We start from the raw sequence: 84,576 nt of genomic DNA on the forward strand, positions 1-84,576 counted from the left end.
CGCCGACATATTCCTTGGCGACGACCTTGACGCCGTACTTGTCCTCGAACGGCTTCACCACCGCCGGATCGGCATGGCCGGGCCAGGAAAGCAGGTTCAGCACCTTGTCCTGCGCGTAGGCCGGCTCCGGGGCCGTGGCGGTAACGCCGAGCGCGGCGGCGCCGGCCAGCGCGCTGGCGCCCTGCAGCAGGCGGCGGCGGTTCATCGGGTGCAGCAGCCCCCGGAAATCGGTGATCGGACCGTCAAACTCGTTCATGAACGATGGCTCCATCGGGAAGGTTGATTATCGAGTCATTGGCCGGCGTTGCGGTGCCGGCATCGGCACGTCACTGAAATCGGCACGTCACTGAAAGGGATCGAAGTCCGGCGAGGCGGCCCATTCGTCGAGCACCTCACGGGCCGCAGGGCCCAGCAATCGCTCGGCCGGCAGCGCACGATCCTCGACATCCGAGCGGATCATCTTGCGCAGCGGCGCGACGTCGAGGCCGACTTCCTGGCAATCAGCCAGCGTGTTGGCGTAGTACATCTTCGAAATCTTGGCCCAGAACATCGCCGACGCACACATCTCGCAGGGCTCGCAGGAGGTGTAGAGCTCGCAGCCGCTGAGATCCCACGTCTTCAGGTTGCGGCCGGCATCGCGGATCGCTTCCATCTCGCCATGGGAGGTCGCGTCGTGGTTGTTGACCACGTTGTTCACGCCCTCGCCGACGATGACGCCATCCTTGACGATGACGCAGCCGAACGGCCCGCAGCCGTCGGCCCGCAGCCGGTCGCGACTGATCTCGATGGCGCGGCGCATGAAGAATTCGGGTGTGCTCATGGAAGAACCTCGAATGGAAAAGTGTTCACGGGAATTGCGGGTCTGGATGACGGCGATGCGCGTGCGGGGAGCGGCAGAGGCAACAGACGCTTGAGCGCAAACGGTGCGCCCTACAGGGACTGGCGTTGCAGCTGGCCTTCCAGTTGCAGCCTCAGAGCTTCGGTCAGGGCGAGGTCCAGGGTTTCAGCCTCAAGATCGAGAACCACGCCGTAGACATCCCGCGCATTCTCGGGCGAGCAAAAGCCGTCGAGCACGTCTTCGAGAACCTTTTGCGGGTCCCGTTCCAGGGGATTGCCGAAGCCGCCGCCGCACGGGCTGTAATAGGCCATCACGTCGTTTCGCCGCACGGCCAGGCCGTGGAATTTGGAGTGCATCTGACGCGGCGGCTCGGCGGTCTCGATGTTGTAGATCTCGCATTTGCCGGGCGCGCCCTCGTGGCCGCCAAAGATGCCCCACGGCACATTGCTGTGGCGCTCGCTCTCATGCGTGATGATGCCGTCGGTAAGGATGCGCTGGGCCTTGACGACTCCCATGCCACCGCGGAACCGGCCGGCGCCCGGCGCCACATCGTCGCGCAGTTCGTAGCGGTCGCAGATCATCGGGATGTGCATGGCCAGATCCTCGATGGGGTTGTTGCGGGTATTGGCCATGAGATTGTCGATCGCGTCCGGTCCGTCGGAGCGGGGCCGGCCGCCATAGGCGCCTTCATTGACTTCCAGGAACACCCAGTACTCGCCGTTCGGCTGGACTCCGGCGTAGGACGCGAACGAGATCGAGGCCGAGGAGCCGGCGATGATTTCGCTCGGCAGAACCGGCGCCATCGCCTTGATGATCAGGTCGATCATGAAGTTGCACTGGGTGAAGCGCGCCTCGGCGGAGGCCGGCGCCTCGGGATTGAAGATCGAGCCCTTCGGCGCGATCACGCTTATGGGGCGGAACGACCCCTGGTTCGAGGGAACCCGCGTCTCCGATGTCGCGGTATCGAGCAGCAATTTGCGGAAGGCGGCGAAGGCGGCAACCTTGGTCGAGCCCTCGAAAGGCACGTTGTAGGCCGTCGGCGTCTGCGGCGCCGATCCCGTCAGATCGACCTCGACACGATCACCGATCACCCGCACGCACACCTTGACCGGCAGATGCTGGCCGCGATTGCGGCCATCGTCGTCTAGCCAGCCTTCCGCGCGGTACTCGCCGTCCGGGATGGCGGCGATACGCTGGCGGAGCATGGTCTCCGAATAATCCATGAGCTGGTTGCAGGCCGAGAAGACGAGATCTTCGCTGTAGCGGTCGAGCAGTTCCTTGAACCGCCGCACTCCAAGGCGGGCGGACGCGATCTGCGCCTCGATGTCGTCCACCAATTGCCGCGACGCGCGGGAATTGCGGCGGATGAAGCTCCAGATCGTCTCGTTGCGCTTGCCCTTGCGATAGAGCTTGGTGCCGGCGAACAGCATACCCTCGGCATAGACATCGGGTACGTCGATGATCAGCCCCGGCGTCGCGGCGCCGATGTCGATGTGATGGGCGGTATTGGCCGAGAATCCGACCAGCTTGCCCGCGTGGAAAATGGGAATGACGATCGCCAGATCGGGCGAATGCGAGGCGCCGAAATAGGGGTGGTTATGCACCACCACGTCATCCTCGCACCACTCGCCATCATCGAGCGTTTCGGCAATGCCCCGCAGATAGCCGGGGATCGACCCGATATGCATCGGCGTCGATTCGGATTCGCAAAGCGTGTTGAAATCCGTGTCGAACAGACCCGCTCCGAGATCCTCGGACTCGCGGATGATGGACGAGAAGGACATGCGGAAAAGCACATGCGCCATCTCTTCCGCGATGGTCTCGATGGCTCCCCGGATGACCTGCAAGGTGATCGGATCGATTTTCTGAGTGGCTGTCATGATGATCCCTCTCAGGCCCGGGTGATCTTGAGGCTGCCATGCGCCAGCGTCTCGGCCGTGTAGCCGGGCGGCAGCAGCGTGGTGGAATCGTGCTGGACGAGGATGGCCGGCCCGCTCACCCGCGTGCCGATGCCGAGCTTGCGGCGGTCATAGCGCGGGGTCATGTGCGTGGAACCGTCGTCGAAGACCGTCGGCCGCTCGTAGAGCCGTGCCCGGTCGAGATCGTCGGGCTGTCCGGGCGCGACAAGCGGCAGCGCGAGATGCGGCACGCGCGCCGTAGCGATGACGCGGATGTTGTAGAGTTCGACCAGGCTGTCGTCGAAGGCATAGCCATAATCGGCCACATGCATCGCGTGGAAGGCGGCGATGACCGCGGACTTGTTCGCGCGCGTCAGCCGGCCCTCGATCACCGGCACGCGCAGTTCGAAGCCCTGGCCGTGATAGCGCACCTCGGCCACCACCTCGAAGACCCGGCTCTCGGGGGCGACGCCGTCATTGTCGAGTTCGTGGCGACCCGCCGCGCTCAGTTCGTCGATCACCGCGTTGACGCGGTCGAGGGCCGGCTGGTCGGCGGTAAAGAGCGGGGTGATGACCGAGCGCGTGTGCTCATATTGCAGATCGGTGCCGAGCAGCCCCATGGCGGCGGTGATGCCGGGCGAGACCGGCACGATCACGTCGCGGGCAGCGACGAGTTCGGCCAGCGCGACGCCGTGGAAGGGACCGGCCCCGCCGAAGGGCATCAGCGAGAAGTCGCGGGGGTCATAGCCGCGCGCAACGGAATTGGCGCGGATGGTGAGAGCCATGTTGTTGTTGACGACGCGAATAATGCCCAGCGCCGCCTCCACCACCGAAAGGCCCAGCGGCTCGGCGATCTTTTCGCGGATTGCCTTTTCGGAGAGCGCGGGGTCGAGCGGCAGGTCGCCGCCGAGGAACTTGTCGGCATCCATGCGCCCCAGAACGACCTGCGCGTCCGTCACGGTCGGCTCCGTGCCGCCACGCCCGTAACAGGCCGGGCCCGGTTCCGAGCCGGCGGAGCGCGGGCCGACATTGAAGCCTCCGGCGGTATCGATGAAGGCGATCGAGCCGCCCCCTGCCCCGATGGTTTCGAGGTCGATCATCGGCGCCATCACGGCATGGCCGGACACCACCGTGTCGCGGGCATTCTTGATACGGAAGCGCCCCCCCGTGACCATGGAAATGTCGGCCGACGTGCCGCCGATATCGATGGTGAGGATGTTGTCGATGCCGGCGAGGCGGGCTTCGGCCAGCGCCCCCAGAACGCCGCCCGCCGGGCCGCTCATCAGGATACCGACCGGTTTTTTCACGCAACCGTCAATAGTGGCGATGCCGCCATTCGACTGAATGACGCGCAGCTTGGCGGCAATGCCGGCCTCGCTGACCTTACGTTCGAGATTTCGCAGGTAGAGCGCCGATTTCGGGCCGACGAAGGCGTTCATCGCCACGGTGGAGAAACGCTCATATTCGCGGATCACATTTGCCACTTCCGAGGAGATCGACACATAGGCGTCGGGAATCTCCTCAAGCACGATCTCGCGGGCCCGCCTCTCGTGCCGGCTGTTCAGGAAGGAGAACATGAAGCCGATGCAGATCGAACGAAGCCCGCGCCGGCGGAAGAGGGCGCAGGCCTCGCGGACCTCGGCTTCCGCCAGTTCGACCTCCACCTCCCCGGTCGGCGGCAGGATGCGCTCGGTAATCGCAATCCGGTTGCGCCGCTTGACCAGCGGATGGCTTTGCCATGGCACATCGAAGTGAAGCGAAAAATTGTGCGGGCGCTTGTGACGGCCAATATGCAGGATGTCGCGAAAGCCGCGCGTGGTCAGCATCCCGACCTCAGCGCCATTGTGCTCGATCGTGATGTTGGTCGCGACCGTCGTGCCGTGGGCGATGACGTCCACGCTCTCCTTGGCGACGCCGGCGATGTCACAGATCTGCAGGACGCCCTCCACCACGGCGATCGACTGATCCTTCGTCGTGCTCGGCACCTTGTGGAAGAAGATTCCCTTGTCGCATTCCAGGACGAGGTCGGTGTTCGTGCCGCCGACGTCCACGCCAATTCGCGCCATCTCAATTCCTCGCCTGTTGGTTCGCCTTTCCGTCCGGGAGCGCGGCCGCTTCGGGCGGCCGCGCCGGCGGATCAGGCCGCGGCGCGCTGGAGGCCGTTGAGGTAGGCGACGCAGGTGTCGACGGTCTCGACATCCGCGAATTTGGCGTCGATATCGAAGAGGTTCCACGCCACCGCACCCGGCACGCGGTCGCCGATGCATTCCTTGACCGCGATGGTGCGGAAGCCGTCCGCGAGACCATCGCAGATCGTCTGGCGCACGCAGGCACAGGCGGTGACGCCCGTCACCATGATGGTATCAATGTCGTTGGCGCGCAGAATTCCCGCGAGTTCGGTGCCGTGGAAGGCCGAGGCCCGCTTCTTCAGCAGCGTGTATTCGCCGGGAACCGGGGCGATGCGGCTGTCGATCGCCCACAAGTCCTTGTTGGCGATGTCGACGACTTCGATCGGGATCTTGCAATGCCACAGACCCATGTCGGTGAAGGCCGATGTGCGGTCGGGGATCTCATAGGCCGTGGTGACGTGCACGACCGGAATGCCATTGGCCCGGCAGGCCGCGAGCAGCTTCTGCATGCCGGGAATGATCTCGCCGTTCATCTTCTCCTGATCGCAGGTGAAGGGATTGCCCGGCCGCGTCCAGGCATTGGCCAGATCGACGCTGATAAGAGCGGGACGGGAGCCGAAGCCGACGCGGCGCTGGAAGCCGCGTTCCTTGTAGAGCTGAGACGCAGTCTCAAAGGCTTGCTGCAACATGCGATCGAGGGCTGCGTTGTCGATTTCGGTCATGGTCGTGGTCCTCTGCAAGGCGTCCAACGGGCGGGTGCAGCCTGGCCCTCGGCAATCTTTCGGACGCCTCCAGGGCAGGTAAGCACCGTGTTGATGCCTAGATTGAGGGCAAGCCTATCTTGACGCCATTGCCGTCTTCCCCATTATTATGGACGAAATGACATCAATGCCGCGCCCGCCTTTCCGCCCGACCTTGGCGCCGCCGGACCATGAGACCGCCAATGTCTGCGCTGCCCAATTCCCGCGACATTGAAGCGTTCAACGTCGTGGCGATGGAGCTGAGTTTCCGGCGCGCCGCCGAGCGGCTGGCGATCGACCAGAGTGCGCTGTCGCGGCGCATCCGTCAGATGGAGGAACTGCTCGGCTATCAATTGATACGTCGCACCACGCGGGAGGTGTCGCTGACGGCGGCGGGCGAGATCTTCCACGAGCGCACGCGCCTGCTGGGCAGCACCATTCAGTCAGCCGTTCATTCGGCGCGCATTGCCGCCGAGGGAAAGAAGGGGCAATTGCGGGTCGGCTATATGTCGTTTGCCGCCATCGAAGCGATGCCGCGGGTCGTGCACGAATTCACCCGGCTCTATCCCGAAGTTGACCTGACGCTGAAATACATCCGCACCCAGGGTCAGAAGATCGACCTTGCGCGCAATGACATCGATGTCGGCTTCATGCTGGGCCCGTTCGCGCACCCGCAGTTCGAGACGCAGCCCATCTCGCTGGAACCGCTGGTCGCGGTTCTGCCGATGGAGCACCGCCTGTCGACGCGGGAGAGCGTGACGCTGGAAGAACTGGCGCGTTTTCCCCTGGTGCTCGGCAGCATGTCGGAATGGGACTTCTTCCGCCCGCTCGTCGTCGACATTTTCGCGCGCGCCGGCATCAGCATCGAGGCGAGGTACGAGATCTCCGACGCGATGGGGATACTCGGTCTTGTCGGCAGCGGGATCGGCGTGTCCGTCTACTCGCACGGCATCGTGCGCTTCCAGCCGCGAACGGTGGTCACCAAGCCGATCGCCGACGCATCCGCACGGATCGAGACGCTGCTGGTCTGGAACCGCGCCTATCGCAGCCACGCGCTCACCAATTTCATCGGCGTGGCGCGGTCGATCTATGGACGCGAGGGGATCATCTACTGATCGACCGAAGAGGCGCACATCTTCGAATCTCGACTTCGCCTCAGAAGGCAAATCGACGGGAAGCGGGGTGCCCAGATCGGGACTGAAATGGCGGAGACGGAGGGATTCGAACCCTCGAGGCCCTTTTGGGGGCCTGCTCATTTAGCAAACGAGTGCCTTCAGCCTCTCGGCCACGTCTCCAGCCGGGTGTCGCGCCGCGGGCGGCGTGGCATCCAGCGGGGCCCTGTCTAGGTTTCCGGCGCCCCGCGGTCAAGGGCTTAGCGGCGCGGGGACCGGATCGCGCGCCACCGTCCACATGCTGGGGCAAGCTCTCGGTCCATGGGCGAGAGCGGGAGGGTGCGCGAACGGCATCCTCCCCGGAACGCCGCCGGCCGGCGCCGGCCAAATGCAGCGCCGGGCCGACGCGGTTGAAACGCCTAGCGCGTCACCCGGCCATGAGAGCGGCGCACGGCCATAAGAAGAGGCGCAGAACCGCCGGGCGATGGCGCCAACATACTCGGCAAGAGGCTCACAGAGCCCCGCCCCTCCGCTCAGCCCACCCATGACGGTCGAACGGGCCGCCCGGCCCGCTCAGCCGCGGGCGCGCTGGCCGAACATGATCTTCTGCGCGTCCTTGTCGGTGGACAGGTCGATCTTGCCGCGGTCCTCGGCGTTCACCGCGAGGCCGCGCTTGACCGCCGGGCGGGCCAGCACGCGCTCCAGCCAGGCGGCGAAATGCGGGAATTCGGCGATGTCCTGCCCCTGCCGCTCCCAGAGCTTGGCCCAGCCGACGCAGGCGATGTCGGCGATGGAGTACTCCCCGGCGAGGAAGGGGCGGTCGGCGAGGCGCTTGTTCATCACCCCATAGAGGCGGTGCACCTCATTGGTGTAGCGGTCGATGGCGTAGCCGATCTTCTCGGGGGCGTAGATGCGGAAATGATGCGCCTGCCCGGCCATCGGGCCGAGGCCCGCCATCTGCCAGAACAGCCACTCTTCCACCTCCACCCGCGCGCGCTCGTCGGCCGGGTAGAACAGGCCGGTCTTGCGCCCGAGATATTGCAGGATGGCGCCCGATTCGAAGACCGAGATCGGCTGGCCACCCGGCCCCTCCGGGTCGAGAATGGCGGGGATCTTGTTGTTGGGGGAGATCGCGAGGAAGTCGGGGCGGAACTGCTCGCCCTTGCCGATGTTCACCGGCAGCACTTCATAGGGCAGGCCGCATTCCTCCAGCATGATGGAGATCTTCCACCCGTTAGGGGTCGGCCAGTAATGGAGCTGGATCGGCTTGGTCTGAAGTTGGGCCATTGCCAAACGCCTTCTGCGCGCCGCCCCCTGGCGGCCGTTAACCATTGAGAACTAGGCCCAGCCGCTGTCGCTGGCAAGCGCGCCCGCCGGCGCGATCTCCCGCGCCTTCCGGCTTGCCCACAGGCAATGATGCGGCAAGGCCCCAGCATCTCCTGACCTTAAGTCAGCTTATACTTTACGTATCGCCACGTCACTCATGTATTCGTGACGATGATCAATATTCTTTCTTGTTTGCACCGCAATTCGGCCCGAGGCGGGGAATGAACTCCGTCCTGTTCGCAGCATCGCGAACCGGAAATACGAGGGAAATATCATGACCCATCGTCTTCTCGCCGGCCTCACCGCCGCCGGCATCGTTCTCGCCTCGGCCTCTTCCTTCGCCGCCACCCCCATGGCGACGCCCGCCGCCACGCCCCCGGCGCATCAGAAGATCGCGAGCGCGGCCAAGGCCAACTGCCAGAAGGAATGGAAGACCGGCGAGAAAGCCGGAAAGCTCGATGGCCTCGGCCAGAAGGATTTCCTGGCCAAATGCCAGAAGGGCGCCTGAGGCGCGCCCTCTCGCGCACGGCCGGGTGGCGGCAGCCCGCCCGGCCAGCCTGCCCCGACCCGCCTGCCCCACCTCTTGGCGGCCGCGTGGCCGCCGCACAGGTTCCTTCCGGCCGGTGGAGCGACTATCCTGCGCCTGCGGGTGCAGCGCGGGTGCAGCGCCGGACCCGCCGCGCCCCGGAGGACGGATGCCCGCAGCCAACCGTATCGCCCTGCCCGGCCTCGCCGCCCTGCTGGTCGGCGCCGCTTTCCTGCATGGCGCGCCCCTGCCCGCCCGCGCGCAGGCGACGAATCCGGCCAAGGTCTGCGCCGACCGCTGGAACGCGATGAAGGCGGCGAACCAGACCGGCGACACCACCTACAGCGCGTTCTACCGCTCCTGCATGGCCGGCGCCGCGCAGGCCGCGTCCCCGCCCGGCACCCCCACGGCGAGTTCGCCCACCCCGACCGGCCCGGCCGCCACCGCCGCGCGGCCCTCGATCAAGCAATGCGCCGATCTGTGGAACGAGATGAAGGCCAAGCGCGAGACCGGCGACCTCACCTATCGCGACTTCGCCCAGCAATGCCTCGCCGGATCCGCCGCCCCCGCCCGGCCGGGCGCCGCTCCGCCGCCATCGGCCAAGCCGGCCTCGCCCCCCGCCGCGACCCCGGCCCCCGCCCCGCCCCCCGCTCTGCAGAAGCAGCCGGACGAGAGCGACCGCGAGGCGGTGAATCGCTGCAATGGCGAATGGCAGGCCTACAAGACCCGGCACAACCTCTCCGGCGCCAAGGCCTGGCACGTCTTCATGGCGCGCTGCCTGCCGTGAGGCCCACCAACGCGCGAGACATTTAGCCGGCTTATGTGTTGGCCGGCGCGTCCTTGAATTCCATCTTGAAGCCGTCGAGCCGCTTCTCGAAGCCAAGCCGCTCATAGAAGCGGTGGGCGTCGAGCCGCTGCTTGTTGGAGGCGAGCTGGAGCGAGGAAGCCCCGCGCCGCTTCGCCTCGGCAATGGCGAATTCCATCATCACCCCGCCGACCCCCTGCCCGCGCAGATCCGGGTCCACCTGCACCGCCTCGGCAATGGCCAGACGCGCGCCATGGCGCAGCAGTGCCCGCATGAAGGTGAGCTGGAAGGTGCCGACCACGCGGCCCCCAAGCCGGGCGACATACACCGTCGCGCGCGGATCGGCGGCGATCTCCTCGAAGGCGCGCTCATAAGCGGCAAAATCGGCCGGATCGGCGCTGTCGCGCACGCCGAACATCGTCTCGCGGGCGAGAATGGACACGATGGCCGGCAGGTCCGCGCGGGTGGCGGGGGCGATGAGGATGGGGCCGCTCACCGGCGCGTCGGTCCCTGTCTCTGTCACGCGGTCAGCCGGCGTCACCTGATCCGTCATTCCTGCTCCCCATCCACGACGTCCCTCGCGCGACGCCCGGTCCAAGTCGTGGATCCCCGGGTAAGGCCCGGGGATGACGGTGTGAGGACGGCAGGCGCCGACCGGCAGAGACGTTGCGGAGACGACGGAGGCTCACCGGAAATGAAGCAGCCCCGCCTCAGATGTCCAGCTTGGCCTTCAGGATGTCGTTCACCACCTGCGGCGCGGCTTTGCCGCCGGTCTGCTTCATCACCTGGCCGACGAACCAGCCGAGCATGGTCGGCTTGGCCTTCACCTGCTCCACCTTGTCAGGATTGGCGGCAATGATGGCGTCGCAGGCGGCCTCGATGGCGCCGGTGTCGGTGACCTGCTTCATGCCGCGCGATTCGACGATGGCGCGGGGGTCGCCATCCTTTTCCTCGGCGATGATGATCGCCAGCACGTCCTTGGCGATCTTGCCGGAAATGGTGCCGTCGGCGATCAGATCGACCAGCCCGGCGATCTGCTGGGGCGTGATGTGGGTCTCGAAGACCGAGAGGCCGGACGCGTTGGCGAAGGCGGAGACGTCGCCCATCACCCAGTTGGCCACTGCCTTGGCGTCGCGCGCGGTGCCGCCATGGGCCACCGCCGCCTCGTAATAGGCGGCGGTCTCGCGCTCGGCCACCAGCACGTCCGCGTCATAGGCGGAGAGGCCGTAGGCGTTCACAAAGCGCGCCTTCTTCTCGTCCGGCAATTCCGGCAGATGCGCGGCCAGTTCGGCCACGAAGGCGTCGTCGAATTCCAGCGGCAGCAGGTCCGGGTCGGGGAAGTAGCGGTAGTCATGCGCTTCTTCCTTGGAGCGCATGGAGCGCGTCTCGCCCTTGCCGGGATCGAACAGGCGGGTTTCCTGGTCGATCATGCCGCCGTCCTCGATGATGCCGATCTGCCGGCGCGCCTCGGTCTCGATCGCCTGGCCGATGAAGCGGATCGAGTTGACGTTCTTGATCTCGCAGCGCGTGCCGAAGGGCTCGTTCGGCTTGCGCACGGAGACGTTCACGTCGGCGCGCAGCGAGCCCTTTTCCATGTCGCCGTCGCAGGTGCCGAGATAGCGCAGAATGGTGCGCAGCTTGGTCACATAGGCCTTGGCTTCCTCGGAGGAGCGCAGATCCGGCTTGGAGACGATCTCCATCAGCGCCACGCCCGAGCGGTTGAGGTCGACGAAGGACTGGGTGGGGTGCAGGTCGTGGATCGACTTGCCGGCGTCCTGCTCCAGATGCAGGCGCTCGATGCCGACCTCGATTGGCCCGTCCGGCGTGTCGACCAGCACCACGCCCTCGCCGACAATGGGGCTCTTGTACTGGCTGATCTGGTAGCCCTGCGGCAGGTCCGGGTAGAAATAGTTCTTCCGGTCGAACACCGAGCGGTTGTTGATCTGCGCCTTCAGCCCGAGGCCGGTGCGCACCGCCTGCTTGACGCATTCGGCGTTGATCACCGGCAGCATGCCCGGCATGGCCGCATCGACCAGCGACACATGGCTGTTCGGCGCGCCGCCAAATTCGGTCGAGGAGCCGGAGAACAGCTTGGAGTTGGAGGTGACCTGGGCATGGATCTCCATGCCGATCACCACTTCCCAATCGCCGGTCGCGCCCTTGATCAGCTTCTTCGGGTCGGCGGGGCGGGCGTACATGTCCATGGGGTCGAACCTGTTCTGGCGGGCGTCGGCGCGGCGTCACTCTCGTGCCTGTTCCCTACCCCGCCCCTGCCCATCCTGACAACCGTTTCGCGCGCGAAGGCGCGCCGACCTGCGTTTCGCGCGCGAAGGCGTGGGCGCTTGGGGGACCGCTCGCCTGTTTGTGCGGTGGCCCGTGGCTTGGCCATTGGAACTAATCCCATTGGGTAATCATTTCCGTCTCGCCCGTGGTCTAAAAACCTTACCAACAAGATCAAGAACACGATCCCCCCAAAGACCCCATGGAGGACAACGCCTGATGTCGACCGGACTGCTCGCCTTACTCGCCTTCCTGCCCATTCTCGCCGCCGGAATCCTGCTCATCGGGTTCCGCATTCCCGCCCGCATCGTGATGCCGATCACCTATGTGATGGCCGTGGTGATCGCCCTTCTGGTCTGGGGCGTCAGCGCCAACCGGGTGCTGGCCTCCACGCTTCAGGGCCTGATCCAGACCGCCGGCCTGCTCTGGATCATTTTCGGCGCCATCCTGCTGCTGAACACGCTGAAGCATTCCGGCGCCATCTCCACCATCCGCGCCGGCTTCACCTCGATCAGCCCGGACCGGCGGGTACAGGTGATCCTCATCGCCTGGCTGTTCGGCTCCTTCATCGAGGGCGCCTCGGGCTTCGGCACGCCGGCGGCGGTGGCGGCCCCGCTGATGGTCGCGGTCGGCTTCCCGGCCATGGCGGCGGTGGTGTTCGGCATGATGATCCAGTCGACCCCGGTGTCGTTCGGCGCGGTCGGCACGCCGCTGATCGTCGGCGTGCAGACCGGTCTCGACCGGGCGGCGATTGACGGGCAACTGGCGCAGGCGGGCTCGGACTGGGCCAGCTTCTTCCACGTCATCACCTCGGAGGTGGCGATCCTGCATGCCATCTGCGGCACGCTGCTGCCGCTGTTCCTCATCATGGTGATGACCCGCTTCTTCGGCCGCAACAAAAGCTGGACCGAGGGTCTGTCCATCGCCCCCTTCGCGCTTCTGGCGGCCTTCGCGATGACGGTGCCCTATGTGCTCTCGGCCGTGCTGCTCGGCGCTGAATTCCCCTCGCTGATCGGCGGGCTGGTCGGCCTCGCCATCATGACGGTGGCGGCGCGCGCCCGCTTCCTGGTGCCGCGCGACAGCTGGGACTTCGCGCCCACCAGCGAATGGCCGAAGGAGTGGTTCGGCGCGCTCGACATCACGCTCGACAGCCTCGCCAAGCGCACCATCCCGCTGGCACTGGCCTGGACACCCTATGTGCTGCTGGCGATCTTCCTGGTGGTCAGCCGCACCGTGCCGGCCATTGGCGGCGCGCTGAAATCGGCGACGCTGGCGGTCTCCGGCATTCTCGGCGAACAGGGCATCAATGGCGACTTCCCGCTGCTGTTCTCGCCGGGCGGCCTGCTGGTCATCATCTGCCTCATCACCGTCGCGCTGCACCGCATGTCGGCGGCGGGCTTCGGCGCGGCGGTGCGCGAGAGCGGCGGCACGCTGATCGGCGCCGGCTTCGTGCTGATCTTCACCGTGCCGATGGTGCGGGTGATGATCAATTCCGGCGTCAACGCCAACGGGCTGGACAGCATGCCGGTGCTGGTCGCCGAATGGGTGTCGACGCAGGTCGGCGCGGTCTACCCGGTGTTCGCCCCGTCGATCGGCGCGCTCGGCGCCTTCCTCGCCGGCTCGAACACGGTGAGCAATCTCATGCTCAGCCAGTTCCAGTTCTCGGTGGCGCAGGGCCTCGGCCTGTCCTCGGCGCTGATGGTGGCCGGCCAGTCGGTCGGCGCGGCGGCGGGCAACATGATCGCCATCCACAATGTGGTCGCCGCCTCCGCCACGGTCGGCCTGCTCGGCCGCGAGGGCGCGACGCTGCGGATCACCATCCTGCCGACGATCTATTATCTGGTGGTCGCCGGCACGCTGCTGCTGGTCGGCTTCTACGTGATCGGCATCGGCGATCCGCTCACCGTCGCCCGCTGAGCGCGTCGCGCTTGCGGCTGAGCGCGTCGCGCTTGAGCAAGATCAAGGCCGCCCCCGCGCGGGGCGGCCATTCTCCCCGCTGGCATCGCGGGGAGGCTTTCATGCAGGTGGACACGATCGACGAACGGCTCGCCTTGTTCCGCACCATGATGGAGCATGCCGGGCTCGACCCGGAGGCCGGGCTGGTTCCCGATGCGGAGCTGCGCGCCGCCGCGGAACGTTGCCTCGGTTGCCGGGATGCCGGCTTGTGCCATGACTGGATGGCGGAAACGACGGTCGCCGACCCGGTCGCCGAGTTCTGTCGCAACGCGCCGCATTTCGCCCGCTGGGTGGAAGAGATCATCGCCCGTGAACTCGCCGCGAACGGCGCGGGGGCGGCGGCCATCGCCCAGCGCCCCTGACGCCCGACGCACCTGACGCCCGGCGCACCTGATACGGGACGTGCCGGGATACTTCCCGCCCCCTCAACGACCCACAGGAAGCGGGCCTTCATCTTGTGAGGGAATCGCTCGCATGCGATAAGCTTTCATCGACAGATGAACGCTTCAAGGATGTTCATGCGCGTTGCGTCCATCTCCCTCGTGAAGAACGAAGCGGACATTATCGAGTGCTTCGTCCGGCATAATCTGGCCTTCGTCGACAAGATGTTCATCATCGACGACCGCTCGTCCGACGCCACGCCAGAGATTTTGCGGCTTCTCCGCGACGAATTTCCCAATCTCGAAATCATAGACGACCAGTGGCGCGGCGGCATCGCGCAGGGACAGCGCACCACATGGCTGCTCCAGCACGCGCTGAAGGAACAGGACTGGGACATCGTCACGGCGCTCGACGCGGATGAATTCATCGCCGCGACCAGCCGGCAGGAATTCGAGGAAGATCTCGCCGCCATCCCCTACGGCATGGCCGGCGGCTTTTTCGAGACCTGCTATGTGGTGAGCCCGGACGACGATCCCGCGATCGTCGACCCGCTGGAGCGGCTGCACGCGCAGATCGACCGCAACGCGCCGGTGCCGTTCAAGGCCATCGTCACCCGCGCGCTCAGCCGCAACGGCAACGTCTCCTACGATCCCGGCAATCACGGCGTCTGCTTCGAGGGCAAGTCGGTCGCCGTCTGGCCGCTGCCGCGCGTGCGGCTGGCGCATTTTCCGATCCGCTCGGCGGAGCACGCCGTCGTCAAGGCGCTCACCCATTATGTCGGCTGGAAGAGTTGCCACCGCTTCACGCCCGACCTCGCGCTGCATGTGATGCGCTGCATCGACATTCTGAAGCGGCAGCCGGAATTCAGCATCGCCCAGCGCGAGGAACTGATCGCCCAGTTCATCCCGGAAATGGCCGTCTGCGCGCGGGTCGAGCGGCGTTTCCTGGAACGGCGCGGTACCATGAAGTGGCCGGAACTCGCGCAGCGCCAGCCCTTTGCGCTGGTGGTCGGTCTGCTCGACGAACTGATTGGCCGCGTCACCTTCGGTGACCAATTGGCCCTCATCGGCAGTACCGGATGGTCCGAATCCGACCGGCTGCGCACGCTGATGGCGGAGCATCACGCGCTTCAGAATGAGCTGACAGACCTGCGACGGTCACGCTCCAAGCTGGCCGCCGCTTTTGCCCAAGTGCTCCGCGACAAGATGGCCCGCAAATTCCGCAAGCGCCGGCTCAGGATTCAGACCTTCCTTGCCCGCTGTCGCGGGGCCGGCGGCTAGCGCATTTTCGAGCGAACCGGATTCCGGTTCGCGTGAAGCAAATGCGTCAGAACAATAAGCTCCAGGCCGGGCGGCGCCCTACCCCAGCCGCTCGTTCTCGTAAGCGACCACCCACTCGATCAGCACGCGCCAGAGCTTCTCGGCGAGTTCCGGCGGCAGGCCGCGGGTTTCGGCCTGCGCCATCACCTTCTCGACCACGTCCTCGACCCGCTCGGGCAGCAGCGCGGCGAGGCCCTCGGCCTGTTTCACCGCGATGACGTGCTTGACCACCTCGAAGCGGCGGGCGAGCAATTCGACCATCTGCGCGTCGATGGCGTCGATCTGCGCCCGGAAGGGCGCGAGCGCGCGCTCGTTCTCGGGGAGCATCCGCGCCATCACAGCCACCATTTCTCCGGGATCTCGAAGCGGCCCGCCGCGTCCTCGATCACCTGCCCGAGCGCGAACAAATGCTGCTCCTCGAACGGTCGGCCGATGAGCTGGAGGCCGAGCGGCAGCCCCTCGGAGGACAGCCCGGCCGGCACCGAAATGCCCGGCAGGCCGGCCATGTTCAGCGTCACCGTGAACACGTCCTGCAGATACATCTCCACCGGGTCGGCGCCGGACTTCTCGCCGATGCCGAAGGCGGGCGACGGGGTGGCGGGGGCGAGCACGGCGTCGACCCCTTCCGCGAACACGGTCTCGAAGTCGCGCTTGATCAGCGTGCGGACCTGCTGCGCCTTGAGGTAATAGGCGTCGTAATAGCCGGCCGAGAGCACATAGGTGCCGATCATGATGCGCCGGCGCACTTCCGCGCCGAAGCCGCTCGCGCGGGTCTTCTCATACATTTCGACGATGTCGCGGCCGGCCACCCGCTCGCCATAGCGCACGCCGTCATAGCGGGCGAGGTTCGAGGAAGCCTCGGCCAGCGCCACAATGTAATAGGCCGGCAGGGCGTATTTGGTGTGCGGCAGGCTGATCTCGACGATCTCCGCCCCGGCCTCGCGCAGCATGTCGGCGCCCTTGTCCCACAGCGCGGCGATCTCGGCCGACATGCCGTCGACGCGGTACTCGCGGGGGATGCCGATGCGCTTGCCCTTCACCGAGCCGCCGCAGGACTGCTGATAATCCGGCACCGGCAGGTCGACGCTGGTCGAATCCTTGGCATCATGCCCGGCCATGGCGCGCAGCAGCAGCGCCGCGTCATTCACCGAGCGGGCGATCGGCCCGGCCTGGTCGAGCGAGGAGGCATAGGCGACGATGCCCCAGCGCGAGCAGCGGCCATAGGTCGGCTTGATGCCGACCGTGCCGGTGAAGGCCGCCGGCTGGCGGATCGAGCCGCCGGTGTCGGTGCCCGCCGCGCCGGCCGCCAGATGCGCCGCCACCGCCGCCGCCGAACCGCCGGAGGAACCGCCGGGAACCAGCGGCTGGGACGAGCCCTTGCGCCGCCAGGGGTTCACGGTCGGGCCGAAGGCGCTCGATTCTGTGGACGAGCCCATGGCGAACTCGTCCTGATTCAGCTTGCCCAGCAGCACCGCGCCGGCCTGCCAGAGATTGGCGGTCACGCTCGATTCATAGGGCGGGACGAAGTTCTTGAGGATGTTGGAGCCGGCCGTGGTGCGCACGCCGTCCACGGCGTAATTGTCCTTCACCCCGAGCGGGATGCCCTCCAGCGGCCCGGCCTCGCCCTTGGCGATCCGGTCGTCGCTGGCCTTGGCCATCGCCAGCGCCTTGTCGGGCGTGGTCAGCACATAGGCGTTGAGCGCGCCGGCCGTCTCGATCGCGCCGAGATAGGCGGTGGTGAGCTCGGTGGCGGTGAAATGGCCCTGCGCCAGCCCTTCGCGGGCGGCGGTGATGGTGAGGCGGGTGAGATCGGTCATGGCGCTCACTCCACCACTTTCGGCACGGCGAAGAAGCCGTCCTCGCCCAGCGGGGCGTTGGCCAGCACGCGCTCGGGATAGAAGCCGTCGGTGACGACATCCGCGCGCAGCGGCAGCGTCATCGGAATCACGCTGGTCATCGGCTCGACGCCGGTGGTGTCCACCTCGCCGAGTTGTTCCACGAAGGCGAGGATGGCGTTGAGTTCGCCCTGGAGGTGGTTCACCTCCTCCTCCGTCACGGCGATGCGCGAAAGATGCGCCACTCGCCGGACCGTCGCCAGATCGACCGACATCCGAAATCCCACTCAACGAGAACTGATGCGCGCCCTATAGCAGGCGGGCACGGCGCCCCGCAACGCACGGCACCACCAATCACGGAATTGGCGCGGAAACGAAAATGGCCCGCGCGTGGTGCGCGCGGGCCATGGCAGAAGCGTCGCCGTCACGGGCGCCGCGATCAGGAGCGGGCCAGCTCCAGGCACTTGCCGGCGGCTTCCGCATTGGTGCGGGCATTGCCACGGTCGATCTTGCCGGACATGGCGAGCGAGCGCGTGGTGTTGGTGATGGCGGTGCGCAGGTCGCCGCTGGCGCTGCCGACGCCGGCATAGATGGCCTGGCCGTCAGCGTTGAGGCTGGCCGCGCAGGCATCGCCCGCCGCCTTGTCGGCCATGGCCACCGAGCCGGCGGCGAGGAACAGGACGAGGCCGGCGGCGGTCGCCGCGCAGGCCAGGGGGGCGCGCTTGAGAATGCTCATGAATGTTCTCCTTGGATAAAGATGGGTCAGCGCAGGCCCGGCCGGTTGACCGGTCCGCCGCCATTGACGCCGGGGCCGGGACGGGCCACCGCGCGCGCTGCCGGAGCACCGACAACGCCGACACCGGGGGCACCGACACCGGGAGCGCCGACACCGCCGACGCAGCCGACCGGGTAGCCGGGCCGCGTGCAATAGACAGCCGCCCGGGCCGCCGGAGCCGCCCGCACCACGCAGCCGACCGGCACGCCGGGGCCCGTGCAATAGATCACCGCCGCCTCAGCGCCGGCCGATGGAAGCACGCTGAACGACGCCGCAGCGCAGGCCGCGAGGACGAAACCCCGAAGGGATAAAGCGAATCCGGTCATGTCGCCTCCTTAATGTTGACATCACGGAACGGAAGCGGCGCGATAATGCAATCCCGGGTACACTCGGCAATGTCGATTATTGGTCGGATTCGCAGCCCCCGATCCACCTACCTCCGCAGCCGGACCGAGAAGCGTGATGCCGCCTGCCTTCGCCACCGCCCGCCCCCGTGCCGATCACGAAAGCGCCATCGCGCCGGAACTGGCCGCGCTGATCGCCGAAGAAGCGGAGGAGCGCGCGCGCCTGCGCTCCCATCCCACCTTTGCCGAGATGGCGGGCGCGGCGGCGCGCAATATCGGGGGGCATTATCGCGGCGATGTGCTGCTCACCCGCATGCTGAACGACCGGGGCCGCATCACCCTTGCGCTGCTGATGCTGAGCATGGACCTCGAATCCGATCCCGGCGCGCCGGGCCTCACCTCGGGGCGGCTGAAGACCGAGGCGGTGGCGCTCGGCCTGTGCAGCCCCGGCCGCGTCACCGCGATTCTCGCCGCCTGCCGCCTGCTGGGACTGGTCGCCCCCGCGCCGGATGCCGACCGGCGCCGGCACCGCCTCGTCGTCACGCCGCGGCTGATGGAGATTCACAAGGAACGCTGGCGCGCCATGCTGGGCGCCATGGGGCCGGCGCTGCCGGAGGGCGGGCGGGCGCTGGCCCATCTCGACGACCCGCGCTTTCTCGAAGCCTTCGTCACCACCCTGCTGGCGCCGCTGCGCGCCGGCTGGCGAATCGTCACCGATGTCCCCTGCCTCGAACTCTTCGCCGATCGCGATGGCGGGCTGATGGTGGCCTTCTGCCTGTTCGACGCCGCCAACGGGCAGACGCCGCTCAGCGTGGCGCATCTGGCCCGCGAATGCCGCATCTCCCGCTCGCATGTGATGGACATGCTGCGGGCGGCCGCCGAGGCCGGGCTGGTGCGCCGGCTCGCCGGGCGGGGAAGCGCGGAAGGCGGCGTTATCGCCGAGCCGGCGCTGATCGCGGCGATGGAAACCCTGCTCGCCGCCGCTCTGGTGCGTCAGGCCCGCGCCGCCCGCGCCGGCCTCGCCGCGGTCGGCCAGGCCGAAATGGCATAGACAGGCGGGCCGGGGGAACGGCCCGCAGCCTCTCAGAGCCGGGCGAAATCCGTCGCGACGCCGATTTCCGGCACCACCACCGTCGCCTCCTCGCCGACCAGCGCGACAAAGCGGTCGGCATTCGGCTCCAGCAGGCCGAAGGTGGCGTAATGGGCGGGGATGATGGTCAGCCCGCCGAGATAGCGCGTCACCGCCAGCGCCGCCGTCTCCGGCCCCATGGTGAAGCGGTCGCCGATCGGCATGATCGCCACGTCCGGCCGGTGGATCTCGGCGATCAGCGCCATGTCGGAGAAGATGTCGGTATCGCCCATGTGCCAGAGCGTCGGCTCGCCCGGCGCCTTGACGATCAGCCCGTTGGCATTGCCGAGATAGACCGAGGCGCCGTCCATCATCATCCCGGAGGAATGGTCGGCCCGGACCATGCTGACGGTAAAGCCGTCGAGATGGATGGTGCCGCCGGTGTTCATCATCTCCAGCTTTTCCACCCCGTGGGAGCCGAGCCAGGACGCGAGGTCGGCATTGGCCACCACCGTCGCGCCGGTTGCCCGCGCGATCGCCACCGTGTCGCCGACATGATCGCCATGGCCATGGGTGAGCAGGATGTGGCTCACCCCCGCGCTCGCCGCCTCCACCGTGCCGGTGAAGGACGGGTTGCCGGTCAGGAAGGGGTCGATCAGGACCACCTTGCCGGCGAACTCCAGACGAAACGCGGCGTGGCCGTACCAGGTGATCTTCATCGGGTTCTCCCTGCGGATGACGGCGGCAAGATAGTGCGCCATCGCGGAGGTACAAGGCGGTGCCGATGCGGCAAGGCCGGGATTCAGGCGGCGCGTCGGCTGGCAGCCTGCGCCGCCACCGCGACCCCGATCGCCACCAGCATCCATCCCCCCGCCGTCAGGAAGGTCAGGCGCATCCCGGACGCGATGGCCCCTGCCGTAGCCTGCGCGAAGGCGTCGGTTCCCACGCCGAACGCGAACAGCGCGCCCATCGCCGAGGCCCCGGCGATCAGGCCGATATTGCGAAAGAGATTGAGCAGACCGGAAACGGTGCCACGCCGCTCGCCGGCGACATGCGCCAGCGCGGCGGTGTTGTTGGCCGCCTGAAAAAGCTGGTAGCCCGGCGTCAACACGGCGATGGCGAGCACATAGCCGGGAAGGCCGATGCCGTTCGGCAGAAACGCCAGCAGGAACGCACCCGCCGCCAGCAGGGCGAGGCCAAGGCCGAGCACGCGCACGGGCCCCCAGCCGTCAACCAGCCAGCCCGACGGAACCCCGCTGAAAATGGAGATGACCGGGCCCACCGCCATGACCAGCCCGACCTGCGGCGCCGTCAGGCCCAGACCGGCGCCAAGATAGAACGGGCCGACCACCAGCGTCGTCATCATGACGGCGGCGACCAGAAGGTTGACGAGCAGAGTGGGCACGAGGCGCCGGTCCATGACCGAGCGCAACGTGGGGGAAGACGAGGTTGACCTTCCGGGCGCCCCCGGCAGCAGGAGGACGGCCAGCGCGAAGGCGACCGCCGCCAGCGGCACCTGCACCCAGAAGACGCTGCGCCAGCCCGCCATCGGAATCAGCACCCCGCCCAGCGCCGGGCCGAGCGCCATGCCCAGCGCCGACACCGTGCCGAGCAGGCCCATGGCCCGGCCGACACGGGCCTCGCCCGCCGTCTGGCGCATCATGGCCATGGAGAGCGTCATCAGAAAGGCCGCGCCGATGCCTTGCAAGGCCCGCGCAGCGATCAGCAGCCCGAGGCTCGGCGCCAGCGCGCAGAGCAGGGAGGCGACGGCGAACAGGGCAAGACCCGCCACCAGCATGGGCTTCAGCCCGTGACGGTCGCCGAGCCGCCCCGCGATCACCACCGTCACCGTCAGCGCCACGAGATAGGCGACCACCACCGCCTGCACATGGGCGAACGGGGCCGGGAAGGCCTCGGCCAGTGCCGGCAGGGCGATATTGGCGATGCCGATGCCGAGCGAGCCCAGCAGCATCGCCAGGGCCAGCGTGGCCGTGACCCCGGCCGGCGCACCGCCGGCCTCCCGCACATCCGCCTGTCGTACATCCGCCGGCTGCAAATCCTGCTGCATCACCCTCGCCCCTTGTCACAACTTTGGTTCGCGCGCAGGCTGCCACTTCAAGTCGAGTTGAGGTCAAGCATGAAGTTTCTGGATATCGGGGAGGTCGCCGAGCGGAGCGGAATAAAGCCCTCGGCGCTGCGCTATTACGAGGAGGCCGGGCTGATTTCCTCGGTCGCCCGGCACGGCCTGCGCCGGCAGTTCCCGCCGGAGGTGCTGGTCCAGCTCAAGCTCATCGCCATGGGCAAGGCCGCCGGCTTCTCGCTCGACCAGATCGCCGGCATGTTCGGCGCGAACGGGGAGCCGAACCTGCCGCGCGATGCGCTCCACGCGCAGGCCGACACGATCGACCAGAGGATCCGAGAGCTGACGGCCCTGCGCGACACGCTGCGCCACGTCGCCGACTGCCCGGCCCCCTCGCACATGGAGTGCTCGACCTTTCGCCGGCTGCTCGAGGTCGCCGGCACGCGCGGGAGAAGCCGGGCGACCGGCAACCGGCCGAAAGGGGGGCGACGGCCTCTGTGACGGGCCGAGTCAGGCGACGGCGACAGGCCCTCTGGCGGGCTCCCGAGCGGTCCCCCGGCCGCCGCGTGGCCTCACACGACGCGGATGCGCCTCACTGGCCTGATCGTCCACCTCACTGCACTGACACTCCGGTCATCCGGCTGTCCGCGAAGCTGTGCCGTGGCGCCCGGCGCGGCGGCGTGCTAGGCCCCTTCCCGCCATGCCTGCACCCATCCTCAGCATCGTCGACGCCGCCCCTCTCCTGCCCCCGCGCGGTGGGCTGATCGGGCTCGATCTCGGCACCAAGACCATCGGCGTCGCCTCGTCCGACCCCGACCGACGCCTCGCGGCGGGGGTGGAAACCATTGCCCGCAAACAGTTTACGCCGGATGCGCAGCGAATTCTCTCGCTCGCCAGCGCCCGCCACGCCGCCGGTTTCGTGCTTGGCCTGCCGGTCAACATGGACGGTTCGGAAGGCCCGCGCGCCCAGTCCAGCCGCGCCTTCGCCCGCAATCTGGCCAAGCTCACCGAGCTGCCCATCGTGCTGTGGGACGAGCGCCTGTCCACCGCCGCCGTGGAGCGCGACATGCTCGCCATGGATATGAGCCGCGCCCGCCGCGCCGAAGTGGTGGACCAGCAAGCCGCCACCTTCATCCTCCAGGGGGCGCTCGACCGGCTGCGCTTCCTCGCCGAAAACGACTGATCTGACAGGTACTTGACATGGCAGTGGTGCTCGGCGCGCTCGCTCCCGTCTTCCTCATCATCGCCCTTGGCGTGGTGCTGAAGCGCGGCCTCCTGCCCGAGGCGTCGCACTGGATCGCGCTGGAGCGGCTGACCTATTTCGTGTTGTTCCCCGCCCTCCTGATCGTCTCCATCGCCCGCGCCGAGCTTGGCGAGGTGGCGGTGGCCGAGGTGGCGGGCGCGCTGCTGGGCTCGATTGCGGTGTTCGCCATCGCCCTGACGCTGGCCCGGCGCCCCCTCAGCCGCCTATTCCGCCTTACAAGTCCTTCTTATACCTCGGTTTTTCAAGGCGCGCTGCGCTGGAACACCTATATCGCGCTGGCTGTTTCCGGCTCGCTCGCGGGCTCCGCCGGCCTCGCCGTGGCGGCGGTCGGCCTCACCGTGATGATCCCGGTGCTCAACGCGATCAGCGTCATGGTGCTCGCCCGCCACGGCGAAAACGGCAGCGCCAGCAATCGCTTGCTGGTGCTTCAGCTGGTCCGCAACCCGTTCATCTGGTCCTGCGCGGCCGGCGCGCTGATCAACGCCTTTCATCTTCCGGTCCCGCTGGTGCTGATTACCTTTGCCGATGTGCTCGGCCGCGCCTCGCTGGCCCTCGGCCTGCTGGTGGTCGGCGCCGGCCTGCGTCTCGGCGACCTGCGCCGCCCGCGCGCCGCGACCTGGTTTGCCTGTGTTATCAAGCTGTTGGCCTTGCCGACCGTGGGTGTCGCGATGGGTTGGGCGCTGGGCCTGCACGAGGTCGACCTGCTGATCGTCGCCGTGGCGACCGCCGTGCCCTCCGCCCCCAATGGCTATGTCCTCGCCCGCCAGATGGGCGGCGATGCGCCGTTGCTGGCGGAGATCCTGACGATCCAGACCCTGCTCGCCGCCGCCACCATGCCGCTGGTGATTGGCCTTGTGGCCTATCTCTAGGAAATACATAGCAAAAAGGGCGACGCCGATGCGCCGCCCCAGATCATTTTCGCCGGTCAGATAGCTCAGCAGCGGCCCCAATAGCCGGTGCCGCGGTGAGGATTGGTCTCAACCCAGCAGCGGCCGGGACCGCGGCTGTAGACCGGGCGTCCATAGCCCGGCCCGCCACCATAATAGCCGGGGCCTTCGTCATAATAATACCGATTACGGTCGTTTCGGGCGGCATTGGCGATCGCCGCCCCCGCGATCACGCCCGCCGCGATGCCGACGCCGACCGCGCAGCCACGGCAGCGCACATTTTCGACCGGTACGGAAGGTGCCGTCCGGGCGGCCTCTGGCACACCGGCACCCAGCGACAGGGGGGCGGCCGAAGCCGGGAGAGTGGACAGGGCGGCCAATGCCGCCGCGAAGCCGATGGCGGCAAACTTGCCGATGCCGGCCCTGCTGTTCTCAACCGAGTGGGTCATCGTTCTGCTCCTTCTGCGCGTTCTGGCGCCGTGCCAGTCAACGCCGACGCGCGAATGAGGTTCCCGCAAGCACGCTCCTGGGCCGGGTGGCGGGGCGCGTGGAACTCGCGAAATCATTGGGAAAACGAGCTTTGGGCTTGCGGGAGGGCCCCTCTGCGTCTATCCAGCCGACTTCGATATGACATCGAACCCGACTGCCAGTTTTACCCTCGCCCGCCGGCACCTTCTCGGCATCGAAGGGCTGTCCCCTGACGAGATCGTCGGGCTTCTCGACCTCGCCGAAGAGTTCGTGCTCCTCAACCGTCAGGTGGAGAAGAAGCGGGCGACGCTGCGCGGGCGAACCCAGATCAACCTGTTCTTCGAGGCCTCGACGCGGACCCAGTCCTCCTTCGAGATCGCCGGCAAGCGCCTCGGCGCCGATGTGATGAACATGTCGGTCGGCAACTCCTCGGTGAAGAAGGGCGAGACGCTCATCGACACCGCGGCAACGCTGAACGCGATGCACCCGGATGTCCTCATCGTCCGCCACAGCGCCTCCGGCGCCGCCGAACTCCTCGCCCGCAAGGTCGACTGCGCCGTGGTGAATGCCGGCGACGGTGCCCATGAGCACCCCACTCAGGCGCTGCTCGATGCTCTCACCATCCGCCGCAACAAAGGCCGCATCCAGGGCCTGACGGTGGCCATCTGTGGCGACATCATCCATTCGCGCGTCGCCCGCTCCAACATCCTGCTGCTGCACGCGCTGGGCGCGCAGGTGCGGGTCATCGCCCCGCCGACCCTGCTGCCGAAGGATATCGAGCGTTTCGGCGTCGAGGTTCACGGCGACATGAAGCGCGGTCTCGCGGATGTCGACATCGTCATGATGCTACGCCTCCAGCGCGAGCGCATGAATGGCTCCTATGTGCCTTCAGTGAAAGAGTATTTCCATTTCTGGGGGCTCGACGAGGCGAAGCTGCGCTTTGCCCGGCCGGACGCCCTGGTGATGCATCCGGGTCCCATGAATCGCGGCGTCGAGATCGACTCGGCGGTTGCCGATGGTCCCCAGTCCCTCATCCGCGAGCAGGTCGAGATGGGCGTCGCCGTCCGCATGGCCGTGCTGGACGCGCTGTCGCGGAACCTGCCCAATGCGTGAGCCCCGCCCCACCCTTCTCGCCAATGCGCGTGTGCTCGACCCCTCGAGCGACATGGACGGTCATGGCGACCTGCTGATCGCCGATGGCGTCATCAAGGACTTCGCCGCGAACCTGAAGTCGGCCGGCCTGCCGGAGGGCACGGAGATCGTCGACTGCCGTGGCCTCATCGCCGTGCCGGGCCTCGTCGACATGCGCGCCTTCATCGGGGAGCCCGGTGCCGAGCACCGCGAGACGCTGGCCTCGGCCAGTCAGGCGGCGGCGGCGGGTGGCGTGACCACCATCATCTGCCAGCCCGAGACCGACCCGATCATCGACGAGCCGGCCATCGTCGACTTCGTGATGCGCCGCGCGCGCGACACCGCCATCGTCAACGTCCATCCCATGGCGGCGCTGACAAAGCGGCTGGAAGGCCGCGAGATGACGGAGATCGGCCTGCTGCGCGCGGCCGGCGCGGTGGCCTTCACCGATGGCACCCATTCGGTCGGCTCCGCGCAGGTGCTGCGCCGCGCGCTCACCTATGGGCGCGATTTCGATGCGCTGATCGTCCACCATACCGAGGACAAGTCGCTGGCCGGCGAGGGTGTGATGAATGAGGGCGAACTGGCCTCGCGCCTCGGTCTCGCCGGCATACCCAAGGCGGCGGAAGCCATCATGTTCGAACGCGACGTGCGGCTCGCGGCCATTACGCGCGGGAGGTATCATGCAGCCTCGCTCACCTGCGCCGAATCGCTGGACGTGCTGCGCCGCGCCAAGGAGGCCGGACTGAGCGTGACCGCTTCGGCCTCGATCAACCACCTGACGCTCAACGAGCGCGACGTAGTCGGCTACCGGACCTTCTTCAAGCTGACCCCGCCGCTGCGCGCCGAGGATGACCGGCTCGCGCTGGTGCAGGCGGTGGCGGACGGTCTCATCGACGTCATCGTGTCGGATCACGATCCGCAGGACGTCGACGTGAAGCGCCTGCCCTTCTCCGAAGCCGCCTTCGGCGCCATCGGGTTGGAAACCATGCTCGCGGCGGGTTTGCGCCTCGTGAACGATGGCAGCCTGTCGCTGATGGCGCTCATCCGCGCCATGTCGACTCGGCCGGCGGAACTGCTTGGCCTGCCGGCCGGCACGCTCCGCCTCGGCCAGCCGGCCGATATCGCGCTCATCGCCCCGGACGAGGCCTGGATCCTCGATGCGGCGAACCTCAAATCGCGCTGCCGCAACACGCCGTTTGACGAAGCGCAGTTCGAGGGACGGGTGGTGCGCACGCTGGTGGCCGGCCGTACTGTCTACGAATATGTCTGATCGCGACGGTGCCGAGTTTTATTTCGGCGCAGAGCCTTTAAGGTCTCCGGCATGATCTGGTCGCTTCCCACACTGTCGAGCGTCGCCGGCCTGCTTCTCGGCTATCTGCTCGGCTCCATTCCGTTCGGCCTCATCCTCACCCGGATGGCCGGGACGCAGGATATTCGCAGCATCGGTTCGGGCAATATTGGCGCGACCAATGTGCTGCGCACAGGGCGTAAGGGGCTCGCCGCGGCAACGCTGCTGGGCGACGCGCTCAAGGGTACGCTCGCCGTGCTGCTGGCCAGCCAGCTCATTGGACCGGAGGCCGCGCTGCCGGCGGCGCTGGGCGCGTTTCTCGGCCATCTCTTTCCGGTCTGGCTGGGCTTCAAGGGTGGCAAGGGCGTCGCGACCTTTCTCGGCGTGACGCTGGCGCTCGCCTGGCAGGCGGCGCTCGTCTTCGCCGTCGCCTGGCTCGCCGTCGCCTTCATCAGCCGTTACTCGTCGCTGGCGGCGCTGGTTGCCAGCCTGCTGACGGCGCTTGCCGCCTTCATCATCGCGCCGCCGCCGACCGGCCTGCTGCTGGCGATCCTGGCGGCGCTGCTCTGGTTCATGCACCGGACTAACATTTCCCGGCTTCTGACCGGCACCGAAGGCAAGATCGGCAAGAAGGGATAAAGCTTGGCACCACGCGGCGTTCGTCTCGATCCTGACCAGCGCCGCGACTGGCTCCGCCTGATCCGGACGGAGAATGTCGGGCCCCGCACCTTCCGCAACCTCATCAACCGCTATGGCGGCGCGGCTGCCGCGCTGGAGGCGCTGCCGGGCCTGGCGCGCCGGGGCGGTGGGCTTATTCCGCCACGCATACCGACCATCGCCGAAGTCGAAGCGGAAATGCGTGCGCTGGATCGCCTGGGTGGCCAGTTGATCGCGCTAGGCGAGCCGGACTATCCCGCCCTGCTGCGCGAGATCGACGATGCGCCTCCGCTCATCAGCGTGATCGGTCGGGCCGAGTTGCTGAATCGCCCCTGTGTCGCTGTGGTCGGCTCCCGCAATGCCTCGGGTGTCGGCCGCACCATGACCGCGCGCATCGCCCGCGGCGTCGGGGAAGCCGGCTGGGTGATTGTCTCGGGCCTTGCTCGCGGGATCGACGCCGTGGCGCATGAAGCCAGCCTCGGCTCGGGCACAGTGGCTGTGCTGGCCGGCGGGCTCGACCGACCCTATCCGAAGGAAAATGAGGAACTGATGCGTCGCGTCGCGGATCAGGGGACCGTCATCACGGAAATGCCCATGGGGTGGGAGCCGCGCGCCCGCGACTTTCCCCGCCGCAACCGCCTCGTCTCCGGCCTGTCATGCGGTGTTGTGGTCGTGGAAGCGGCGGAGCGGTCCGGCTCGCTTATCACGGCGCGGCTGGCCGCCGAACAAGGGCGGGAGGTCTTTTCCGTGCCCGGCTCGCCCATGGATCCGCGCGCCGGCGGGACCAACGCGCTGATCAAGCAGGGCGCCATGCTAGTCACCAGCGCGGCCGACGTGCTGGAGGGTCTTGTCGCTCTGCGGCACCGCCCGCCGCCCCTTCAGGCGGAAGAAGGAACCGATGCCGGCTTCGATGCCCCCGATCCGAGCGATGACGCGCGCGGCCGCATCCTCGGCCTGCTCGGGCCCGCGCCTCTGCCGGTGGATGACCTGGTCGCCTTGTCCGGCCTGTCCGCCGGTGAGGTGCAGATATTGCTCCTCGAACTGGAGCTCGCGGGCCGGCTGGAACGCCATGGCGGCGGCCGGGTCTCGCTCTCGCAGTATTAGCCGCCCGGCTCCTGATCCATAACGGCAGCGTCCGTCATTGCTTGTGAGGCGATGGCACGGGCTTCGTCGCGGGCCATCTCCAGCAGATAACGCAGCACGGCGAGTTCGCGAACCGCGGCGAGCACCGCGAGTTCGTGGGCCATCTCGGCGATGTAGTGCGCCGTGTCACGCCTCGGGCAGATGTCACGCGGGAGCTCGTTCACGAGGTGCCCTGATGATGAAATGTCAAATGGCGGGGAATGCGCGGAAGGCATATTACCTGAAGTTGCGTTTAAACTGATTTACTAAATCAAAAATTGCAATCCATGGCAGAGCAAACGTTTGCGGGACTTTCCATGGGCGGAAGCCGCCGAAAAGGCCCGCTTCCCCCTTGCGGAAGCGGCAGCTGGTGCGGCAAGGAGGCCGGGGGCATTTGACACGCCCCGGCGGCTACCCCATTTTCCGGGCCGCTTTTGGGCTAGACTACCAACGGACGTGGCGGGCTGATGCAGGTCGTAATCGTCGAATCGCCTGCGAAGGCCAAGACGATCAATAAATATCTGGGACCCGGCTACGAGGTTTTCGCCTCGTATGGCCATGTGCGCGATTTGCCGGCCAAGGATGGCTCGGTCGATCCCGAACATGACTTCCATATGCTGTGGGACGTTGATCCGAAATCGCAAAAGCGGCTGTCTGACATCGCCCGGGCGGTGAAGGAAGCCGATGGCCTGATCCTCGCCACCGATCCGGATCGCGAGGGCGAGGCGATCTCCTGGCATGTGCTTGAAGTGCTGAAGGAGAAGCGGGCACTGAAGGGCCAGCCGATCTCGCGTGTGGTGTTCAACGCCATCACCAAGCAGGCGGTGCTGGAAGCGATGAAGCATCCGCGCCAGATCGACGGCGCGCTGGTCGACGCCTATCTGGCCCGCCGCGCGCTCGACTATCTGGTCGGCTTTACCCTGTCTCCCGTGCTGTGGCGCAAGCTCCCCGGCGCCCGCTCGGCGGGCCGTGTCCAGTCGGTCGCGCTTCGCCTTGTCTGCGACCGTGAGCGCGAGATCGAGACCTTCGTCCGGCGTGAATATTGGTCGATCGCCGCCCAGCTGGCGACCCCGCGCAATGATGTGTTCGAAGCCCGGCTCGTCGGGGCCGATGGCCAGAAGATCACCCGCCTTGATGTCGGCACCGGTGAGGAGGCAGCGGCCTTCCGCTCGGCCCTTGAGGGCGCCGATTACCGCGTGACCTCGGTCGAGGCAAAGCCCGGGCGGCGGCATCCCCATCCGCCCTTCACCACCTCGACGCTGCAGCAGGAGGCGAGCCGCAAGCTCGGCCTGGCGCCAGCCTCCACCATGCGCCTCGCCCAGCGGCTCTATGAAGGCGTGGATATTGGCGGCGAAACGGTCGGCCTCATCACCTATATGCGAACCGACGGCGTCGACATGGCGCCGGAGGCCGTGGCAGACGCCCGCTCGGTGATCGGCCGCGAGTATGGCGACCGCTATGTCCCCTCGGCGCCGCGCAAATACACCACCAAGGCCAAGAACGCCCAGGAAGCCCATGAGGCGATCCGCCCGACGGACGTCTCGCGCCGTCCCAAGGATGTCGCCCGCCATCTTGAGCCCGAACAGGCCAAGCTCTACGAGCTGATCTGGCTGCGCACCGTGGCGAGCCAGATGGAATCCGCCGAGCTGGAGCGCACCACCGTCGACATCGCCGCCACCGCCGGCGGCCGGGCTCTGGACCTTCGCGCCACCGGCACCGTCATCAAGTTCGACGGCTTCCTCACTCTCTATCGCGAGGGACGCGACGACGAGGAGGAGGACGAGGAGAATCGCCGGCTTCCCGCCATGGCGTCGGGCGAGGCGCTCGCCAATAAGGGCATCAAGGCGGACCAGCACTTCACCGAACCGCCGCCGCGCTTCTCGGAAGCCTCTCTGGTCAAGCGGATGGAAGAACTCGGCATCGGCCGCCCCTCGACCTATGCCTCCGTCCTCGCCGTGCTGCGCGACCGCGAATATGTGCGGCTCGACAAGCGCCGGCTGGTGCCGGAGGACAAGGGACGTCTCGTCACCGCCTTCCTTGAGAGCTTCTTCGACCGCTATGTCGAATACGACTTCACGGCGGATCTGGAAGAGAAGCTCGACCGCATCTCCGCCGGCGAGCTTGAATGGAAGGACGTGCTGCGGGACTTCTGGCGCGACTTCACCGCCGCGGTGGGCGAAACGAAGGATCTGCGCGTCTCGGAGGTCATCTCCGCCCTCGACGGGATGCTGACCGCCCACATCTTCCCGCCAAAGGAAGATGGCACTGACGCGCGCCTGTGCCCGACCTGCGGTACCGGCCGGCTGTCGCTGAAGGTCGGCAAGTTCGGCGCCTTCATCGGCTGCTCGAACTATCCCGAATGCCGCTATACGCGCCCCCTCGCCGTGCAGTCGGCCGACGAGAACGGCACCGAGGCAAGCGGCAACCGCGTCATCGGGACGGATCCGGTCACTGGGCTGGAAGTCTCGCTGCGTGATGGCCGCTTCGGCGCCTATCTCCAGCTTGGCGAAGCCAAGGATGGCGAGAAGCCGAAGCGATCGAGCCTGCCCAAGGGGCTCGCGCCCGCCGATGTCGACCTCGACAAGGCGCTGGCGCTGCTGTCGCTGCCGCGCGAGGTCGGCCACCATCCCGAGACGGGCGAGCCCATCCTCGCCAGCATCGGCCGGTTTGGCCCCTATGTGCAGCACGGCAAGACCTACGCCAATCTGGAAGCCGACGACGACGTGCTGTCGGTCGGGCTCAACCGCGCGGTCGCCCTGATCGCCGACAAGCAGAACAAAGGCCCCGGCCGAGGTCGGGGCGCTGCGGGCGGGCGCGAGCTTGGCGAGCATCCGACGCTGGGCGGCATGATCAGCGTGCGGCCGGGCAAGTTCGGGGCCTATGTGAACCATGGCAAGATCAACGCCACGCTTCCCAAGGACATGGACTCCGCCGCCGTGACACTGGACGAGGCGGTGAAGCTGATCGAAGCAAAGGCTGCGGCGTCGCCCGCCAAGGCCAACCGCGGCACCGCAAAGCCCAAGGCCCCGGCCAAAGCCAAGACCGCAGCCAAGACCGCCACGGACAAGGCCACGACGACGAAGGCTCCCGCGAAGAAGGCCCCGGCCAAGAAGGCGGCGGCGAAAAAAGCCCCCGCCAAGCGCGCGGCCAAGGCTGAGTGAATCTGGAAACCGGCGCCCCGGCGTCGGTTTCCCCTCACTAGATAGCCTTCCGTGCAGATCCTATTCGGGCAGCGCGGCCGTGGGTTGGCCGGAGCGCAGCGGGCGCTCCTCCATCGCCAGCATGGCGATGAGTGACAGGGTAAGCGCGAGCGCCGCCGCCACGAACACCCACCGGAAGGCATGAGCGAGCGGCAGCGGATCGGCACCGGCGAGCATCAGATGCTCCATGACCCGCCCGCCCTCCATACCGGACAGGCCAACGACGATGGCGCCGAAGCCGGCCGTCAGCACCGCCGCACCCAGCGACCGGAAGAAGTTGATGAGCCCCGTCGCCACGCCGATCTGCGGCATCGCCACGGCGTTCTGGACGGCGACGGTGGAGATCGGCAGCACGGTACCAAGCCCGATGCCGGCAAGGGCGAAGCACGACGCTAGCCCCCACAGGGGCACCTGAAGGGGCTCGGCGGCAATGACCAGAAGCGCCCCAATCGCCATCAGCAAGCCAGCCAGGGCGACCCGCTTGTAGTGCCGCACGCGCCCCATGATCCGTCCCGCGCCGGTCGCGCCAATCACCACGCCCGACATCAGAGGGATCAGCGCGAGCCCCGATTCGCTGGCGGTGAGACGCATCACCCCTTCGAGATACAGGGGCAGGACGATCGACAGCCCGACCAGCGTTCCCATGGCGAAGGCCGCAGCCGGAACGCCGGCGCGAACCACCTTGTTGGCCATGATGCTGATCGGCAGCAGTGGCTCGGCGGCGGTGGCCACCCGCGCCACGAAGGCGAGCCATAGCAGCACCGAGACCCCCACCAGGCCCAGCACCGGCAAGGACAACCAAGCAAAGCGGGCGCCGCCCCAGCTCAGGGCAAGCAGCAGGGCCACGGTCGCGGCGCACATCAGCAGCGCACCGAGCAGATCCAGCCGGTGGGGATGGTGGTGCGCGGGAAGCCGGCGCAGGGCCCGGTCGCTCATGGCCGCCGCCACAAGCCCGATCGGCAGGTTGATCCAGAAAATCAACGACCAGTGCAGATGCTCGGCAAAGAAGCCGCCCAGAACGGGTCCGGCGATGCTTGAAGTTATGAAGACGGCGGCAAAATAGCCCTGGTAGCGCCCCCGCTCGCGTGGAGCGATCATCAGCGCGACAATGGTTTGTGCCAGCGCGATGAGACCGCCGCCGCCAAGCCCCTGCACGGCCCGCCCGGCAATCAGCCAGAGCATGCTCGGCGCGAGAGCGCAGGCGACCGAGCCCACCAGGAACAATGCGATCGCCACCCGCAGCACAGGCCGCGGTCCGTGTATGTCCGCCAGCTTGCCCACCAGAGGTGTCACCGCCGTGCCGGTGAGCAGATAGGCTGTCACGATCCAGGAGAGATTTTCCAGATCGCCGAAATGCGCGCCAATGGTCGGCAACGCGGTCGCGATGATGGTCTGGTCCAGCGCGCTCAGGAACATCGCCAGCATCACGCCGATGATGATCGTCCGTATATCGGCGTGGTCCAGCGGCGCCGCTTCGGCGTCCGACGAACGGGCATCCATGTCAGTCTCTCAAAATGCGTGCCCTGCCCCCGGGGCCCGGGACAATTGTCGCGTGAGACCCTAAATGCAAGGGGGACGCCTATGAAAGCCGCCGACAGCGGGATCGTTGGTCGACGGGCGGGCGCGATGCCGCTAGCGTCAGAAGCCCAGCCAGGAAATTGTGAATCGTGCGAAAGCCTGTCCGACCGAAAGCCCGCAAGACCGCCCCTCCCCGTCAGCCCAAGGGGTTGCCGAGCCGTGAGGATCTGATCGCCTTCATCGCAACCCAAGGCGGGGATGTCGGCAAGCGCGAGATTTCCCGCGCCTTCGGGCTTGATGGCAGTGATCGCATCGTGCTGAAGGCGATGCTGCGCGAGCTGGCCGAGGAAGGACTGATCGGTCGCAAGCGGCGCAAGCTGCATCTGCCGGGCGCCCTGCCCGCCGTGGTGATGTCCGAAGTGATCGAGCGGGACGAAGACGGCGAGTTGATCGCCGTACCGATCGACTGGGACGAGGAGGAGCATGGCGAGCCGCCGCGCATCCTCGTGCAACTCGCGCGCCGGGGACGACTGGCGGGCCCTGCGCCGACAGTGGGCGACCGGGTTCTGCTCAAGACCGAGGAAATCCCCGAGGTGGATGGCCGCGTGGGCCATACCGGCCACGTCCTGAAGATATTGGAGAAGTCGCGCTCGCTCGTGCTCGGCCTGTTCCGCCGCGACGCGCAGGGCGGTGGCCGCCTGATCCCGATCGACAAGCGGAACATGGGCCGCGAGCTCGCCATCCCCACCGATTTCGCCAATGGCGCGGAGGAAGGCGATCTCGTCTCGGTGGAAATCGTTCGCCACCATGCCTATGGCCTGCCGACCGCCAAGGTGAAGGAGCGGCTGGGCTCGATCGCCACGGAGAAGGCGATCAGCCTGATCGCCATCCACGCCCATGGCATTCCCAGCGTGTTCCGCCGCGAGACGCTGGCGGAGGCCGAAGCCGTAAAGCCCGCCTCACTGGCGGGGCACGAGGACTGGCGTGACCTGCCGCTGGTCACCATCGATCCGCCAGATGCCAAGGACCATGACGACGCGGTCCATGCAACGCCAGACACCGACCCGGAGAATCCCGGCGGCTTCGTCGTCACCGTGGCCATTGCCGATGTCGCCGCCTATGTCCGCCCGGGCTCGGCGCTCGACCGGGAAGCCGTCGTGCGCGGCAATTCGGTGTATTTCCCGGACCGGGTCGTCCCGATGCTGCCCGAGCGCATCTCCAACGACCTGTGCTCGCTGCGTCCCCATGAGGACCGGCCGGCGCTCGCCGTGCGCATGATCATCGGCGCCAATGGCCGCAAGAAGCATCACAGCTTCCACCGCATCATGATGCGCTCGGCGGCGAAACTCGCCTATGCGCAGGCGCAGGCCGCCATCGATGGTCGCCCCGACGAGGTGACGAGTCCCATCCTCGACGACGTGCTGCGCCCGCTCTGGGACGGCTACGCGCTGGTGAAGAAGGCGCGCGATGCCCGCTCACCGCTCGACCTCGACCTGCCCGAGCGCAAGATCCTGCTGAAGCCCGACGGCACGGTCGACCGGGTGATCGTTCCCGAGCGCCTCGACGCCCACAAGCTGATCGAGGAGTTCATGATCCTCGCCAATGTCGCGGCGGCGGAGACGCTTGAGGAAAAACGCATCCCGCTGGTCTACCGCGTCCACGACCAGCCTTCGCTGGAGAAGATGTCGAGCCTGCGCGAGTTCCTGCAGACCCTGGACGTCAAGATGCCGAAGACGGAGACCGTCCGGCCCGCCCAGTTCAACGAGATTCTCGCCCGGTTCCATGAGACGGAATACGCGCCGCTGATCAATCAGGTGATCCTGCGCAGCCAGGCTCAGGCGGAGTATGCGCAGGAGAATTACGGGCATTTCGGCCTGCATCTGCGCCGCTACGCCCATTTCACCTCGCCGATCCGCCGCTACGCCGACCTGATCGTGCATCGCGGCCTGATCCGTGCCCTAGGCTTCGGCCGCGACGGGCTGCCGGAGAGCACGACGCCCGAGGAACTGGCGGAGATTGCCGCCCGTATCTCGGCCAGCGAGCGGCGTGCCATGGCAGCCGAGCGCGAGACGATCGACCGGCTGATCGCCCATCATATGGCCGCGCAGATCGGCGCGAGCTTCAAGGGCCGCATCTCCGGCGTGACCAAGGCGGGACTGTTCGTCGCGCTGGACGACACCGGCGCCGATGGTTTCATCCCGGCCGTCACGCTCGGGCACGATTATTACCGCTACGACGAGGCCCATCACGCCCTCATCGGCGACCAGACCGGCGAGATGCACCGGCTGGGCGACCGCGTCGAAGTGAAGCTGGTCGAGGCCGCACCGGTAGCTGGCGCGCTGCGTTTCGAGCTACTATCGGATGGAAGCCGGTTCGACGGCCACAGGCGTGGGCCGCGCGGGGGGCGCACCCGCTTCCAGAGACCCGATGACCGCCCGCCCCGCGCCGCGCGCGGTGGCAAGCGCCGCTAGTGCCGGGAGGCACATGAGATGACACAGAAATCCCCGCGCCCCGCTGCCCCGCGACCCGTGGGCAAGGCCATGATCAACGGGTTCCGCCTGCGCTGCCCCGCCTGCGGGGAAGGCAAGCTGTTCGGCTCCTACCTCAAGGTGAACGAGCATTGCCCGTCCTGCGGCGAGGAGCTCTGGCATCATCGCGCGGACGACGCTCCGCCCTACATGGTCATCACCCTTGTCGGCCATATCGTCGTGCCCCTGCTGCTCGCGGTGGAAATGGCCCTGCACCCGGAGCTGTGGATCCACCTGATCATCTGGCTGCCGATGACGCTCATTCTTTCACTGGTGCTGCTGCCGCCGGTGAAGGGCGCCCTGATCGGCTACCAATGGGCGATCCGCATGCATGGCTTCGACCCCAACGACAGCGAGCGTGATCCCGTGCCGCCAAGCCGGCAGCCAGCCGCGCCGCTGACGCCGGGCTCCGCTGGATTGAAGCCCTGAGACTGCGCCGCTTCAGGCGCACCCGTTCCAAGCCGGAGCCGCAATGACCGCCGCCGACGTCACCGAGCGTTTCGCGCTGACCCGCCCTTCCCCGCCGCATCCTGCCATCCGCCCCCTCGACGCCGCGACGTTGATCCTCGTGGATCGCTCCGGGCGAACCCCGCGCCTGCTGCTCGGCCGGCGCAATCCATCGCTGCGCTTCATGCCCGGCAAGTTCGTCTTTCCGGGTGGGCGGCTCGACCCACGGGACCGGCACATGCCGGTTTTCGGCATGCTGGCCGCCGAGAGCGAACGCCGGCTCATGGAACGTGTCGCGCGCCCCAGCGCCGGGCGGGCACGGGCGCTCGCACTCGCGGCCATTCGCGAGACCTATGAGGAAACCGGCCTTCTGCTCGGCACGCGCGAGGCCGGCGGGCCGGAGAAGTCGCCGCAGGGATGGGAAGCCTTCGGTGCCGCGGGTGTCTTCCCCAACCTTGAGGATGTGACCTTCGTGGCCCGCGCGGTCACGCCGCCCGGTCTGCCGCGCCGCTTCGACACCCGCTTCTTCATGGCCGACGCGCAAGCCATCGTGGATCGCACGGAAGGCGTGGTCGGCCCGGACTCCGAACTGGTCGAGATCGCCTGGCTCACCCTCGCCGAAGCGAAGAGGTCCGATGTTCCCAACATCACCCTGGCCATTATCGAAGAGATCGAGATCCGCCTCGGCTCCGGCAACAAGCCCTGGCTGCCGGTTCCTTTCTACTTCGCGCGGGCCGGACGCATGTACCGCGAGGCCATTGCCTGAGATTACCGTACCGCTGGAGCCCGATTCACAACCGCACGGCATGAGGGCATCGCCAAAAGTCATTCGACTTTCGCCGCCCATGGGTTAGAGCCGTCAGCTGGAGGTGCCGACCTCCCAGCTCTCAGGTGCCTTCCATGCATGCCCCCGTCGCGGCCCGCCCGGTCAATGTCGCGTCCATCGCCGCCGCCATTGGTGCCATTTCCGCCGTTGGCTTCGGCCTTGCCCTCTCGATCCCGCTGCTTGCCTTCGAACTCGACTCGCGCGGCATATCGAGCACCTGGATCGGCATCAACACGGCGGTCGGCGGACTCGCCACGCTTGCGGTGGCGCCGTTCCTGACGAATCTGGTCCGCCGCGTCGGTGCCGGACCTCTGCTCATGGCGGCCATTCTGACAGCGGCGCTCTCCTTGATCGGCTTCAAGCTGACGAGTTCCTTCCTGCTCTGGTTCCCGTTGCGCTTCATGTTCGGCGCGGCGCTCTCCGTGCTTTTCATCATCAGCGAGTTCTGGATCAATGCCGCCGCACCGCCTGACCGGCGGGGGCTGGTGATCGGCATTTACGGGACCGTGCTGTCCTGCGGCTTCGCCGGTGGGCCGGCCATTCTTACCTTGGTTGGCACCACCGGCTGGCTGCCCTATCTCGCGGGCGCGGCCTGCTTCGCCCTCGCGGCGGTACCGGTGATGATCGGCGCCTCCAGCGCACCGGCGATCGAGAAGGAGGGCTCGCGCGGCGTGCTGAGCCTGATGCGGATTGCACCGGCGGCCACGTTGGCGGCCTTCATCTTTGGTGCCGTCGAGACCGGCCTCATCAATTTCCTGCCGCTGTACGGGCTGAGACGAGGCCTGGATGACGGTGAGGCCGCCCTGCTGCTGACCATTGCCGAACTCGGCAACGTCTTCCTGCAGCTTCCGCTCGGACTGCTGAGCGATCGGTTCGACCGGCGCAAGATGCTGCTCATCTGCAGCACGCTTGGCCTCGGCGGCGCCCTGCTCATTCCCTCGCTGGCGGTGGATGGGTGGGCGATGTGGGCGACGGTGTTCCTCACCACGGGAATCGTCTGCGGTCTCTACACGGTCGGCCTCGCTTTGCTCGGCGCCCGATTCGACGGGGCGATGCTGGCCACGGCCAATGCCGCCTTCGTGATGCTCTACTCGCTCGGCCTCACCGTTGGCCCGACCGCGGTCGGGGCGGGAATGCAGGCGATGGACCCGCACGGCTTCGCCTGGACCATTGCCGCCTTCCTTATCCTCTATTCGGTGGTGGTGGCCGGGCAGATTTGGCGCGACCGCTGAGCTTGGTTTCTTGACATTCGCGCGCCGATCCCCGATACGGACGCCCAACGAGCGGCATCGCTGCCGCGCGAACCCGATTTTATCGACGTGGTCACGGCCACGCTCCAGGAGACCCGGTCAATGGCCAAGGCAACGACCATCAAGATCAAGCTCGTGTCGAGCGCCGACACCGGCTTCTTCTACGTCACCAAGAAGAACTCGCGCACCATGACCGACAAGCTGGTCGTCAAGAAGTACGATCCGGTTGCGCGCAAGCACGTCGAGTTCCGCGAAGGCAAGATCAAGTGATACCCGGCCTTCGGGCCATCGCTTGAAACGACAAAGGCGCCGCAAGGCGCCTTTTTTGTTTGTGGCCCTGCCGCTGACGGCCCCACCTACGATGGAGATGGTCGGCGGGTGGCGGAACGGAGAGGCCATCCGAAACCACCGCCCGCCGACCTGACCCCACGGGCCCAGGAGATGCGGCGGACCCGAGCACTCCGCAGGGATGCGATACCGCCCGAAGGCTATCCCAATCGCGGGCGAAAGCAATCGGCCCCGGCACGGCGGCGCACGATTCGGCGCTCAGGCTGCCCCGCTCACGATTCGGGCAGGAAATGCCGGACGGTTTCGAGGAATTTGCTGACCGAGATCGGCTTCGAGAGATAAGCCTCGCACCCGCCTTCGCGAATGCGCTCCTCGTCGCCCTTCATGGCGAAGGCGGTAACGGCGATCACCGGAATTGCCCTGAGCTCGGGGTCGGCCTTCAGCGCCCGTGTGACATCGATGCCGGACATTTCCGGGAGCTGGATGTCCATCAGGATCAGGTCGGGGCGGTGCTTGCGGGCCAGCCCCATCGCTTCGCCGCCATGACGCGTGCCGACCGTGATATAGCCATGGGCTTCGAGAAGATCGTTGAAGAGCTTCATATTGAGCTCATTATCTTCAACGATCAGAACGGTCTTGGGCATCTGGCTTCGGTCCGTGGTCCTGAACTTCGTCGATGGTCCACACGCGGGCCAGATCCAGCAAGCGTTAGGCCCATCTCTTGTGGGTGAGCTTAAGACTCCATTCCTTACGGAACCCCAAATGCGGACGCGAAATTCCAAGCCTTTGTCGAGCCAGACCGCGGCGCGTGAAGTCAGCCTCGGCGCCCTCGGCTATCTTGCCGGCGACCCCGAGCGGATCGGCCCGTTCCTCGCCGAGAGCGGCCTCTCCCCGGTGGACCTACGCGGGGTCGCGGGCTCGAACGCCTTTCACGTCGCGCTGCTCGACTACCTCATCAACCGGCAGGATATGCTGATCGCCTATGCCGAGGGCGCCGGCATCGAGCCCGGCCATGTGGTGGCCGCGCGCGAGATTCTCGCCCATGCCGATCTCGGCGAGGATTGAGGGCACGAGGAACGTCATGGCGGGAGAACCGGCCTTTTGCCGCGACTGCCTGCGCGACGCGCAAGGAGCCTCGCGCTGCCCGCATTGCGGCAGTCCCCGCCTCGCCTGCCATGCCGAACTCGACCGGCTGACCATCGCCCATATCGACTGCGACGCCTTCTACGCCGCTGTTGAAAAGCGCGACGACCCCGGCCTGAGGGACGTTCCGGTCATAATCGGCGGCGGCAAGCGCGGCGTGGTCTCCACCGCCTGCTATCTCGCGCGGGTCAAGGGCGTGCGCTCGGCCATGCCGATGTTCAAGGCGCTCGCCCTTTGCCCGGAAGCGGTGGTGGTGAAGCCGAACATGGCGAAATACGTCGCCGCCGGACGTGATATCCGCGAACGGATGCTGCGCCTCACGCCGCTGGTGGAACCGCTGTCCATCGACGAGGCCTTCCTTGATCTCACCGGCACCGAGCGCCTGCATGGCGAGAGCCCCGCGCGGGCGCTGGCACGTCTTGCCCGCGCCATTGAGGCGGAGATCCGCGTTACCATCTCCATCGGGCTCGCCCCGAACAAGTTTCTCGCCAAGATCGCCTCAGACTTGGACAAGCCGCGCGGATTCGCGGTGATTGGCACCGTCGAGGCCACCGCCTTCCTCGCTCCGCGCAGCGTCGGCACCATCTGGGGTGTCGGCGCCGCCACGCAGGAACGGCTCGCGCGCGAGGGATACCGGCTCATTGCCGATCTCCAGGCGGCGGATTCGGCAACCCTCGCCCGCCGCTTCGGTGCCGAGGGGCTGCGCCTCGCCCGCCTCGCCCATGGCATTGACGAGCGCAAGGTGAATCCGGAGCGCGAGACCAAGAGCGTCTCGACGGAAACCACCTTCGATGTCGACATCAGCGATTTCCGGGCGCTTGAACAGGAGCTCTATGCCCTCTCCCGCAAGCTCTCCGATCGATTGAAGGCCGCCGGACTTGCCGGGCGGACCGTGACGCTCAAGCTGAAAGGCGCCGATTTCCGGCTCATCACCCGCGCCCGCTCGCTGGAAGACCCGACGCGGCTGGCGCACCGCATCTTCGCCCACGCACGCGAATTGCTGGCGAAGGAAGTGGATGGCCGCCGCTTTCGCCTGATCGGGGTTGGCGTCTCGGAACTGGCCGATCCCTCACTCGCCGACCCGGCCGACCTCGTGGACACCCAGTCCACCAAGAAGGGCCTGGCCGAACTCGCGGCGGACGATCTGCGTACCCGCTTCGGCAAGGGTGTCATCGAGCGCGGCATCGCGCTCGATACGCCCCGGCGCGCCGGCACGCCGCAACCCCACCGTAACACGCCGGACGAGGCTACTTCGCGCAATTCTCCTGCGGCAGGGCCTCGTAGGAAATGAGCGTGCCGCGCAGGGCGAAATCGCCGTAATCGAGTTTCAGCGCACGGCTGACACCATTGTCGAACAGATCGAAGCTGATCGTGTAGTCCGGCGTCTGCCCGTCCGTACCCCGCTCGTAATAGCTGATAACCACGGGATACCGCATCCGCCCGGCAAGATCGGCCTTGGTCGCGGCCTCCTCGAGACCCTCGGGATTGTTCGTGCCCTTGCCGATGACCGACAGCGTATCGAACACCTTCTTGGCGTCGGGCGAGCCGTCATAGACCGGCGCCTCGACGATGCTCTCCCCTTGCCCGGCGGCGGTGAGCACCTTCACCACATGCTGGGTGGGAAGCAGCACCCCCTTGGCCAGACGGATCGTTTCCTCCTCCGGCTTGGTGGCTTTCACCACGAGCTGGCCGTCACGCCGCTCGGCCACACCGTCGGCTTCCTCCGGCGTCTCGTCATTCACCGTGTTGACGACCCGGAAGCGATAAGCGTTGCCCTCCGGGTCTTCCCAGCTCGCCGTGGAAATGGAGCTGTTCAGCCGGCCGCCATCGGTCTCGATATCCGTGCTCTGGCGCAGTTGAACCGAATAGCCCGCACAGGCATTGCCGCGCAGCTCATAGACGATCTCGCCCTTGGCGGAATTGACGCGCTTGGCCGGCGTACCGCCGTCGAGCGAGAGAGCATAGGTCGCGCGGTGCGGGGACAATTGCACAGGCTGTGCCGAGGCCGCGGTGGCCAGCAGCGGAACGGCAAGGGCGGAGGCGATCAGGGCACGGGCCATGAAGGTCGCTGACATAAAGACGAGATTCCTCTGGCGTGCCGCACATGCGCTTGCGCGCGGCAGATCGATCGGACAAACATCGCACCCCGAACTCAAGGCGAGAACAAGGGCGAAAGTGGGAAGCCACGGGCCACCTCGCCGCATAATAGCACGGAGACAGCCATGTCCGGTCAGGTTGAGGCCAAGCTCGCGGCCCTCGGCATCACCCTTCCCGTCGCCGCAGCGCCGGTCGCCAATTATGTACCGAGCGTCATCAGCGGCAACCAGCTCTGGATTTCCGGCCAGGTGTCGGTGAAAGACGGCGTGTTCCTGAGCGGCAAGCTCGCCGGCGAGGCGGACCTGGAGGCCGGGCGTGCCGCCGCGCGCCAGTGCGCCATCAACCTGATGTCCCAGATCAAGGCCGCCCTCGGCGATCTGGACCGGGTGACGCGCGTCGTGAAGCTGGTCGCCTTCGTCAATTCGACTCCCGATTTCACCGACCAGCCCAAGGTCGTGAACGGCGCCTCCGATCTCTTCGTCGAGGTGTTCGGCGATGTGGGCCGCCATGCGCGCTCGGCGGTGGGCGTCTCGGCGCTGCCTCTCAATGTCAGCGTCGAGATCGACGCGGTCATCGAGTTCGCCTGATTGTCATGTCGCGCGCGATCACGCCCAACGCGCCCGCCTGGCTCACCGCCCGGCCGATCGCCCATCGCGCGCTGCATGACACGGCGCACGGCATCATCGAGAACACGCCCTCGGCGGTGGATGCTGCGCTGGCGGGAAACTACGCCATCGAGGTCGACATCCAGCTCTCGGCCGATGGCGAGGCGATGGTGTTCCATGACGACACGCTGGAACGCCTGACCTTCGCCAGCGGCCCCGCCCATGCGCTCACCACCGAAGCGTTCAGGGCGATGGAACTGCGCGGCACCACGGACCGCACCATGACGCTGGGCGACCTGCTCGCCCGCGTCGCCGGCCGCAGCACGCTCGTCATCGAACTGAAAAGCCAGTACGACGGCAATCTTGCCGTGGCCCGGCGCGCGGTGGAGGTTCTGGCCGGCTATGCCGGGCCCGTGGCGCTGATGTCCTTCGATCCTGACCTCGTCGCGGCGGCGCGAGACCTGGCGCCCCATATCCCGCGTGGCTTCACCATGGAGCACAGCTACGACGACCCGGAATGGGATTTCCTCTCGGCGCAGACCAAGAGCGCCTGGGGCCATCTGGAGCCCTTCGCGCTTATGCAGCCCGACTTCCTCGCCCACTATGTCAAGGAACTTCCCTCCGAGCCGGTGACGCGGGCGCGCCGGGAAAGCGGCCTCGCGGTCCTGACCTGGACGGTGCGCACCCTTGAAGACCGGGCGATCGCCGCCCTTCATGCCGACCAGATGATCTTCGAGGGTTTCCGCCCCTGACGGGCCGGAGCATCACGCCTGTCGCGCGGCCCCGCATCTCATTCGCGTGAGCGGGCTTTCGCCGACCGGCGAAGGCGCGCACAGTGTGTCGGTTCATGACTCGCGAGCCATCCAGCCTTCATGCCTGACGACACTTTCACCCTGCGGGTCGAGAGCGATATCGGTGCGATTCCCGCTCCAGCGTGGAACCGCTGCGCCGATTCGAGCTCACGCCGAACGTCAGCAAACCACAATAACTCATTGATTTGTCGTGATATTGAAGACCAATCTCAAATTAATCCGGCACATAAACGGCCGGACAGCCCACCTGAAGCTGCGCCGTTCAACCCCTTCGTCTGCCATGAATTTCTGGCGGCGCTGGAGCAGTCCGGTTCGGCCTGCGCGGAGACAGGCTGGTTGCCGCAGCACCTCGTCCTTCAGGACGATGAGGGGGCGGTGATCGGTGTCTGTCCGGCCTATCTGAAGTCCCACTCCCAGGGAGAATATGTCTTCGATCATGGCTGGGCGGAGGCGCTGCAGCGGGCGGGCGGTCGCTATTATCCCAAGCTTCAGGTCTCGGTCCCGTTCACCCCGGCCGCCGGTCCCCGGCTGATGGCCGCGCCGGGCGCGCCGACGCAAGCCGTGCGCGGCGCGCTGGCAGGAGGGCTCGTGACGCTCGCGCAGATGCGGCGCGTCTCCTCGGTCCACGCCACCTTCCTCACGCCAGAGGATGCCGACGCCCTCGGAGCCGAGGGTTTCCTGCCCCGCACCGACCAGCAGTTCCACTGGCACAATCGCGGCTATGGCGACTATGAGGCGTTTCTCGAAGACCTTGCCTCGCGCAAACGCAAGGCGATCCGGCGCGAGCGCCGCGAGGCTCTGGAGGCGGGGATCTCCATCCACTGGCTCACCGGGCGCGACCTCACCGAGGAGGCCTGGGACGCCTTCTATGGCTTCTACCTGGAGACCGGCTCACGCAAATGGGGGCGCCCCTACCTCACCCGCGCCTTCTATTCGCTGATCAGCGAGCGCATGGCGGATGATGTGCTGCTGGTGATGGCCAAGCGGGCCGGGCGCTGGATCGCTGGCGCGATCAACTTCATCGGCTCGGACACGCTGTATGGCCGGCATTGGGGAGCGATCGAGCACCACCCCTTCCTGCATTTCGAGGTCTGCTACCATCAGGCGATCGACTTCGCGATCCAGCGCGGGCTGAAGACGGTGGAGGCGGGCGCACAGGGCGAGCACAAGCTGGCGCGCGGCTATCTCCCGGTCACCACCCGCTCCGCCCACTACATTGCCGACCCTGGCTTCCGTGCCGCCGTGGCCAATTATCTGGCAAGCGAGCGGCGCTATGTCGCCGAACTCGGCACCGAGCTCGCGCAGGCCGGGCCGTTCCGGCACGATCTCTCCGGCACGGTACCGGACGAGCCTTGACCGCTGGCGCGGCGCTTGCGATCAGGTCCGGCAACAGGGGAGGATTGCATGACCTACGATCCCGGCAACATCTTCGCGAAAATTCTGCGTGGCGAGCTTCCCGCGCACCGCGTCTATGAGGATGAGAAGGCTTTCGCCTTTCTCGACATCATGCCCCGCTCCACCGGCCACACGCTGGTGATCCCCAAGGCGCCGGCCCGCAACATCCTCGACATCGAGCCGGACGACCTCGCTCATGTCATCGGCGTCGCCAAGAAGATCGCCGTGGCGCAGATGGCGGCGTTCGGAGCGGATGGAATCACCGTCCAGCAGTTCAACGAGACCGCTGGCGGGCAGGTCGTGTTCCACCTGCATGTGCATGTGATCCCGCGCTTCGAGGGCGTCGAGCTGCTGCCGCCGCAATCGAAGATGGAGACCCCAGAGGTCTTGGCCGCGAATGCCGCCAAGCTGAAGGCGGCACTTGAGGGCTGATCGCTTCAGCCAACGCTGAGCCACCAGGCGCCGGCGATGAGCACTGCCTCGGCGGTGAGGACGCCGGCGAGGACGGAACGGCGAAAGCCGACAAAGCCGCCAATGCCCGCGGCAACCGCTGCGATCCGCAGCCAGAGGGGCAAGGCGATGAGCGCCCCGTTCGGCACCAGCAGCAGCCGGGCGACGACGGCGGCGAGCAGCGCCGTCGCCACCGCACGCACCCACTGCATCCACAGGCCGTTCTCGTCGATCCGCCGCCCGAACAGGACGCCGAGCAGGCGCCATATCTCGTTCGGCAGGAAGCCGACCAGGATCACCACCAAGGCCGCCCCGAGTTCCGTGCCGATGAAGCTCATGTCGCGCGCCGAAATCCATAGCGGGCGATCAGGAAGGCGAGCGTACCGCCCCCTACCCCCGCCCAGAACAAATCCAGCCCTCCCGGCGAATTGACCGCCAGCGGCGAGATCGCCGCACCCAGGCCGATCGCCAGCCAGTCGACGGGTGCCTTGGCGTTGCGCACCAGCAGGATGGTGAAGGAGATCGGGGTGAGCAGCAGCAGCGCCACCGCGAGCGGGCCCGGCAGCGCATTGGTGAGATAGTAGCCGAAGGCCGTGCCACCGGTGCTCATCACGGTCAGGCCGGTGCCGAGGCCGATCGTGTAGGCCGGTCGGCCGACCGGCGGAACCTTCGGCAGCAGGCGCAGCGCCTCGACCCACATGGTCACGGCGACGAAATGGGCGCAGAGAATCTCATGGAACAGGCGTGGGCGCGGCCCGCGCATCAGCGGCATCAGCGAAACCACCATCGGCAGAAGACGCACCCCCGAGAGGCACACGGCCAGAGCGACGGCCGGTAGCGGGGCGCCAGCACCGATGCCGCCGACGAGGATCACCTGGGCCGGCAGCGCCCAGACCAGCACGGTGGACAGCAGCCCCGCGCCGATGGGAAAGCCGACATCATGCAGCAACCCGCCAAAGCCGACAAAGGTCGCCACCAGCACGAAGCCCGGCACGGCCAGCGCCCCGGCCATGCCCCGCAGGAACCAGCGGGTGGCGGAAATCGTCTCGGAAGGGGGAATGTCAGGCACTGGATTCATGGGGCTCACGCGGGTGCCCGTACATCGGCCGCGCCACCGCGGCGGTCAAGCGCCACCTTGGTGGGATTGTTCGGGCCGGGATGTCTGGCCCGCTACTCGCCATGGCAGGCCAGCGTAACGAAAAACCCCGCCGGCTGAACCGGCGGGGTTTGATCGTGAGGCGAAGGAGGATCAGACCTTGACCAGCGGCAGCTTCGGCACCTTGGAGCCGCCCGGACGGGGGCGACCGCCCTCACCCGTCGGCTTGGCCGTCTTGGCCGCCGGCTTGTCGGCCGTCTTGGCCGTGGCCTTGCGGCGCGGCGCGCGCTTGGCCTTGACCGGCTCGATCTTCTCCGGCTTGGGCGTAATCGGCCCTTCCGGGAACTCAAAGGCGAGTTCCGTACCGCCGTCCTCGTCGGTCTTCAGCACGACGCGAACATGCCCGCCGGAACGCAGCTTGCCGAACAGCACCTCGTCGGCCAGCGCCTTCTTGATGTGCTCCTGGATCACCCGGCCCATCGGACGGGCGCCCATCTGCTGGTCGTAGCCGCGCTCCACCAGCCAGGCGGTCGCGTCGTCCGACAGCTCGATGGTGACGTTGCGGTCGGCGAGCTGGGCTTCGAGCTGGAGCACGAACTTCTCCACCACCAGCGAGATGACCTCGTTGGTGAGGTGGGCGAAGGGAATGATCGCATCCAGGCGGTTGCGGAACTCCGGCGCGAAGAGGCGGTTGATCGCCTCCACATCGTCCCCTTCCCGCTTAGAGCGGGTGAAGCCGAAGGCCGACTTGGACAGATCCGCCGCACCGGCATTCGTCGTCATGATCAGAATGACGTTGCGGAAATCGACCTGCTTGCCGTTGTGGTCGGTCAGCTTCCCGTGGTCCATCACCTGCAGAAGGATGTTGAACAGGTCGGGATGCGCCTTCTCGATCTCGTCGAGCAGCAGCACGCAATGCGGGTGCTGGTCGATGCCATCGGTGAGCAAGCCACCCTGGTCGAAGCCGACATAGCCCGGAGGGGCGCCGATCAGCCGCGAGATGGTGTGCCGCTCCATATATTCGGACATGTCGAAGCGCAGCAGCTCGACGCCGAGGCTGGACGCGAGTTGCTTGGCGACTTCCGTCTTGCCGACGCCGGTCGGGCCCGAGAACAGGTAGGAGCCGATCGGCTTCTCCGGCTCGCGCAGGCCGGCGCGGGCGAGCTTGATGGCGGACGCCAGAGCCTCGATGGCCTTGTCCTGCCCGTAGACGACGCGCTTCAGCGTGGTCTCCAGACCGGCCAGAACCTCCGTGTCGCTCTTAGAGACCGTCTTCGGCGGGATACGGGCGATCGTGGCAATGGTCGCCTCGATCTCCTTCACGCCAATGGTCTTCTTGCGGCGGTTCTCGGGCACCAGCATCTGGGCCGCGCCGGACTCGTCGATGATATCGATCGCCTTGTCCGGCAGCTTGCGGTCGTGAATGTAGCGCGCGGAAAGCTCAACCGCCGCCTTGATGGCTTCGTTGGTGTAGCGCAGCCGGTGATAGTCCTCGAAATAGGGCTTCAGCCCCTTCAGGATCTCGATCGCATCGGGAACGGTCGGCTCCGGCACGTCGATCTTCTGGAACCGACGCACAAGGGCGCGGTCCTTCTCGAAATACTGGCGGTATTCCTTGTAGGTGGTCGAGCCGACGCAGCGCAACGTGCCGGCCGCGAGGGCTGGCTTGAGCAGATTGGAGGCATCCATCGCCCCGCCCGAGGTCGCCCCGGCACCAATCACCGTATGGATCTCGTCGATGAACATGATGGCGTCGGGATAGGCCTCGATTTCCTTGACCACCTGCTTGAGGCGCTCCTCGAAATCGCCGCGGTAACGAGTACCCGCCAGCAGCGCGCCCATGTCGAGCGAGAAGACGGTGGCCTTCTTCAGCACGTCCGGCACTTCGCCATTGACGATGCGCCGTGCCAGACCCTCGGCGATGGCAGTCTTGCCCACGCCGGGATCGCCGACGAAGAGAGGGTTGTTCTTGGACCGGCGGCACAGCACCTGGATGGTGCGGTGGATTTCCGCGTCACGACCGATGAGCGGGTCGATCTTGCCTTCGCGCGCCTTTTTGTTGAGGTTCACGCAATAGGCGTCGAGCGCATCGGCCTTCTTCTTGGTGTCCTCCCCGGTCTTCGTCTCCGTCTCCTCCTCGGCGCCTCGGACAGGACGGCTTTCCGACATGCCGGCGCGCTTGGCGATGCCGTGACTGATGTAGTTGACCGCATCATAGCGAGTCATGTCCTGCTCTTGCAGGAAATAAGCCGCATGGCTCTCACGTTCGGCGAAAATCGCGACCAGCACGTTGGCGCCGGTCACTTCCTCGCGGCCGGAGGACTGGACATGGATCACCGCGCGCTGGATCACGCGCTGGAAACCGGCCGTGGGCTTGGAATCCTCGCCCGCGTCCTGCACGAGATTGTCGAGTTCGGTGTCGATATATTCGACGAGGTTGCGACGGAGCTTTTCGAGATCGACATTGCACGCCCGCATGACGGCAGCCGAATCCTGATCGTCGACAAGCGACAGAAGCAGGTGCTCCAGCGTGGCGTACTCGTGATGGCGTTCGTTGGCGAGCGCGAGGGCCCGGTGAAGCGACTGCTCGAGGCTGCGGGAGAAGGTGGGCATCGGGACCTCTTCGTTTAGCCGTCGCGGGGCGTCACTTCTTCTCCATGACGCACTGCAAAGGATGCTGATGCTTTCGGGCGAAGTCCATCACCTGGGTGACCTTTGTCTCGGCCACTTCATAGGTGTAGACGCCGCACTCGCCCACGCCATGCTGATGAACGTGCAGCATGATCTGGGTGGCTTCCTCCCGGTTCTTGGTGAAGAAGTGCTCCAGCACATGAACGACGAACTCCATTGGCGTGTAGTCGTCATTGAGCAGGAGCACCCGGTAGAGGCTCGGCCGCTTCACCTGCGGCTTCGTACGGGTAATGACCGCCGTTCCCGGCGGGTTGTCACCGCGCCGACGACGCTCGTCGTCGGCCATCATGATAAAGGGCAGCGTTTCGGTTTCAGGTTCTGACATTCAGGCTGGACCTTCCCGGCAACATACCGGGGCTTGCTTCAGACATAATAGGTAGCCGCTCCCCCTCGCGCCAGAGCCCCGACTGGTTCTCTCTGTCGCAATCCGGTGACAATGGAGCCTGGGAAGCTTGTGTGGCGGTATCTTCGCCTGCGTCATCATGACGAAACAACTTTGTGACTGCCGGCGGGAGCCAAAACGAAAAGGCCCGACCTTTCGGCCGGGCCTTCGAAATTCTCAATCGCACCAGAGCTTCGCATCACCGACCCAAGGCCAGCAACGCACCGCTCGATGGGGCGCGCCTCAAGCGAGGCGTGTCACTTAGCGCCCGGCATCTTGGCGATGAGGCCTTCGTAGGGCTTGTAGGTCTCCTTGGCGAGATCGGCGTAAAGTTCGCCCATCTTGGTCGCCTGGGACACGAAGCTCTCATAGGCGCTCTTGAAATAGTCCGACTGGATCTCGACCGCCTTGTCGAGGGTCTTGGCGCCGAACAGCTTCTCAGCCACCGCGGTGCTCTCCTCGAAGGACTTCTTCGAATAATCGGCCATCTCGACGGCGATCGCCTGCACGCCCTTCGACATGGTGCCGAAGCTCTTCATCGCCAGTTCCATGTTGTCCTTGCCGAGCTTCTGGAGGTCGTCGACGTTCTGCATGTTAGCCAGCTCCTGTGCTGTTCCACGCGTGCTGAGTCTTGCCCGCTCGCGTCCGCTTGGGAAGCGTCTCCCTGCCTTCTAAGTAGCGCAACGCAGCATACCCGTCAAGAATTTTTGTGCAGCGCAACATGACAGGTCCGCACAAGGATACCAGCTCATTTTCTCGCCACATGGACGGGGATGATGGGCTCAAATTTACGAGTTCGTAACCGCACTCTTCTTAAGGTTTGCGGAGTGATCGCTCGGCAACGTTCCTTCAATTCAGAGCTGGTGCGCCGCACCCGCCCTGCGGCTGCCAGGGATCTGCCGATCGTTGTGTACCGGCCTAGGCCGAGAGAGTAAGCGAGACGGGTAGATGCGGGTTTCGGGGCTTATCGGCACGTATGCCATGCGTGCCGGCGTGTTGCTTCTTACAGTGTCACTGATGGGCGCGAGCGCCGCTGATGCGGCGCCGAAGAAGAAGAAACAGGCCCGAAACAAGGCGGCGGTCACCCGAACGGTTGCCGATAACGGCGCCTGGAAGCGCGGCTATTCCGACATTGTGATCGACGCCAACACCGGCAAGGTTCTCCATGAGGAGAATGCCGACGCCCTGCGTCACCCTGCCTCCGTGACCAAGGTCATGACGCTTTATCTGCTGTTCGAACAGCTTGAGGCCCGCCGGCTCCGTCTCGATTCCCAACTGCGGGTCTCGCCCTATGCGGCGGCCCAGCAGCCGTCAAAGCTCGGCGTCAAGGCCGGCTCGACCATCTCGGTCGACGACGCCATCCAGGCGCTGGTCACCCGCTCGGCCAATGACGTCGCCGTGGTGATCGCCGAGAATCTCGCCGGCGACAGCGCCAGCTTCGCCCGCCGCATGACCCAGCGCGCCCGCTCCCTCGGCATGTCGCGCACCACCTTCAAGAATCCCAATGGCCTGCCCGACCCGCAGCAGGTGACGACGGCCCGTGATCTCGCCACGCTCGGCCGCGCCATTCAGGAACGGTTCCCGACCTATTACGCCTATTTCGAAAAGCGCAGCTTCATGTATCGCGGCGTCGCGATCCGCAACCACAACCGCATGCTCGGACGCATCGAGGGTGTTGACGGCATCAAGACCGGCTACACCAACGCCTCCGGCTTCAATCTGCTCACCAGCGTGAAGCGCGATGGCCGCTATGTCATCGCCGTGGTCATGGGCGGCGCCAGCGCGGCCTCTCGCGACAACCGGATGGCCGCCCTCCTGACCGAATCCCTGCCGCGCGCCTATGCCGGCCGCCAGATGGTGGCCCGCATGAATTCCGCTCCGGCCATGGCAGATGCCGACATGGCGCCGGTCGCCGTGGCCGTCGCCGCGCCGGTTCCCGCGCCTGCCCCCGCCGTCGCGCCGGAAGTGGTGCCGGTCCCCTCCGCCAACCCGCGCATCGCCATGGCCTCGGCCGCCGCCCTGCCGGCTGCCGTTGAGACTGACGAGATCACCACGGCCTCGGTGCCGACCCCGCCGGTCCGCGCGGCTGACCCGTCCGCTCTGGCGGGTTCCACCACCCCGATCGTCCCGGTTGCCGTCAAGACCGTGGCGATCGCCCGCCCGACCGCGCCGACGGCGACCTTCAGCAACCAGCCCGGCATTCTCGGCACGCTCGCTTTCACCAGCAATCAGGCGCCAGTGGCGACCGCTCCCGCTCAGGCGGCGGCTCCCGCCCAGCAGGCCATCAAGAAGGTCCAGCTGGCCAGCGCCGGCCCGACCGAAATTCCGTTCCAGGACGCCGAGACCGCCGATACGGCGGCCCGCCCCCGCGCCGGCGGCTGGGGCATCCAGATCGGCGCCTTCGGCAGCGAAGCCGACGCCCACGCCCAGCTGACCAAGGCCAAGCAGAAGGCTGCCGCCGCCCTCTCCAAGGCGGCTCCCTATACCGAGACCGTGAAGGGCTCCTCCACCATCGTGCGTGCCCGCTTTGCCGGGTTCGACGCCGAGACTGCCGCCCGCAAGGCCTGCGCGGCGCTGAAGCGCAGCGACTTCGGCTGCATGGTCTTCCGGAACTGACGGGAGCCCTCAATGCCGATGGAGCAGGATGTCCTTGGCTTCGTTTACCCGGGCGGCGAGATAGTTCGACCCGCCCTGGTCGGGATGGAGTTTCTTCATAAGGGATCGGTGAGCCTTTCGGATGTCATCCGTACCCGCCCCCGGCGCAAGCCCCAGGATCTGGTAGGCCTCCTCTTCCGTCATCGTGCCACGGCGCGGCGCATCAGCGCCCCGCCCGCCCGGGTCGCGCTGAGCGTTTTCACGCCAGCCGGGCGCCCGGCGGTCCAGATACGCTTCGAGTAGCTGGCGGCTCTCCGCATCCAGCTCCAGCGCCAGTTGGGCGATGGAAGGGATTTCAAGACCATCGAGCGCCTGTCCGGCATGGCTCCCGCTCGTCACCGTGCCGGTCAGTCGCCCGCTATCATGGTCGAGTTGCATGTCCAGCGCCGCGGTGCGCACGGACGATACCCGTCCCTTGGTGGTGCGCAGGCGATCCCAGGGCGCCCCGCGCCCCAGATTCCAGCCGATCAGCGACAGCCCGAAAATGCCGAGCGGGATCGCCGTCTCGATATGGCCGCGCATCCCGAGAAAACCGGCGACGAGCAGCATGGCGCCGCCGCCAACGCTGCGCCCCATCTTGGCCAGCGCCTTGGCATCCGCCCGGCCGAACGCTTTCAGCCCGTAATACAGCAGCGCGACGATGGCCGCGCCGATCAGCAGATTGATCATTGGCCGTCCCGCATGGCCGACAGAAGAAGGCGCGCGCCCGCCGAGGAGGCCGAGAGCGATTGCAGGGCCTGTGTGCCGCCGGCGGCATAGGTCGCCGCCGCGCGCAACAGAGCCCGTAACTGCTCGGCCGAGCCGGCATCGAACCGGCACCAGGCGCCTTTGGTAAGCCGCGCAATCTCGCGGAAGGCGCGCTCGGCATCCCGGTCATGCCCCTCCTGAAAGAAGAAGGCCGGAATGCCCCGCAAGGCCAGCGGACCGGCTTCGGCGCACAGATGATCCAGCGATTCCTCCATCGCGTCGCCGACGAAAACCAGTGCTCCCACAGGACCTTGTTCCGCTTCCCTGGCGGCGTGCCTGAGCACGCGGCCGATCTGGGTGGCTCCGCCCCGACAGTCGATCTTCGCCATCAGAGCGCCCAGGCGCGCGCCCTCAGCCATCCAGGGAGAGGCACGACACTCCGTCAGGCCGCGGAAGTAGATCAGCTGCATGTCGAGCCCGCCGATGCGGCTCGCCTCGTCAAACATCTCCACCTGCAGCCCGCAGGCGATATCCCAGGTTGGCTGGCGGCTCATGGTGGCGTCGAGGCCGAAGATCAACCGCCCGCGACGCCCGGCGGCCACGGGCGGGCGGGCCTTCACGTCGGCGAGGAACGCCGCGACGTCGGCGGAGGGGGCGACCTTCGTCGCGGGGCGTGGCGCCATGGGGCGCGTCTTGTCCGAAGTCATAGCGGCCTCGATCGGATTCGGCGCGATACTAGCGGTGCCACGCGATGGGAGACAGCACCTCGCGCATGGTTGACCCCACGCCTCCCTTTGCTAGACCCTGCCGGCCCCTTGCGACCAGGATGCACTCCGATGTCCTCCACGACCGTCCGGCCCGTCCATACCGTTCAGGAGCTGCGGGAGCAGGTCGCCACGTGGCGCGTGCGCGGCGAGCGCATCGCCCTGGTGCCGACAATGGGCGCCCTGCATGCCGGGCACATGGCCCTTGTCACGGCCGCCCTCGCCCATGCCGAGCGCGTGGTCGTGTCCATTTTCGTCAACCCGACCCAGTTCGCCCCGACGGAGGATCTCAGCCGCTATCCAAGGACATTGCAGGCGGACCTCGAAAAGGCAGCGATGGCAGGCGCGGATCTGGCGTTCGTGCCCGATGTGGCGGAAATGTACCCTGCGGGTTTTGCGACGACGATCTCGCTTTCCGGCCCCGCCCTCGGACTGGAGACCGATTTCCGGCCAACCCATTTTGCCGGGGTCGCAACGGTGGTCGCCAAGCTTCTGATCCAGGCGGAACCGGACATCGCGATGTTCGGCGAAAAGGACTACCAGCAGCTTCAGGTGGTCACCCGCATGGCGCGTGATCTGGACATGCCGGTTCGGATCATCGGCGTGCCCACGCTCCGGGACCCGGACGGCCTCGCCCTCTCCTCGCGGAACATCTATCTGTCGCCGCAAGAGCGGAATGTCGCGCCGGTTCTCTATCGCGCGCTCTCGGCGGCCGCGTCCGAGATTACTGGGGGAGCCGATGTCGCCGCGTCCGTCGCGCGGGCACGCCAGACAGTGATCGCGGCCGGCTTCGAGCTGCACTATCTCGACGCGCGCCATGCCGAGACGCTGGCCCCCATCGCAACGCCCGCCGAGGGCCCGATCCGTCTGCTGGTTGCCGCCCAGCTCGGCGCGACGCGTCTCATCGACAATGTCGCGGTTCCGGCCTGACCGTCAGCTCACCACGAGATAGCTGACGGCAAAGCCGACGATGACAAGGGCGATGCCGATGCCGAGCACATAGCGCATCGGCTTGACCTCGACGGCCTGGCGCTCCTCGATATTCGCCTTCACCACGACCTCATCACCCGCCATTTCGCGGTGATCGTCCGAATCCTGCTTCATCCTTCATCTCCCTGTTGCCAGTGACAACGCGGGAGAACGGATGGGGTTTCCCTTAGGAGTCAAAGCAGGCCCAGAGTGCGCAATTCGCGGCGCAGCGTCTCGGGGAGCGCGACGTCGCCCGGCCCGTCACCCATGTCCAAGGGCGCATCCTTGGCGGCAAGATAGCGCCATCCCTGGAACGGCCGGCAGGGGCGCGGCTCGACGCGGCGGACAACTGGCTCCAGCACCAGATGACAGCGGCGTATGCCGTCCGTGTCGACGAAAGGCCGGATCGCCAGCAGACGCTGGCGGCACGCCACCTCGCCCTTCACGACCCAGTAGAGCGAACCGCCGTCAATCAGTTCGGGCAGGCGGTTCGGCACCATCCGCGTGGTGTGGAACTGCTCCACCGCCTCGCCGCGCGCTGATTTGCGGGCGAGATCCTCGGCAATCCACTCCTCGAGGTCCTGCACCGATTCGGCGCCAACACAGAGCTTGAGAAGATGGAGCGGCATGGGAAAGCGGGTCCGGGGAACGGGCGGCCCTTATACCCGCTTCACGACCGGCCAGTCGACCTCATCCTCGGGCACCACAGCCGTCTCGGCCAGAGCCAGCTTCTTCCAGGCCACGAATGCCGGATGGTCATGGATAGCGCCAATATAGGCCTGTGTCGGCTCATCCACCGCGATACCGTAGGTGCGCAGCCGCGTTGCCACCGGAGCGAACATGGCGTCGGCCGCGCAGAATGCGCCATAGAGGAAATCGCCGCCAGCTCCGAATCGCTCTCGCGCCTCCGCCCAGCGACGCATCAACAGGCGGACATCCTTCAGCGCGGCTTCGGGCATGGCCCGCACCTCGATCGGCCGCCAGAGATTCATCGGCGCGGCGCTACGGAGGGCTCCGAAGCCGCCATGCATCTCGGTCGCCAGCGAGCGCGCGTGAGCCCGCGCGACCGGTTCTCCCGGCCACAGGCCGCGATCGGGGAAACGCTCGGCCAGATGCTCGAGGATGGCGATGGACTCCCACACGACGGCCTCGCCGTCGATCAGCACCGGCACCCTGCCGGCGGGAGAGACCGCACGGGCGCGGGCCTTGAAGTCGGGCGCCTCCAGCGGGATCGTGATTTCCTCGAAGGGAATTCCCGCCGCCTTCATGGCGATCCATGGCCGCAGCGACCAGGAGGAATAGTTCTTGTTGCCGATCACCAGCTTCAGCGTCATGGCCACCTTCCGCGTGTCAGGGCGGTCAAGATCGGTCAGAGCGGCGCAGGTGGCAAATTCAGATCGCTCATGGCGGCCATCACGACGGATGATCCTGCCATCCATCGCGGGCAAAAAACAAACGGCCCGGCGGTGAAGCCGGGCCGCTGAAACTGCAAAGCTCGGCTACACGCTTGCAACCGATCCAACCAGAAGGCGAGGCTCGCCGAGCCGACGCTCAGCTCGCCGCCACCTGAACGGCCTGGAAGCCGCCGAAGAGATAGACAAGAGCGACCGCGGCGAGAAAGGCGACGACGGTCCAACGTGCAACTCCCCAGCAGGAGGAGTGCTCGGAAAGGGCAGGCATGTGAGATCCCTAGATCGAATTTCAGATCACGTCGCTCAAGCAACAGATTCCTGTCTGGCGCGGACCGAAACAAAACTTAATCAAACGTTACCGCGTTCGCAATCGCGAAAGCGTCACAATCCCCTGCACCACGCGCAATCCTGCTAAGCGCGCGTGGAACGGACGCTTGTGTCCATCGGCTCGTCGTCGGTATTGAAGCATTGCAGCGGAGCCATCAGGATAGGGCTTGCGCCGTCACCCTCCCCTTCTCCTCTGCTCCCAAAGCGCCATAAAGTCATGTTCGGCTTCACTTATCTCGACGGCATAGCCTTTGTCGCCTTCATCATCGCCTGGATCGCCTATCATTTGATGATGGAGGGCGGCTGGGCGGAGCGCCGCTCCTTCAACCGTCGGATGGATACCTTCCGGCAGCAATGGATGCAGCGCATGTTGGCGCGCGACAACCGAATCGTCGACGCCCAGATCGTTGCCGCACTGCAAAACGGCACCGCCTTTTTCGCCTCGACCTCCCTGCTCGCCATTGGCGCGACACTGGCGATCCTGCAATCGACCGACGCGGTCATGGCGATCTTCGCCGATCTGCCTTTTGTGGAGCCGAACCGGACCAGTTGGGAGGTGAAGACGCTGGGTCTGACCATTATATTCGCCAACGCCTTCTTCAAGTTCGCCTGGGCCTATCGCCTCTTCAACTACACCACGATCCTGCTCGGCTCGACGCCGCCCGCGCGCGATGCCGCGACACCCGAGGCGCAGGCCCATGCCCGGAAGGCGGCGCGCATGGCGACGCTGGCCGGCCGGCATTTCAACCGCGGCCAGCGTGCCTTCTTCTTCGCCCTGGCCTATCTGGGCTGGTACATAAATGGCTGGGCCTTCATGATCACGACCTTCGCCATTTTCATGGTCATGATGAATCGCCAGTTCGGCAAGGACGCGCAGTGGATCCTCGATGACGATACTTCGGAGCGCCAATCGTGAATGACGCCATGCCCACGACGGAAACTCCCCGTCCCCGCCGGCCTTCCGAAGAGGCCATGGAGGCCGCGATCCTTGCTGTGGCGGGCGCCGCCAACCGCAGCGTCTCGCCGGAGGATGTCGCCCGCAGCCTCTCCAAGGGTCCCGAATGGCAGACCGCTCTGCCGGTGCTGCGGCGGGTAGCGCAGCGCATGGCGCGCGAGGGACGCCTCGTCATGTACCGCAAGGGCAAACCCGCCGACCCGGATGAATTGCGCGGCGTGTATCGCCTTGGCCTGCCCGGCAAGAGTGACGAGCCCGGCGACATTTGACGAGTTGGTGGCCCGTCAGGGGGCCGGGAAGAAAGTGCCGATGCGCCCGGTCCAATAGTAGACCGCGAGTCCGACCCATTCGCGGGCGGCCGCATCAAAGAACTGAAGCCCCTCGGCTACCGAGCTGAACAGCCGCCAAGGCGAGCCCTGTCCAGTGGTACGGAAGTCCACCGGGTAGGCGGTCACGTCGAACCCCACGGCGCGGAAGCAGCCCATCGCTCGTGGCATGTGAATGGCCGAGGTCACCAGCAACCAGCGTTCCCCCGCGGCGGGATTGACCAGATCCCGCGTGAGGCGAGCATTCTCCGACGTGTTGCGCGAACGGCTCTCGAAGGTCACGCGGTCGGGATCGACACCGATTTGCGGCAGAACCTGCCGGATGACGTCGGCCTCCGCGATGGGTGGCGGTTCGAGACGTCCGCTGCCGCCGGTAAAGACAATCCGGGCATCGGGATAGCGCCGGCTGAGATCGGCAAGGGCAAAGAGCCGCTCGGCCGATTCCTGGAAGGCTGGCTGGCCGCGTGCGGCGGTGATGTCCGGCAATTCCGCCCCGCCCAGCACGATCACGCCGGCAACCGCCTGCCCGTCATCGGCGTGGATGGGAAAGCGGTCCTCCAGCGCCTGCGTCATCAGGCGACCGAACGGCCCTAGCCCGGTGACCAGAATCCCGACGACGCCGATGACGGCAAGACTGGCGCCGAGGCGCCGCCAGCGCAACATCAGCACGAGGCCGGCGAGCGCGACGAGCGTGAGAAATGTCGATGGGACGGCCGCCATCCAGCCGAGCTTGGAGAGAGTGAAGAACATGCCCGTTACATAGTTCAGCGCAATTGCGAGCGCGAGACAGGAAGGCTCTCGCCGCGTGCCACCCGTTCCAGGTAGCGGTCGACGCCCGACAGCGGCACCGGCGCCGCCAGCAGAAAGCCCTGCACATAGTGGCAGCCGACCGACTGAAGGTAGCGTAACTGCTCGCGTGTCTCCACGCCCTCGGCGGTCACGGTGATGGCCAGCGCGCGAGCAAGGCGCACCACGCAATCGATGATGGCCGCGGCATCTTCCGTGTGGCCGATATTCTGGATGAAGCTGCGGTCGATCTTGATCGTGTCGACCCGGAAACGGCGGATATAGCCGAGCGAGGAGTATCCGCTGCCGAAATCGTCCAGCGCGATCCGGATGCCCATGTTCCGCAGTGCCGAGAGCGAAGCGAAGGCCTCCGGCTGGTTTCCGAACAGCAGGTTTTCGGTGATCTCGATTTCCAGCCGTTCGGCCGGAAAGCCGGTCTCGTGCAGGATACGCCGGACGGTGTCGGCAAGGTTGCCCATCCGAAAATCGACAGGGGAGAGGTTGACCGCGATCTTAACGTCGCCCCAGTCCCGCGCCTGTTCGCAGACCCGCCGCAACACCCACATATCGAGTTCGGTGATCAGCCCCGATTGCTCGGCGATGGGGATGAACTCGCCGGGCGAGATAAGCCCCTGAACGGGATGAAGCCAGCGCACCAGGGCTTCGAAACCCACCACCACATCACCGTCATTGGAGAATTGCGGCTGGTAGTAGACCGCCAGTTCGCCCGTGGTCAGCGCCCGCTTGAGCTCCAGCTCGACATCGCGCCGGCGCACGACCTCGCGCTCCATGCGGGGGGTGAAGACGCGCAGGGAGCCGCGCCCCTCGGCCTTGGCACGGTACACCGCGATATCCGCCAGCCGGATAAGTTCGCGCGCTTCGGTTCCATGGTCCGGCGCGATGGTGGCGCCGATCGTGCCGCTGATCACCAGTATCTGTCCCGCAATCTGCGCCGGCCGTCGGATCGCGTCGAGCACGACGGCACCGATTGCCTCCACCTCGTGATTGTCCGGCCCGACGGAGGCCAGCAGCACGAACTCGTCCCCGCCGAAGCGCGAGGCCAGCAGCGAGGGAAGCGCGAGAGCACCGAGGCGCGAGCCGATCTCGGCGAGCAGCAGGTCGCCGACATGATGACCCAATGTGTCGTTGACGTCCTTGAAGCCGTCGAGATCGAGGAAGAAAATCGCCAGACGGTTGCCGGGACCGACCCGAACCAGCCGATCACGCAAGGCGCGCATCAGCATGGCCCGGTTGGCGAGGCCGCAGAGCGAGTCGACATAGGCCAGCCGCGAGGCGAGCGCCTCGCTTTTTGCCAGTTCCTGCGTCGCACGCCGGGCGTACCAGAGAATGATGATCGCGGCCGCGAGCAGCAGCACCGCCGCTCCCAGCAGCGCCGGCAGCAGGGCCCTCAACAGGGCGGCACCCGGGTTTTCCGGCATCCAGCTCAGCCAGGCCGGTGCGATGTCGCCATCATGGAAGGGGATGAGCACCGCCTGACGTCTCTCGTCGGGCGGCTCACTGGTGATGGCGGGCGCTGCGACATGAAGTTCCGCGATCAGGTCACCGAGAAAATCCGTATCGAGGAAGACGACGGTTACGGCGATCGGCGGCACGCGCGTCGGTGAAACCACCCGGCCGTAATCCGGTGTGATGCTGATCGCACCGACCAGCGCGGGGCGACCTTCCACCCGCATATAGCCGGCCCTAAACACTGGAGACAGTTCGCGCGGGCGTTCCCCGCTCCGGGTGGCAGCGGCAACCTGCGCCGCCTGTTCCATGAAGGCGGCGCCGACACCGCGGACCAGAGGCGTCATCGCCTTGGCATCGAATGGGGCGATATCGACCGCGATCATCGAGCCATTGACGGAAGCGTAGCCGAGGCCGGTCTCGAGAACCACATAGGAACGGTCGTGCCCTTGAGTGTCGTGCAGCCACCGGCCGAAATTGTCGTGAACCCAATCGACGTCAAGGAAATAGGCGGTTCGTAGAACCGACTCGTCCCAATGAGCGAAGCTGGCCAGATCACGCTGGAGATCACCGGCCCGCCGGTTCAGGCTGTCGAGCATCAGCTCGTTCCAGCGGTCGCGCGACGCTTGGTCGACCCGTTCGGCGGCGAGCAGCGAGAAGGCGACCATGGCGGCGATAGCGGCGGCGATGACAAGGGCCACCGCCAGGATCATCCGGTCACCCGTGCGCGCCAGCCGGGCGCTGCCAAACTGGCGATTGGACGACACAGCCCCTTCACCAGACCCGCCTGTGGGCGCCTGCCCGAGAAGACGGCCGACGGGCCCCCACATCTGCTCTCTCCTGCGGATTGCAGCTATGCTAGGGCGCTTTTGTTAATGGCGGTTGAAATATTCGACTTTGTTTCGATTTTTTAGGTTTGAAACCAAAGCGACGCGATTCCAAGGAAGGCGAAAAAACCGACCACGTCGGTGATCGTCGTGACGAAGGGGCCGGAGGAGACGGCGGGATCGATCTTGAACCGATTGAGCGTCAGGGGAATAAGAATTCCACCCAGAGCCGCGGCGACGAGATTGATGATCATCGCCAGGGCGATGACAAAGCCGAGATCGGCAACGCCGAACCGGGCGAACACGACCACGGCCATGATGACGGCGAACACGACGCCGTTGAACAGACCTACCAGCAGTTCGCGGGCAATGATCCGCCCCGCATTGCTGGTGCGCAGCTCCCGCGTGGCGAGGGCGCGCACCGCAACGGTCATGGTCTGCGTGCCGGCATTGCCGCCCTGGCTGGCGACAATCGGCATGAGCACGGCCAGCGCCACCATCTTCTGCAGTTCGTCCTCGAACATGGAGATGACGAAGGAGGCCAGATTGGCGGCGATCAGGTTGAGGAAAAGCCAGGTGAAGCGACTGCGCGCGATGTACCAGAAGCTGTCGGAGAGCTCCTCGTCGCCGGCCACGCCGCCCAGCGCCTTCAGATCCTCATCCGCCTCTTCCTGGATGACGTCGACAATGTCGTCGACCGTCAGCACGCCGACGAGGCGCCCAGCCTCGTCCACCACTGGCGCCGAGATCAGGTTGTACCGCTCGAAGACACGAGCCACATCCTCCTGATCGTCCGTCACATTGACCACGTGACGATCGGCGGTCACGACCTCGCCAATCTTTACCCCGCGCTTGGTACGCAGCAGCCGATCGAGAGGAACGGAACCGCTCAGCCGGAAGGTGGGATTCACCACGAAGACCTCGAAGAAAACCTCGGGCAGGCCGTCCGTCTCACCGATGTAGTCCAGCGCCTGACCGACCGTCCAGAACGGCGGCAGGGCGATGAACTCCGTCTGCATGCGCCGGCCGGCGCTTTCCTCGGGAAAGTCGAGGCTTCGCTGCAGCGTGGCCCGCTCGGGGATCGGCAGTTGCGCCAGGATCTCCTGCTTCTCGGCCTCGTCGAGGTCTTCGAGGATGTAGACCGCGTCGTCGGAATCGAGATCGCGCAAGCCCTCGACGACGGTCTGCGTGGACAGTTCCTGAAGGATCTGGACGCGAACCGTCTCGTCGAGCTCGGTCAGGGCCGTGAAGTCAAAGTCGCTGCCCAGCAGCTCGATCATCCGCGGCCGCTCGGAGGCCGGCAGGGCCTCCAGCAGACGTGCGAGATCGGTCTCATGCAGATCCGCCACCAGCCCGCGCAACGCCTCGACGTCGCGCACATCGATGGCGCCGACGATCGCCTCGACGAAGCCGGGCACATCGATCGGATCGACGTCGTGCTCGGGGCCGCGCCCGGAACGGGAGGCGGCGAGATCGGTCTCTTCGCGCATGCCGCTCTCCGGCCGAAGCTTCGGAATCAGGTGACTGGGACCGTTCTTATGAAGCATCCTCGGGGAAGGCAAACCGATCCCCTCAAGGTCCTGTCAATGCATCGCGCGCGTGGTACCCCGGCAACAGGTTGGCCCCATGGTTGAGACGACAGCCGTACGGCTTTTCATCATCGGGCGGGTCCAAGGCGTCGGCTATCGCGCCTGGTTCGCGGCCGAGGCACGTCGGCGCGGCCTGCGCGGCTGGGTTCGCAACCGGCGGGACGGCCGCGTCGAGGCGCTGCTCGCCGAGGGACCGGACATGGACGCGATGATCGAGGTCGCCCGGCATGGCCCGCCGGCGGCCCATGTGACGCAGACAGAGATCAGCCGGGAAATGGTCCCTGCCGACATGCCGTCGGGTTTCGAGGTGCGCCCGACGCTCTAATCCGCGACCGTCGGACCGAACACCGCCTCAAACTCGCGGCGAAGCGCGAGATCGACATCCTCCATGCTCACCGGTAGGCCGAGATCGACCAGGCTGGTGACGCCATGATCGCGGACGCCGCAAGGCACGATACCGGTAAAATGGGCGAGGTCCGGCTCAACGTTGAGCGACACGCCATGCATGGTCACCCAGCGCCGGACACGGATGCCGATGGCGGCGATCTTGTCCTCCCCCTCCCCTTCGCGGAAGGGACGACGCACCCAGACGCCGACACGATCCTCCCGCCGCTCGCCGCGTACATTGAAGGCGGCGAGAGAGCGGATCAGCCATTCCTCAAGCGCGGCGACGTAACGCCGGACATCCGGCGCCCGGCGCTTCAGGTCCAGCATCACATAGGCCACGCGCTGGCCGGGACCGTGATAGGTGAACTGCCCGCCCCGGCCCGACTGGAAGATGGGGAAACGCTGCCCATCCACGAGGTCTTCAGGCCGCGCACTGGTGCCCGCGGTGTAGAGCGGCGGGTGTTCCAGCAGCCACACCAGCTCGTCCTCGTTCCCGGCCGCGATAGCCTCTGCCAGCCGGTCCATTTCGGCCAAGGCCTGCGGATAGGACACATAGCCGGGCGCCACCCGCCAGCGTACCGGCGGGCTGCCCGGATGTGGCAGCATCTCGGGGGCAAGATCGTCGCGCGGCTGCGCGGATGAGGTGGTGATATCGGCCATGCCGGAGAGATAATCATTTGCGGGCGGTCTGTCTTCCCATCCATGCCCGTTCCTGGAACGACTCTGTCCACAGGCGGGCCGCAAGCCCTTGTGGACCCCCATTCGATCTGTTAGACGATGCCCCGCTCCCGCCGGCCGCTGCTTGCAGCTCACCGCCGGTACGGAGCTATGCGGTCGTGGCGGAATTGGTAGACGCGCTGCCTTGAGGTGGCAGTGGGTAACACCGTGGAGGTTCGAGTCCTCTCGACCGCACCATTCCCAAAGGATGGATGCAACGCACGGCGACCCTCGGGTCGCCGTTGTCGCTTCTAGGGTGCGAAACGGCGGGCATCGGATGCCCCATCGGCCCTGCCCTCTTCCCATGACATGAAAATTCAATCGTGCCCTGCGTCAGTCGGGGGCGACCGCGGTGGCGACGCCGGCGGGCACGATGTGAACGACCCGGTATCCCTTCTCCCGCAAAGCGGCGAGGAAAGCGGGAATCATCTTCGCGGTCTGCGCACGGGTGTCGTGGAACAGAATCATGCCCCGACTCTGGTGATCAAGCCGCGCCATCACGAGTTCCAGTTGTTGCTCCGGCGTCATCGGGTTCCAGTCCCCCGCCCAGAGATCCGCCCCGAAGACGCCGACGCCGCGCTTGGCGAGATAGTCCAGCAGTTCCGGCGACGATCCGAAGCCTGGGAAGCGGAAGAACGGCACACGCGGATGCGGGCCCGCCGCGCCATAGGCGGCACGGTCGACCGACGCGAAACCCTTCTCGATGTCGGCAACCGCCTTGTCGAAGGGCATATCCGCCAATGTCATCGGGTGAGTCTGGCTGTGATGGCCAACCGTATGCCCCTCGGCGATGATCCTGCGCACCATGTCGGGATGCGCCGCGGCGGCACGGCCGACGAGGAAGAACGTCGCACGGACGCATTCCTTGGCGAGGGCGCGCAGCACGGTCTCGGTCGTACCGGGATGCGGGCCGTCATCGAATGTGAGAACGACCTCGCCATCGGCAAGGTCGAGCGTTTCCGGGAAATGCTTGGTGCCGACCTTCAGGCCCGCCGCCTGCACCTCCATGACGCGCGAAGTGCCCAGCCGCCCCTCACAAGGGGACGCGGCACGCGCCGGAGAGACGGTCGCGGCAAGGAGGGACGCCAGCAGGGCGGCCCGGACGAGGCGGCTCATGGCGAGCTCCGGCGCAATGATGATCCCGCCTAGCTAGCCTGCCGGTCCACGCCCCGCCAGAGCGCCGGCGCCACACTCAGTAGGCGTTATGATGGATCGCTACCTTCAACGTCATGAACAGGATCTTGATGTCCAGCCAGAGCGACCAGCCATTGATATATTCGAGATCAGCGGCGACGCGCTTCTCGATATCGATCCGGCTGTGCGTGGCCCCCCGATAGCCCCGTACCTGCGCGAGCCCGGTCACGCCCGGCTTCATCGTGTGCCGGCTCCAGTAATCGGGAATCAGCTCCCAGAACAACGCCCCCTCGGCGCGCGAGCCCAGTGCATGGGGGCGCGGACCGACCAGACTCATGTCGCCATTGAGCACGTTGAACAGTTGCGGCAGTTCATCGAGGCTGGTGCGGCGCAGGAAATTGCCGATGCGGGTGATCCGCGCATCGCCTCGGGAGGCCGAGATGTTGCCCGAATTATCCGACAGGTCGTTCCGCATGGTCCGCAGCTTGAAGCAGCGATAGGTACGGTTGTTGCGGCCGACGCGCTCCTGCACGAAGAAGGCGGGACCCGGCGAATCCAGCTTAACCAGAATCGCGCAAATCGCGATCACCGGCCCGACCACCAGCAGCATGGCGCCGGTTACGGCGAGATCGAAACCTCGCTTGAGCAGCCGCTCGCCCAGATTGAGCGGACCGCGCGAGATCACCAGCGTCGGGTGGTTCTGCCAGTGCGACAAGGCCAACGGCTGCACGTCACCGAGGTCGGCCACGATCTCCGCATCGAGGCCACTGAGACGCATGGCCTCGGCCCATTTCAGCCGCTCCTCCGAATCGGCGAACGACAGAACGACGCGATCGGCATCGCGAACCGTGCGGCTCACACGGTCGAAAAACTTGGGATCGCTGAGGGCGGGGACAATGTTGTGCTTCCGGACATTGACCATCATGGTCATCATGTTGCCGGTTCGCCGCTCCATGCCGACACCGTCCGTCAGCACCACGATACGCGGCTCGACGATCGAGAACAGGAACCGGCGTATCATGCTGACGCCCATGGCTCGCACCAGGACGAGCAACACAGATCCCAGCAGCAATGTATAGCCGACCTCAAGTCGCGAGAGTTCGGCGCTTACCTTGAGCGCGAAGGTCACGCTGAAGCTGATCGCGGCGGCGATGATAAGGGCGGCCAGCGCCCTCAGGATGGAGCGGCTGAAGGAACGCAGCGCCCGCATGTCATAGGCCCGAAGGGCAATCGCCGCGAGAAGATAGGACGGCGCGAGCAGCGCCAGCGTCTGGTCCCAGTTACTCGGCGACAACTCGCCGTGCCGAAGGGCGCCCGCGAGAATGCCGGCCACACCGATGGTCGCCAGGTCGATGACGGCGGCCCCGACGATCAGGCTCAGCCGCACAAGGTTCCTGTGACGCCCCAGCCCTCCCCGCGACCGAAGACGCTCCTTGCGTCCTTCACTCGCGGCACTTTCGGACAATTCGTAATAGATCCCGATTTCGCCCATAGAAGACTGTCCCCCAACAGTCAGAGGGGCATGGCGGGAACGCGCTCTCCACAAGAGCCGCACCGCACGTTCGCCAGATCGCCCCGCAATGGCGACCCGTCGATCCCTCTTGCAACCTCGCCGACACCTCGGTACCGGCTACTTATAATTTGCAACTAATGACGTAGGTACAAGCTATAAACATACCACGGACATGGGGGATGCGGTCGAAACGGAGTCGATCCGGCACTTCGTCATGCAGCGTTGCACAAGTGACACGCTGCGACGCAACATGACGGCGCTGGGCCCGTCCAACTCAGGCCTCGGGCGCCTCGGCGATGGGGTCGTATTGAGTCGCGTCGAAACCGAGCACGTTCCAGCTTTGCTGCATATGCGGCGGCAGTGGCGCTGAGACATCGATCAATTTGTCTCCCCGCGGATGCGGGATGACGAGCCGGCGCGCCAGAAGATGCAGACGGTTTTGCAACCCGCCCGGCAAAGGCCAGTTCTCGATGTCGAAATATTTCGGATCGCCGACAATGGGGTGACCGATATGCGCCGCATGGGCACGCAACTGATGCGTTCGGCCAGTGACGGGCTTCAGTGAGAGCCAGGCCATCTTCTGCGCCGCATGATCGACGACCGCATAATAGGAGATGGCATGGCTGGCCTCATCGTCGCCATGCCGCGCGACACGCATGCGTTCGGCGGCTTCATCCTTGGCGAGATAGGTCGAGATACGCCCCTGCGCCGGGCGCGGCACGCCAGGCACCAGTGCCCAATAGACCTTGCGGGCCGAACGGGACCGGAACGTCTTGGCCAGCGTGGAGGCCGCCAGACGCGACTTGGCCACCAGCAGGATGCCCGAGGTATCCTTGTCGATGCGGTGGACAAGGCGCGGCTTCTGCCCGTCATCGCCGCGCAGCGACTCCAGCATGCCGTCGACATGGCGGTAGGTCCCCGAGCCGCCCTGAACGGCGAGGCCGAACGGCTTGTTGAGCACGAGAACGTCGCGGTCCTCATAGAGCATCATCTGCCGGAGCGCGGTGGCGTCCTTGTCGTCGGCGCTCGCACGCTTGACCGCAGGTGCGGCGACCTCTGCCGGATCGCGTTCGGCGGCCGGCGGGCGCTCCCGCACGATCGGCTTGCCCTCCAGCGCATCCAGATAATCGGCGGCGGAGAGTTTGGGTTTTTCTTCCAGCGGGGGTATGCGCACGGCCTGGCCGGCCGCCAGACGGCTATTGGTCTTTGCCCTCCCGCCATCGACACGAACCTGCCCGCTCCGCAGCAGCTTCTGCAGATGCCCGAACGACAGATCGGGAAAATGCGTCTTGAACCAGCGGTCGAGCCGCATTCCCTCTTCGTCGCGGTCGACGACGCGTGTTTCTACGGCCATATGGAAAATTCTCCTCGCCCCAGCACATAGCCGAGACGGGGCCCGCCGTCACGCGAGAGAGCGCATGAGCGCCAAGCCAGCGAACACGGCGAGCAGCGAGAGGAGGACCGATCCGCCGACATAGACCGCCGCAAGACCCAGTTCCCCGCGCTCTACCAGCATCGCCGTATCGAGCGAGAAGGAGGAGAAGGTGGTGAAGCCGCCGAGAAAGCCGGTGATGATGAATATCTTGGCGTGAAGCGACCAGGCCTCCCCGGCACGGAAGGTCAACCAACCGGCAATCACGCCGATCAGGAACGAGCCGACGACATTGATCGCCATGGTGCCGATTGGAAAATGCGCCCCGAACAGGCGCATGGCCATCAGGTTGACCGCGTTGCGCAGCACGCCGCCCATGCCCGCACCGATGAAGATCATGATCGCCGAATTCATGCCGCCCGCCTTGTCGCCTCTACCGCCCCTGACGCTCCGCCCGCAGCCGTGCCCAATATTCCAGTCGCTTTTTCACCTCGCGCTCGAAGCCGCGCTCATTGGGGGCGTAGAAATCGGGTCGCCGGTCGCCGGAAAGATCGTCGGGAAAGAACTCCTGCCCAGCATAAGCGTCCGGGAAGTCATGATCGTAACGGTAGCCGGCGTGGTAGCCGAGATCCTTCATCAGTTTGGTCGGTGCGTTCAGGATGGATTTGGGCGGCGCGAGCGACCCCGTTTTTTGCGCCAGTGCCATGGCGGCGTTGAAGGCGGAATAGGCAGCGTTCGATTTGGGAGCGGTGGCGACATAGGCGATGGCCTGCGCAAGGAAAAGCCGCCCCTCCGGCCAGCCGACGCGGTCAAAGGCGGTCCAGGCAGCGACCACCATGGGCATCGCCTGTGGATCGGCCATGCCGACATCCTCCGACGCCGCACAGCACAGGCGGCGGAACACCGTGCCGGGGTCCTCGCCGCCGACGATCATGCGCGCGGCCCAGTACATGGCCGCGTTCACATCCGAGCCGCGCAGGCTCTTATGGAAGCAGCTCAGCAGGTTGTAATGCTCGTCCTGCCCCTTGTCGTAGATCGGCGCACGCTTCTGCACCGTCTCGGCCAAAGCCGCGACATCGAGGTCCGACCCATCCGGCAGGCCGAGAAGTTCCTCAACCAGCCCGAGAAGATAGCGCCCATCGCCATCCGCCATGCCGGCGAGCGCCGAACGCGCCTCCGGCTGGAGCGGCAGGCGCCGCCCCTCCAGCGTCTCCGCGCGCTGGAGCAAGCCTTCAATGGCCGCTCCATCCAGCGCCTTGAACACCAGGACGCGGGCACGCGACAACAGCGCCGCGTTGAGTTCAAAGGATGGGTTCTCCGTGGTGGCGCCGATCAAGGTGATCGTGCCGTCCTCCATCACGGGCAGGAAACTGTCTTGCTGTGCCCGGTTGAAGCGATGAATTTCGTCGACAAAGAGCAGCGTCCCCTGCCCCACGGCGCGCCGTCCGCGGGCCGCCTCGAACACCTTCTTCAATTCCGCGACGCCGGTGAAGATGGCGGAGATCTGCTCGAAATGCAGTTCGGTCTCGCGGGCGAGCAGCCGCGCCACCGTCGTTTTGCCGGTTCCCGGTGGGCCCCAGAAGATCAGCGAGCCGAAGGAGCGCCCGCCTGTGAGGCGGGTGAGGATGCCTTCCGGTCCGGTCAGATGTTCCTGACCGACCACTTCGGAGAGACGCTGCGGGCGCAGCCGGTCGGCCAGCGGGCGTGGGACCGAGGCCTCAAGCCCCCCTGTCGTGAAAAGATCGCTCAAGACCGCCTCAACCGGGCAGCATGGCGGTGAGCGTCCGCCCCCCGCGCTGAAGCGTAATGCGCCACACCCGCGCCGGCTGGCCGGTGACGCGTACCAGATCGGCCGTGCGCTCTATCTTGACCCCGTTCACCTCAAGGATCACGTCGCCCACCTTCATATTGGTCATGTCGGCCGGCGAGCCCTCCACTACGGCGATCACCACAACACCGTTCTCGGCCTCGATCGTGCGAAGCTCCTCGGCAACCGCCGGCGAGAGGTTGACGACAGTGGCACCCCCGAGCGGCGAGCGGTTCGTCACCGTCACCTCCTCACGCGGCGTGCTCTCAGGCGCCGGCAGAAGGGGGATGGCGAGCGCCAGCGGCTTGCCCTGCCGAATGACCGAGAGTTGCACGCTGCCGCTGAGCGGGCGCGTGGCGAAGCGGTAGCCGAACGCGTCGGGATCATCCACCTCCTGCCCGGCCACGCCGACGATCAGATCGCCGACACGCAACCCGCCCTTCTCCGCCGGGCTGCCCGGCCGCACGGTCTGAACCAGCGAACCGACCGGGCGCGGCAGATCGAGACTGTCGGCAATGTCCTGCGTGACCGATTGGAGGGTCGCGCCGAGCCAGGGACGTCGCACCGAATTGCCGCCGCTCAGCGCCGATTCGAGCACCACGCGAACCATGTCGGCGGGAATCGCGAAGCCGATCCCCTGCGAGCCGCCGGAGCGCGAGAAGATCGCGGTGTTGATGCCAACCACCCGGCCGGCGCCATCCACCAGCGCACCGCCGGAATTACCCGGATTGATCGCCGCATCGGTCTGGATGAAGAACTGATAATCGGTAATGCCCACCTGCGTGCGGGCGAGCGCCGAGACGATGCCCTGCGTCACCGTCTGCCCGACACCAAACGGATTGCCGATGGCGAGCACGATGTCGCCGACCTGAAGGTCGTCCGATGAGCCGAGCACCACGGAGGGGAAAGCCCCCTTCCCGCCCTTGAGCTTGAGCACGGCGAGATCGGTGCGCGGATCACGCAGCAGGACCTCGGCGTCGAACTCCCGCTTGTCGGCCAGCGAGACGCGGATCTCGTCAGCCCCTTCGATGACGTGGTTGTTGGTCACCATGAGCCCGGATGGGTCGACGATCACGCCAGAACCCAGCGCACGCTGGATGCGCTCATTGGGCCCGCCAAAGCCGGGGCCCTGCGGTCCGCCGAAGAATCGCCGGAAGAAGGGATCCTCCAGCAGCGAAGGCCCGCGCCGCGCGGGCATGGCACGCATGGCGTAGACATTGACGATTGCCGGCGCCGTTCTGGCCACAACAGGCGCGAAGCTGAGCCCGATTTCGGCCCGGGAGGCGGGCACGCGCGGCTCGATCGGCATTGGCATGGGTGTCGCCAACGGTGCCTGAACCGTCGTCGTCTGCGCCTGGAGCGGCGCGGCGCAGGCGACAAGGGCGAGAGCGGCGGCAAAGACGGGGGTGAAGCGCATCATGAACGAGATATAGACCTCGCCGCGCGGCGGAAAAAGGGAAAGCCTGCGGCACTCCGCCGCCAAAAAGAAAAGGGCGGCCGAAGCCGCCCCGATCTTCATGTCAATTCGGCTACCGGGCTCACGCCGCGGCGGTTTCCTCGGCCTTGGCGGCCTCGTGGCGGGCGAGATCAGCGGCGCCCTTGGCGCTCTCGTCGCGATCCACCAGCTCGATCACGGCGACCGGAGCCGAATCACCATGGCGGTAACCCGCCTTGATGATGCGGATATAGCCGCCATTGCGCTCCTTGTAGCGCGGGCCAAGCACGTCGAAGAGCTTGCGCACGACGACGACGTCACGGATGTCGGCAATCGCCTGACGGCGGGCATGAAGGCCGCCGCGCTTGCCGAGGGTGATCAGCTTCTCGACCACCGGGCGAAGATCCTTCGCCTTGGGAAGGGTGGTGACGATCTGCTCATGGGTAAGAAGCGCCTGAGCCATGTTGGCAAACATGGCCTTGCGGTGCTCTGCGGTCCGGTTGAACCGGCGATGGGCTTTGCCGTGGTTCATGGCGAATATCCTGTCAGACGGCGGCTTTCGAGCCGATAGGTTGATGTGACGGCTCGAACGCCGCGCTCAGTGCTCAGTAGTGATCTTCGAACCGCTTGGCGAGATCCTCGATGTTCTCCGGCGGCCAGCCCGGCACTTCCATGCCGAGATGCAGGCCCATGCTGGCGAGCACTTCCTTGATCTCGTTCAGCGACTTGCGGCCGAAGTTCGGGGTACGGAGCATCTCCGCCTCGGTCTTCTGGATCAGGTCGCCGATATAGACGATGTTATCGTTCTTCAGGCAGTTCGCGGAGCGGACGGACAGTTCGAGCTCGTCCACCTTCTTCAGCAGCGCCGGGTTGAAGGGCAGCTCCTGCATCGCGGGGCTCTCGGCCTCGCGCTTGGGCTCTTCGAAGTTCACGAAGATCTCAAGCTGATCCTGAAGGATGCGGGCGGCGTAGGCCAGCGCGTCCTCGGGAGCGATCGAACCATTGGTCTCGATCGTCATGGTCAGCTTGTCATAGTCGAGGATCTGCCCTTCACGGGTGTTCTCGACCTTGTACGACACCTTCTTGACCGGCGAGTAGAGGCTGTCGACCGGGATGAGACCGATCGGAGCATCTTCCGGACGGTTGCGATCGGCGGCCACGTAGCCCTTGCCGGTGTCGACCGTGAACTCCATGCGCATCTCGGCGCCATCGTCCAGCGTGCACAGAACCAGTTCGGGGTTCAACACCTGCACGTCGCCGACGGTCTGGATGTCCCCGGCGGTAACAACGCCGGGCCCCTGCCGCTTCACCACCATGCGCTTCGGGCCATCGCCGGCCATCTTGATGGCGATGTCCTTGATGTTGAGCACGATGTCCGTCACGTCCTCGCGCACGCCCGGAATCGAGGAGAACTCATGGAGAACGCCATCGATATGCACGGAGGTGACAGCGGCACCCTGCAGCGAAGAGAGCAGGATACGGCGCAGCGCGTTGCCGAGCGTCAGGCCGAAGCCCCGCTCAAGCGGCTCGGCGACCACGGTCGCAAGGCGCTTCGGATCGCTGCCGACCGAAACTTCGAGCTTCTCAGGCTTGATCAGCTCTTGCCAGTTCTTCTGAATCACGACGTCACCCTTGCTTTCGACGGCGCCCCGGGCACCCTTCCCGCCGACACCATCCCCGGCCGGTGCCGGGAGGGAATGCCAAACGCAGCGGCTGTGCGGCGCGGTTGCGCGCCGCCGCAGTTAAACAGCGTCAGACGCGCCGACGCTTGCGCGGACGGCAACCATTGTGCGGGATCGGGGTCACGTCGCGGATCGACGTCACCGTGAAACCGGCCGCCTGGAAGGCGCGCAGAGCCGACTCACGCCCGGAGCCGGGGCCGCAAACCTCGACCTCGATGGTGCGCATGCCGTGCTCGGCAGCCTTGCGGGCGCAATCCTCGGCCGCGACCTGAGCCGCGTACGGGGTCGACTTGCGCGAACCCTTGAAACCCATGGCACCCGCCGAGGACCACGAAATCGTGTTGCCCTGCGCGTCGGTGATCGTGATCATGGTGTTGTTGAACGACGCATTCACATGTGCGACGCCGGAGGCGATGTTCTTGCGCTCGCGGCGCTTAACGCGGGTAGCTTCTTTGGCCATGGACCTCGGATCCTTCAGGCGCGCCCGTTATTCCAGGCGCTCGGGACAATGTGCAAAACGGAACAGTCGGCCGCGCAGGGCGCCGACGCGGAAAGGCGGGCCTAAGCCCGCCCCCTCACTTCTTCTTGCCGGCGATAGCCTTGGCCGGACCCTTGCGGGTGCGGGCATTGGTATGGGTACGCTGACCGCGCACCGGCAGGCCACGACGGTGACGCAGGCCGCGATAGCAGCCCAGGTCCATCAGGCGCTTGATGTTCATCGACACTTCGCGACGCAGATCGCCCTCGACGATGTAGTCGCGGTCGATGGTCTCGCGGATCTGCAGCACTTCCTGGTCGGAAAGCTGGTTCACGCGACGGTCGAGCGCGATACCGACCTTCTCGACGATGTCGGCGGCATTCTTGGCGCCGATGCCGTGAATGTACTGAAGCGCAATGATGACGCGCTTGTTGGTCGGAATGTTAACGCCTGCGATACGAGCCACGACGGCTTCTCCATGTGATCCGGAAGACCGGAATTAATGTGCCCCGCGCCGGTGGAGGCCGGCCCATGCGGAGATACGCACGAGGCCGCGCGACATCACCGAATGATGTCGATGCGCGGCACCCGTTTGAGTGAAGCGCGGCTCATAGGGCGATTCCGTCGCCTTGTCAAGCCGCGCGCCTGATTCAGACCGTCTCGAGTATGTCCGAGATGGCGCTGCTGACCTCATCGATCGGCTTCATGCCGTCCACGGCGACCAGCAGACCCCGGTCGGCATAGTAGGGCGACACGACCGCCGTATCGCGGTTGAAGGCCGCGAGCCGGGTCTTGAAGATCTCCGGATCGTCATCCTTGCGCACCGGCTCGCCGCGGGCCGCCGTCTCGCGCGCCCGCTGCAGAATCCGGTCGACCAGCTTGTCCTGGTCCACCTTGAACTCGATCACGGCGTCGAGCTTGAGGCCCTTCTCGCCGAGGATGGCGTCGAGCGCCTCGGCCTGCGCGACCGTGCGGGGGAAACCGTCAAGGATGAACCCCTTGGCGCAATCCGCCTCGTCGATGCGGTCCGAGATGATGCCGATGACGATTTCGTCCGACACTAATTGCCCGGCATCCATCACCGCCTTGGCCTTCAGGCCGATCGGCGTCTCGTTGCGGACCGCCTCGCGCAGCATGTCACCCGTGGACAGCTGCGCGATGCCGTAGCGTGCGACCAGGCGCTGCGCCTGGGTGCCCTTACCCGCGCCCGGCGGTCCGAGCAGTATCAGCCTCATCGGCGCTTCCCCCTGAGCTTGGCCTTCTTGACCAGCCCCTCATATTGATGCGCCAGCAGGTGTCCCTGAACCTGTGCCACGGTATCCATGGTCACGCTCACCACGATCAGCAGCGAGGTTCCACCGAAGTAGAAGGGCACCGCCGCATACGAAATGAGAATCTCGGGAAACAAGCAGACGATCGCAAGGTAAGCCGCACCAATGACGGTGATGCGAGTCAGCACATAGTCGATGTACTCGGCGGTACGCTCGCCCGGACGGATGCCCGGAATGAACCCGCCATGCTTCTTCAGATTGTCCGCCGTTTCCGCCGGATTGAACACGATAGCCGTGTAGAAGAAGCAGAAGAACACGATCAGCAGCACATAGAGCAGCATGAACAGAGGCTGGCCGTGACCGATGAGTGTGGTCACCGTCGTCAGCCAACCCGGCCCCTGCCCCTGCAGGAAGCTCGCGACCGTGGTCGGGATCAGCAGCAGCGAGGAGGCGAAGATCGGCGGGATGACGCCCGACGTGTTCAGCTTCAGCGGCAGGTGCGAGGACTGGCCCTCATACACCTTATTGCCGACCTGACGCTTCGGGTACTGGATCAGCAGCCGGCGCTGGGCCCGCTCCATGAACACGATGAACATGATGACCGCGACGGCCATCAAAATCACCGCCAGAACCAGGCCGGTCGAGATCGCGCCCTGACGGCCGAGCTCAAGCGTGTTGGCAATGGCCGAGGGCAGCTCCGCCACGATGCCGGCGAAGATGATCAGCGAAATGCCGTTGCCGATGCCGCGCGAGGTGATCTGCTCACCCAGCCACATCAGGAACATGGTGCCGCCTGTGAGGGTGATCACCGTCGAGATGCGGAAGAACCAGCCCGGATCCGCCACAACGGCGCCCGAGCCTTCGAGGCCCACGGCGATGCCGTAGGACTGGAACACGGCGAGCACCACGGTGAGGTAGCGCGTGTACTGGTTGATGGTCTTCCGGCCCGCCTCGCCTTCCTTCTTCAGCGCCTCCAGCGTCGGGGAGACGGTGGTGAGGAGCTGGATGATGATGGAGGCGGAGATATACGGCATGATGTTCAGGGCGAAGATCGCCATGCGCGAGACCGCGCCGCCCGAGAACATGTTGAAAAGGCCGATAATGCCCTGCTGCGCCGTCTTGAAGACGTCCGCGAGCGCGTCGGGATTGATCCCGGGCATCGGAATATAGGTGCCCAGCCGATACACGAGAAGCGCACCCAGTGTGAACCAGATGCGCTTCTTGAGTTCGTCGGCTTTCGCCAGAGCACCGAAATTGAGGTTTGCCGCGAGCTGTTCTGCTGCCGAGGCCATGGGGCTTCGCTCCCTCGACTGTGCCCTGAAAAGATCGGAAGGCCTGACTTAAACGTCAGGCCGCCGTTTCGCCAGCCTCGGGCTTACCAGCCAGAAGCGTCACCGTGCCGCCGGTCTTCTCGACCGCCTCGAGCGCCGACTTGGTGGCGTGCGCCACTTCGAGCGAGACCTTGGAGGTCAGCTCGCCGGAGCCGAGCACGCGCACGCCAGCCTTGACGCGACGCAGAACGCCCGCCTCGACAAGCGCCGCCTGGGTGATGGTCGCCTTGGCGTCCAGCTTGCCGGCGTCGATCGCGATCTGGATGCGGCCGAGGGAAACCTCGTTCCAGTCCAGCGCGAAGATGTTGTGGAAGCCGCGCTTGGGAAGGCGACGATGGATCGGCATCTGGCCGCCTTCGAAGCCCTTGATCGCGACGCCCGTGCGCGAGGTCTGACCCTTCACGCCGCGGCCGCCGGTCTTGCCCTTGCCGGAACCGATGCCACGACCGACGCGCATGCGCTTCTTGCGCGCGCCTTCGTTGTCCTTGATGTCGTTGAGGCTGCTCATCGCCTGTACTCCTTCGCCGCCGTCACGCTTCGACGACGCGGACGAGGTGGCGGACCTTCTGGATCATACCACGCACGGCCGGGGTGTCTTCGAGCGTCGAACGACGCCCGAGCTTGTTGAGGCCAAGGCCGATGAGGGTGGCCCGCTGATCGCCCGGACGGCGGATCGGGCTACCGACCTGCTCGACCGTAACGGTGCTGTTGCTGTTCGCCATGATTAGCTCCACTACCTTTCAGGCGTCAGTCGGTCGCTTCGGCGTCGTCGACACGACGGCGCGACTGAAGCTGCGACACCTTGAGGCTGCGGCGGGCAGCCACGAGACGCGGGCTGTCCTGGTTCTTCAGCGCATCGAAGGTCGCACGAACCATGTTGTACGGGTTGGACGAGCCGAACGACTTCGCCACCACGTCCTGCATGCCGAGCGTCTCGAAGACGGCGCGCATCGGGCCGCCGGCGATGATGCCCGTACCGGCCGGAGCCGCGCGCAGGATGACCTTGCCGGCGCCATGGTGACCATGCACGTCATGGTGCAGGGTACGACCTTCGCGCAGAGGCACGCGGATCAGCGCGCGCTTGGCGGCTTCCGTCGCCTTGCGGATGGCTTCCGGCACTTCACGAGCCTTGCCGTGGCCGAAGCCGACGCGACCCTTCTGGTCACCGACAACGACCAGCGCCGCGAAGCCGAAGCGACGGCCGCCCTTAACTACCTTAGCAACACGGTTGATGTGGACCAGCTTGTCCACGAACGTGTTGTCGCGATCTTCGCGTTCACGCTCACGCTCACGAGCCATGATCTTATCCTCGTCGTTCTGCGGGGGACCCGCTCGTGATCTCAGAAGTTGAGACCGCCCTCGCGGGCGGCATCGGCGAGCGCCTTGACGCGGCCGTGGTAAATGAAGGCGCCGCGGTCGAACACCACGTCCTTCACACCGGCTGCGATGGCGCGTTCCGCCACGAGCTTGCCGATCGCCGAAGCCGCCGCAACGTCCGCGCCGGTCTTCAGGCTTTCCCGCAGATCCTTTTCAAGCGATGAGGCGGCAGCGAGGGTGACCCCGCGCGCGTCATCGATGATCTGCGCATAGATGTGCTTCGACGAGCGATGCACCGAGAGGCGCGGCCGCCCGTTCGCCGTCGTGCGGATCGCACGACGGACACGCGCCTTACGGCGCTCGGTGGCGTCCTGATACTTTGCCATGGTTCAGTTCCGTTACTTCTTCTTGCCTTCCTTGCGGAAGATGAATTCGCCGGCGTACTTGACGCCCTTGCCCTTATAGGGCTCGGGGCCGCGATAGTCGCGGATTTCCGCAGCGACCTGGCCAACCTTCTGGCGGTCGATGCCGGAAATCACAATCTCGGTCGGCTTCGGCGTGACGATCTGGATCCCTTCCGGGATCGGATAGTTCACATCGTGGCTGTAGCCGAGAGCCAGGCTCAGGGACTTGCCCTGCACCGCAGCGCGATAACCGACGCCGTTGATCTCGAGCTTCTTCTCGAAGCCCTTGGTCACGCCTTCAACCGCATTGGCAACGAGGGTCCGCGACAGACCCCACATCGCCTTGTGGCGGTTGGTTTCGCCGCGCAGGGCAAACAGCAGCGCGCCGTTATCGAGCTTGACGTCGATCTCGTCGACGACAGTGACCTGAAGGGCGCCCTTGGGGCCCTTCACATTGACGGTCTGCCCTTCCACGGAGGCGGTGACGCCGGCCGGGACGGTGATGGGGGCTTTGCCGATCTTGGACATGTGCTCTCTCTGCCTCCCCGATCAGAAGACCGTGAAGAGGACTTCGCCGCCCACGTTCTTATCGCGGGCTTCGTGGTCCGCCATCACACCCTGCGGCGTGGAGACGACAGCGACGCCGAGACCGTTGGCGACGCGGGGAAGGGTCTTCACCGACGAATAGACGCGGCGGCCCGGCTTGGAGACGCGCGAAATCTCGCGGATCACCGGCTCGCCATCGTAGTACTTGAGCTCGATCTGGAACTCGGTGCGGCCATTGACCGGCTCGGACGCGGAATAACCGCGGATGAAGCCTTCGGAAGCCAGCACGTCGAGAACGCGGGCGCGCAGGGCGGAGCCGGGCGTCAGCACGGTTTCCTTGCGGCGCATCTGAGCGTTGCGGATGCGGGTGATGAGATCACCAATCGGATCAGTCGTGGACATGGTCAGGCCCTCCTCACCAGCTCGACTTCACAAGACCGGGGATCTGCCCCTGCGAGCCAAGCTCGCGGAGGGCGATCCGGCTCATCTTGAGCTTGCGGTAATACGCACGCGGACGGCCCGTCACCTCGCAACGATTGCGGATGCGCACCTTCGCCGAATTACGCGGGAGTTCCGCGAGCTTGAGAACCGCAGCGAAGCGATCCTCGATCGGCAGTTCCTTGTTGCTCACCAGGGCCTTCAGACGCGAACGCTTGCCGGCATAGCTCTTTACGAGCTTCCGGCGGTGTTCGTTCTTTTCGACCGAGCTTTTCTTGGCCATAAATTTGCTCCTAGTCTCCGCGTTTGGGGCCGTGGCCCCACTGCCGGAAGGGGATGCTTACTGACGGAACGGGAAGTTGAAGGCCTTCAGAAGCGCGCGCGCTTCGTCGTCCGTCTTCGCCGTCGTGCAGACGATGATGTCCATGCCCCACATCTGATCAACCTTATCGTAGTTGATCTCCGGGAACACGATGTGCTCCTTGATACCGAGGGCAAAATTGCCACGGCCATCGAAGCTCTTGGGATTCAGCCCACGGAAGTCACGCACGCGGGGGAGAGCGATGTTCACGAGCCGATCAACGAACTCGTACATGCGCACCTTGCGGAGCGTAACCTTGGCGCCGACCGGCTGGTTCTCGCGCAGCTTGAAGTTCGAGATCGCCTGGCGGGCACGCGTCACGACCGGACGCTGACCGGCGATCAGGGCGAGATCGCCAGCGGCGGTCTGAACCTTCTTGGTGTCCGCAGTGGCTTCGCCGACGCCCATGTTGATGACGATCTTTTCGATGACCGGCACTTCCATGACGTTCTTGTAGCCGAACTGCTCGACCATCTGGTTGCGAACGACGTCCACATAGTGGGCCTTCATCCGCGGGGTATAGTTGGTCTCAGCCATCGATCTTCTCCCCCGAGCGCTTGGCGACACGCACCTTCGTGCCGTCAGCCTGCACAAGGAACCCGACGCGGGTCGGCTTGCCATCCTTCGGATCGGCAATCGCGATATTCGACAGGTCGAGCGAGGCCTCCTTGGAGATGATCCCGCCTTCCTGGGTCGCGGACTGCCGCTGGTGACGCTTCACCAGGTTGATACCGCGCACCTTGGCGGTCCCCTCCTTGGGAAGCACCTCGAACACCTCACCGGTGCGACCCTTGTCGCGGCCAGTGAGGACGACGACCTTGTCGCCCTTCTTGATCTTGGCAGCCATCACAGCACCTCCGGTGCCAGCGAGATGATCTTCATGTGGTTCTTCGCGCGGAGTTCGCGAGGAACCGGCCCGAAGATACGCGTGCCGACCGGCTCTTTGTTGTTGTTGATCAGAACGGCCGCATTGCGGTCGAACCGGATCACGGTGCCATCGACGCGGCGGATGTCCTTGGCCGTGCGTACCACGACCGCCTTCATCACGTCGCCCTTTTTGACGCGGCCGCGCGGAATAGCTTCTTTCACCGACACCACGATGATGTCGCCGACATGGGCATACTTACGCTTCGAGCCGCCAAGCACCTTGATGCACATGACGCGACGCGCGCCGGAATTGTCCGCCACGTCGAGATTGGTCTGCATCTGGATCATGACGCACCTTTTTCTCGGAAATTATGCGCGCAGTCATTGATAACCGGCGCAACCTCAAACCCGTTACCGGGAGCTCAGACTTCAGCCCGCTTCTCGCCCTGGACAACGATCCAGTTCTTAAGCTTGGACAAGGGGCGATGCTCCTCGATCCAGACGGTGTCGCCTTCCTTCCACACATTGCCCTCGTCATGGGCATGGTACTTCTTGGAACGGCGGACGGTCTTCTTCAGCAGCGGATGGGTGAAACGGCGCTCGACACGAACCACGACGGTCTTGTCCTGCTTGTCGCTCACCACGACGCCCTGCAGCATACGCTTCGGCATCGCTATCTCCTCACTTCGCCTTGGCCGCGGACGCGGCCTTCTGCGCCTGGACGGTCTTGACCCGCGCGATGTCGCGGCGGATCTGACGCACCCGCGCCGTGTTGTCGAGCTGACCGGTGGCCTTCTGGAAGCGCAGGTTGAACTGCTCCTTCTTCAGCTTGAGCAGCTCGTCCGAGAGCTCGTCCGCGGTCTTCGTCCGAATGTCGGAAGCCTTCGTCATCATTCCCTCCGTCACTCGGCGATACGCTCGACGAAGCGCGTCTTGATCGGCAGCTTCGCCGCGGCAAGGGTCAGCGCCTCACGAGCGATATCCTGGCTGACGCCATCGATCTCGAACATGATACGGCCAGGCTTGACCTTGGCCGCCCAAAACTCGGGGGCGCCCTTGCCCTTACCCATGCGGACTTCGGTCGGCTTCTTCGACACCGGCACGTCCGGGAAGACGCGGATCCAGACGCGGCCCGCACGCTTCATGTGACGGGTCAGCGCGCGACGCGCGGCTTCGATCTGGCGCGCCGTAACGCGCTCCGGCTCCATGGCCTTCAGCCCGAACTGGCCAAAGTTGAGGTCAGTTCCGCCTTTCGCAGCACCGTTGATACGGCCCTTGAACTGCTTGCGGAACTTTGTGCGCTTCGGTTGCAGCATGTCGCGCCTCTTATTCCTTTTGTCTCAGTTCACGCCGCGTCGCGACGCGAGGAACGACCACCCGACGGTTCACCTTCCGACAGACGCTTATCCTGCGCCATCGGATCGTGCTCCAGAATCTCGCCCTTGAAGATCCAGACCTTGACACCGCAGGTGCCGTAGGTCGTGAAGGCGGTGGCCGTACCGTAATCTACGTCCGCGCGCAAGGTGTGAAGTGGCACACGCCCTTCACGATACCATTCAAGGCGCGCAATTTCAGCGCCACCAAGGCGTCCCGCGCAGTTGATGCGGATGCCTTCGGCGCCCAGACGCATCGCGGACTGCACCGCACGCTTCATGGCGCGACGGAAAGCGACGCGGCGCTCGAGCTGCTGCGCGATTGATTCGGCAACCAGACGCGCGTCGATTTCCGGCTTGCGGATCTCGACGATGTTGATGAACACCTCGGAGGCGGTCATCTCGGCAACCTTCTTGCGAAGCTTGTCGATGTCGGCGCCCTTCTTGCCGATCACCACGCCCGGACGCGCCGAGTGGATGGTGACGCGGCACTTCTTGTGCGGGCGCTCGATGACGATCTTCGACACCGCAGCCTGCTTCAGAAGCTTCTGAAGCATTTCGCGGATCTTGATGTCCTCGTGCAGCAGCTGGCCGTACTCGTTCTTGCCGGCAAACCAGCGCGAGTCCCAGGTGCGGTTGATGCCGAGCCGCAGCCCGACGGGATTAACCTTCTGACCCATCAGGCCTTCTCCTCGACTTCACGCACCACGATCGTGATATGCGAGAACGGCTTCTCGATCCGGCTGGCGCGGCCGCGGGCACGTGCCGCAAAACGCTTCATCACCAGACCCTTGCCGACATGCGCTTCCGCGACGATCAGATCGTCGACGTCGAGCTCATGATTGTTCTCGGCATTCGCGATAGCCGATTCCAGGCACTTCTTCACGTCGCCGGCGATCCGCTTGCGGGAAAACTGCAGATCGGCAAGAGCCGTCGCAACTTTCTTCCCGCGGATCAGGCCCGCGACGAGGTTGAGCTTCTGGGGGCTGACGCGAAGATTGCGTGCAACCGCCTTGGCTTCCGTATCCGCGAGCGTGCGCGGACGAGCTGCCTTACCCATGACCCTGCCTCTACTTGCGCTTGGCTTTCTTGTCCGCCGCGTGCCCGTAATAGGTACGGGTCGGAGCGAACTCGCCGAACTTGTGACCAACCATGTCCTCGGTCACGGAGACCGGCACATGCTTGTTGCCGTTGTAAACGCCAAAGGTGACGCCAACGAATTGCGGCAGGATCGTGGAGCGACGGCTCCAGATCTTGACCACGTCGTGACGACCCGACGAACGTGCAGCTTCCGCCTTCTTGAGGAGGTAGCCGTCGACGAACGGACCTTTCCAGACCGATCGAGACATAATTCAGTTCCCCTCGCTCACTTCTTGCGGGCGTGCCGGCTGGACACGATGAACTTTCCGGTCGACTTGTTCGTCCGGGTCTTCTTGCCCTTGGTCGGCTTGCCCCACGGCGTGACCGGGTGACGACCGCCCGAGGTACGGCCTTCGCCGCCGCCATGGGGGTGATCGACCGGGTTCATCGTGACGCCGCGGTTGTGCGGGCGACGGCCGAGCCAGCGCTTGCGCCCAGCCTTGCCGAGATTCGTGTTCATGTGGTCAGGGTTCGAGACCGCGCCCACCGTGCCGCAGCACTCGCCATGCACCAGACGCTGCTCGCCCGAGTTGAGGCGAACGATGACGTAGCCCTGGTCGCGACCGACGATCTGCGCATAGGAGCCGGCGGACCGGGCGATCTGGCCGCCCTTGCCGATCTTCAGCTCGATATTGTGCACGATCGTGCCGACCGGAAGATTGCCGAGCGGAGCCGTGTTACCGGGCTTCACGTCGACGCTCTTGGACGCGATCACCTGATCGCCGACAGCAAGGCGCTGCGGGGCCAGGATGTAGGACAGCTCGCCATCCGCATACTTGATGAGGGCGATGAAGGCCGTGCGGTTCGGATCGTACTCGATCCGCTCCACGGTGGCCGCCACGTCGCGCTTGGCGCGCTTGAAGTCGACCACGCGATAGGCCTGCTTGTGCCCGCCGCCACGGAAGCGAACGGTCACGCGACCGGTGTTGTTGCGGCCGCCAGCTTCGCTCTTGCCCTCGGTCAGCGTCTTGACCGGCTTGCCCTTGTACAGGGCCGAGCGATCGACGATGACGAGCTGGCGAAGGCTCGGCGTTACCGGCTTGAAGGTTTTGAGCGCCATGTCTCTGGTCCCTGATCCCGGCTCACAGACCCGTCGTGATGTCGATGGTGTGTCCCTCGGCGAGGGTCACAACCGCCTTCTTCACGTCGGACTGCACGCCCTTGCGGCCCTTGAAGAACTTCGTCTTCCCCTTGCGGACCAGCGTGTTGACGCTCTCGACCTTCACGTCGAAGAGCTTCTCGACCGCCTCCTTGATCTGCGGCTTGGTAGCCGTCAGAGCAACCTTGAAGACGACCTTGTTGTACTCGGACGCTGCCGTGGCCTTCTCGGTGATGACCGGGGACACGATCACGTCGTAGTGGCGCGGATCGAGACTCATTTGAAGCGCGCCTCCAGAGCGTCGACAGCCGCCTTCGTCAGAACCAGGGTCTGGCGACGCAGGATGTCGTAGACGTTGATGCCCTGGACGGGCAGCACGTCAAGGTGACCGATATTGCGCGAGGCAAGGCCGAAATTGGCATCCACCTCGGCGCCCGAAATCACGAGGGCGTTCGACAGGCCGAGACCCGCCAGGCGCTCCTTGAGCAGCTTGGTCTTGGGCTCGGACAGCGTCGCATCGTCGAGGACGAAGATCTGCTGGTCCTTCGCCTTGGTCGACAGCGCATGCTTCAGCGCCAGCGCCCGGACCTTCTTCGGCAGCTCACTCGCATGGCTGCGCTGAACCGGGCCGAACGCCTTGGCGCCGCCGCGGAACTGCGGGGCCGAAGCCGCGCCATGACGGGCGCCGCCGGTGCCCTTCTGCTTGTACATCTTCCGCTTGGTGCGGTTGACTTCCGAGCGCGACAACGTCTGGTGCGTACCGGCCTGACGGCGCGACAGCTGCCATACGATGCAGCGATGGAGAATGTCCTGGCGCGGTTCGAGACCGTAGATCTCGTCGGACAGGGTCACGGAGCCGGCTTCGGCGCCGTCAAGCGTTTTGACGGTGAGTTCCATCACACGTTCTCCTCGGCCGCAGCCTCAGCCGCCGGAGCCGCGTCGGCTTCGGTGCCCGGGAGCCGGAACTTGCCGGGCTTGGGAGCCTCGGCCGGCAGCTTCTTCTTCACCGCGTCCGCAACGAGGATCCAGCCACCCTTGTTACCGGGGACCGCACCTTCGACCGCGATGAGGCCACGCTCCACATCGGTCAGGACGACCTTGAGGTTCTGCGTGGTCACGGTGTCGACGCCCATGTGACCGGGCATCTTCTTGTTCTTGAAGGTCTTGCCGGGGTCCTGACGACCACCGGTCGAACCGATCGAACGATGCGAAACCGACACACCGTGAGTGGCGCGCAGACCACCGAAGTTGTGACGCTTCATACCACCGGCAAAGCCCTTACCGATGGAGGTGCCCGTCACATCGACGAACTGACCGACCACGAAATGATCGACAGTGAGCTCAGCCCCGACGGGGATGAGATCGGTCTCCTCGACACGGAACTCCGCGAGCTTGCGCTTCGGCTCAACCTTCGCAACCGCGAAGTGGCCGCGCATGGCGCGGGTGGTGTTCTGCGGCTTCGCCTTACCGACACCAAGCTGGACGGCCGTGTAGCCGTTCTTCTCGAGCGTACGGTGGGCAACCACCTGGCAATTATCGACTTTCAGCACAGTGACCGGAACATGTTCGCCCGCATCATTAAAGATGCGAGTCATGCCGACCTTCTGGGCGATGACGCCTGACCGCATGGCCATGTCCCTTCGCCTTCTCTCAGAGCTTGATCTCGACGTCGACACCCGCGGCGAGGTCGAGCTTCATCAGCGCGTCCACCGTCTGGGGGGTCGGGTCGACTATGTCCAGCAGACGCTTATGCGTCCGCATCTCGAACTGCTCACGGGACTTCTTGTCCACGTGCGGCGAACGATTGACCGTGAATTTCTCAATCCGCGTGGGCAGCGGAATGGGGCCGCGAACCTGGGCGCCCGTGCGCTTCGCCGTGGAGACGATTTCGCGCGTCGAAGCGTCGAGTATGCGGTGATCGAACGCCTTGAGGCGAATCCGAATGTTCTGGCCGTTCATTGACTTCAGGCTCCCAGAGGGCTCGTCAATAGGGCTCTATTACGAGCACCACGAAAAAAGGGCGCAGGCGTTCCCGCGCCCTTCGGGATTGTTAGATCACTCGATGATGGAGGCGACGACGCCGGCGCCGACGGTGCGACCGCCTTCGCGGATGGCGAAGCGCAGCTTCTCTTCCATCGCGATCGGAACGATCAGCGCCACGTCAACCGTGATGTTGTCG

General features: G+C 65.9%; 100 protein-coding genes and 2 tRNA genes (1 of these 102 running past the window's edge). 32 read left to right on the forward strand and 70 right to left on the reverse strand.

Annotated elements, in window-relative coordinates; translation table 11 throughout:
- The 5 genes from KIP89_RS05610 to KIP89_RS05630 form a co-directional block, all read right to left on the reverse strand.
- A protein-coding gene (locus KIP89_RS05610; RefSeq protein ID WP_213754403.1) for an ABC transporter substrate-binding protein crosses the window boundary here: on the reverse strand, positions 1–256 show its 5' portion. The gene continues 908 nt to the left of window position 1, outside the view; only the first 256 of its 1,164 coding nucleotides appear in the window; its start codon is at positions 254–256; the stop codon falls past the left edge of the window.
- 87 nt (positions 257–343) lie between these two features.
- Complete coding sequence (locus KIP89_RS05615; RefSeq protein WP_213754404.1) at positions 344–820, reverse strand: nucleoside deaminase; 477 nt, start codon at positions 818–820, stop codon at positions 344–346.
- 110 nt (positions 821–930) lie between these two features.
- The gene (locus KIP89_RS05620) at positions 931–2,718 is read right to left on the reverse strand and encodes a hydantoinase B/oxoprolinase family protein (RefSeq protein WP_213754405.1); all 1,788 of its coding nucleotides are present in this window, start codon (positions 2,716–2,718) and stop codon (positions 931–933) included.
- 11 nt (positions 2,719–2,729) lie between these two features.
- Positions 2,730–4,802 carry a hydantoinase/oxoprolinase family protein gene (locus KIP89_RS05625; protein ID WP_250152210.1) on the reverse strand — a complete coding sequence of 691 codons (2,073 nt, stop codon included), beginning with the start codon at positions 4,800–4,802 and terminating at the stop codon, positions 2,730–2,732.
- Positions 4,803–4,873: 71 nt separating this feature from the next.
- On the reverse strand, positions 4,874–5,587 hold the full coding sequence (locus tag KIP89_RS05630; protein ID WP_213754406.1) for an isochorismatase family protein: 714 nt from the start codon (positions 5,585–5,587) through the stop codon (positions 4,874–4,876).
- 221 nt (positions 5,588–5,808) lie between these two features.
- On the opposite strand from KIP89_RS05630, the gene KIP89_RS05635 reads away from it, so the two are divergent.
- The gene (locus KIP89_RS05635) at positions 5,809–6,720 is read left to right on the forward strand and encodes a LysR family transcriptional regulator (RefSeq protein WP_213754407.1); all 912 of its coding nucleotides are present in this window, start codon (positions 5,809–5,811) and stop codon (positions 6,718–6,720) included.
- 88 nt (positions 6,721–6,808) lie between these two features.
- On the opposite strand, the gene KIP89_RS05640 is transcribed toward KIP89_RS05635, so the two are convergent.
- Together KIP89_RS05640 and KIP89_RS05645 are read right to left on the reverse strand one after the other, a co-directional pair.
- Positions 6,809–6,900, reverse strand: a tRNA-Ser gene (locus tag KIP89_RS05640).
- Between the two features lie 390 nt (positions 6,901–7,290).
- Positions 7,291–8,004 (reverse strand): glutathione S-transferase N-terminal domain-containing protein, encoded by a 714-nt coding sequence (locus tag KIP89_RS05645; RefSeq protein WP_213754408.1) that lies wholly within the window; start codon positions 8,002–8,004, stop codon positions 7,291–7,293.
- A 313-nt stretch (positions 8,005–8,317) separates the two neighbouring features.
- Between KIP89_RS05645 and KIP89_RS05650 the strand changes: the two genes are divergently transcribed.
- Entirely contained in the window at positions 8,318–8,551 is a 234-nt protein-coding gene (locus KIP89_RS05650) for a hypothetical protein (protein WP_213754409.1), read from the forward strand.
- 187 nt (positions 8,552–8,738) lie between these two features.
- On the forward strand, positions 8,739–9,356 hold the full coding sequence (locus KIP89_RS05655; RefSeq protein ID WP_213754410.1) for a hypothetical protein: 618 nt from the start codon (positions 8,739–8,741) through the stop codon (positions 9,354–9,356).
- Positions 9,357–9,387: 31 nt separating this feature from the next.
- Here the strand turns inward: KIP89_RS05655 and KIP89_RS05660 are convergent, their stop codons facing one another.
- Both KIP89_RS05660 and gatB read right to left on the reverse strand, forming a co-directional pair.
- The gene (locus KIP89_RS05660; protein ID WP_213754411.1) at positions 9,388–9,927 is read right to left on the reverse strand and encodes a GNAT family N-acetyltransferase; all 540 of its coding nucleotides are present in this window, start codon (positions 9,925–9,927) and stop codon (positions 9,388–9,390) included.
- 157 nt (positions 9,928–10,084) lie between these two features.
- Positions 10,085–11,578 (reverse strand): Asp-tRNA(Asn)/Glu-tRNA(Gln) amidotransferase subunit GatB, encoded by a 1,494-nt coding sequence (gene gatB / locus KIP89_RS05665; protein ID WP_213754412.1) that lies wholly within the window; start codon positions 11,576–11,578, stop codon positions 10,085–10,087.
- 295 nt (positions 11,579–11,873) lie between these two features.
- Here gatB and KIP89_RS05670 point away from each other — a divergent pair, with 295 nt between their 5' ends.
- The 3 genes from KIP89_RS05670 (at position 11,874) to KIP89_RS05680 (ending at position 15,271) form a co-directional block, all read left to right on the forward strand.
- Positions 11,874–13,571 (forward strand): L-lactate permease, encoded by a 1,698-nt coding sequence (locus KIP89_RS05670; protein WP_213754413.1) that lies wholly within the window; start codon positions 11,874–11,876, stop codon positions 13,569–13,571.
- Between the two features lie 101 nt (positions 13,572–13,672).
- Positions 13,673–13,972 (forward strand): DUF6455 family protein, encoded by a 300-nt coding sequence (locus tag KIP89_RS05675; RefSeq protein WP_213754414.1) that lies wholly within the window; start codon positions 13,673–13,675, stop codon positions 13,970–13,972.
- A 156-nt stretch (positions 13,973–14,128) separates the two neighbouring features.
- A complete protein-coding gene (locus KIP89_RS05680) occupies positions 14,129–15,271 on the forward strand; it encodes a glycosyltransferase family 2 protein (RefSeq protein ID WP_213754415.1) in 1,143 nt (380 codons plus the stop codon).
- A 78-nt stretch (positions 15,272–15,349) separates the two neighbouring features.
- Here the strand turns inward: KIP89_RS05680 and KIP89_RS05685 are convergent, their stop codons facing one another.
- The 5 genes from KIP89_RS05685 to KIP89_RS05705 all read right to left on the reverse strand — a co-directional run bounded on the left by KIP89_RS05685 (position 15,350) and on the right by KIP89_RS05705 (position 18,246).
- Positions 15,350–15,646, reverse strand: coding sequence for a chorismate mutase (locus tag KIP89_RS05685; protein WP_213754416.1), 297 nt, complete (start codon positions 15,644–15,646; stop codon positions 15,350–15,352).
- Positions 15,646–17,127 carry an Asp-tRNA(Asn)/Glu-tRNA(Gln) amidotransferase subunit GatA gene (gene gatA / locus KIP89_RS05690; protein ID WP_213754417.1) on the reverse strand — a complete coding sequence of 494 codons (1,482 nt, stop codon included), beginning with the start codon at positions 17,125–17,127 and terminating at the stop codon, positions 15,646–15,648. The genes KIP89_RS05685 and gatA overlap by 1 nt, the downstream gene beginning before the upstream one ends.
- A 5-nt stretch (positions 17,128–17,132) precedes the next feature.
- Entirely contained in the window at positions 17,133–17,420 is a 288-nt protein-coding gene (gene gatC / locus KIP89_RS05695) for an Asp-tRNA(Asn)/Glu-tRNA(Gln) amidotransferase subunit GatC (protein ID WP_213754418.1), read from the reverse strand.
- Positions 17,421–17,584: 164 nt separating this feature from the next.
- Positions 17,585–17,881: a hypothetical protein gene (locus KIP89_RS05700; RefSeq protein WP_213754419.1), complete on the reverse strand. Its 297-nt coding sequence runs from the start codon at positions 17,879–17,881 to the stop codon at positions 17,585–17,587.
- Between the two features lie 26 nt (positions 17,882–17,907).
- The gene (locus KIP89_RS05705) at positions 17,908–18,246 is read right to left on the reverse strand and encodes a hypothetical protein (protein ID WP_250152211.1); all 339 of its coding nucleotides are present in this window, start codon (positions 18,244–18,246) and stop codon (positions 17,908–17,910) included.
- A 136-nt stretch (positions 18,247–18,382) separates the two neighbouring features.
- Here KIP89_RS05705 and KIP89_RS05710 point away from each other — a divergent pair, with 136 nt between their 5' ends.
- Entirely contained in the window at positions 18,383–19,315 is a 933-nt protein-coding gene (locus tag KIP89_RS05710; RefSeq protein WP_250152212.1) for a hypothetical protein, read from the forward strand.
- A 32-nt stretch (positions 19,316–19,347) separates the two neighbouring features.
- Here the strand turns inward: KIP89_RS05710 and KIP89_RS05715 are convergent, their stop codons facing one another.
- Complete coding sequence (locus KIP89_RS05715) at positions 19,348–20,052, reverse strand: metal-dependent hydrolase (protein WP_213754420.1); 705 nt, start codon at positions 20,050–20,052, stop codon at positions 19,348–19,350.
- Between the two features lie 83 nt (positions 20,053–20,135).
- On the reverse strand, positions 20,136–21,401 hold the full coding sequence (locus KIP89_RS05720; RefSeq protein WP_213754421.1) for an MFS transporter: 1,266 nt from the start codon (positions 21,399–21,401) through the stop codon (positions 20,136–20,138).
- Between the two features lie 69 nt (positions 21,402–21,470).
- Between KIP89_RS05720 and KIP89_RS05725 the strand changes: the two genes are divergently transcribed.
- From KIP89_RS05725 to KIP89_RS05735, 3 genes are all read left to right on the forward strand, one after another.
- Positions 21,471–21,914, forward strand: a complete 444-nt coding sequence (locus tag KIP89_RS05725) for a helix-turn-helix domain-containing protein (RefSeq protein WP_213754422.1) — start codon at positions 21,471–21,473, stop codon at positions 21,912–21,914.
- A 199-nt stretch (positions 21,915–22,113) separates the two neighbouring features.
- On the forward strand, positions 22,114–22,596 hold the full coding sequence (ruvX, locus tag KIP89_RS05730; RefSeq protein WP_213754423.1) for a Holliday junction resolvase RuvX: 483 nt from the start codon (positions 22,114–22,116) through the stop codon (positions 22,594–22,596).
- Between the two features lie 17 nt (positions 22,597–22,613).
- The gene (locus KIP89_RS05735; RefSeq protein WP_213754424.1) at positions 22,614–23,546 is read left to right on the forward strand and encodes an AEC family transporter; all 933 of its coding nucleotides are present in this window, start codon (positions 22,614–22,616) and stop codon (positions 23,544–23,546) included.
- A gap of 65 nt (positions 23,547–23,611) precedes the next feature.
- Here KIP89_RS05735 and KIP89_RS05740 read toward each other — a convergent pair whose 3' ends face one another.
- Positions 23,612–24,013 carry a hypothetical protein gene (locus KIP89_RS05740; protein ID WP_213754425.1) on the reverse strand — a complete coding sequence of 134 codons (402 nt, stop codon included), beginning with the start codon at positions 24,011–24,013 and terminating at the stop codon, positions 23,612–23,614.
- 178 nt (positions 24,014–24,191) lie between these two features.
- Here KIP89_RS05740 and KIP89_RS05745 point away from each other — a divergent pair, with 178 nt between their 5' ends.
- Genes KIP89_RS05745 through dprA form a run of 4 tightly spaced genes read left to right on the forward strand, consistent with a single transcriptional unit; the run spans position 24,192 to position 28,215 of the window.
- On the forward strand, positions 24,192–25,145 hold the full coding sequence (locus tag KIP89_RS05745; RefSeq protein ID WP_213754426.1) for an aspartate carbamoyltransferase catalytic subunit: 954 nt from the start codon (positions 24,192–24,194) through the stop codon (positions 25,143–25,145).
- Positions 25,138–26,436: a dihydroorotase gene (locus KIP89_RS05750; protein ID WP_213754427.1), complete on the forward strand. Its 1,299-nt coding sequence runs from the start codon at positions 25,138–25,140 to the stop codon at positions 26,434–26,436. The genes KIP89_RS05745 and KIP89_RS05750 overlap by 8 nt, the downstream gene beginning before the upstream one ends.
- A gap of 51 nt (positions 26,437–26,487) precedes the next feature.
- Positions 26,488–27,093, forward strand: coding sequence for a glycerol-3-phosphate 1-O-acyltransferase PlsY (plsY, locus tag KIP89_RS05755; protein ID WP_213754428.1), 606 nt, complete (start codon positions 26,488–26,490; stop codon positions 27,091–27,093).
- A 3-nt stretch (positions 27,094–27,096) separates the two neighbouring features.
- On the forward strand, positions 27,097–28,215 hold the full coding sequence (gene dprA / locus KIP89_RS05760; RefSeq protein ID WP_213754429.1) for a DNA-processing protein DprA: 1,119 nt from the start codon (positions 27,097–27,099) through the stop codon (positions 28,213–28,215).
- On the opposite strand, the gene KIP89_RS05765 is transcribed toward dprA, so the two are convergent.
- Positions 28,212–28,418, reverse strand: a complete 207-nt coding sequence (locus tag KIP89_RS05765; RefSeq protein ID WP_213754430.1) for a hypothetical protein — start codon at positions 28,416–28,418, stop codon at positions 28,212–28,214. The two genes, dprA and KIP89_RS05765, sit on opposite strands and share 4 nt — an antisense overlap.
- A 282-nt stretch (positions 28,419–28,700) precedes the next feature.
- On the opposite strand from KIP89_RS05765, the gene topA reads away from it, so the two are divergent.
- A complete protein-coding gene (topA, locus tag KIP89_RS05770; RefSeq protein ID WP_213754431.1) occupies positions 28,701–31,394 on the forward strand; it encodes a type I DNA topoisomerase in 2,694 nt (897 codons plus the stop codon).
- 60 nt (positions 31,395–31,454) lie between these two features.
- On the opposite strand, the gene KIP89_RS05775 is transcribed toward topA, so the two are convergent.
- On the reverse strand, positions 31,455–32,933 hold the full coding sequence (locus tag KIP89_RS05775) for an MDR family MFS transporter (RefSeq protein ID WP_213754432.1): 1,479 nt from the start codon (positions 32,931–32,933) through the stop codon (positions 31,455–31,457).
- Positions 32,934–33,100: 167 nt separating this feature from the next.
- On the opposite strand from KIP89_RS05775, the gene rnr reads away from it, so the two are divergent.
- The 5 genes from rnr (at position 33,101) to rpmG (ending at position 38,272) form a co-directional block, all read left to right on the forward strand.
- Entirely contained in the window at positions 33,101–35,422 is a 2,322-nt protein-coding gene (rnr, locus tag KIP89_RS05780) for a ribonuclease R (RefSeq protein WP_213754433.1), read from the forward strand.
- An 18-nt stretch (positions 35,423–35,440) separates the two neighbouring features.
- Positions 35,441–35,908 carry a DUF983 domain-containing protein gene (locus KIP89_RS05785; protein ID WP_213754434.1) on the forward strand — a complete coding sequence of 156 codons (468 nt, stop codon included), beginning with the start codon at positions 35,441–35,443 and terminating at the stop codon, positions 35,906–35,908.
- 43 nt (positions 35,909–35,951) lie between these two features.
- Complete coding sequence (locus tag KIP89_RS05790; protein ID WP_213754435.1) at positions 35,952–36,692, forward strand: NUDIX hydrolase; 741 nt, start codon at positions 35,952–35,954, stop codon at positions 36,690–36,692.
- A 134-nt stretch (positions 36,693–36,826) separates the two neighbouring features.
- Positions 36,827–37,984, forward strand: coding sequence for an MFS transporter (locus KIP89_RS05795; RefSeq protein WP_213754436.1), 1,158 nt, complete (start codon positions 36,827–36,829; stop codon positions 37,982–37,984).
- A 120-nt stretch (positions 37,985–38,104) separates the two neighbouring features.
- The gene (gene rpmG / locus KIP89_RS05800; protein WP_018390658.1) at positions 38,105–38,272 is read left to right on the forward strand and encodes a 50S ribosomal protein L33; all 168 of its coding nucleotides are present in this window, start codon (positions 38,105–38,107) and stop codon (positions 38,270–38,272) included.
- Between the two features lie 290 nt (positions 38,273–38,562).
- On the opposite strand, the gene KIP89_RS05805 is transcribed toward rpmG, so the two are convergent.
- Positions 38,563–38,934: a response regulator gene (locus KIP89_RS05805; protein WP_213754437.1), complete on the reverse strand. Its 372-nt coding sequence runs from the start codon at positions 38,932–38,934 to the stop codon at positions 38,563–38,565.
- A 118-nt stretch (positions 38,935–39,052) separates the two neighbouring features.
- On the opposite strand from KIP89_RS05805, the gene KIP89_RS05810 reads away from it, so the two are divergent.
- Positions 39,053–39,355 carry a DUF3572 domain-containing protein gene (locus tag KIP89_RS05810; protein WP_213754438.1) on the forward strand — a complete coding sequence of 101 codons (303 nt, stop codon included), beginning with the start codon at positions 39,053–39,055 and terminating at the stop codon, positions 39,353–39,355.
- A 16-nt stretch (positions 39,356–39,371) separates the two neighbouring features.
- Positions 39,372–40,724 (forward strand): DNA polymerase IV, encoded by a 1,353-nt coding sequence (locus KIP89_RS05815; protein WP_213754439.1) that lies wholly within the window; start codon positions 39,372–39,374, stop codon positions 40,722–40,724.
- Here the strand turns inward: KIP89_RS05815 and KIP89_RS05820 are convergent.
- A complete protein-coding gene (locus KIP89_RS05820) occupies positions 40,681–41,508 on the reverse strand; it encodes a cell envelope integrity EipB family protein (RefSeq protein WP_213754440.1) in 828 nt (275 codons plus the stop codon). The two genes, KIP89_RS05815 and KIP89_RS05820, sit on opposite strands and share 44 nt — an antisense overlap.
- A gap of 147 nt (positions 41,509–41,655) precedes the next feature.
- On the opposite strand from KIP89_RS05820, the gene KIP89_RS05825 reads away from it, so the two are divergent.
- The 4 genes from KIP89_RS05825 to KIP89_RS05840 all read left to right on the forward strand — a co-directional run bounded on the left by KIP89_RS05825 (position 41,656) and on the right by KIP89_RS05840 (position 44,774).
- The gene (locus KIP89_RS05825; RefSeq protein WP_213754441.1) at positions 41,656–42,117 is read left to right on the forward strand and encodes a RidA family protein; all 462 of its coding nucleotides are present in this window, start codon (positions 41,656–41,658) and stop codon (positions 42,115–42,117) included.
- A gap of 5 nt (positions 42,118–42,122) precedes the next feature.
- A complete protein-coding gene (locus KIP89_RS05830) occupies positions 42,123–42,887 on the forward strand; it encodes a glycerophosphodiester phosphodiesterase family protein (protein WP_213754442.1) in 765 nt (254 codons plus the stop codon).
- A gap of 120 nt (positions 42,888–43,007) precedes the next feature.
- Positions 43,008–44,303, forward strand: a complete 1,296-nt coding sequence (locus tag KIP89_RS05835; protein WP_213754443.1) for a GNAT family N-acetyltransferase — start codon at positions 43,008–43,010, stop codon at positions 44,301–44,303.
- 48 nt (positions 44,304–44,351) lie between these two features.
- A complete protein-coding gene (locus tag KIP89_RS05840) occupies positions 44,352–44,774 on the forward strand; it encodes an HIT family protein (protein ID WP_213754444.1) in 423 nt (140 codons plus the stop codon).
- A 5-nt stretch (positions 44,775–44,779) separates the two neighbouring features.
- On the opposite strand, the gene KIP89_RS05845 is transcribed toward KIP89_RS05840, so the two are convergent.
- The 5 genes from KIP89_RS05845 to KIP89_RS05865 form a co-directional block, all read right to left on the reverse strand.
- Positions 44,780–45,130: an AzlD domain-containing protein gene (locus tag KIP89_RS05845; protein ID WP_213754445.1), complete on the reverse strand. Its 351-nt coding sequence runs from the start codon at positions 45,128–45,130 to the stop codon at positions 44,780–44,782.
- Positions 45,127–45,870: an AzlC family ABC transporter permease gene (locus tag KIP89_RS05850; RefSeq protein ID WP_250152213.1), complete on the reverse strand. Its 744-nt coding sequence runs from the start codon at positions 45,868–45,870 to the stop codon at positions 45,127–45,129. The genes KIP89_RS05845 and KIP89_RS05850 overlap by 4 nt, the downstream gene beginning before the upstream one ends.
- 171 nt (positions 45,871–46,041) lie before the next feature.
- Entirely contained in the window at positions 46,042–48,501 is a 2,460-nt protein-coding gene (gene clpA / locus KIP89_RS05855) for an ATP-dependent Clp protease ATP-binding subunit ClpA (RefSeq protein WP_213754446.1), read from the reverse strand.
- A 31-nt stretch (positions 48,502–48,532) separates the two neighbouring features.
- Positions 48,533–48,868 carry an ATP-dependent Clp protease adapter ClpS gene (gene clpS, locus KIP89_RS05860; protein ID WP_369807058.1) on the reverse strand — a complete coding sequence of 112 codons (336 nt, stop codon included), beginning with the start codon at positions 48,866–48,868 and terminating at the stop codon, positions 48,533–48,535.
- A 350-nt stretch (positions 48,869–49,218) separates the two neighbouring features.
- Positions 49,219–49,554, reverse strand: coding sequence for a phasin family protein (locus KIP89_RS05865; protein WP_213754448.1), 336 nt, complete (start codon positions 49,552–49,554; stop codon positions 49,219–49,221).
- Positions 49,555–49,978: 424 nt separating this feature from the next.
- Here KIP89_RS05865 and KIP89_RS05870 point away from each other — a divergent pair, with 424 nt between their 5' ends.
- A complete protein-coding gene (locus tag KIP89_RS05870) occupies positions 49,979–51,577 on the forward strand; it encodes a D-alanyl-D-alanine carboxypeptidase (protein ID WP_250152214.1) in 1,599 nt (532 codons plus the stop codon).
- 9 nt (positions 51,578–51,586) lie between these two features.
- On the opposite strand, the gene KIP89_RS05875 is transcribed toward KIP89_RS05870, so the two are convergent.
- Both KIP89_RS05875 and KIP89_RS05880 read right to left on the reverse strand, forming a co-directional pair.
- Complete coding sequence (locus KIP89_RS05875) at positions 51,587–52,285, reverse strand: DnaJ domain-containing protein (protein WP_213754450.1); 699 nt, start codon at positions 52,283–52,285, stop codon at positions 51,587–51,589.
- The gene (locus KIP89_RS05880; RefSeq protein WP_213754451.1) at positions 52,282–53,010 is read right to left on the reverse strand and encodes a VWA domain-containing protein; all 729 of its coding nucleotides are present in this window, start codon (positions 53,008–53,010) and stop codon (positions 52,282–52,284) included. The genes KIP89_RS05875 and KIP89_RS05880 overlap by 4 nt, the downstream gene beginning before the upstream one ends.
- A gap of 129 nt (positions 53,011–53,139) precedes the next feature.
- On the opposite strand from KIP89_RS05880, the gene panC reads away from it, so the two are divergent.
- The gene (panC, locus tag KIP89_RS05885; RefSeq protein WP_213754452.1) at positions 53,140–53,997 is read left to right on the forward strand and encodes a pantoate--beta-alanine ligase; all 858 of its coding nucleotides are present in this window, start codon (positions 53,140–53,142) and stop codon (positions 53,995–53,997) included.
- Positions 53,998–54,000: 3 nt separating this feature from the next.
- Here panC and KIP89_RS05890 read toward each other — a convergent pair whose 3' ends face one another.
- From KIP89_RS05890 to KIP89_RS19965, 4 genes are all read right to left on the reverse strand, one after another.
- Entirely contained in the window at positions 54,001–54,171 is a 171-nt protein-coding gene (locus tag KIP89_RS05890; RefSeq protein WP_213754453.1) for a hypothetical protein, read from the reverse strand.
- 59 nt (positions 54,172–54,230) lie between these two features.
- Complete coding sequence (locus KIP89_RS05895) at positions 54,231–54,665, reverse strand: DUF1489 family protein (protein WP_213754454.1); 435 nt, start codon at positions 54,663–54,665, stop codon at positions 54,231–54,233.
- 30 nt (positions 54,666–54,695) lie between these two features.
- On the reverse strand, positions 54,696–55,370 hold the full coding sequence (locus KIP89_RS05900) for a glutathione S-transferase family protein (protein WP_213754455.1): 675 nt from the start codon (positions 55,368–55,370) through the stop codon (positions 54,696–54,698).
- Positions 55,371–55,587: 217 nt separating this feature from the next.
- Positions 55,588–55,716 carry a hypothetical protein gene (locus KIP89_RS19965; protein ID WP_256441425.1) on the reverse strand — a complete coding sequence of 43 codons (129 nt, stop codon included), beginning with the start codon at positions 55,714–55,716 and terminating at the stop codon, positions 55,588–55,590.
- A gap of 276 nt (positions 55,717–55,992) precedes the next feature.
- On the opposite strand from KIP89_RS19965, the gene KIP89_RS05905 reads away from it, so the two are divergent.
- Positions 55,993–56,691: a DUF599 domain-containing protein gene (locus tag KIP89_RS05905; protein WP_213754456.1), complete on the forward strand. Its 699-nt coding sequence runs from the start codon at positions 55,993–55,995 to the stop codon at positions 56,689–56,691.
- Positions 56,688–56,999 (forward strand): DUF3253 domain-containing protein, encoded by a 312-nt coding sequence (locus KIP89_RS05910; protein WP_369807054.1) that lies wholly within the window; start codon positions 56,688–56,690, stop codon positions 56,997–56,999. The genes KIP89_RS05905 and KIP89_RS05910 overlap by 4 nt, the downstream gene beginning before the upstream one ends.
- A gap of 15 nt (positions 57,000–57,014) precedes the next feature.
- On the opposite strand, the gene KIP89_RS05915 is transcribed toward KIP89_RS05910, so the two are convergent.
- From KIP89_RS05915 to mgtE, 3 genes are all read right to left on the reverse strand, one after another.
- The gene (locus tag KIP89_RS05915; protein WP_213754457.1) at positions 57,015–57,806 is read right to left on the reverse strand and encodes a YdcF family protein; all 792 of its coding nucleotides are present in this window, start codon (positions 57,804–57,806) and stop codon (positions 57,015–57,017) included.
- Between the two features lie 14 nt (positions 57,807–57,820).
- Positions 57,821–60,076: a putative bifunctional diguanylate cyclase/phosphodiesterase gene (locus KIP89_RS05920; protein WP_213754458.1), complete on the reverse strand. Its 2,256-nt coding sequence runs from the start codon at positions 60,074–60,076 to the stop codon at positions 57,821–57,823.
- 143 nt (positions 60,077–60,219) lie between these two features.
- The gene (mgtE, locus tag KIP89_RS05925; RefSeq protein ID WP_213754459.1) at positions 60,220–61,626 is read right to left on the reverse strand and encodes a magnesium transporter; all 1,407 of its coding nucleotides are present in this window, start codon (positions 61,624–61,626) and stop codon (positions 60,220–60,222) included.
- Between the two features lie 136 nt (positions 61,627–61,762).
- Here mgtE and KIP89_RS05930 point away from each other — a divergent pair, with 136 nt between their 5' ends.
- Positions 61,763–62,050, forward strand: a complete 288-nt coding sequence (locus KIP89_RS05930) for an acylphosphatase (RefSeq protein ID WP_213754460.1) — start codon at positions 61,763–61,765, stop codon at positions 62,048–62,050.
- Here KIP89_RS05930 and lipB read toward each other — a convergent pair.
- Positions 62,047–62,772 carry a lipoyl(octanoyl) transferase LipB gene (gene lipB, locus KIP89_RS05935; RefSeq protein WP_250152215.1) on the reverse strand — a complete coding sequence of 242 codons (726 nt, stop codon included), beginning with the start codon at positions 62,770–62,772 and terminating at the stop codon, positions 62,047–62,049. The genes KIP89_RS05930 and lipB overlap by 4 nt on opposite strands.
- A gap of 170 nt (positions 62,773–62,942) precedes the next feature.
- On the opposite strand from lipB, the gene KIP89_RS05940 reads away from it, so the two are divergent.
- Positions 62,943–63,027 (forward strand) — tRNA-Leu (locus tag KIP89_RS05940).
- A gap of 135 nt (positions 63,028–63,162) precedes the next feature.
- Here KIP89_RS05940 and KIP89_RS05945 read toward each other — a convergent pair.
- The 34 genes from KIP89_RS05945 to KIP89_RS06110 all read right to left on the reverse strand — a co-directional run.
- Complete coding sequence (locus tag KIP89_RS05945; protein WP_213754461.1) at positions 63,163–63,945, reverse strand: polysaccharide deacetylase family protein; 783 nt, start codon at positions 63,943–63,945, stop codon at positions 63,163–63,165.
- 76 nt (positions 63,946–64,021) lie between these two features.
- The gene (locus KIP89_RS05950; protein ID WP_213754462.1) at positions 64,022–65,455 is read right to left on the reverse strand and encodes an exopolysaccharide biosynthesis polyprenyl glycosylphosphotransferase; all 1,434 of its coding nucleotides are present in this window, start codon (positions 65,453–65,455) and stop codon (positions 64,022–64,024) included.
- A 295-nt stretch (positions 65,456–65,750) separates the two neighbouring features.
- Positions 65,751–66,830 (reverse strand): RluA family pseudouridine synthase, encoded by a 1,080-nt coding sequence (locus tag KIP89_RS05955; protein ID WP_213754463.1) that lies wholly within the window; start codon positions 66,828–66,830, stop codon positions 65,751–65,753.
- Positions 66,831–66,878: 48 nt separating this feature from the next.
- On the reverse strand, positions 66,879–67,262 hold the full coding sequence (gene crcB, locus KIP89_RS05960; protein ID WP_213754464.1) for a fluoride efflux transporter CrcB: 384 nt from the start codon (positions 67,260–67,262) through the stop codon (positions 66,879–66,881).
- A 19-nt stretch (positions 67,263–67,281) separates the two neighbouring features.
- Positions 67,282–68,598, reverse strand: a complete 1,317-nt coding sequence (locus KIP89_RS05965; protein ID WP_213754465.1) for a replication-associated recombination protein A — start codon at positions 68,596–68,598, stop codon at positions 67,282–67,284.
- A 7-nt stretch (positions 68,599–68,605) separates the two neighbouring features.
- A complete protein-coding gene (locus KIP89_RS05970; protein WP_213754466.1) occupies positions 68,606–70,075 on the reverse strand; it encodes a Do family serine endopeptidase in 1,470 nt (489 codons plus the stop codon).
- Positions 70,076–70,193: 118 nt separating this feature from the next.
- Complete coding sequence (rplQ, locus tag KIP89_RS05975) at positions 70,194–70,622, reverse strand: 50S ribosomal protein L17 (protein WP_213754467.1); 429 nt, start codon at positions 70,620–70,622, stop codon at positions 70,194–70,196.
- Between the two features lie 73 nt (positions 70,623–70,695).
- The gene (locus tag KIP89_RS05980; protein WP_213754468.1) at positions 70,696–71,712 is read right to left on the reverse strand and encodes a DNA-directed RNA polymerase subunit alpha; all 1,017 of its coding nucleotides are present in this window, start codon (positions 71,710–71,712) and stop codon (positions 70,696–70,698) included.
- 130 nt (positions 71,713–71,842) lie between these two features.
- A complete protein-coding gene (gene rpsK, locus KIP89_RS05985) occupies positions 71,843–72,232 on the reverse strand; it encodes a 30S ribosomal protein S11 (RefSeq protein ID WP_213754469.1) in 390 nt (129 codons plus the stop codon).
- A gap of 115 nt (positions 72,233–72,347) precedes the next feature.
- Entirely contained in the window at positions 72,348–72,716 is a 369-nt protein-coding gene (gene rpsM / locus KIP89_RS05990) for a 30S ribosomal protein S13 (RefSeq protein WP_213754470.1), read from the reverse strand.
- 184 nt (positions 72,717–72,900) lie between these two features.
- Positions 72,901–73,485 carry an adenylate kinase gene (locus KIP89_RS05995; RefSeq protein WP_213754471.1) on the reverse strand — a complete coding sequence of 195 codons (585 nt, stop codon included), beginning with the start codon at positions 73,483–73,485 and terminating at the stop codon, positions 72,901–72,903.
- On the reverse strand, positions 73,482–74,813 hold the full coding sequence (secY, locus tag KIP89_RS06000; RefSeq protein WP_213754472.1) for a preprotein translocase subunit SecY: 1,332 nt from the start codon (positions 74,811–74,813) through the stop codon (positions 73,482–73,484). Before secY ends, KIP89_RS05995 begins: the two co-directional genes overlap by 4 nt.
- A gap of 55 nt (positions 74,814–74,868) precedes the next feature.
- Positions 74,869–75,360, reverse strand: a complete 492-nt coding sequence (gene rplO / locus KIP89_RS06005; protein WP_213754473.1) for a 50S ribosomal protein L15 — start codon at positions 75,358–75,360, stop codon at positions 74,869–74,871.
- Positions 75,361–75,382: 22 nt separating this feature from the next.
- Positions 75,383–75,574 (reverse strand): 50S ribosomal protein L30, encoded by a 192-nt coding sequence (gene rpmD / locus KIP89_RS06010; RefSeq protein ID WP_213754474.1) that lies wholly within the window; start codon positions 75,572–75,574, stop codon positions 75,383–75,385.
- A gap of 25 nt (positions 75,575–75,599) precedes the next feature.
- Complete coding sequence (gene rpsE, locus KIP89_RS06015; protein WP_152301896.1) at positions 75,600–76,151, reverse strand: 30S ribosomal protein S5; 552 nt, start codon at positions 76,149–76,151, stop codon at positions 75,600–75,602.
- Positions 76,152–76,192: 41 nt separating this feature from the next.
- Positions 76,193–76,555, reverse strand: coding sequence for a 50S ribosomal protein L18 (gene rplR, locus KIP89_RS06020; RefSeq protein ID WP_213754475.1), 363 nt, complete (start codon positions 76,553–76,555; stop codon positions 76,193–76,195).
- A gap of 12 nt (positions 76,556–76,567) precedes the next feature.
- Positions 76,568–77,101, reverse strand: coding sequence for a 50S ribosomal protein L6 (gene rplF, locus KIP89_RS06025; RefSeq protein ID WP_213754476.1), 534 nt, complete (start codon positions 77,099–77,101; stop codon positions 76,568–76,570).
- A gap of 21 nt (positions 77,102–77,122) precedes the next feature.
- Positions 77,123–77,521: a 30S ribosomal protein S8 gene (gene rpsH, locus KIP89_RS06030; RefSeq protein ID WP_213754477.1), complete on the reverse strand. Its 399-nt coding sequence runs from the start codon at positions 77,519–77,521 to the stop codon at positions 77,123–77,125.
- Between the two features lie 13 nt (positions 77,522–77,534).
- Positions 77,535–77,840 (reverse strand): 30S ribosomal protein S14, encoded by a 306-nt coding sequence (gene rpsN / locus KIP89_RS06035; protein WP_213754478.1) that lies wholly within the window; start codon positions 77,838–77,840, stop codon positions 77,535–77,537.
- Between the two features lie 57 nt (positions 77,841–77,897).
- Entirely contained in the window at positions 77,898–78,455 is a 558-nt protein-coding gene (rplE, locus tag KIP89_RS06040) for a 50S ribosomal protein L5 (RefSeq protein WP_305825931.1), read from the reverse strand.
- Entirely contained in the window at positions 78,448–78,765 is a 318-nt protein-coding gene (gene rplX / locus KIP89_RS06045) for a 50S ribosomal protein L24 (protein ID WP_213754479.1), read from the reverse strand. The genes rplE and rplX overlap by 8 nt, the downstream gene beginning before the upstream one ends.
- Positions 78,765–79,133, reverse strand: coding sequence for a 50S ribosomal protein L14 (gene rplN, locus KIP89_RS06050; RefSeq protein WP_163073307.1), 369 nt, complete (start codon positions 79,131–79,133; stop codon positions 78,765–78,767). The genes rplX and rplN overlap by 1 nt, the downstream gene beginning before the upstream one ends.
- Before the next feature lie 74 nt (positions 79,134–79,207).
- Complete coding sequence (gene rpsQ, locus KIP89_RS06055; RefSeq protein ID WP_152301889.1) at positions 79,208–79,456, reverse strand: 30S ribosomal protein S17; 249 nt, start codon at positions 79,454–79,456, stop codon at positions 79,208–79,210.
- A 10-nt stretch (positions 79,457–79,466) separates the two neighbouring features.
- The gene (gene rpmC, locus KIP89_RS06060; protein ID WP_213754480.1) at positions 79,467–79,676 is read right to left on the reverse strand and encodes a 50S ribosomal protein L29; all 210 of its coding nucleotides are present in this window, start codon (positions 79,674–79,676) and stop codon (positions 79,467–79,469) included.
- 11 nt (positions 79,677–79,687) lie between these two features.
- On the reverse strand, positions 79,688–80,101 hold the full coding sequence (gene rplP, locus KIP89_RS06065) for a 50S ribosomal protein L16 (RefSeq protein WP_213754481.1): 414 nt from the start codon (positions 80,099–80,101) through the stop codon (positions 79,688–79,690).
- Positions 80,102–80,130: 29 nt separating this feature from the next.
- Positions 80,131–80,838 carry a 30S ribosomal protein S3 gene (gene rpsC / locus KIP89_RS06070; protein ID WP_213754482.1) on the reverse strand — a complete coding sequence of 236 codons (708 nt, stop codon included), beginning with the start codon at positions 80,836–80,838 and terminating at the stop codon, positions 80,131–80,133.
- Positions 80,838–81,218: a 50S ribosomal protein L22 gene (gene rplV / locus KIP89_RS06075; protein WP_018390605.1), complete on the reverse strand. Its 381-nt coding sequence runs from the start codon at positions 81,216–81,218 to the stop codon at positions 80,838–80,840. Before rplV ends, rpsC begins: the two co-directional genes overlap by 1 nt.
- A 10-nt stretch (positions 81,219–81,228) precedes the next feature.
- Entirely contained in the window at positions 81,229–81,507 is a 279-nt protein-coding gene (gene rpsS, locus KIP89_RS06080) for a 30S ribosomal protein S19 (RefSeq protein ID WP_213754483.1), read from the reverse strand.
- A 17-nt stretch (positions 81,508–81,524) separates the two neighbouring features.
- Positions 81,525–82,358, reverse strand: coding sequence for a 50S ribosomal protein L2 (rplB, locus tag KIP89_RS06085; protein WP_213754484.1), 834 nt, complete (start codon positions 82,356–82,358; stop codon positions 81,525–81,527).
- A 22-nt stretch (positions 82,359–82,380) separates the two neighbouring features.
- The gene (locus tag KIP89_RS06090) at positions 82,381–82,677 is read right to left on the reverse strand and encodes a 50S ribosomal protein L23 (protein WP_213754485.1); all 297 of its coding nucleotides are present in this window, start codon (positions 82,675–82,677) and stop codon (positions 82,381–82,383) included.
- Positions 82,674–83,294 (reverse strand): 50S ribosomal protein L4, encoded by a 621-nt coding sequence (rplD, locus tag KIP89_RS06095; RefSeq protein WP_213754486.1) that lies wholly within the window; start codon positions 83,292–83,294, stop codon positions 82,674–82,676. The genes KIP89_RS06090 and rplD overlap by 4 nt, the downstream gene beginning before the upstream one ends.
- Positions 83,294–84,025 carry a 50S ribosomal protein L3 gene (gene rplC / locus KIP89_RS06100; protein ID WP_213754535.1) on the reverse strand — a complete coding sequence of 244 codons (732 nt, stop codon included), beginning with the start codon at positions 84,023–84,025 and terminating at the stop codon, positions 83,294–83,296. Before rplC ends, rplD begins: the two co-directional genes overlap by 1 nt.
- Before the next feature lie 22 nt (positions 84,026–84,047).
- Entirely contained in the window at positions 84,048–84,356 is a 309-nt protein-coding gene (gene rpsJ / locus KIP89_RS06105; RefSeq protein WP_013166261.1) for a 30S ribosomal protein S10, read from the reverse strand.
- A 96-nt stretch (positions 84,357–84,452) separates the two neighbouring features.
- Positions 84,453–84,576 (reverse strand): EF-Tu C-terminal domain-related protein (locus tag KIP89_RS06110; protein ID WP_501981776.1); only part of this gene is annotated, 124 nt, incomplete at its 5' end.

It is taken from the genome of Ancylobacter radicis, from assembly GCF_018449475.1.
GTDB lineage: Bacteria > Pseudomonadota > Alphaproteobacteria > Rhizobiales > Xanthobacteraceae > Ancylobacter > Ancylobacter radicis.

Coding starts and splice junctions, on each gene's coding strand:
- KIP89_RS05615 (WP_213754404.1), bottom strand. CDS start 820: ATGAGCACACCCGAATTCTTCATGCGCCGCGCCATCGAGATCAGTCGC.
- KIP89_RS05620 (WP_213754405.1), bottom strand. CDS start 2,718: ATGACAGCCACTCAGAAAATCGATCCGATCACCTTGCAGGTCATCCGG.
- KIP89_RS05625 (WP_250152210.1), bottom strand. CDS start 4,802: ATGGCGCGAATTGGCGTGGACGTCGGCGGCACGAACACCGACCTCGTC.
- KIP89_RS05630 (WP_213754406.1), bottom strand. CDS start 5,587: ATGACCGAAATCGACAACGCAGCCCTCGATCGCATGTTGCAGCAAGCC.
- KIP89_RS05635 (WP_213754407.1), top strand. CDS start 5,809: ATGTCTGCGCTGCCCAATTCCCGCGACATTGAAGCGTTCAACGTCGTG.
- KIP89_RS05645 (WP_213754408.1), bottom strand. CDS start 8,004: ATGGCCCAACTTCAGACCAAGCCGATCCAGCTCCATTACTGGCCGACC.
- KIP89_RS05650 (WP_213754409.1), top strand. CDS start 8,318: ATGACCCATCGTCTTCTCGCCGGCCTCACCGCCGCCGGCATCGTTCTC.
- KIP89_RS05655 (WP_213754410.1), top strand. CDS start 8,739: ATGCCCGCAGCCAACCGTATCGCCCTGCCCGGCCTCGCCGCCCTGCTG.
- KIP89_RS05660 (WP_213754411.1), bottom strand. CDS start 9,927: ATGACGGATCAGGTGACGCCGGCTGACCGCGTGACAGAGACAGGGACC.
- gatB (WP_213754412.1), bottom strand. CDS start 11,578: ATGGACATGTACGCCCGCCCCGCCGACCCGAAGAAGCTGATCAAGGGC.
- KIP89_RS05670 (WP_213754413.1), top strand. CDS start 11,874: ATGTCGACCGGACTGCTCGCCTTACTCGCCTTCCTGCCCATTCTCGCC.
- KIP89_RS05675 (WP_213754414.1), top strand. CDS start 13,673: ATGCAGGTGGACACGATCGACGAACGGCTCGCCTTGTTCCGCACCATG.
- KIP89_RS05680 (WP_213754415.1), top strand. CDS start 14,129: ATGCGCGTTGCGTCCATCTCCCTCGTGAAGAACGAAGCGGACATTATC.
- KIP89_RS05685 (WP_213754416.1), bottom strand. CDS start 15,646: ATGGCGCGGATGCTCCCCGAGAACGAGCGCGCGCTCGCGCCCTTCCGG.
- gatA (WP_213754417.1), bottom strand. CDS start 17,127: ATGACCGATCTCACCCGCCTCACCATCACCGCCGCCCGCGAAGGGCTG.
- gatC (WP_213754418.1), bottom strand. CDS start 17,420: ATGTCGGTCGATCTGGCGACGGTCCGGCGAGTGGCGCATCTTTCGCGC.
- KIP89_RS05700 (WP_213754419.1), bottom strand. CDS start 17,881: ATGAGCATTCTCAAGCGCGCCCCCCTGGCCTGCGCGGCGACCGCCGCC.
- KIP89_RS05705 (WP_250152211.1), bottom strand. CDS start 18,246: ATGACCGGATTCGCTTTATCCCTTCGGGGTTTCGTCCTCGCGGCCTGC.
- KIP89_RS05710 (WP_250152212.1), top strand. CDS start 18,383: ATGCCGCCTGCCTTCGCCACCGCCCGCCCCCGTGCCGATCACGAAAGC.
- KIP89_RS05715 (WP_213754420.1), bottom strand. CDS start 20,052: ATGAAGATCACCTGGTACGGCCACGCCGCGTTTCGTCTGGAGTTCGCC.
- KIP89_RS05720 (WP_213754421.1), bottom strand. CDS start 21,401: ATGCAGCAGGATTTGCAGCCGGCGGATGTACGACAGGCGGATGTGCGG.
- KIP89_RS05725 (WP_213754422.1), top strand. CDS start 21,471: ATGAAGTTTCTGGATATCGGGGAGGTCGCCGAGCGGAGCGGAATAAAG.
- ruvX (WP_213754423.1), top strand. CDS start 22,114: ATGCCTGCACCCATCCTCAGCATCGTCGACGCCGCCCCTCTCCTGCCC.
- KIP89_RS05735 (WP_213754424.1), top strand. CDS start 22,614: ATGGCAGTGGTGCTCGGCGCGCTCGCTCCCGTCTTCCTCATCATCGCC.
- KIP89_RS05740 (WP_213754425.1), bottom strand. CDS start 24,013: ATGACCCACTCGGTTGAGAACAGCAGGGCCGGCATCGGCAAGTTTGCC.
- KIP89_RS05745 (WP_213754426.1), top strand. CDS start 24,192: ATGACATCGAACCCGACTGCCAGTTTTACCCTCGCCCGCCGGCACCTT.
- KIP89_RS05750 (WP_213754427.1), top strand. CDS start 25,138: ATGCGTGAGCCCCGCCCCACCCTTCTCGCCAATGCGCGTGTGCTCGAC.
- plsY (WP_213754428.1), top strand. CDS start 26,488: ATGATCTGGTCGCTTCCCACACTGTCGAGCGTCGCCGGCCTGCTTCTC.
- topA (WP_213754431.1), top strand. CDS start 28,701: ATGCAGGTCGTAATCGTCGAATCGCCTGCGAAGGCCAAGACGATCAAT.
- KIP89_RS05775 (WP_213754432.1), bottom strand. CDS start 32,933: ATGGATGCCCGTTCGTCGGACGCCGAAGCGGCGCCGCTGGACCACGCC.
- KIP89_RS05785 (WP_213754434.1), top strand. CDS start 35,441: ATGACACAGAAATCCCCGCGCCCCGCTGCCCCGCGACCCGTGGGCAAG.
- KIP89_RS05790 (WP_213754435.1), top strand. CDS start 35,952: ATGACCGCCGCCGACGTCACCGAGCGTTTCGCGCTGACCCGCCCTTCC.
- KIP89_RS05795 (WP_213754436.1), top strand. CDS start 36,827: ATGCATGCCCCCGTCGCGGCCCGCCCGGTCAATGTCGCGTCCATCGCC.
- rpmG (WP_018390658.1), top strand. CDS start 38,105: ATGGCCAAGGCAACGACCATCAAGATCAAGCTCGTGTCGAGCGCCGAC.
- KIP89_RS05805 (WP_213754437.1), bottom strand. CDS start 38,934: ATGCCCAAGACCGTTCTGATCGTTGAAGATAATGAGCTCAATATGAAG.
- KIP89_RS05810 (WP_213754438.1), top strand. CDS start 39,053: ATGCGGACGCGAAATTCCAAGCCTTTGTCGAGCCAGACCGCGGCGCGT.
- KIP89_RS05815 (WP_213754439.1), top strand. CDS start 39,372: ATGGCGGGAGAACCGGCCTTTTGCCGCGACTGCCTGCGCGACGCGCAA.
- KIP89_RS05820 (WP_213754440.1), bottom strand. CDS start 41,508: ATGTCAGCGACCTTCATGGCCCGTGCCCTGATCGCCTCCGCCCTTGCC.
- KIP89_RS05825 (WP_213754441.1), top strand. CDS start 41,656: ATGTCCGGTCAGGTTGAGGCCAAGCTCGCGGCCCTCGGCATCACCCTT.
- KIP89_RS05830 (WP_213754442.1), top strand. CDS start 42,123: ATGTCGCGCGCGATCACGCCCAACGCGCCCGCCTGGCTCACCGCCCGG.
- KIP89_RS05835 (WP_213754443.1), top strand. CDS start 43,008: ATGCCTGACGACACTTTCACCCTGCGGGTCGAGAGCGATATCGGTGCG.
- KIP89_RS05840 (WP_213754444.1), top strand. CDS start 44,352: ATGACCTACGATCCCGGCAACATCTTCGCGAAAATTCTGCGTGGCGAG.
- KIP89_RS05845 (WP_213754445.1), bottom strand. CDS start 45,130: ATGAGCTTCATCGGCACGGAACTCGGGGCGGCCTTGGTGGTGATCCTG.
- KIP89_RS05850 (WP_250152213.1), bottom strand. CDS start 45,870: ATGAATCCAGTGCCTGACATTCCCCCTTCCGAGACGATTTCCGCCACC.
- clpA (WP_213754446.1), bottom strand. CDS start 48,501: ATGCCCACCTTCTCCCGCAGCCTCGAGCAGTCGCTTCACCGGGCCCTC.
- clpS (WP_369807058.1), bottom strand. CDS start 48,868: ATGATGGCCGACGACGAGCGTCGTCGGCGCGGTGACAACCCGCCGGGA.
- KIP89_RS05865 (WP_213754448.1), bottom strand. CDS start 49,554: ATGCAGAACGTCGACGACCTCCAGAAGCTCGGCAAGGACAACATGGAA.
- KIP89_RS05870 (WP_250152214.1), top strand. CDS start 49,979: ATGGGCGCGAGCGCCGCTGATGCGGCGCCGAAGAAGAAGAAACAGGCC.
- KIP89_RS05875 (WP_213754450.1), bottom strand. CDS start 52,285: ATGATCAATCTGCTGATCGGCGCGGCCATCGTCGCGCTGCTGTATTAC.
- KIP89_RS05880 (WP_213754451.1), bottom strand. CDS start 53,010: ATGACTTCGGACAAGACGCGCCCCATGGCGCCACGCCCCGCGACGAAG.
- panC (WP_213754452.1), top strand. CDS start 53,140: ATGTCCTCCACGACCGTCCGGCCCGTCCATACCGTTCAGGAGCTGCGG.
- KIP89_RS05890 (WP_213754453.1), bottom strand. CDS start 54,171: ATGAAGCAGGATTCGGACGATCACCGCGAAATGGCGGGTGATGAGGTC.
- KIP89_RS05895 (WP_213754454.1), bottom strand. CDS start 54,665: ATGCCGCTCCATCTTCTCAAGCTCTGTGTTGGCGCCGAATCGGTGCAG.
- KIP89_RS05900 (WP_213754455.1), bottom strand. CDS start 55,370: ATGACGCTGAAGCTGGTGATCGGCAACAAGAACTATTCCTCCTGGTCG.
- KIP89_RS19965 (WP_256441425.1), bottom strand. CDS start 55,716: ATGCCTGCCCTTTCCGAGCACTCCTCCTGCTGGGGAGTTGCACGTTGG.
- KIP89_RS05905 (WP_213754456.1), top strand. CDS start 55,993: ATGTTCGGCTTCACTTATCTCGACGGCATAGCCTTTGTCGCCTTCATC.
- KIP89_RS05915 (WP_213754457.1), bottom strand. CDS start 57,806: ATGTTCTTCACTCTCTCCAAGCTCGGCTGGATGGCGGCCGTCCCATCG.
- mgtE (WP_213754459.1), bottom strand. CDS start 61,626: ATGCGCGAAGAGACCGATCTCGCCGCCTCCCGTTCCGGGCGCGGCCCC.
- KIP89_RS05930 (WP_213754460.1), top strand. CDS start 61,763: ATGGTTGAGACGACAGCCGTACGGCTTTTCATCATCGGGCGGGTCCAA.
- lipB (WP_250152215.1), bottom strand. CDS start 62,772: ATGGCCGATATCACCACCTCATCCGCGCAGCCGCGCGACGATCTTGCC.
- KIP89_RS05945 (WP_213754461.1), bottom strand. CDS start 63,945: ATGAGCCGCCTCGTCCGGGCCGCCCTGCTGGCGTCCCTCCTTGCCGCG.
- KIP89_RS05950 (WP_213754462.1), bottom strand. CDS start 65,455: ATGGGCGAAATCGGGATCTATTACGAATTGTCCGAAAGTGCCGCGAGT.
- KIP89_RS05955 (WP_213754463.1), bottom strand. CDS start 66,830: ATGGCCGTAGAAACACGCGTCGTCGACCGCGACGAAGAGGGAATGCGG.
- crcB (WP_213754464.1), bottom strand. CDS start 67,262: ATGAATTCGGCGATCATGATCTTCATCGGTGCGGGCATGGGCGGCGTG.
- KIP89_RS05970 (WP_213754466.1), bottom strand. CDS start 70,075: ATGATGCGCTTCACCCCCGTCTTTGCCGCCGCTCTCGCCCTTGTCGCC.
- rplQ (WP_213754467.1), bottom strand. CDS start 70,622: ATGAACCACGGCAAAGCCCATCGCCGGTTCAACCGGACCGCAGAGCAC.
- rpsK (WP_213754469.1), bottom strand. CDS start 72,232: ATGGCCAAAGAAGCTACCCGCGTTAAGCGCCGCGAGCGCAAGAACATC.
- KIP89_RS05995 (WP_213754471.1), bottom strand. CDS start 73,485: ATGAGGCTGATACTGCTCGGACCGCCGGGCGCGGGTAAGGGCACCCAG.
- secY (WP_213754472.1), bottom strand. CDS start 74,813: ATGGCCTCGGCAGCAGAACAGCTCGCGGCAAACCTCAATTTCGGTGCT.
- rplO (WP_213754473.1), bottom strand. CDS start 75,360: ATGAGCAGCCTCAACGACATCAAGGACAACGAAGGCGCGCGCAAGAAG.
- rpmD (WP_213754474.1), bottom strand. CDS start 75,574: ATGGCGAACAGCAACAGCACCGTTACGGTCGAGCAGGTCGGTAGCCCG.
- rpsE (WP_152301896.1), bottom strand. CDS start 76,151: ATGGCTCGTGAGCGTGAGCGTGAACGCGAAGATCGCGACAACACGTTC.
- rplR (WP_213754475.1), bottom strand. CDS start 76,555: ATGGCAAAGTATCAGGACGCCACCGAGCGCCGTAAGGCGCGTGTCCGT.
- rplF (WP_213754476.1), bottom strand. CDS start 77,101: ATGTCCAAGATCGGCAAAGCCCCCATCACCGTCCCGGCCGGCGTCACC.
- rpsH (WP_213754477.1), bottom strand. CDS start 77,521: ATGTCCACGACTGATCCGATTGGTGATCTCATCACCCGCATCCGCAAC.
- rpsN (WP_213754478.1), bottom strand. CDS start 77,840: ATGGCCAAGAAAAGCTCGGTCGAAAAGAACGAACACCGCCGGAAGCTC.
- rplE (WP_305825931.1), bottom strand. CDS start 78,455: ATGGCTGAGACCAACTATACCCCGCGGATGAAGGCCCACTATGTGGAC.
- rplX (WP_213754479.1), bottom strand. CDS start 78,765: ATGGCTGCCAAGATCAAGAAGGGCGACAAGGTCGTCGTCCTCACTGGC.
- rplN (WP_163073307.1), bottom strand. CDS start 79,133: ATGATCCAGATGCAGACCAATCTCGACGTGGCGGACAATTCCGGCGCG.
- rpsQ (WP_152301889.1), bottom strand. CDS start 79,456: ATGCCGAAGCGTATGCTGCAGGGCGTCGTGGTGAGCGACAAGCAGGAC.
- rpmC (WP_213754480.1), bottom strand. CDS start 79,676: ATGACGAAGGCTTCCGACATTCGGACGAAGACCGCGGACGAGCTCTCG.
- rplP (WP_213754481.1), bottom strand. CDS start 80,101: ATGCTGCAACCGAAGCGCACAAAGTTCCGCAAGCAGTTCAAGGGCCGT.
- rpsC (WP_213754482.1), bottom strand. CDS start 80,838: ATGGGTCAGAAGGTTAATCCCGTCGGGCTGCGGCTCGGCATCAACCGC.
- rplV (WP_018390605.1), bottom strand. CDS start 81,218: ATGGGTAAGGCAGCTCGTCCGCGCACGCTCGCGGATACGGAAGCCAAG.
- rpsS (WP_213754483.1), bottom strand. CDS start 81,507: ATGTCTCGATCGGTCTGGAAAGGTCCGTTCGTCGACGGCTACCTCCTC.
- rplB (WP_213754484.1), bottom strand. CDS start 82,358: ATGGCGCTCAAAACCTTCAAGCCGGTAACGCCGAGCCTTCGCCAGCTC.
- KIP89_RS06090 (WP_213754485.1), bottom strand. CDS start 82,677: ATGAGTCTCGATCCGCGCCACTACGACGTGATCGTGTCCCCGGTCATC.
- rplD (WP_213754486.1), bottom strand. CDS start 83,294: ATGGAACTCACCGTCAAAACGCTTGACGGCGCCGAAGCCGGCTCCGTG.
- rplC (WP_213754535.1), bottom strand. CDS start 84,025: ATGCGGTCAGGCGTCATCGCCCAGAAGGTCGGCATGACTCGCATCTTT.
- rpsJ (WP_013166261.1), bottom strand. CDS start 84,356: ATGAACGGCCAGAACATTCGGATTCGCCTCAAGGCGTTCGATCACCGC.